The organism is Mycetocola lacteus (assembly GCF_003667575.1).
In the GTDB taxonomy this organism is placed as follows: Bacteria; Actinomycetota; Actinomycetes; order Actinomycetales; family Microbacteriaceae; genus Mycetocola; species Mycetocola lacteus.
In genome coordinates, this window is the sequence record NZ_RCUY01000001.1 from 229,790 (window position 1) to 344,295 (window position 114,506).

Annotated in this window: 110 protein-coding genes and 2 tRNA genes (2 of these 112 running past the window's edge); 26 read left to right on the plus strand and 86 right to left on the minus strand. The window is 64.7% G+C overall.

All coding sequences use genetic code 11. The features are described from left to right. Positions 1–1,044 carry the 5' portion of an ABC transporter substrate-binding protein gene (locus D9V34_RS01025; protein WP_121687095.1) on the minus strand. 528 nt of this gene lie to the left of the window's left edge, so the window shows 1,044 of its 1,572 coding nt (coding positions 1–1,044); its start codon is at positions 1,042–1,044; its stop codon lies off the left edge, out of view. A 171-nt stretch (positions 1,045–1,215) separates the two neighbouring features. Between D9V34_RS01025 and D9V34_RS01030 the strand changes: the two genes are divergently transcribed. After that, on the plus strand, positions 1,216–1,785 hold the full coding sequence (locus tag D9V34_RS01030) for an Lrp/AsnC family transcriptional regulator (protein ID WP_030148468.1): 570 nt from the start codon (positions 1,216–1,218) through the stop codon (positions 1,783–1,785). 85 nt (positions 1,786–1,870) lie between these two features. Here the strand turns inward: D9V34_RS01030 and D9V34_RS01035 are convergent, their stop codons facing one another. From D9V34_RS01035 to ychF, 8 genes are all read right to left on the minus strand, one after another. Then, the gene (locus tag D9V34_RS01035; RefSeq protein ID WP_121687096.1) at positions 1,871–2,263 is read right to left on the minus strand and encodes an avidin-fold protein; all 393 of its coding nucleotides are present in this window, start codon (positions 2,261–2,263) and stop codon (positions 1,871–1,873) included. Positions 2,264–2,369: 106 nt separating this feature from the next. Continuing rightward, positions 2,370–2,555, minus strand: coding sequence for a hypothetical protein (locus D9V34_RS01040; protein ID WP_121687097.1), 186 nt, complete (start codon positions 2,553–2,555; stop codon positions 2,370–2,372). A gap of 359 nt (positions 2,556–2,914) precedes the next feature. Further along, the gene (locus D9V34_RS01050) at positions 2,915–3,307 is read right to left on the minus strand and encodes a hypothetical protein (protein ID WP_121687099.1); all 393 of its coding nucleotides are present in this window, start codon (positions 3,305–3,307) and stop codon (positions 2,915–2,917) included. A gap of 131 nt (positions 3,308–3,438) precedes the next feature. After that, positions 3,439–3,930, minus strand: coding sequence for a hypothetical protein (locus D9V34_RS01055; protein WP_121687100.1), 492 nt, complete (start codon positions 3,928–3,930; stop codon positions 3,439–3,441). Next, on the minus strand, positions 3,927–5,519 hold the full coding sequence (locus D9V34_RS01060; RefSeq protein ID WP_183091788.1) for a hypothetical protein: 1,593 nt from the start codon (positions 5,517–5,519) through the stop codon (positions 3,927–3,929). The genes D9V34_RS01055 and D9V34_RS01060 overlap by 4 nt, the downstream gene beginning before the upstream one ends. 117 nt (positions 5,520–5,636) lie before the next feature. Continuing rightward, complete coding sequence (locus tag D9V34_RS01065) at positions 5,637–6,053, minus strand: PIN domain-containing protein (RefSeq protein ID WP_121687102.1); 417 nt, start codon at positions 6,051–6,053, stop codon at positions 5,637–5,639. After that, positions 6,053–6,259, minus strand: coding sequence for a type II toxin-antitoxin system VapB family antitoxin (locus D9V34_RS01070; protein ID WP_121687103.1), 207 nt, complete (start codon positions 6,257–6,259; stop codon positions 6,053–6,055). Before D9V34_RS01070 ends, D9V34_RS01065 begins: the two co-directional genes overlap by 1 nt. A 216-nt stretch (positions 6,260–6,475) precedes the next feature. Next, positions 6,476–7,549: a redox-regulated ATPase YchF gene (gene ychF / locus D9V34_RS01075; RefSeq protein WP_121687104.1), complete on the minus strand. Its 1,074-nt coding sequence runs from the start codon at positions 7,547–7,549 to the stop codon at positions 6,476–6,478. A 142-nt stretch (positions 7,550–7,691) separates the two neighbouring features. Between ychF and D9V34_RS01080 the strand changes: the two genes are divergently transcribed. Together D9V34_RS01080 and D9V34_RS01085 are read left to right on the plus strand one after the other, a co-directional pair. Beyond that, entirely contained in the window at positions 7,692–8,471 is a 780-nt protein-coding gene (locus D9V34_RS01080) for a GntR family transcriptional regulator (RefSeq protein ID WP_121687105.1), read from the plus strand. 167 nt (positions 8,472–8,638) lie between these two features. Beyond that, on the plus strand, positions 8,639–10,102 hold the full coding sequence (locus D9V34_RS01085; RefSeq protein ID WP_121687106.1) for a DNA recombination protein RmuC: 1,464 nt from the start codon (positions 8,639–8,641) through the stop codon (positions 10,100–10,102). An 82-nt stretch (positions 10,103–10,184) separates the two neighbouring features. Here the strand turns inward: D9V34_RS01085 and glpX are convergent, their stop codons facing one another. Then, on the minus strand, positions 10,185–11,171 hold the full coding sequence (glpX, locus tag D9V34_RS01090; RefSeq protein ID WP_030148460.1) for a class II fructose-bisphosphatase: 987 nt from the start codon (positions 11,169–11,171) through the stop codon (positions 10,185–10,187). A 125-nt stretch (positions 11,172–11,296) separates the two neighbouring features. Next, complete coding sequence (locus D9V34_RS01095; RefSeq protein WP_121687107.1) at positions 11,297–12,316, minus strand: fructose-bisphosphatase class II; 1,020 nt, start codon at positions 12,314–12,316, stop codon at positions 11,297–11,299. A 185-nt stretch (positions 12,317–12,501) separates the two neighbouring features. Here D9V34_RS01095 and fbaA point away from each other — a divergent pair, with 185 nt between their 5' ends. Continuing rightward, positions 12,502–13,530, plus strand: coding sequence for a class II fructose-bisphosphate aldolase (fbaA, locus tag D9V34_RS01100; protein WP_121687108.1), 1,029 nt, complete (start codon positions 12,502–12,504; stop codon positions 13,528–13,530). Between the two features lie 63 nt (positions 13,531–13,593). On the opposite strand, the gene D9V34_RS01105 is transcribed toward fbaA, so the two are convergent. Both D9V34_RS01105 and D9V34_RS01110 read right to left on the minus strand, forming a co-directional pair. Further along, the gene (locus D9V34_RS01105; protein ID WP_121687109.1) at positions 13,594–14,796 is read right to left on the minus strand and encodes a DUF6264 family protein; all 1,203 of its coding nucleotides are present in this window, start codon (positions 14,794–14,796) and stop codon (positions 13,594–13,596) included. A 29-nt stretch (positions 14,797–14,825) separates the two neighbouring features. Beyond that, the gene (locus tag D9V34_RS01110) at positions 14,826–15,860 is read right to left on the minus strand and encodes a 4-hydroxy-3-methylbut-2-enyl diphosphate reductase (RefSeq protein WP_121687110.1); all 1,035 of its coding nucleotides are present in this window, start codon (positions 15,858–15,860) and stop codon (positions 14,826–14,828) included. A gap of 77 nt (positions 15,861–15,937) precedes the next feature. On the opposite strand from D9V34_RS01110, the gene xseA reads away from it, so the two are divergent. The 5 genes from xseA to D9V34_RS01135 all read left to right on the plus strand — a co-directional run bounded on the left by xseA (position 15,938) and on the right by D9V34_RS01135 (position 20,292). Then, the gene (gene xseA, locus D9V34_RS01115) at positions 15,938–17,164 is read left to right on the plus strand and encodes an exodeoxyribonuclease VII large subunit (protein ID WP_121687111.1); all 1,227 of its coding nucleotides are present in this window, start codon (positions 15,938–15,940) and stop codon (positions 17,162–17,164) included. A gap of 107 nt (positions 17,165–17,271) precedes the next feature. Next, positions 17,272–17,532 (plus strand): exodeoxyribonuclease VII small subunit, encoded by a 261-nt coding sequence (locus D9V34_RS01120; RefSeq protein WP_121687112.1) that lies wholly within the window; start codon positions 17,272–17,274, stop codon positions 17,530–17,532. Between the two features lie 2 nt (positions 17,533–17,534). Beyond that, the gene (locus D9V34_RS01125; protein ID WP_121687113.1) at positions 17,535–18,188 is read left to right on the plus strand and encodes a DUF4245 domain-containing protein; all 654 of its coding nucleotides are present in this window, start codon (positions 17,535–17,537) and stop codon (positions 18,186–18,188) included. Next, a complete protein-coding gene (locus tag D9V34_RS01130; RefSeq protein WP_030148453.1) occupies positions 18,188–18,859 on the plus strand; it encodes a carbonic anhydrase in 672 nt (223 codons plus the stop codon). The genes D9V34_RS01125 and D9V34_RS01130 overlap by 1 nt, the downstream gene beginning before the upstream one ends. Before the next feature lie 29 nt (positions 18,860–18,888). Beyond that, positions 18,889–20,292: a class II fumarate hydratase gene (locus tag D9V34_RS01135; protein ID WP_121687114.1), complete on the plus strand. Its 1,404-nt coding sequence runs from the start codon at positions 18,889–18,891 to the stop codon at positions 20,290–20,292. 92 nt (positions 20,293–20,384) lie between these two features. On the opposite strand, the gene D9V34_RS01140 is transcribed toward D9V34_RS01135, so the two are convergent. From D9V34_RS01140 to D9V34_RS01150, 3 genes are all read right to left on the minus strand, one after another. Continuing rightward, positions 20,385–21,188 carry a hypothetical protein gene (locus tag D9V34_RS01140; RefSeq protein WP_121687115.1) on the minus strand — a complete coding sequence of 268 codons (804 nt, stop codon included), beginning with the start codon at positions 21,186–21,188 and terminating at the stop codon, positions 20,385–20,387. Between the two features lie 98 nt (positions 21,189–21,286). Next, the gene (locus D9V34_RS01145; RefSeq protein WP_121687116.1) at positions 21,287–21,958 is read right to left on the minus strand and encodes an SIMPL domain-containing protein; all 672 of its coding nucleotides are present in this window, start codon (positions 21,956–21,958) and stop codon (positions 21,287–21,289) included. 90 nt (positions 21,959–22,048) lie between these two features. Next, positions 22,049–22,837 (minus strand): isoprenyl transferase, encoded by a 789-nt coding sequence (locus tag D9V34_RS01150; RefSeq protein WP_281272266.1) that lies wholly within the window; start codon positions 22,835–22,837, stop codon positions 22,049–22,051. A 59-nt stretch (positions 22,838–22,896) separates the two neighbouring features. Between D9V34_RS01150 and trhA the strand changes: the two genes are divergently transcribed. After that, positions 22,897–23,655 (plus strand): PAQR family membrane homeostasis protein TrhA, encoded by a 759-nt coding sequence (gene trhA, locus D9V34_RS01155; RefSeq protein ID WP_121687118.1) that lies wholly within the window; start codon positions 22,897–22,899, stop codon positions 23,653–23,655. Between the two features lie 23 nt (positions 23,656–23,678). Here trhA and D9V34_RS01160 read toward each other — a convergent pair whose 3' ends face one another. The 4 genes from D9V34_RS01160 to D9V34_RS01175 form a co-directional block, all read right to left on the minus strand. Beyond that, positions 23,679–24,953, minus strand: a complete 1,275-nt coding sequence (locus D9V34_RS01160; protein ID WP_245991804.1) for an MFS transporter — start codon at positions 24,951–24,953, stop codon at positions 23,679–23,681. Positions 24,954–25,044: 91 nt separating this feature from the next. Continuing rightward, positions 25,045–25,983, minus strand: coding sequence for an anti-sigma factor domain-containing protein (locus D9V34_RS01165; protein WP_121687119.1), 939 nt, complete (start codon positions 25,981–25,983; stop codon positions 25,045–25,047). Continuing rightward, positions 25,980–26,615: an ECF RNA polymerase sigma factor SigK gene (sigK, locus tag D9V34_RS01170; RefSeq protein WP_081863893.1), complete on the minus strand. Its 636-nt coding sequence runs from the start codon at positions 26,613–26,615 to the stop codon at positions 25,980–25,982. The genes D9V34_RS01165 and sigK overlap by 4 nt, the downstream gene beginning before the upstream one ends. Before the next feature lie 169 nt (positions 26,616–26,784). Continuing rightward, the gene (locus tag D9V34_RS01175) at positions 26,785–28,509 is read right to left on the minus strand and encodes a cytochrome c biogenesis protein DipZ (RefSeq protein ID WP_121687120.1); all 1,725 of its coding nucleotides are present in this window, start codon (positions 28,507–28,509) and stop codon (positions 26,785–26,787) included. A gap of 225 nt (positions 28,510–28,734) precedes the next feature. Between D9V34_RS01175 and D9V34_RS01180 the strand changes: the two genes are divergently transcribed. Then, entirely contained in the window at positions 28,735–29,394 is a 660-nt protein-coding gene (locus tag D9V34_RS01180; RefSeq protein WP_121687308.1) for a fasciclin domain-containing protein, read from the plus strand. Positions 29,395–29,450: 56 nt separating this feature from the next. On the opposite strand, the gene D9V34_RS01185 is transcribed toward D9V34_RS01180, so the two are convergent. Both D9V34_RS01185 and mca read right to left on the minus strand, forming a co-directional pair. Next, positions 29,451–29,753, minus strand: a complete 303-nt coding sequence (locus D9V34_RS01185; RefSeq protein WP_183091789.1) for a hypothetical protein — start codon at positions 29,751–29,753, stop codon at positions 29,451–29,453. Further along, entirely contained in the window at positions 29,750–30,616 is an 867-nt protein-coding gene (gene mca / locus D9V34_RS01190; protein WP_183091790.1) for a mycothiol conjugate amidase Mca, read from the minus strand. The genes D9V34_RS01185 and mca overlap by 4 nt, the downstream gene beginning before the upstream one ends. 115 nt (positions 30,617–30,731) lie before the next feature. Here mca and D9V34_RS01195 point away from each other — a divergent pair, with 115 nt between their 5' ends. Both D9V34_RS01195 and greA read left to right on the plus strand, forming a co-directional pair. Then, positions 30,732–31,169, plus strand: a complete 438-nt coding sequence (locus D9V34_RS01195) for a DUF4307 domain-containing protein (protein WP_051701606.1) — start codon at positions 30,732–30,734, stop codon at positions 31,167–31,169. Positions 31,170–31,305: 136 nt separating this feature from the next. Further along, positions 31,306–31,797 carry a transcription elongation factor GreA gene (gene greA / locus D9V34_RS01200; protein WP_121687121.1) on the plus strand — a complete coding sequence of 164 codons (492 nt, stop codon included), beginning with the start codon at positions 31,306–31,308 and terminating at the stop codon, positions 31,795–31,797. Between the two features lie 93 nt (positions 31,798–31,890). Here greA and ilvA read toward each other — a convergent pair whose 3' ends face one another. The 24 genes from ilvA to D9V34_RS01315 form a co-directional block, all read right to left on the minus strand. Then, positions 31,891–33,138, minus strand: coding sequence for a threonine ammonia-lyase (ilvA, locus tag D9V34_RS01205; protein ID WP_121687122.1), 1,248 nt, complete (start codon positions 33,136–33,138; stop codon positions 31,891–31,893). A gap of 51 nt (positions 33,139–33,189) precedes the next feature. Further along, the gene (locus D9V34_RS01210; RefSeq protein ID WP_121687123.1) at positions 33,190–34,512 is read right to left on the minus strand and encodes an AI-2E family transporter; all 1,323 of its coding nucleotides are present in this window, start codon (positions 34,510–34,512) and stop codon (positions 33,190–33,192) included. Positions 34,513–34,649: 137 nt separating this feature from the next. Continuing rightward, complete coding sequence (locus D9V34_RS01215; protein WP_147441579.1) at positions 34,650–35,159, minus strand: hypothetical protein; 510 nt, start codon at positions 35,157–35,159, stop codon at positions 34,650–34,652. Positions 35,160–35,220: 61 nt separating this feature from the next. Further along, positions 35,221–35,721, minus strand: coding sequence for an ester cyclase (locus D9V34_RS01220; protein ID WP_121687125.1), 501 nt, complete (start codon positions 35,719–35,721; stop codon positions 35,221–35,223). Between the two features lie 256 nt (positions 35,722–35,977). Beyond that, positions 35,978–36,799 (minus strand): hypothetical protein, encoded by an 822-nt coding sequence (locus tag D9V34_RS01225; protein WP_121687126.1) that lies wholly within the window; start codon positions 36,797–36,799, stop codon positions 35,978–35,980. Beyond that, positions 36,792–37,313 carry a hypothetical protein gene (locus D9V34_RS01230; RefSeq protein ID WP_121687127.1) on the minus strand — a complete coding sequence of 174 codons (522 nt, stop codon included), beginning with the start codon at positions 37,311–37,313 and terminating at the stop codon, positions 36,792–36,794. Before D9V34_RS01230 ends, D9V34_RS01225 begins: the two co-directional genes overlap by 8 nt. A gap of 59 nt (positions 37,314–37,372) precedes the next feature. Continuing rightward, positions 37,373–37,894 carry a hypothetical protein gene (locus tag D9V34_RS17415; protein ID WP_147441580.1) on the minus strand — a complete coding sequence of 174 codons (522 nt, stop codon included), beginning with the start codon at positions 37,892–37,894 and terminating at the stop codon, positions 37,373–37,375. 432 nt (positions 37,895–38,326) lie between these two features. Next, positions 38,327–38,761, minus strand: a complete 435-nt coding sequence (locus D9V34_RS01240; RefSeq protein ID WP_121687129.1) for a hypothetical protein — start codon at positions 38,759–38,761, stop codon at positions 38,327–38,329. A gap of 82 nt (positions 38,762–38,843) precedes the next feature. Continuing rightward, positions 38,844–39,347, minus strand: a complete 504-nt coding sequence (locus D9V34_RS01245; protein ID WP_183091791.1) for a hypothetical protein — start codon at positions 39,345–39,347, stop codon at positions 38,844–38,846. A 44-nt stretch (positions 39,348–39,391) separates the two neighbouring features. Next, the gene (locus D9V34_RS01250) at positions 39,392–40,387 is read right to left on the minus strand and encodes a hypothetical protein (protein WP_121687131.1); all 996 of its coding nucleotides are present in this window, start codon (positions 40,385–40,387) and stop codon (positions 39,392–39,394) included. Between the two features lie 66 nt (positions 40,388–40,453). Beyond that, positions 40,454–40,696 carry a type II toxin-antitoxin system RelB family antitoxin gene (gene relB / locus D9V34_RS01255; RefSeq protein ID WP_121687132.1) on the minus strand — a complete coding sequence of 81 codons (243 nt, stop codon included), beginning with the start codon at positions 40,694–40,696 and terminating at the stop codon, positions 40,454–40,456. Between the two features lie 314 nt (positions 40,697–41,010). Then, positions 41,011–41,574, minus strand: coding sequence for a hypothetical protein (locus tag D9V34_RS01260; RefSeq protein ID WP_121687133.1), 564 nt, complete (start codon positions 41,572–41,574; stop codon positions 41,011–41,013). Further along, positions 41,553–42,065, minus strand: a complete 513-nt coding sequence (locus D9V34_RS01265; protein WP_121687134.1) for a hypothetical protein — start codon at positions 42,063–42,065, stop codon at positions 41,553–41,555. Before D9V34_RS01265 ends, D9V34_RS01260 begins: the two co-directional genes overlap by 22 nt. 1 nt (position 42,066) lies before the next feature. Continuing rightward, positions 42,067–42,840, minus strand: coding sequence for a hypothetical protein (locus D9V34_RS01270; protein ID WP_121687135.1), 774 nt, complete (start codon positions 42,838–42,840; stop codon positions 42,067–42,069). Positions 42,841–42,913: 73 nt separating this feature from the next. Continuing rightward, entirely contained in the window at positions 42,914–43,264 is a 351-nt protein-coding gene (locus tag D9V34_RS01275; protein WP_147441581.1) for a hypothetical protein, read from the minus strand. Positions 43,265–43,482: 218 nt separating this feature from the next. After that, positions 43,483–43,995: a hypothetical protein gene (locus tag D9V34_RS01280; protein ID WP_121687137.1), complete on the minus strand. Its 513-nt coding sequence runs from the start codon at positions 43,993–43,995 to the stop codon at positions 43,483–43,485. 1 nt (position 43,996) lies between these two features. Continuing rightward, on the minus strand, positions 43,997–45,388 hold the full coding sequence (locus D9V34_RS01285) for a hypothetical protein (RefSeq protein WP_147441582.1): 1,392 nt from the start codon (positions 45,386–45,388) through the stop codon (positions 43,997–43,999). Positions 45,389–45,468: 80 nt separating this feature from the next. Next, on the minus strand, positions 45,469–46,752 hold the full coding sequence (locus D9V34_RS01290) for a hypothetical protein (RefSeq protein ID WP_147441583.1): 1,284 nt from the start codon (positions 46,750–46,752) through the stop codon (positions 45,469–45,471). 174 nt (positions 46,753–46,926) lie between these two features. Further along, entirely contained in the window at positions 46,927–47,421 is a 495-nt protein-coding gene (locus D9V34_RS01295) for a hypothetical protein (protein WP_121687140.1), read from the minus strand. Positions 47,422–48,279: 858 nt separating this feature from the next. Then, the gene (locus D9V34_RS01300) at positions 48,280–48,894 is read right to left on the minus strand and encodes an RHS repeat-associated core domain-containing protein (protein ID WP_220700522.1); all 615 of its coding nucleotides are present in this window, start codon (positions 48,892–48,894) and stop codon (positions 48,280–48,282) included. Positions 48,895–48,973: 79 nt separating this feature from the next. Next, the gene (locus D9V34_RS17420; RefSeq protein ID WP_147441584.1) at positions 48,974–49,399 is read right to left on the minus strand and encodes a hypothetical protein; all 426 of its coding nucleotides are present in this window, start codon (positions 49,397–49,399) and stop codon (positions 48,974–48,976) included. A 495-nt stretch (positions 49,400–49,894) separates the two neighbouring features. Continuing rightward, positions 49,895–50,329, minus strand: coding sequence for a hypothetical protein (locus D9V34_RS01305; protein ID WP_121687142.1), 435 nt, complete (start codon positions 50,327–50,329; stop codon positions 49,895–49,897). 99 nt (positions 50,330–50,428) lie between these two features. Further along, positions 50,429–51,331, minus strand: coding sequence for a M48 family metallopeptidase (locus D9V34_RS01310; protein WP_121687143.1), 903 nt, complete (start codon positions 51,329–51,331; stop codon positions 50,429–50,431). 15 nt (positions 51,332–51,346) lie between these two features. Continuing rightward, complete coding sequence (locus D9V34_RS01315; protein WP_121687144.1) at positions 51,347–51,916, minus strand: LemA family protein; 570 nt, start codon at positions 51,914–51,916, stop codon at positions 51,347–51,349. A 170-nt stretch (positions 51,917–52,086) separates the two neighbouring features. On the opposite strand from D9V34_RS01315, the gene D9V34_RS01320 reads away from it, so the two are divergent. Beyond that, the gene (locus D9V34_RS01320; RefSeq protein WP_147441585.1) at positions 52,087–54,234 is read left to right on the plus strand and encodes a hypothetical protein; all 2,148 of its coding nucleotides are present in this window, start codon (positions 52,087–52,089) and stop codon (positions 54,232–54,234) included. A gap of 45 nt (positions 54,235–54,279) precedes the next feature. Further along, positions 54,280–55,971: a bifunctional 3'-5' exonuclease/DNA polymerase gene (locus tag D9V34_RS01325; RefSeq protein ID WP_121687146.1), complete on the plus strand. Its 1,692-nt coding sequence runs from the start codon at positions 54,280–54,282 to the stop codon at positions 55,969–55,971. A 171-nt stretch (positions 55,972–56,142) separates the two neighbouring features. On the opposite strand, the gene D9V34_RS01330 is transcribed toward D9V34_RS01325, so the two are convergent. Next, positions 56,143–56,982, minus strand: a complete 840-nt coding sequence (locus D9V34_RS01330) for an alpha/beta fold hydrolase (protein ID WP_183091792.1) — start codon at positions 56,980–56,982, stop codon at positions 56,143–56,145. Between the two features lie 217 nt (positions 56,983–57,199). Here D9V34_RS01330 and D9V34_RS01335 point away from each other — a divergent pair, with 217 nt between their 5' ends. Further along, on the plus strand, positions 57,200–57,604 hold the full coding sequence (locus tag D9V34_RS01335) for a DUF5684 domain-containing protein (RefSeq protein ID WP_245991806.1): 405 nt from the start codon (positions 57,200–57,202) through the stop codon (positions 57,602–57,604). A 114-nt stretch (positions 57,605–57,718) separates the two neighbouring features. Next, on the plus strand, positions 57,719–58,624 hold the full coding sequence (locus tag D9V34_RS01340; protein ID WP_183091793.1) for a prohibitin family protein: 906 nt from the start codon (positions 57,719–57,721) through the stop codon (positions 58,622–58,624). Between the two features lie 48 nt (positions 58,625–58,672). On the opposite strand, the gene D9V34_RS01345 is transcribed toward D9V34_RS01340, so the two are convergent. The 8 genes from D9V34_RS01345 to D9V34_RS01380 all read right to left on the minus strand — a co-directional run bounded on the left by D9V34_RS01345 (position 58,673) and on the right by D9V34_RS01380 (position 66,227). After that, positions 58,673–59,422, minus strand: a complete 750-nt coding sequence (locus tag D9V34_RS01345; RefSeq protein WP_121687149.1) for an ankyrin repeat domain-containing protein — start codon at positions 59,420–59,422, stop codon at positions 58,673–58,675. 125 nt (positions 59,423–59,547) lie between these two features. After that, positions 59,548–59,623: transfer RNA gene (locus tag D9V34_RS01350), tRNA-Leu, on the minus strand. Positions 59,624–59,710: 87 nt separating this feature from the next. Beyond that, positions 59,711–61,171, minus strand: coding sequence for an NAD(P)/FAD-dependent oxidoreductase (locus D9V34_RS01355; RefSeq protein WP_121687150.1), 1,461 nt, complete (start codon positions 61,169–61,171; stop codon positions 59,711–59,713). A 245-nt stretch (positions 61,172–61,416) separates the two neighbouring features. Further along, entirely contained in the window at positions 61,417–61,935 is a 519-nt protein-coding gene (locus tag D9V34_RS01360; RefSeq protein WP_121687151.1) for a DUF501 domain-containing protein, read from the minus strand. Between the two features lie 42 nt (positions 61,936–61,977). Next, positions 61,978–62,433, minus strand: a complete 456-nt coding sequence (locus tag D9V34_RS01365; protein ID WP_121687152.1) for an FtsB family cell division protein — start codon at positions 62,431–62,433, stop codon at positions 61,978–61,980. 268 nt (positions 62,434–62,701) lie between these two features. After that, the gene (gene eno, locus D9V34_RS01370) at positions 62,702–63,982 is read right to left on the minus strand and encodes a phosphopyruvate hydratase (RefSeq protein ID WP_030148405.1); all 1,281 of its coding nucleotides are present in this window, start codon (positions 63,980–63,982) and stop codon (positions 62,702–62,704) included. A gap of 52 nt (positions 63,983–64,034) precedes the next feature. Next, complete coding sequence (gene hisS, locus D9V34_RS01375) at positions 64,035–65,312, minus strand: histidine--tRNA ligase (RefSeq protein WP_121687153.1); 1,278 nt, start codon at positions 65,310–65,312, stop codon at positions 64,035–64,037. Positions 65,313–65,441: 129 nt separating this feature from the next. Beyond that, positions 65,442–66,227, minus strand: coding sequence for a MazG nucleotide pyrophosphohydrolase domain-containing protein (locus tag D9V34_RS01380; protein WP_245991808.1), 786 nt, complete (start codon positions 66,225–66,227; stop codon positions 65,442–65,444). 151 nt (positions 66,228–66,378) lie between these two features. Here D9V34_RS01380 and D9V34_RS01385 point away from each other — a divergent pair, with 151 nt between their 5' ends. Then, on the plus strand, positions 66,379–67,557 hold the full coding sequence (locus D9V34_RS01385; protein ID WP_121687154.1) for a Na+/H+ antiporter NhaA: 1,179 nt from the start codon (positions 66,379–66,381) through the stop codon (positions 67,555–67,557). 51 nt (positions 67,558–67,608) lie between these two features. Here the strand turns inward: D9V34_RS01385 and D9V34_RS01390 are convergent, their stop codons facing one another. Both D9V34_RS01390 and mfd read right to left on the minus strand, forming a co-directional pair. Then, positions 67,609–69,180, minus strand: a complete 1,572-nt coding sequence (locus tag D9V34_RS01390) for a glycosyltransferase family 39 protein (protein WP_121687155.1) — start codon at positions 69,178–69,180, stop codon at positions 67,609–67,611. A 103-nt stretch (positions 69,181–69,283) separates the two neighbouring features. Beyond that, positions 69,284–72,886 (minus strand): transcription-repair coupling factor, encoded by a 3,603-nt coding sequence (gene mfd / locus D9V34_RS01395; RefSeq protein WP_121687156.1) that lies wholly within the window; start codon positions 72,884–72,886, stop codon positions 69,284–69,286. Positions 72,887–73,325: 439 nt separating this feature from the next. Here mfd and D9V34_RS01400 point away from each other — a divergent pair, with 439 nt between their 5' ends. Then, entirely contained in the window at positions 73,326–73,682 is a 357-nt protein-coding gene (locus D9V34_RS01400; RefSeq protein WP_147441586.1) for a hypothetical protein, read from the plus strand. 69 nt (positions 73,683–73,751) lie between these two features. Here the strand turns inward: D9V34_RS01400 and pth are convergent, their stop codons facing one another. The 9 genes from pth to D9V34_RS01445 all read right to left on the minus strand — a co-directional run bounded on the left by pth (position 73,752) and on the right by D9V34_RS01445 (position 82,935). Beyond that, on the minus strand, positions 73,752–74,339 hold the full coding sequence (pth, locus tag D9V34_RS01405) for an aminoacyl-tRNA hydrolase (protein ID WP_121687158.1): 588 nt from the start codon (positions 74,337–74,339) through the stop codon (positions 73,752–73,754). 149 nt (positions 74,340–74,488) lie between these two features. Further along, positions 74,489–75,073: a 50S ribosomal protein L25/general stress protein Ctc gene (locus tag D9V34_RS01410; RefSeq protein WP_030148397.1), complete on the minus strand. Its 585-nt coding sequence runs from the start codon at positions 75,071–75,073 to the stop codon at positions 74,489–74,491. Between the two features lie 247 nt (positions 75,074–75,320). Beyond that, complete coding sequence (locus D9V34_RS01415) at positions 75,321–76,736, minus strand: mannitol dehydrogenase family protein (protein WP_183091806.1); 1,416 nt, start codon at positions 76,734–76,736, stop codon at positions 75,321–75,323. Continuing rightward, positions 76,729–77,592 (minus strand): sugar phosphate isomerase/epimerase family protein, encoded by an 864-nt coding sequence (locus D9V34_RS01420; protein ID WP_121687160.1) that lies wholly within the window; start codon positions 77,590–77,592, stop codon positions 76,729–76,731. The genes D9V34_RS01415 and D9V34_RS01420 overlap by 8 nt, the downstream gene beginning before the upstream one ends. Next, positions 77,589–78,755 carry a Gfo/Idh/MocA family protein gene (locus D9V34_RS01425; protein WP_121687161.1) on the minus strand — a complete coding sequence of 389 codons (1,167 nt, stop codon included), beginning with the start codon at positions 78,753–78,755 and terminating at the stop codon, positions 77,589–77,591. The genes D9V34_RS01420 and D9V34_RS01425 overlap by 4 nt, the downstream gene beginning before the upstream one ends. Continuing rightward, positions 78,752–79,600 (minus strand): sugar phosphate isomerase/epimerase family protein, encoded by an 849-nt coding sequence (locus D9V34_RS01430; RefSeq protein ID WP_121687162.1) that lies wholly within the window; start codon positions 79,598–79,600, stop codon positions 78,752–78,754. Before D9V34_RS01430 ends, D9V34_RS01425 begins: the two co-directional genes overlap by 4 nt. Further along, complete coding sequence (locus D9V34_RS01435; protein ID WP_245991809.1) at positions 79,600–80,526, minus strand: carbohydrate ABC transporter permease; 927 nt, start codon at positions 80,524–80,526, stop codon at positions 79,600–79,602. Before D9V34_RS01435 ends, D9V34_RS01430 begins: the two co-directional genes overlap by 1 nt. Further along, a complete protein-coding gene (locus D9V34_RS01440) occupies positions 80,513–81,562 on the minus strand; it encodes a carbohydrate ABC transporter permease (protein ID WP_121687164.1) in 1,050 nt (349 codons plus the stop codon). The genes D9V34_RS01435 and D9V34_RS01440 overlap by 14 nt, the downstream gene beginning before the upstream one ends. A gap of 20 nt (positions 81,563–81,582) precedes the next feature. Further along, on the minus strand, positions 81,583–82,935 hold the full coding sequence (locus D9V34_RS01445) for a sugar ABC transporter substrate-binding protein (RefSeq protein ID WP_121687165.1): 1,353 nt from the start codon (positions 82,933–82,935) through the stop codon (positions 81,583–81,585). 121 nt (positions 82,936–83,056) lie between these two features. Here D9V34_RS01445 and D9V34_RS01450 point away from each other — a divergent pair, with 121 nt between their 5' ends. From D9V34_RS01450 to gndA, 3 genes are all read left to right on the plus strand, one after another. After that, positions 83,057–84,079, plus strand: a complete 1,023-nt coding sequence (locus tag D9V34_RS01450; RefSeq protein WP_121687166.1) for a LacI family DNA-binding transcriptional regulator — start codon at positions 83,057–83,059, stop codon at positions 84,077–84,079. Between the two features lie 61 nt (positions 84,080–84,140). Next, positions 84,141–85,553, plus strand: coding sequence for a glucuronate isomerase (gene uxaC / locus D9V34_RS01455; protein WP_121687167.1), 1,413 nt, complete (start codon positions 84,141–84,143; stop codon positions 85,551–85,553). 361 nt (positions 85,554–85,914) lie between these two features. Continuing rightward, a complete protein-coding gene (gene gndA, locus D9V34_RS01460; RefSeq protein ID WP_030148387.1) occupies positions 85,915–87,366 on the plus strand; it encodes an NADP-dependent phosphogluconate dehydrogenase in 1,452 nt (483 codons plus the stop codon). A 124-nt stretch (positions 87,367–87,490) separates the two neighbouring features. Here the strand turns inward: gndA and D9V34_RS01465 are convergent, their stop codons facing one another. From D9V34_RS01465 to D9V34_RS01500, 8 genes are all read right to left on the minus strand, one after another. After that, positions 87,491–87,703: a hypothetical protein gene (locus D9V34_RS01465; RefSeq protein WP_121687168.1), complete on the minus strand. Its 213-nt coding sequence runs from the start codon at positions 87,701–87,703 to the stop codon at positions 87,491–87,493. Between the two features lie 381 nt (positions 87,704–88,084). Next, positions 88,085–88,291, minus strand: a complete 207-nt coding sequence (locus tag D9V34_RS01470) for a hypothetical protein (protein ID WP_121687169.1) — start codon at positions 88,289–88,291, stop codon at positions 88,085–88,087. Continuing rightward, a complete protein-coding gene (locus tag D9V34_RS01475; RefSeq protein ID WP_147441587.1) occupies positions 88,288–89,043 on the minus strand; it encodes a hypothetical protein in 756 nt (251 codons plus the stop codon). Before D9V34_RS01475 ends, D9V34_RS01470 begins: the two co-directional genes overlap by 4 nt. Positions 89,044–89,211: 168 nt before the next feature. Further along, positions 89,212–89,904: a GntR family transcriptional regulator gene (locus D9V34_RS01480; RefSeq protein WP_121687171.1), complete on the minus strand. Its 693-nt coding sequence runs from the start codon at positions 89,902–89,904 to the stop codon at positions 89,212–89,214. Positions 89,905–90,078: 174 nt separating this feature from the next. Then, positions 90,079–91,317 (minus strand): D-mannonate dehydratase ManD, encoded by a 1,239-nt coding sequence (manD, locus tag D9V34_RS01485; protein WP_121687172.1) that lies wholly within the window; start codon positions 91,315–91,317, stop codon positions 90,079–90,081. A 159-nt stretch (positions 91,318–91,476) separates the two neighbouring features. Then, entirely contained in the window at positions 91,477–91,749 is a 273-nt protein-coding gene (locus D9V34_RS01490; protein ID WP_121687173.1) for a glutaredoxin family protein, read from the minus strand. Between the two features lie 41 nt (positions 91,750–91,790). Next, a complete protein-coding gene (locus tag D9V34_RS01495; RefSeq protein ID WP_121687174.1) occupies positions 91,791–92,351 on the minus strand; it encodes a hypothetical protein in 561 nt (186 codons plus the stop codon). Positions 92,352–92,409: 58 nt separating this feature from the next. Continuing rightward, positions 92,410–93,036, minus strand: a complete 627-nt coding sequence (locus D9V34_RS01500; RefSeq protein WP_121687175.1) for a TetR/AcrR family transcriptional regulator — start codon at positions 93,034–93,036, stop codon at positions 92,410–92,412. Between the two features lie 92 nt (positions 93,037–93,128). Here D9V34_RS01500 and D9V34_RS01505 point away from each other — a divergent pair, with 92 nt between their 5' ends. After that, complete coding sequence (locus D9V34_RS01505; protein ID WP_121687176.1) at positions 93,129–93,401, plus strand: putative antibiotic biosynthesis monooxygenase; 273 nt, start codon at positions 93,129–93,131, stop codon at positions 93,399–93,401. Positions 93,402–93,483: 82 nt separating this feature from the next. On the opposite strand, the gene D9V34_RS01510 is transcribed toward D9V34_RS01505, so the two are convergent. From D9V34_RS01510 to D9V34_RS01520, 3 genes are all read right to left on the minus strand, one after another. Continuing rightward, positions 93,484–94,461, minus strand: coding sequence for a ribose-phosphate diphosphokinase (locus tag D9V34_RS01510; protein WP_121687312.1), 978 nt, complete (start codon positions 94,459–94,461; stop codon positions 93,484–93,486). Between the two features lie 42 nt (positions 94,462–94,503). After that, positions 94,504–95,943 (minus strand): bifunctional UDP-N-acetylglucosamine diphosphorylase/glucosamine-1-phosphate N-acetyltransferase GlmU, encoded by a 1,440-nt coding sequence (glmU, locus tag D9V34_RS01515; protein ID WP_121687177.1) that lies wholly within the window; start codon positions 95,941–95,943, stop codon positions 94,504–94,506. A 63-nt stretch (positions 95,944–96,006) separates the two neighbouring features. Then, positions 96,007–96,078, minus strand: a tRNA-Gln gene (locus D9V34_RS01520). A gap of 151 nt (positions 96,079–96,229) precedes the next feature. Between D9V34_RS01520 and D9V34_RS01525 the strand changes: the two genes are divergently transcribed. Further along, the gene (locus D9V34_RS01525) at positions 96,230–96,724 is read left to right on the plus strand and encodes a MarR family winged helix-turn-helix transcriptional regulator (protein ID WP_030148377.1); all 495 of its coding nucleotides are present in this window, start codon (positions 96,230–96,232) and stop codon (positions 96,722–96,724) included. 107 nt (positions 96,725–96,831) lie between these two features. On the opposite strand, the gene D9V34_RS01530 is transcribed toward D9V34_RS01525, so the two are convergent. From D9V34_RS01530 to D9V34_RS01550, 5 genes are all read right to left on the minus strand, one after another. Continuing rightward, complete coding sequence (locus D9V34_RS01530; protein ID WP_121687178.1) at positions 96,832–97,500, minus strand: methionine ABC transporter permease; 669 nt, start codon at positions 97,498–97,500, stop codon at positions 96,832–96,834. Then, positions 97,500–98,528: a methionine ABC transporter ATP-binding protein gene (locus D9V34_RS01535; protein ID WP_121687179.1), complete on the minus strand. Its 1,029-nt coding sequence runs from the start codon at positions 98,526–98,528 to the stop codon at positions 97,500–97,502. The genes D9V34_RS01530 and D9V34_RS01535 overlap by 1 nt, the downstream gene beginning before the upstream one ends. A gap of 160 nt (positions 98,529–98,688) precedes the next feature. Next, positions 98,689–99,594 (minus strand): MetQ/NlpA family ABC transporter substrate-binding protein, encoded by a 906-nt coding sequence (locus D9V34_RS01540; RefSeq protein ID WP_121687180.1) that lies wholly within the window; start codon positions 99,592–99,594, stop codon positions 98,689–98,691. 104 nt (positions 99,595–99,698) lie between these two features. Further along, a complete protein-coding gene (locus D9V34_RS01545; RefSeq protein ID WP_121687181.1) occupies positions 99,699–100,901 on the minus strand; it encodes an MFS transporter in 1,203 nt (400 codons plus the stop codon). Continuing rightward, positions 100,898–101,572: a GntR family transcriptional regulator gene (locus tag D9V34_RS01550; RefSeq protein ID WP_121687182.1), complete on the minus strand. Its 675-nt coding sequence runs from the start codon at positions 101,570–101,572 to the stop codon at positions 100,898–100,900. Before D9V34_RS01550 ends, D9V34_RS01545 begins: the two co-directional genes overlap by 4 nt. A 102-nt stretch (positions 101,573–101,674) precedes the next feature. Between D9V34_RS01550 and poxB the strand changes: the two genes are divergently transcribed. After that, positions 101,675–103,408 carry a ubiquinone-dependent pyruvate dehydrogenase gene (gene poxB / locus D9V34_RS01555; RefSeq protein WP_121687183.1) on the plus strand — a complete coding sequence of 578 codons (1,734 nt, stop codon included), beginning with the start codon at positions 101,675–101,677 and terminating at the stop codon, positions 103,406–103,408. Between the two features lie 141 nt (positions 103,409–103,549). Here poxB and D9V34_RS01560 read toward each other — a convergent pair whose 3' ends face one another. Next, on the minus strand, positions 103,550–104,278 hold the full coding sequence (locus D9V34_RS01560) for an endonuclease III domain-containing protein (RefSeq protein WP_183091794.1): 729 nt from the start codon (positions 104,276–104,278) through the stop codon (positions 103,550–103,552). Further along, positions 104,275–106,071: an ABC-F family ATP-binding cassette domain-containing protein gene (locus D9V34_RS01565; RefSeq protein WP_121687185.1), complete on the minus strand. Its 1,797-nt coding sequence runs from the start codon at positions 106,069–106,071 to the stop codon at positions 104,275–104,277. The genes D9V34_RS01560 and D9V34_RS01565 overlap by 4 nt, the downstream gene beginning before the upstream one ends. Before the next feature lie 104 nt (positions 106,072–106,175). On the opposite strand from D9V34_RS01565, the gene D9V34_RS01570 reads away from it, so the two are divergent. Beyond that, complete coding sequence (locus tag D9V34_RS01570) at positions 106,176–107,513, plus strand: LCP family protein (protein ID WP_245991811.1); 1,338 nt, start codon at positions 106,176–106,178, stop codon at positions 107,511–107,513. Between the two features lie 57 nt (positions 107,514–107,570). Here D9V34_RS01570 and D9V34_RS01575 read toward each other — a convergent pair whose 3' ends face one another. Continuing rightward, a complete protein-coding gene (locus tag D9V34_RS01575) occupies positions 107,571–107,954 on the minus strand; it encodes a VOC family protein (protein ID WP_121687186.1) in 384 nt (127 codons plus the stop codon). Between the two features lie 76 nt (positions 107,955–108,030). Further along, positions 108,031–114,506 carry the 3' portion of a DUF5979 domain-containing protein gene (locus D9V34_RS01580; protein WP_147441588.1) on the minus strand. It continues 703 nt past the right edge of the window, so the window shows 6,476 of its 7,179 coding nt (coding positions 704–7,179); the start codon falls outside the window, past its right edge; the stop codon is at positions 108,031–108,033.

Here is a 114,506-nt window from a genome sequence, read left to right on the forward strand (position 1 = left end):
ATCGCGCTGGTTGCCCTGCTTGGCGTCGATCGCACCCACAAACAGCGAGGGGATCGGACCACCGGGGCGGACGGATCCGTCGCCGGCCATCTTGACGATCTTGTCGTAGTCAATGCCCAGCTTGACAGCCTTCAGGAAGTCCGGGTTGCTGGTGATCTGGCTGACATCCTTGTTCTGGTTCAGCAGCAGGAAGATCATGTAGCGCGAGGGGTCCGAGGTGATCTTGACCTTGGAGCCGGCAAGCTCGGCAACCTGGTCCGGGTTCAGGTCAAGCGCAACCTGCGACTCGCCCTTTTCCACGTTCAGCTTCTGGGTCGGACCGGCCACGTTGCGCAGCACGACCCGCGAGTAGGCGGGCTTGGGGCCGTTGTACTCGGGGTTGGCGGTCAGCACAACCTGCTTGGCGGCGTCGAAGGACTCCAGCTTGTAGGGGCCCGAACCGGCGGAGGTCTTGTTGAGGAAGGCTTCGGCCTTGTCGCTCTCGGTGTCCGAGCCACCGTTTGCCTCGACAACCTTCTTGTTCACCACGGACAGGGCGGGGTTCGGCAGGATGAAGGGCAGGGCCGGGTTGGGCTCGGCCGAGGTGAGGGTCAGGGTGTCATCACCGGTCTTGGCAACGGTGATCCCGTCGAGCAGGAACGAGGGGTTTCCCTTGACTCCCTGGACGCGGGTGAGCGAGAACACGGCGTCGTCCACGGTCACCGGGGAGCCGTCGGAGAACTTGGCTCCGGGCTTCAAGGTGAGGGTCATCACGGTGTTTTCGGGGTTCATGGTGTAGCTGGCCAGGCCGTCGACCGGCTTGGTGACGTCGTTGCCTTCGAAGGTCAGCAGCGTCTGGTAGAGCGCCTTGGCGACGATCGACCCGGTGGTCTCGTACTGGCGGTTGGGGTCGGCGGTCTTCAGGTCGAACGAGGCGTCAACCACGAGGGACTTGCCTGCGTCACCCCCTCCGGCTGCACCGTTGCCGCCGGCGCAACCCGACAGCGCGAGGGCGGCCGCGACGACCAGACCGGCTGTGGCGGCGCTTTTCCTCGAGAACTTCATGTTGTGGCCTCCTCTTTGTTACCCGAGATGGATAACTATTTACAAAAGTTATGTGATTCGCGATTATTGTGTCAAATACGAAAGAAAAATGCGATATTCGTTCTTTGATTTGCCGAGTATGTGGCATTTCATCCAAGATCCGCAGAATAATTCCATCCCCGGGGAGACAGAATGCAACTCGACGATATTCACATCCGCATGGTTGACCTGCTGCGCCGCAATGGACGGCTGTCCATCGCGGCGCTGGCGGACCAGTTGGGGATCTCCCGTTCGAACGCCTACCAGCGCTATGACTGGCTGATTGAATCCGGTGTGATTACCGGATTTACCGCCACCCTGGATTTCCGGGCGGCGGGGTTTGGCGTGGCCGCGCTGGTGTTTGTATCACTCGAACAGCAGCAGTGGGGTGAGTTTCGTGAGCGTCTGAAAACGGTGCCGGAACTGGAGTATTTCGCGGTGACCGCCGGCGAGCATGACGGCATGCTGTTGGTGCGTGCGGCGGACGTCGCGGCAATTCATGAGCTTGTGGCGTTGAATCTTGCGCAGTGGTCCTGCATCAAATCCACCGAGACGGTGTTCGTGATGGATGAGCAGTGGGATCGGGTCAGCCTGGGTGCTGGCTTTGCCGGCCGGGCGCTGCGTTCGCCCGGAGAGTGGGCGGGGGAATCCCCGCTGGGTTCCACCCGGCACCTGCGGATCGCGGAGCCGGGTGAGGAGGATGAGGGCGCACCGTTGCGCTAGCTCATCCCCCACCAAAATGGGTGGAAGGCCCGAGATGTTCCTCGCCGCCGGAAAGCTATTCGCGGCGGCATCGGGCCCGCGCGGTCTAGTTCGCGGCGACCTCGCGGCACACGCTGAGCTGCGGCTCACCGTTGGCGCCGACGTAGAACTCGGTCAGACGCAGCAGGCCGTCGGCCTGACGGGAGATGATCGTGGTGTCGTTGCCGTGCACCAGGTTGCCGTTCTTGGACCGGTGGTTGTAGGACATGTGCAGGGTGTCACCCTCACGGATACCGGAGAAACGGCCCTCGATCACGGTGTCGCCGGTGTAGTCGCCCCACACCACACCCTCGTTCTCGAAGTAGCGGAACAGGGTCGGCTCGGCGGCCACAACGCTGGTGGTGGACGTGACCATTTCGAACACCACGTTGTTCAGCGAAACGTCTTCACGTTCGCCCTCAACGGCGCTGAAATCTACGGCAATATTGGCCTGAATCATGGGATTCTCCAGTCGGAAAATGGGGCGCTCCCGAGGAGCGGCGGGGATCGAGGTGACCGCACAGGGTCACCGGGGTCACGTTACACCAGTTGTGGTGGTCACTACGTCAACGTAGTATCAGATCAATCACCTCGCGAGCATTCAGCAGAACGTCTGCGCGGTCGTAACGAGGAACCGATTCCCCATCAAAGAAAGCATCCAGGATCTGCATAATCTCGCGCACCGTGGTGATTCTTAGGTAGGCAATGAGGAGCCTAATATCCTCCAGATCCTTCGCCCGATATGCGGACATCTACATCGCCAGAAGTACGCGCGGGGATGCAACCTCGTACGTCAGCCCCCCGGTTCTCCTGTGCATCGTGCTCTCCAACGGTTCCCCTCCCGGGATAAACGCTGATGCGTTGAAACTCAGCCAGTCCGTCGGGAGGCCCTCATCAAGCGCAATTTGTGATGCAATGTCTCGCAGAACGTCCCGTTGGACAGAATGCGCATCGATATCTAGCGTGGCCGTCGTGCGACCATAAGCGATAGTCATCGCGGCCCCACCGATGATGTACAGGTTTGCTGTCCGACCACGCGCTTCGAGTTCCGCACCGAGACGGTCCAAGAGCTCAAAAATGCGTGCGTTGCCGAGCCCAAACACATTCAATCCTACGCGGTTGCCAGGTCTGAAAGCTCGTACCAGACATTCTGCTCCGCCAGCGATAGCGGTGTCCGTTCGCGAATTCTCTCGCGGTAGATTTCGGTGAGGTCTCGATCCGCTCGGAGGTAAACCGGTGTCGGGCTCGGCTCACGTTCGGTCCAGGGCGGCGGCGTCTTTCCACGCGTTTCATACGCCAATCGAACCGCCGATGTGGAAAGAGTATCCCATCGAGAATCGCCCGCAAGCACGGGGGCAGTCCTCAACGAAGTGACTTGCGAGCACTCCGCCTCAGCCACGGCCGCGTCAAAAATCTCGGAAATCAAGCGAATCGCAAACAACTCGTCACCCCGTGCGATGCAATCGCTGAGGGTATCAAAGCAGTTCGCCAGATGGCTCGTCATGCACCGATCCTAACTCAGCCAGGTTCCCATTGACATGGTTCGCCCCGGATGCCCGTATAGAACCAGGGGTTTGGCCCACGTAAAACGCAGAGCGCGCCTCGGCCACGTCCACGCGGATCGGCTGTGGACACCTATCCGGGATGGGCGTGGCGGCCGATTTGGCCGGTGGGCGTTCGGCGCGGGCGATTGACCCAAATCTGCCAGGTCAGCACAAGAATCAGGACGACCGCTACCGTCCAAGGTTGCCAGATTGACCCGTCGGCTTCCCCCTCCGCGGTCACAATATTGAACAGGCCGTTGGTGGTGATTCCGCCCTCTCGATAGCTCGCGCGAACGGTTCCGTCGGCACTGTCCAGCGGACCGGACAGCCCGGTGTGCGGAAGGCTGATCGTGCCGTCATCGCTGTCCCAGCGGCCCTTACTTGAACACGAGGAATTCCGGTTGAGAAAACCACGCGTACACTCACTTTCGGTATACGTTCCCCAGTGCAACGGGAGGCTCAGCGCGGCGATGCCGCCGACCCCCATAATCACGGACAGCACAATCGCAAGACTCAGTCCACCCAGGACCACCGGGCGCTTTGCAAACGCCGCGACGATAAGTGTCCCCAGACCGTGCCTCACCGCAGTTCGTGCTGTTCTAGGGCCACGTCCTGTCCAGGTGGATTGGGGAGCAGGGAGTCCGTGCGCCGCTCACTCTCCGGGATATGCATGGCCGCCGCGAGCAGGTTCGCCAGTCGGCGAGCGGATTCCAGCGCCGGCCCCGCTGCGGCCCAACGGTCGAACGTGAGCTTGATGTTGGATTCGGCGGTAATCAGATCGAGAACCGCGCCCTGCTTGCCTCGCTCGGTGAACCGAACGTAACGCACATCCGAGAGCGAAATTTCCCGCTCGATACTTCCCTGCTTGAGCAGCGCTCCGTGGGAGGAGAGCAGCACTCGGTGAGGGGTCACCACCAGGTAGGCACCCCCGGAAATGAGCCGATCCTCGTTCACATCCGCAAGCGCGATCGGAGCCTCTCCCTTGGGAAGCACCAGGGATAGTATTCGCAGCACGGCATCCGCCGACTCATCTGGATCAACGACCAGCACACCGGGCACGGAGACCGTCCTGGTGCGTCGGACGGAATTGGAAATGGCCGCAACCTGATCACCCAGATACCGGGCAATCTCGACCACCTCGTTTGCCGATTGACGCTTCGTGGTGAAGGGCAGGCTTCTGTCCGCGGGCAGTTCAACGATGAGTCCACACTGGCGTTCCAGCTCGTCAACCAGGTCTTTGATTCGCGCCACCGATGCCGTGTACTCACGCCGAGTCTGCGCAACCAGCGTCTCAACGATGGGTGCGTTTTCCGATTCGTTGCCCAAATCGTGTCTGATGTGTGCGGCCCGCAGGACCTGTGCACGGTGCCAGGATCCCTCGGCCATCAGCAGACCGTGAACGTCGGCGAAAATGCGTTCATAGTTCTTCTGCACGTAGGCGCGTCGCCCACGGGGGTCGCCCGCAAGCATCTCGATGTGCTCGCGTACCTGACGGTCGTATGCGGTCTTCAGCTTGCGAAAATCAGCTTCCCTGGTGGAGACCGCTGCATAGATGTGATCGTTGACCACGCCCGCGGCCTGAGCCTCGGCCACCGCACGAATCGTCGTGTCATACAGGCCTCGCAGGGTGTCCATCTGGTCCTGTTCCAGGAAGCGCTGAACGCTCTGGGTCAGCTCAATGTTGGTATCAACCCGGCGCGAAATCGATGCGATTTGAATCTGCAACGCCAGCAGTGCCATCGCGGGCCCCAGCGTGGCGAGCACGGCGGCGCTCTGCGCTCCGGCCGCGGGTGCCCAGCGAATCGACGCCGCGGCCTTCCCCTTTTCTCCCACCAGGGTGCCGAGATTCCATCCGTTTGACACCATCGGCTTCATCGTCTGCAGCTGTTTGATCGTCTCGGGGGCAAGCCGGACCAGGCCCTGCGCGCTGACCACCCCCTGTGCACCCTGCGCAACCACGGTACCGGCACCGGAGACGATGGCCAGGGCGTCCGTCAAGCTCCGGGCGTTGCTCTCGCCCAGCACCTCAAACGGGACAAGATTCATGTCAATCGGGGGCGTTTGCGCGAACACCACGGCAAACCCATGTTCAATCTCAACCAGCGTCATCTCCGACCCATCGGAGAGCTGCGCCTCATCCGTCTCGGATGATCCCTCGCTCACAACCATCACAATCACTCCTTCGTCGGCACAGCAAATTGTGCCACACGTGGGCAACCTTCACACGGCGGCTCGCGCGGTCACGCTCGCGCAGGAGAATGCTCCCCCGTATGCGCACAGAGAGATGAATCAGGATGGTGTCGAAGCGACGTATTGGTACTTCAGGTCCGACACTGCCGCAACGTGGGCGAAATCTAGGTCCGCAGCCAGCACCGTTGCGTCATTCACAATCGCATATCCCTTGATGAGAATGTCCAGTGCACACGCGGCACGAACAAGGCCAGATTTCCATAAGGAACTCTGAATATCGAGCACGAGAGATTCGTCAGGTGCCCGCTCCAACGGAAATCCCAGAGAGATTTTCTCCCGATAAAGTGCGTATTCTTCGGGCGTCCGAGCGCTATGGCAAAATTCCAGCACCTGTGGCGGACAGGTCACAAAAAGATCTGCCGGCGCACGCTCAATGCGGCGCAACTCTGCGGTAATCGCACGGTCACCGGACGCCAGCCGCGCCCAGACGGAGTTGTCAACCAGAAAGTCGACCATTAGGGCGTGGGCGGGATTACCGGGGCTCCCAGCTCCGCTTCAAGATTGACCAGCTCGGAAATACCATCGATCATCGCGGCCTTCTGTTTGTATGCAATGAGCCGACGAAGAGCAAGATCGAGGACGGCACGGTTGGAGCGCTCACCGGTGAGCTCCCGAGCACGCTCAATCAGCTGGGGATCTAGGTCAACACTGGTGACTTCCATGACAAACCCCTCTCTTTATGGTTCGTTATATAGCTCGCTCCGAGGTTGGCCCGGACGTGGTTGAGCGACAACTCATCGGCGCTGTCACTCGGGTACGCACACCTTAAATGTCGATGCCGTGTGATAACTGAGCATCCAGAATCGAAAACATCCCGTCGCCCCCAAACGACAACGGTCCGCCTCCCGAGGGAAGCGGACCGTGTGCAGAAAGTGGGACTAGACGTTGAAGCGGAACTCCACCACGTCGCCATCCTGCATGACGTATTCCTTGCCCTCCATGCGGGCCTTGCCCTTGGAGCGGGCCTCGGCAACCGAACCGGTTTCCACCAGGTCGGCAAACGAGATGATCTCGGCCTTGATGAACCCACGCTCGAAGTCAGTGTGGATCACACCGGCGGCCTGCGGAGCCTTGGCACCCTTGGGGATGGTCCAGGCGCGCGACTCCTTGGGGCCGGCGGTCAGGTAGGTCTGCAGGCCCAGGGTATCGAACCCGATGCGAGCGAGCTGGTCGAGACCAGACTCGGTCTGGCCGGTCGAAGACAGCAGCTCGGCGGCGTCCTCCTCGTCCAGGTCGATCAGCTCGGACTCCAGCTTGGCGTCCAGGAAGATCGCCTGTGCGGGGGCCACCAGGGCGGCCAGCTCGGCGCGCTTCTCGTCGCTCTGCAGGACCTCCTCATCCACGTTGAACACGTAGATGAAGGGCTTGCCGGTGAGCAGACCGAGCTCGCGCACGGGCTCCAGGTCGATCTTGGTGGCGGAGAGCGGGGTGCCGGCATTCAGCGCGGCGAGCACCTCGTTTGCAGTCTCCAGGGCGGCGGGATCGATGCGCTTGCCCTTGACCTCCTTCTCCAGACGCGGGATGGCCTTCTCAACCGTCTGCAGGTCCGCGAGGATCAGCTCGGTGTTGATGGTCTCCATGTCGCCGGCCGGGTTGACCTTGCCGTCCACGTGCACCACGTCGGAGTCGGCGAATCCACGCACCACCTGGGCGATCGCGTCGGCCTCACGAATGTTTGCCAGGAACTGGTTTCCCAGCCCCTCACCCTCACTCGCACCACGCACGATGCCCGCGATGTCCACGAAGGAGACCGCGGCGGGCAGGATCTTCTCGCTGCCGAAGATCTCGGCCAGCTTGGTCAGGCGCACGTCAGGAAGGTTCACCACCCCGACGTTGGGCTCGATCGTCGCGAACGGGTAGTTCGCCGCGAGCACCTGGTTCTTGGTCAGGGCGTTAAACAGGGTTGACTTGCCAACGTTGGGCAGTCCGACAATTCCGATAGTGAGGGCCACGAGGATCTATCGTACCCGGCCAGATGGACCGGGGCCAGCCGAGCGCGCGCGGCGAACGTTCTGGGCATCCGTTATTCTCACACGCTGCGTTGTTAGCCTGCGCTTCATATGCTCGCCCACACCGGGAAATCTGAGGTAACTCATGCAGACACCTAGCCGGAACATCACGCCCCTTTCGCTCGACCTTGCCCGAGGCCGAGACGTTCCGCTCTATCGACAACTCGCCGATCAACTTCGCGATGCCATCACCGATGGAACGCTGCCTCCGGGAAGCAGACTCGACAACGAGATTGTGTTGGCACACCGCCTGGGCATTTCCCGACCGACCGTACGGCGCGCGATCCAGGAGGTTGTCGCCGAGGGCCTGCTCACTCGGCGACGCGGTGTGGGCACACGCGTGGCACACACGCGTATCCGGACCGCAATCGAGCCACTGGGCATCGTCGAGTCGCTTGAGCGCGACGGACACCGCCCCGGCAGCAAGGTTCTCGAGCAACGCACGATACCCGCCTCGGCGCTGATTGCCACCCTCCTGGAACGTGCGGACGGCACGCCGGTGCATCATTTCCGCAGGCTTCTGAGCAGCAATCAGGCACCATTTGCGATCCTCACAAACAATGTGCCCGCCGACCTCAAGGTTCCCGGCTTCCACCGGCTGAGTGACACCGGCTCGTACTCCCTTCTTCGCGCCGCGGGCATCCTCATTCACAGCGTCGATGAACGGCTCATCTCCCGTCAACCAACCCCGGCCGAGACCGGATTACTCAGTCTCGGCACGGACGGGGTTATTCTCGAGCGCACCCGGATATCGCGGGATTCCGCGGGCCGACCGGTCAGCGTGGGCATCCACGCATTTCGAGGGGATCTGATCGCCATCGGTGTCTCCGCCATCGGTGTCTCCGCCGCCGGCGAGCTTCGCTAGCCGAGCATCGGTAGCCGAGCGTCCGTAGCCGAGCGTCAGTGGCCGAGCATCGGTAGCCGAGCCGGGAGTCGTGTCGGATTTCCTCCACAGGCGGCGTCCGCGACTCAGTTATCCCCAGTTACTCCATCTCCGCCGAGCCTGTCGGCGGTGTCGGGCACACTTGGGGTATGGACTCACTACTCCCACTCATCATCGGCCTCATGCTGGGCCTCGTGCTCGGCGCGGTCCTTGGCGGCGTGTTCGGCGGGCTGACCGCACAGCGCCGTGCAAGCTCGGCACTGCGCGCGGCGGAGGTTCGTGCCGATGCTGCCCGCGCCGAAGTTGAGGTTTTGACGGCGCAGCATTCCGCCGAGTTGATGTCCCAGGGTGCACGAGAATCCGAAATCCGCGGCACGCTGCGCGCCGAGCTGGCCGCTCTCGAGGCGACCACGGCAGAGCTACGTGATCAGATCGACGCCCAGCGTCGGTATGCCGCCGACCAGGAGCGACGTCGTGAGGAAGAGGCCACGAATCGGCGAGCACGAGAGTCTCAGGATGCACGCGTTCTCGAGGCGCTGGCTCCCGTGGCCGAAACTCTGCGCACGATGCAGACGGCCGTCTCGGCGATCGAGAACCAGCGAAGCCTCCAACACGGAGAACTCAGCGCCCAGCTCCGAGCAGCCACGGAGGCTGAGGAGCGGCTGCGCGCCACCACGGACACCCTGGCTGGTGCGCTGCGGTCGAATAACGTTCGCGGCGTCTGGGGTGAGACCCAGCTGCGCAATGTGGTGGAAGCTGCGGGGCTGATCGAACGGGTGGACTTCAGCGTGCAGTCTTCGGTGTCCACCGACGCGGGAGCCGGTCGCCCCGACATGGTGGTGCACCTGCCCGGGGGCAAGAACATCGCCGTGGATGCGAAGGTGCCCTTCAACGCGTACCTGGAAGCCAGCGCGATTCCCGCCACCGCGACCGGTGCAGAGGCCGCCCGTCGCGATTCGCTTCTGCGTGATCATGTGAAGGCCGTGCGCGAACATGTGACCGCGCTGGGCAATAAGACCTACTGGGAGGGCCTGCCCGCCTCCCCCGAGCTGGTCATTGCGTTCATCCCCAGCGAGTCCCTGGTGTCCTCGGCCCTGGAAGCCGACCGCACCCTGCTCGACTTCGCGTTCTCCAAGCGGGTCGCGCTGGCATCCCCGGTGACCCTCTGGTCCGTGCTGAAAACCGTCGCGTTTAGCTGGCAGCAGGATGTGCTCACCAAGGAGGCCACCGAACTCTTCGACCTGAGCCGAGAACTCCACTCGCGTCTGGCCACCACCGCGACACGACTGCAGAAGCTGGGGCGCTCGATCGAACGCTCGGTGAAGGACTACAACGTGGTGATCGGATCCCTCGAACACCAGGTGCTGCCCAGCGCCCGCAAGCTCGGCCGCATCGACAAAACCAAGATCATCGCCGACCTCACCCCGATAGAAGAGCCCCTGCGCGAGATCACCGATGTCGACCTGGTTGCCGGCCTTGAAGAGAGCCGCTCCCACGCTTCCCCAGCCTCCCCCACCTCCCCTGTCACCCCGGCCTCCTCCACTTCCCCCGCCTCCCTCACCCCGGATGAAACCGAAGCGGAACAGAATCAGGAGGAAAACTCTCAGGCCTAAACGGGCAGCAAAAAGCGGGCGCACCGCCATTGGTACGCCCGCAGCTCAGGACCCGCGTATGGGCGGGTTGAGGATCAGCGGTTTAGCGCCACTTCTCCACCAGGTGGTCGGCCACGATCCGGCGGATCGTTCCCGACTTCGACCGCAACACGATGCTCTCCGTGCGGATGATCGGGCCGCGGTGCTGAACACCCGCGACCAGACCGCCGTCGGTCACACCGGTTGCCACAAAGAACGTGTTGTCGCTACGCACCAGCTCGTCCGCACCGTAGACATAGTCCATCTTCAGACCGGCCTCGATACCGCGCTGACGCTCGGCGTCGTCGCGGGGGTGCAGACGGCCCTGGATGTGGCCACCCAGCGCCTTGATCGCACACGCAGTCACAATGCCCTCGGGGCTTCCGCCGGTACCCAGGCACATGTCGATTCGGGTGCCATAGCGGGCGGCGTTGATACCACCGGCCACGTCACCATCCAGCATCAGACGGGTACCCGCACCGGCGGCGCGGATCTCCTCGATCAGACCCTCATGACGCGGACGGTCGAGCACCGCGACGGTGATGTCCGAAACCGGAACCTTCTTCGCCTGGGCCAGCGCCTGAATGTTCTCGGCCACCGACTGACGAATGTCCACCACACCGATACCCTCGGGACCGGTCACAATCTTGTCCATGTAAAACACGGTCGAGGCATCCAGCATCGAACCACGGTCAGCCACCGCGATGACCGACAGGGCGTTCTGGCGGCCCGCGGCGGTCAGGCTGGTTCCATCGATTGGATCCACGGCGATGTCCACCGCCGGGCCCTGTCCGTTGCCCACGCGTTCGCCATTGAACAGCATCGGGGCCTCGTCCTTCTCGCCCTCACCGATCACCACGGTGCCATCAAAGTTGACGGTGCCGAGGAACGCGCGCATCGCATCCACCGCGGCACCGTCGGCACCCAGCTTGTCGCCGCGACCGATATACGGTTCGGCACGAATCGCCGCAGCCTCCGTTGCCCTCACCAGCTCCAGTGCAAGATTTCGTCCGGGCTGCAAATACAGGGACTCGGTGGTGGGCTGACTCATGAAAAACGCTCCTCAACATCTGGGCAAGGCGAACCGTTCCACACTAACCCCGCGCCCACAAACACGCCGCGGCGTGTGGGCCAATCCTGCTGTTAAAAAGCTGTGTTCTTAACGAATCGAACGTTTTACGCGGGAATTTCGGTTCCAGACCACGACCAGATTCGTGCATCCTGACCACGGCCCTCGGCCGCCCGCAGCGGCGAACCGGGCACAATCAGGCACTCGGTAACCGCGCTCACCAGAATCGCCGCCCGTCCCCCACACAGCCGGTCCAGACTCAGTAACTCATCCAGGTTGATGCCCGCGGCCTCGATCCGGGTACGCTCCGACCGCGACTGCGGCGCGAACCGAGCCTGCATCGAACCTCCCAGCGCACGCACCGCGGCGGCAACCACCAGTCCCTCGGGGGCTCCGCCGATCCCGGCAACCATGTCCAGATCCGCATCCGGCTGCAACACCCGCAGCGATCGCTCGACCTCACCGTGCTCAAAGAAATCGCAGCGCACCCCGGCCTCGCGGGCGATCCGCATCAGCTCGGCGTTACGCGGGCGATCCTGAATCGCCACGTGCAGCTCCTCTACCGGGACACCGCGGTGGGCGGCGACGTCGGCGAGGGTCTGCTCAAATGGCGCATCCAGACTCACTTCGGGCGCACGCGCGCCCGCCACAATCTTCGACAGGTAGTAGGCCGGACCGATGTTCGCAAACGAGCCGGGCTCGGCAACACCCAGCACCACCATCGCGCCGGGCTCGCCGGCCGCCGCCAGACGGGTCCCGTCCACCGGATCCACGGCGATCTCCACCGCCAAGCCCCCGGTTCCAAAGGTTTCCCCGGCCGCGAGCATCGGGGCCTCGTCCTTCTCGCCCTCACCGGCAATGACCACGCCGGAGAGCGCGAGCGTGTCCAGCTCGGCGCGCAGCGCGTGCACGGCGGCCCCGTCCACGGCAATCGGGTCGCCAGATCCCACATGATCCGCGGCCGCGGTCGCCGCCGCAACGGTTGCCAACCGCAACCCGCGCAGGGCCTCGGCACCGGGCCATCCCACGGGCTTCGCGGGCTTCGGCTTGGCCGAACGCGGTGCCGGAGAACCGGCGGGACGGAAGAAGGCGGACCCCGGGCGCGGCCCGGTCGAAGAGTCACTCATACCCTCAATTGTGCCCGACGATTGGAGCGATCCGCACGGACGTGCACCCAACGAGCCCCGGTGCCGGTCCGCATCCGACACCACATCCGGCACTCCAGACGTTTCCGCACGATTTACCGAGACATCCGTGAAGCCCGGTCGGTAGACTCGAAGTGTTCCCTGCAGACATTCCTTAAGGAGAAGTAATGCCTATCGCAACCCCCGAGCAGTACGCACGGATGCTTGACAACGCCAAGGAGAACGCATTCGCTTTCCCGGCGTTCAACGTGTCGTCATCGCAGACCATTCACGCAGTGCTTCAGGGACTCACCGAGGCTGGCTCCGACGGCATCATCCAGGTCACCACCGGTGGTGCCGACTACTTCGCCGGCCACACCGTGAAGAACCGTGCCTCCGGCGCCCTCGCCTTCGCCAAGTTTGTGCACGCGATCGCCGACAACTACCCGATCACCGTGGCCCTGCACACCGACCACTGCCCCAAGAACGCACTGGACGACTTTGTGTACCCGCTGATCGCCGCCTCCGAAGAAGAGGTCAAGGCCGGTCGCAACCCGATCTTCCAGTCCCACATGTGGGACGGCTCGGCCGTGCCGCTGGGTGAGAACCTGGAGATCGCCAAGGAGATCATCAAGAAGACCAAGAACATCAACGCCATCCTCGAGGTAGAGATCGGTGTTGTGGGTGGCGAGGAGGACGGTGTCAGCCACGACATCAACGAGCACCTGTACACCACCCTCGAAGACGCCATCCAGACCGTCGAGGCGCTGGGCCTGGGCGAACAGGGCCGCTACATGGCCGCGCTGACCTTCGGCAACGTGCACGGTGTGTACAAGCCGGGTAACGTGCAGCTGCAGCCGGGTCTGCTCAAGGAAATCCAGGAGGGCCTGGCTGCCAAGTACGGTACCGCCGCCAAGCCGCTGGACCTCGTCTTCCACGGTGGATCGGGTTCAACCGACGCCGAGATCAGCGAGGCCGTCGCCAACGGTGTCATCAAGATGAACATCGACACCGACACCCAGTACGCGTTCAGCCGCGCCATCGCCGACAACGTACTGCGCAACTACGACAGCTTCCTCAAGGTTGACGGTGAGGTCGGAAACAAGAAGGTCTACGACCCCCGCGCCTGGGGCAAGATCGCCGAAACCGCCATGGCCGCCCGCGTCATCGAGTCGACCCGTCAGCTCGGTTCGCACGGTAAGTCGCTGACCATCTAGGTTCGCCCCACACAAAACCCCGGTGATGTTCTCCATCACCGGGGTTTTTATGTGTCAAAATCGCTACGGCTGGAACCGCCGCACATACTCCTGGAAGGCCGGATCGTTACCCATGACCGGGGCCAGGATCATGCTCATCACCAGGAGGGCGACCACGGCCCCGAGCAGCGGAATCCACCACGAGGACTTACCCGCCCGGATCCGGCGCATCGTCCACCAGGCCGACAGGCACCACACGGCGATCATGATCGCCGCCATCACCCATCCCGATACGTTGATCGACTGCCCCAGCGAGTCACCCGAGATGCCGAGCTCCTTGAAGTACTCAACAAACGCCTCGCGCAGGTTGAGCAGCGCGGGGACGCTGGTCAGAATCGAGAATGCACCAAACGCCAGCAGGATCAGCGAGATGAAACGGTCCGGCGGGGCCTGTACGGGCAGCCCGTCGTTGGCGCGACCGGCGGCGGGGCGCTTGGGCGCTCCACCCGACGGCGCGCCCGCACGGTTCACACCATTACCGGCCTGCGAACCGGCTCGTGCATCCGCCGGGGTCGAGGTCTGGGTGGCCGGCCGGTTTCCCACGGTCACGCCGCTGAAGGATCCCGCGGCGTAGCGGGGAATACCGTCGGCGGGGGCGGCGGGTGTCGAGGATGCCTGCGCATACACTGGGGCGTCCGTGGTGCGCTCACCGTACTCGGGCGGCGGCAGCTGGGACGCAGTCACACGCTCGCCATACTCGGGCGGCGGTAGCTGGGATGCGGCCACTCGCTCGCCATATTCGGGCGGCGGTAGCTGTGAGGCAGCCACACGCTCGCCTGCGGCGGGGGCAGCCGAGGGTGAGGCGGGGGCCTGCTGCGGCGCATCCGCCGGATCCACTCGCTCGCCGTACGTGGGGCGACGCGGCTCGGCACGCGTGGGCGAACCGTCTGCGGCGGCGGACTCGGGATGCTCGGAGCCTGCCGGGGCCGCACCCTCGGCCACCCGTTCGCCATAACGCGGCGCGGAGGATGCGGGGGCGGTGGGCACTGCGGGTGCCGACACCGACGAAACCGAATCGGATGCGTTCGGCGCAGAGACGGATTCCGGATCCGCAGGCGCGCTCGCAGCCGCGTCACCATCCCCCTCCTCAACCCGCTCGCCAAAGGACGGACGGCGTGGGGGCTGATCGACGGCGGGGACCGACGCCTTCTCGGCGTCGGGCCCGTTCATCTGATCGCGTTGCTCCTCGGGAGTCGCGAATTCACCAAAACGGGGTTGCGGGGTCATCGTTGCCTCTCGAACAGCTCAAATGGAATTTAGGAGGAGCGACGGCCACCCAGGGCGCGCTCGTCACGGTTGCCTTCGAGGTCCTTGCGGAGCTCCTTGGGCAGGGAGAACATGAGGTCTTCCTCGGCGGTCTTGACCTCCTGGACGTCACCGTATCCGGCGCCGGCAAGGTCCCGCAGGACCTCATCCACCAGGACCTCGGGCACCGAGGCACCACTGGTCACGCCCACGGTCTGCACACCATCCAGCCACTCCTGCTTGATTTCGCTCGCATAATCGACCCGGTAGGCGGCCTTTGCGCCATATTCCAGGGCAACCTCGACCAGGCGAACCGAGTTGGAGGAGTTGGCCGAACCGACCACGATCACCAGGTCCGCACCGACGGCGACCTTCTTGATCGCCACCTGCCGGTTCTGGGTCGCGTAGCAAATGTCGTCCGAGGGCGGGTTCTTCAGGTTCGGGAAGCGCTCGCGCAGCAGGCGCACGGTCTCCATGGTCTCGTCCACGCTGAGGGTGGTCTGCGAGAGCCACACCACATTGTCGGGGTCCTTGACGGTGATCTTGTCCACATCTTCCGGCCCGTTCACGATGGTGGTGCGCTCGGGGGCGTGCCCGGCGGTACCCTCAACCTCTTCGTGTCCCTCGTGGCCGATCAGCAGGATCTCCTGATCCGCGCGCGCGAACCGGACGGCCTCGCGGTGCACCTTGGTGACCAGCGGGCAGGTCGCGTCGATGGCCTGCAGCTGACGGTCGGCCGCCGCATTCACCACGGCCGGGGAAACGCCATGCGCGGAAAACACGATGTGCGAACCCTCGGGAACCTCGTCCACCTCGTCCACAAAGATGGCTCCCTGAGCCTCAAGCTCGGAGACCACGTGGACGTTGTGCACGATCTGTTTACGCACGTAGACGGGCGCACCGTAGAGGTTCAGCGCCTTCTCAACCGCAATAACGGCGCGGTCAACACCGGCGCAGTAGCCGCGCGGGGCGGCCAGCAGCACACGTTTGGGTCCGGCGACCGGGTTATCCTGGAGTCGGCTTGAAGCACCGGGGATCCTCGGCATCGGCAGGCTAATCGTCGTGTTACTCACGTCACCAATTGTAAGCCGAGTCGCTGGACTCCGAGTGAGAGGATTGCCGGATGGCCGTTTCTATGCCCGCACAGCCCGCTACTGCGGAGGATCCGTGGCCGATTGCGCTCTTGGGGAACAAGATTCGCGACTACATCGACCGGCTCGGCACGGTGTGGGTTGAGGGCGAGATTACCCAGTGGGGACAGTCCGGCGGCAACGTCTATGGCAAGCTCAAGGATCTGAACGCCGACGCGACCATTTCCTTCACCATCTGGTCCTCGGTGCGAGTGAAGCTGCCCGAGAATCTCAAGCAGGGTGACCGGGTGGTTGCGCTGATCAAGGCCAACTTCTGGGTCAAGGGTGGCAGCCTGACGATGCAGGTGATGCAGATGCGCCATGTGGGCCTGGGTGATCTGCTTGAACGACTCGAACGCCTGCGTGCGAGCCTCACCGCCGAGGGTTTGTTCGCTCCCGACCGCAAGAAGCGACTGCCCTTCCTCCCGAACGTGATCGGACTGGTCACCGGCAAGGACTCCGACGCCGAGAAGGACGTGCTGCGCAATGCCCAGCTGCGTTGGCCGGCCGTGCAGTTCCGGGTGCGTCACGCCGCGGTTCAGGGCGATCGCACCGTCGGCGAGGTGGTTGCGGCGATCGAGGCGCTGGATGCCGACCCCGAGGTGGACGTGATCATCGTCGCCCGCGGTGGTGGCGACTTCCAGAATCTCCTGGGATTCAGCGACGAGCGTGTGGTGCGGGCGGCCGCGGCCGCGACCACTCCGATCGTCTCGGCGATCGGGCACGAGGCCGACCGTCCGCTGCTTGATGATGTTGCCGACCTCCGAGCCTCCACCCCCACCGATGCGGCCAAGCGGGTGGTGCCCGATGTGGGCGAGGAGCTTGCCGGGGTCGCCGAGGCGCGTTCGCGGCTGACCGGCCGCCTGGTGCACCAGATCAACACCGAGATTTCCCGGCTGGAGCAGATCCGAACCCGCCCGGCGCTGGCCGACGGGGCGTGGATCGTGACCTCCCGCAGTGAGGAGGTCACCCGCTATGTGGCGCGCGGTGCCGAGATGATCGATCGCCGAATCGAGCGCGCGGAGTCGGGACTGGCCGAGCTCACCGCGAGACTGCGCACCCTGTCCCCGCAGCAAACCCTGCGCCGCGGATACGCGATCGTGCAGACCCCGGACGGATCCGCACTGCGCGAGACCACCCAGGCACCCACCGGTACCGATCTGCGGATCACCCTCGCCGAGGGTGTGCTGCACGCAACCGCGACAGAAACCGAGCGTTAGCCCGCCGGTGTCTCGGCGGGAGGACCCGCATGATTGCGGGAGAGTTCACCCGTTTCCCGCCCCACCCGGGGAACGGGAGGTCGGTGCGGACGCGATAGGATGGCGGCATGTCTTCCAACCCCGAAATCGACGCCCTGAGCTATGAAGAGGCCCGTGACGAGCTGGTTCGGGTGGTGTCTGAACTCGAACAGGGTTCGGCAACACTCGAGCACTCGCTTGAGCTGTGGGAGCGCGGTGAGGCGCTGGCCGCCCGCTGCGAGCAGTGGCTGATCGGGGCCAAGGCCCGGCTGGATGCGGCCCGTGCCGCCTCGACCGCGAACGCCGATCACACCGGCGAGGTATCCGCTTCCGGCGAGGAGATCTTCTAACCGTGGCAAAAAAGAAGTCCACCGAGCCGCGGGTTGTTGCCGAGCTGGGTCGCCCGGAAACGCCCGAGGAGACGGCCGAGCGCAAAGCCACTCAGTCGCGCAACTATCGGATGCGTAAGACCGTCAACAACCTGGTTTACTCGCTGCTGGCCACCGTCGCGCTGGTCGCGGTCATGGTGATCATCGTGCCGCGCAGCGATAAGCCCACCGATCGCTCGGTGGATTACACCGTGGTGGCCGGGCAGGTACAGGAGTCTCAGGAGGCCCACCTGGCCAGCCCGAAGCTCCCCAAAACCTGGAGCGCGAACTATGCCGAGGTGCGCTCGAAGACCTCGGTGAAGTCGTGGGAGATTGGTTTTCTCACGCCGGATCAGAAGTTCATCGGGATGGCTCAGGGCCTGAACGCGAACGACTCCTGGACCTCCCTGATGTTGAAGAACTCGGTGCCCACGGGCACCACCACGATCGATGGGGTCCAGTGGACCGTATACGACAACCGTGATTCACGGGATGACAAGATTGGAAACGTGCACTATGGCCTGGCTACCCAGGCTGGAAGCTCGTACTTTGTTCTGTTCGGGTCCGCCTCGAACGAGGAGTTCACCACCCTCGCGACCGCGCTGACTCCGGACATCGAGAAGGAGGCAAACCGCTAATGTCCACCATGACTCCGGGCCAGGCTTGGGCCGAAATGGTCGCCGGTAACGAACGCTTTGTGAGCGGTGAGCCGCTGCACCCCCGACAGGATGTGGAGCGCCGTCACCAGCTGGCAAGTGTGCAGACCCCCGATGCCGCACTGTTTGGCTGCTCGGACTCGCGTCTGTCCGCCGAGATTATTTTTGATAAGGGTCTGGGCGACCTGTTTGTGGTGCGTAACGCCGGGCAGGTCATCTCCGATTCGGTGCTGGGATCGCTGGAATACGCGGTGGGTGTGCTGAAGGTTCCGCTGATCGTGGTTCTCGGACACGACGCCTGTGGTGCGGTCCAGGCGGCGATTTCCTCCTGTGCCCCCGACGCCGAAACGCTGCCGCCGAACATTGCCGGTCTGATCCGCCAGATTGTGCCCTCGGTGGTCAAGGTCGCGGGAGTATCGGGAACCGAGATCTCTCACGCGGACCCGGCCGAGGTGGGAAAGAGTCATCTGCGCAGCACGGTGGCCGAGCTCTTGACTCGTTCTGAGATGATTAATCGTGCGGTCGCCGAGGGAACCCTCGCGGTCGTCGGTGCCAACTACCGTCTGACGGAGGGCACAGCGGTTCCCGATGTGACATTGGGTAACCTGGATCCCACGGGTGCCACAAGCACCAAAACCCCGAACGCAGAGTAGCGTTCACACCTCGAGGAGAGCAGAACACCGTGTCTGAAAACGCATCCGCCGAATACCGCATCGAGCACGACACCATGGGTGAGGTTCGTGTGCCGATCTCCGCCCTGTATGGGGCGCAGACTCAGCGCGCGGTAGAGAACTTCCCGATTTCGGGCTCGCGTTTGGAAGCCGCCCAGGTGGTGGCCCTCGCCCGAATCAAGAAGGCTGCCGCCTCCGCGAATGCGTCGCTGGGTGTGCTGGATGGCAAGATTGCCGCGGCAATCGAGGACGCTGCCGATCAGATTATCGCCGGCCAGCACGCCGACCAGTTCCCGATCGATGTATACCAGACCGGCTCGGGAACCTCCTCGAACATGAACATGAACGAGGTGCTGGCGACCCTGGCTACTCGCTCGCTGGGCTCCGCCGTTCACCCGAACGACCACGTGAACTGCTCGCAGTCCTCCAACGATGTCTTCCCGACCTCGGTGCACGTGGCCGTGACCGGTGCCCTGATCGAGCAGCTGGTGCCGGCCCTCGAGCACCTGGCCGTGTCGCTGGAGAAGAAGGCCGAGCTGTGGAAGGACGCGGTCAAGCCCGGTCGCACCCACCTCATGGACGCCACCCCGGTCACCCTGGGTCAGGAGTTTGGTGGGTACGCCCGTCAGATCCGCCTGGGAATCGAGCGGGTTCAGTCGGCTCTGCCGCGCGTGGCCGAGGTGCCCCTCGGTGGCACCGCGGTCGGCACCGGCATCAACACCCCGCTGGGCTTCCCGCAGGAGGTTATCCGTCGCCTCGCCGCCGACTCGGGTCTGCCGATCACCGAGGCCCTGGATCACTTCGAGGCCCAGGCCAACCGCGACGGTCTGGTGGATGCCTCGGGTGCGCTGCGCACCATCGCCGTGAGCCTCACCAAGATCTGTAACGACCTGCGCTGGATGGGTTCGGGCCCGAACACCGGCCTGGGCGAGCTGCACATCCCCGACCTACAGCCCGGCTCCTCGATCATGCCGGGTAAGGTCAACCCGGTGATCCCCGAGGCCGTGCTGATGGTGTGCTCGCGCGTCATCGGTAACGATGCCTCGATCGCGATCAGCGGCGCGTCCGGCAGCTTCGAGCTGAACGTTCAGATTCCGATCATGGGTACCGCCCTTCTGGAGTCGATTCGACTGCTGTCCAACGCCTCGACGGTGCTGGCCGATAAGGCCGTGGATGGTCTCCAGGCCAACGTGGAGCGCGCCGCAGCCCTGGCGGGTATGTCGCCCTCGATCGTGACGCCGCTGAACAAGATCATCGGTTACGAGGCCGCCGCCAAGATCGCGAAGCACGCGGTCGCCGCGGGCATCACCGTCCGTGAAGCCGTTGTGGCCCTCGGGTTCGTGGAGCGCGGAGAGGTCACCGAGGAGCAGCTGGATGCCGCCCTCGACCTGCTCTCAATGACCCACGCCGGCTAACCTCTCGCAGTAGCAGCCACTGCCGCCTCGGGCGGGCACCGTGTGCCCACCCGAGGCGGCTTTTATTGTGCGCCGGCCTCCCGCGCGCTGGCCTACATCGGAAGCCCCGTAACAACCAGGATCAGCAGGGTGCCCCATAGCCCGCCCAGTAACACCGGACCGAGCGGAATCGTGCGGGTGAGAATCCCGCCGGAAGGTGTGTCCGGGTGCTCGGGAGCGATCGGGGGTGATGCCCCTCGCCTCCTTCGAATCCGTTTCAGTGCGTGGTGGCAGGAGGTGACGATCGTGGCGAGGCCGCACAGCAGCGCAAACAGGCTCAGTGCGCCCACGGGGTCGGCGGTCAGGGCCAGCAGGGCCAGACACACCGCCGCGAGCTTGCCATCGCCTCCTCCCCAAAACCCGACGGCAGCCAGAGTGAGCGAAACGATCGCGAGAATGAGAGCGGGGATCAACTTTGCGAAGGCCTCCACCGGGCCGTCTCGCGCCGAGGCTGCGACAACACCCACGGGCCCCACGACGTTGGGCTCACGGCCGACGGACCCAACGATGCTGGGTCCAAGATCATTGGGCCCAAGACCGCCGGAAGCCACGGAGACGGCGTCGAAAATCACTCCCCCGACCAGCAGGAGTGCTGCCGGCACAATCAGCCGGTTGGGGAGCCTGCGCTCGCGCATATCGAGCCGGATCAGTCCGGGGGTAGTCAGCAGCAGCCAGAGTAGACAGGGCCACAGCATGACGGGAATCGGACCGGAGCCTGCGGTAACGAGGCTGGCCGCGGGCACGATGGGTTCGGCGATGGTCAGGGGAAAGGGCACGTCAAAGGGGCCCGGATGCGGTGGCACAAAGGGGACCGGGAAGTGGGCACTGGCGAGGCGTGGGGTCGATGTGGTGAGCATGACCCCACGCTATGCTCGGGCGGACAGCTCAAGGCTCGCGGGGTGGAAACGGTGGATAACCGGATCAGAGCGGAAGGTTGTGGAGGAAGGGTTTTGTTCTAGGCGCGGAAGTCCGCGGTGATTTCCGCCGACACCACAAACGGGCGCGGAGTCAGATCAAACCCGTTGTCGCCGCCGGCCATATCGGCCGAGGCCATCGCAAAGGAGCGGCCCTTGGGACGGAAGCCTCCGTCGGAGGCACCACCAGCAGGACGCAGCCCCGATTCGTACAGGGACTCGAGGACGGGCGTTCCCGCGCCGGCCGCACGCGCATAGACGGCCGCGCGAGCGATTGCGTCGGCCACCGCGGCCGCACGCACCTCGGCGATCCGGTCCGCGCGATCCGCCTCGGCAATGTCCCAGTCCACCCCGCTCACCCGCACCAGGGGTTCGGCGGCCAGCCGGGTAACCCAGTCTGTCAGCGCGGCGAAATCTTGAAAGCGCAGGGTGAGACCCGCGCTGGCCTTTTGAATATCCGCACCACGCTGCCCATCGGGTCCCCAGAACGGGCTGGTTCCCACCGCCACCGACTGTGCGTGCCACCGGGTCGTCGCGCCCTGGTCGGCCAGCTGCTGTGCGGCCACCGTGAGCTCGGCATGGAGCCGGGATGCGCGCGCCACGACATCCGTGCGCTCGGCCCCCTCAACCTCGATGGTGGCGCTGACCTCGGCACGCGAGGGCGGGTATTCCCGCTGTGCGAAACCGCCCACAACCACGCTGATTCCCGACATTCTGTCTCCTCCCAAGCGTTTGCGGCAACCGTTATGCCGTGCTCGGAGACTACTATGCCGGAGGCGAATAACGCCAGGTACTCCCGGACGTTATCCGCCGTATCGGCGCTGGCGGCGTGAGAAGTCTCGGACGGCACGGAGGAAGTCGACCTCGCGCAGGTCCGGGCCCAGCGCCTCCACAAAATAGAATTCGCTGTGTGCACTCTGCCACAGCATGAAGTCGCTGAGCCGCTGCTCCCCCGAGGTGCGAATCACCAGGTCGGGATCCGGCTGACCGCCGGTGTAGAGGTGGGCACCGATCAGGTCGGGGGTGAGGAGCTCGGCAAGACCGCTGATGGTTCCGCCGTTGCTGCCCTCATAGTCCCGCACAATGGTGCGCATGGCCTCGACGATCTCGGAGCGTCCCCCGTAGCCCACCGCGAGGTTGATGTGCAGCCCGGAGCGGTCCTTGGTTGCCTCTTCGGCATCGTGCAGGGCCGTGCGCAGCGATTCGGGGAGACCGGCGGTCGCACCAACGTGCTGAACGCGCCAGTCTCGATAGCCGGCGAGGTCGCGGGCAAGGTCGGCAATGATCACGATCAGATCGCGCAGTTCCTCCGAGGAACGCTGGGTGAGGTTATCCGCCGAGAGCAGATACAGGGTGACGGTGCGGATTCCCAGATCGTCGCACCACTCGAGAAATTCCTGCATCTTGGCGGCACCCGCGCGGTGTCCGTGCGCCACGGTCTCGAGCCCGAGCTGCTTCGCCCAGCGTCGGTTTCCATCAATAATCATGGCCACGTGGTGCGGAAGCGTCTCGGGAGCCAGGTTTCGACGCAGCATCTTTTGATAGAGCGCGTAGAGGAGGCCACGTCCGGGTCGAGGTTCGCTATTCGTCACAGACCTACGGTAGTCCACATTTCCGTTCAGACGTATATTGGCTGGCGTAGTCTGGGAGTATGCCAGCAGATCGTGACCTTTCAGCGTCCGCCAACTCCTCGGAGAGCGGGGGCGTGTCCGGGGATGATGAACGCCACGGTCTTCCTCTGATCGAGGCGGCGGATGTGCTTCCCGAGGAGGTCAAGCCCACCTGGCGTGGATGGATTCACGCGGGCACCTTCCCGGTGACCATCGCCGCGGGTATCGTGCTCATCGTGCTGGCCGACGGACCGGTAGCGAAGTGGGCGTCGGCGGTGTTCATGCTCACCTCGATGCTGCTGTTTGGCAACTCGGCGCTGTACCACCGCATCAACTGGAAGCCGCGCACGAAGATGATCTTCAAGCGCATCGACCACGCCAACATCTTCCTTCTGATCGCCGGCACCTACACCCCCATCGCGCTGCTGGCGCTGCCGAATCCGCAGGGGATGATTCTGCTCATCTCGGTGTGGTCGGCCGCGCTGCTCGGGATCGCCTTCCGCGTCTTCTGGATCGGTGCCCCGCGCTGGCTCTACGTCTTCCTCTACCTGGCTTTGGGCTGGGCGGCGGTGATGTATCTGGGTGACATCATCCAGGCAAACCTCGCCAGCATGGTGCTGGTGGTCGTGGGGGGCCTGCTCTACTCGGTGGGAGCGGTGGCGTATGCACTCAAACGCCCTAACCCGTTCCCCGGACACTTCGGTTTCCACGAAATCTTCCACGTGTGCACGGTGCTGGCCTTCCTCTGCCACTGGACCGGAATCCTGCTCCTCGCCCTGCACCCGATTAGCGGGGCGTAGGGGGCCGGCTCACAGGTTCCGGATCACGAGTCTGAGCTCACGGGCTGTTCCCCACCGGCTGAGCCACGGGGCTCCGGTTCATGTGCCGTTTCGGCCTCCCGACCGGGCAGGATGGGCAGCGCGATGATGGGCGCGAGCGCGAGCAGGGCAAACGCGCCACTGTAGCCGATCACCGTGATCAGCGCGCCCACGGCCGGACCCACCAGGGCGGTCGCCGCGAACTGGCCGGAGTTTTGGATGCCCAGGGCTCGTCCGGCCCAGCGGCTTCCGGAGATTTCGGCGACCGCGGTAAACGCCAGGCCGTTGTCGGCCACGGCGATGCAGCTGGCCAGGACATAGGTGATCGCGACCGCCCAGGGCCAGTGCACGGCACCGGCCGCCGCGGTGAGCAGCAGGGTGGCCACGCCGATCAGGGCGATCCAGCGCAGCGGCTGGAGCCGACTGCCCACCCGGTCCGAGAGCACACCCACCGCGATTCGACCGAAGGCGCCGAGCAGCTGAGCGATGGCGACCAGGGCACCGGCGGCCAGGGCGCTCCATCCCTGATCCACGATCAGCCACACCAGACCGAAGGTACTCAGGGCCGTCTGCGGAACCACCAGGAGGGCCGAGACCGCGTGGATGCGGGCCAGGGTGCCCGAACGGCGATACGGGTTGGTCTGCGCCGCGGTAGTACCCGGCGTTAGCGGATGACGGGGCGGGTCCACGATGACGATGGCGCAGGCGATTGCCGCGATCAAGACCAGCACCGCACACAGGATGAGCGCGGGGGCGAGTGACCCACCCGCGATCAGCGCGGGAATGGCCAGCGCGGCAGCGGCGATGCCCAGCGGCTGACAGGTTTGCCGGATCCCCATCGCGAGTCCGCGACGGTTGGCCGGGAACCAGCCGACCACGACGCGTCCGCTGGCGACGTTCACCGAGCCCGTGCCCGCCCCGGCGATGCCGAGGAGTACCCCGAGAATCCAGAGTGATCCGGTCGAGGTGCCCGAGACGAATAGTGCACCGAGCACCGCGAGGGTTGTGAGCAGAAGCCCGGCTACCAGGACTCCGCGTTCCCCGCGACGGTCGGCGATCCAACCCCAGAGCACCAGGGTGAGGACCAGTCCAACGTTGGGTGCCGCGGCGAGCGCCCCGGCCTCGGCGAGACTCAATCCGCGCTGGGTATGCAGGAACGGGATGAAGAAGGCGGGGGCTGCGGCGACCACCGTCCCGGCCGCCTGGGCATACACTCCGACACCCAGCATGAGCCAGGGACGAGCGGTACGAGGGGCACGGGGCGGGGAGGCAACAGTCACCCTCCTACGCTAGACCCGTTTGCAACGACGCCCCGACACTCACGAACGCATGTGCGTGAGCGCCGGGGCATCCAGTGCGCGACCACCGGGGCTAGCTGGTGCTGGTACCCACCACCAGAATCGGATCGGTCGTGGGCGCCTTTGAGCCGCCCTTGGGCTCGACTGTCATGCCGACGCTGTCTCCCGGTTTGAGTGTGCCATCCAACAGGGTCCAGGTGACTCCCGAGTCTCCGGGTGTGAAGGTCCCGGCGGCGCGGGCACCCGAACCATCGATCAGCCAGAGTTCCAGGACCCGGTCCTTGCCCAGCTCGGGCAGATCGCTGGTCGCAATCGCGGCCCGGGCATGATCGGGTGACCACACCACGGTTGCGGTGCCGCCGCCGGTAACCGGCGTCGAGGAGCGCTGCAGATCGGCCGAGGCCAGCAGCGAGGTGAGCGTGTGATCGCTGGCCTCGGGGGCGACCGTGGGGGCAAACACGCTGCGGCCGAGGCCCACACCGGCGACAACCAGCAGCACCGCGGCGAGCACACCGGTCAGCAGCCGAACCCCTCGCAACCTGGACCCGCGGGCCCGGGTCACCGGGGTGGACTCGACGGTGCGGGTCGACGGGACCACGGGGGCCACCGAATCGGCCGGCGCGGATGATGCGGACCCTGATACTGCGGTGTCGGCCGAGGACTCAGCCGCAGCCGCAGCCGCAGCCGGCGAAGCTACCACAGAAGCCACCGTCGGGGTTCCGCTCGGCACCGCCGAACCAACGGTTGCCTCGGTGCCCTGCGCTCCCTGCTGCGGCAGCGTCTGGATCGCATCCAGAATGCTTCCGCGCAGCGCGGCGGAGGGCACCGCGGGAGCCACCAGTGCGGCCAGCCCATCGGTCACGGAATCGAATGAGGCCACCTCGGCGGCAAAGGCCGGGTCACTATTCAGGAGTGCCTGGGCGACACGAGTTTCCTCGGCGTCCAGCGCGTCCAGCGCAAAGCCGGCCGCGAGGCTTTCGCGCTCCTCGGGGGTCATGTTTGTGGTGGTCATGCTGTCACCTCCTCGCCTAAAATCTGTCGTAATTTGATCATGCCATCGCGAATTCGTGTTTTCACGGTTCCCAGGGGGATCTTCAGCCGCTCGGCGATCTCCGTCTGGGTGAAGCCCTCGTAGTAGGCGAGCAGTACCGCCTCGCGCTGCGGCGGGCTCAGGTGCCCAAGGGCTCGTTCGACCCGCGTGTGCTCGACCCGGGTTTCCACGGTCTCGGCCACCTCGTCCACCGGAATCGGGAGGTCGCGGATGCCGATGCGTTCATCCCGGTTGCGTCCGGCCTGGGAGGCGCGAACCCGATCGATCGCCCGGCGATGCGCCAGGGTCATCAGCCAGCCGCTCACGCTGCCCCGTTCGGGATCAAACGTGGATGCGCGCTGCCACACCTCCAGGAACACCTCCTGCGTCACCTCCTCCGCCTGGGCGTGATCCACGAGCACGTGCCGCACTAGGCCCAGCACCCGGGACACGAAGAGATCGTAGAGGGAGGCGAATGCTTCCCGATCTCCACCCTGCACCCGGAGCAGGAAGCCGCGCGCCCTGACCGCAATATCTGTGGAATCCGGGAGGGATTCCCGGTCTGTGGAGGAACGCAGCGACGCGGGGTCGGCGGCCGAATGTTCGAGGGACATGTCGCTAGTCTCCCAAACATCGGCCCGTTCCGGGGAGACACGCGATCGAATCGGTGTCACATTTCCCATTCCGGGGCGAGACCCCGCCGCCGGGGGCGGGGTCTGCGCGGGAACGGTATCGCTCGAATGTGGCTCCGAGCCGAGCGTCCGAAAGGGCGGGGAGTTCGGGCTATCCAAACGTAAACGAGTACGCATCGACTCCCGCTCCCACCGTGACTTTGAGCTCTCCGGTATCGGATTTCTTCGAGGAGAAGATCTCATAGGATCCCGGAGGCCCGGATACCGGAATGGTTTTTGTCCCGTTCTTATCGGTCACCGTGACCGTGCCCGATCCGCCCAGCACCATCCGGATCTGCTGCGCCGTATAGGCCAGCTTGATCGATCCCTCGGTACTGGAGATGCCCTGGCTGGTCAGGGTCCAGGACCCATCCAGCGCAAACGTGTCCTTGGCAAGCTTCTCGGGGAAGGCGAAGGTCGAGGTCCCGATCGAGTACGGTTCGGTTCCGCCGAAGTTCACCATCTTGGTGGGGCTCAGGTAGGTCTCCGGGGTGGTCGAACCGGCCTTCGGGGTGTCGTCGGCCGTCTCGGTCATCGCCGGGAGCTTCACGTCGGGAGTGGTCTGAGTCAGCAGTTCGCGGATCAGCTTCTCGGTGGTCGCATAGCCGCCCTCACCAAACTGAATCTGGCGTACGGTACCCGATGCGTCGATCAGGTAGTGGGCCGGCCAGTAGCGGTTGCGGTACGCGGTCCAGGTGGAGAGCTGGTTGTCCAGGGCCACCGGGTAGGTGATCCCCTGCTCCTTGATCGCCGCCGCCACATTCTCCGGCACCTTCTCGAACGCATACTCCGGGGAGTGCACGCCGATCACCGTGAGTCCGGCATCCTGATACGCCTTAGCCCAGGCACTCACGTGCGGGACCGAACGCAGGCAGTTGATGCAGGAGTAGGCCCAGAAGTCCACCAGTACCACCTTGCCGCGCAGATCGCTCAGCGCAATCGGCTTGTCATCGGCGGTGTTGAACCACTGATCGATCCCGCGCAGCGCCGGGGCCGGGCCACAGCTCTGCAGCACATCGGAACCGTTTGAGCACTTGGACAGGTCCTTGTTTTCGTCGGTCACCAGACCGCCGAGGTCCAGGGACTTGACCTGCTCGGAGTTGTTGAATCCGTCCTGCAGCCCCGCGGTGTAGTCGGGGATCAGGCGCTGCAGGGCCTGGGGCACGTTGAAGACCAGGCCGATGGCCAGCGCGATCATCAGCACACCGCCGGTGATCCGGATGGCCTTCTGCCGGGTGCGGAACGCCTTGACCCGCTCGGCCACGCGGCGGCCGGCCAGGGCGAAGAAGAGCAGCGGGATCGAGGTACCGACCGCAAAGGATACGGTCAGAACCACCGTTTCCCAGCCGATTTTCCCGGTCGATCCCGCCACGGTGATGGCGGCGAGGATCGGCCCGGCACACGGAACATAGACGGCACCGAGCGCGAGGCCCAGTCCGAATCCGCGGCGCTTGGGGCTGATCGCTCGCTGCGGGAAGCGGGCGAAGGGACGCTCCAGCAGGTGCTGCAGCGGTTCGAAAATGAGGCCCAGCCCGATCAGGACCAGGACGATCAGTGCGGCCCAGCGCAGCACGTCCTGCGGGAGGCCGAGCAGGTTCAGGATCAGCGAGCCCAGCAGGGTAAAGATGCTGAAGCTCAGGACCAGTCCGGCCACCACCTGGTAGGGACGCCAGCGTGAGGCTTCCTTAACCGGGGCCGCTTCGCCCTCGGTTCCGTCGGGGTTCCGGGCGCTCTGCGCGCCGCCGGAGAAAAAGATGACCGGCAGTACCGGCAGGATGCACGGGGAGATCCCGGTGATGAGACCTCCCACCACCCCGATCAAAGCCAATGTGAGCATGTCACCCACCCCTTCTGTGCCCCGGGGATGGGGCAGCGTCTGGCAGTGGTTCGGCACCAACCCTCAAACGGATTGGATGTCCCAGTTTTCCGCGAGAATCCGGGTCTCAAAAAGTTTTTTGACTTTTTTCCCATCCGAATCTGGAGGGGCTCCGAACCCCTGACATCTCCCGCCGCTGACAGCACCGGGAGCCCCTCGCACCACATCAACCGTCAGGAGACGATCATGAAGACCCGTAACGCGCTTTTCACCGCGACCACTCTCGCAGCCCTGTCCCTGTTCGCGCTCACCGGCTGTTCCGCAGCCTCCTCGCCCTCGGCGAGCCCGAGCGCTTCCAACTCGGCGTCGAGTGAGAAGCCCTCCGCAACCACCAGCCCCGATGCCGCACTGACCAAGAACCTCGTGGGCCCCGGCTGCGCCGCCTACGCCAAGGCCGTCCCGGACGGTGCCGGTTCGATCGTGGGTATGGCTCAGGACCCGGTGGCCGTCGCCGCCTCGAACAACCCGCTGCTGAAGACCCTCGTGGCCGCCGTCTCGGGCAAGCTGAACCCCAACGTGAACCTGGTGGACACCCTGAACGGTTCCGAGTTCACCGTCTTCGCTCCGGTGGATGACGCGTTTGCCAAGATCGATCCGGCAACCATCGACACCCTGAAGACCAACTCCGATCTGCTGACCAAGATCCTCACCTACCACGTGGTTCCCGGCCAGATCCTCCCGGACCAGATCGCCGGCACCCACAAGACCGTTGAGGGTCAGGACCTGACCGTGACCGGTTCGGGTAACGACCTCAAGGTCGGCGACGCCTCGGTCATCTGCGGTGGCGTCAAGACCGCCAACGCCACCGTGTACCTGGTGGACTCGGTGCTGATGCCCCCGATGTAATACCCCACAACCACAAAAGCCCGGTGATGAAGATCACCGGGCTTTTGTGGTTATTACTAGTTCTTGGGTTCTTCCGGAGCGTCCGGGATGCTGCGGATCGCGCCAGCCCGCTTGGCTTCCTCGGCCGCATCCAGCTCGGCCTTCTCGGCCTCCAGACGCTCGACGATCTCGGCGCGGTAGTTGACCCGACGGACCCGACGAACCATGTCGAAGATCAGCAGGAACGCGACCAGGATGATGAGAATCACCACAACAAATCCGCCCACACCCGGGGTTACCAGGTTCTCGTCGGGGGTCGTGGGGCTGGGAACCGGCGAGGGGGTGGTCGCCAGGTTCACGATGATCGATGTCAGGCTCATGAGAGGTCCTCAATTCCGGCGAACAGGTCGCTTTCGGGGATGGTGGTGGGGACGACGCTGCGAGCAAGCTCGAAGTCCTCGTACGGCCACGCGCGACGCTGTAAATCATTATCCCAGAAGAAAAAGCCCGAGTCCGGCGGGACCTGGCAGGCGTGGGCGCGCAGGGCGGCATCGCGACGCTCGAAGAAGTCGCCCACCTCGACGTGGGTCGTGGCGCGATCGGGACGGTCGCTGATCCAGGCCATCCGCTCCTCCAGGGCCGCAAGCTCGTCGGGGTCCGGGGATCCCGCGCGCAGCTCGGCCAGGTTGGCGCGCACCCGGGCGGGGTTGAAGATCTGATCGTAGTAGAGCTTGGAGATCTGCCAGGCCGGGCCCGCTTCGGGATAGCGGGTGGGGTCGGCGGCGGCCTCGAAGGCGTACTCGGCGATCTGGTTGGTGCGGATGTGGTCCGGGTGCGGATACCCACCGTTTTCGTCATAGGTCGTGATCACGTGCGGACGATACTCGCGGATCAGGCGTACCAGCGGCTCGGCCGAGATCTCCAGCGGGATGGAGGCAAAGCTGCCCGGAGGCACCGTGCCGTCCTCGCTCGGCATCCCCGAGTCGTAGTAGCCCAGCCAGCGGTGCTGGATATCCAGGATCGAGGCGGCCTCGGCCATCTCCAGGCGGCGCAGACCCGGAAGATCGCGCTCCCCCAGCGCCTTGCGCTCGATGTACGGGTTCTGGATATCTCCGCGTTCGCCCCCGGTGCAGGAGACCACCATGACCTCGTACCCGCGATGGCGGTAGGAGGCGAGGGTTGCCGATCCCTTGCTGGACTCGTCGTCGGGGTGGGCGTGTACCGCCAGAAGTCGTGGTGCCACGGGTTGTTCTCTCCTCCGCTGAAATGGCCGGTTCGTCGGTCGGTGGATCACACACGGGTCCGGAAGCGACTAGCCTAGAATCAAGTGTACTAATGCTTTGAACGGGTGTGAGTTGATGAGTCTTCCCAGTGGCCAGGCCACCAGTGCTCCGGAGAGTGCTCTGGATCAGCGCTATGGACGTACCAAGCGCACCGGAAAGCGTGACCGCCGCATCCTGGTGATCGCCGCCGCCGCGTTTGCCGTGGTGCTCGGTGCCTGGGTGGTGTGGGGTGCGCTGGACGGCCCGAGCGCCTCACTGGAGTCCCGCGATACCGCACACATCGTGATCGACGAACACAACGTTCAGATCACCTTCCAGGTCACCGCCCCCGAGAACACCCGGGTCGAGTGTGCACTCCAGGCCCTGGATCCGCAGTTCACCGTGGTGGGCTGGAAGATCATCGAACTGGACCCGGCAACCGTGCCGGTTCGCCAGTTCACCCAGCACCTGAAGACGACCCAGCTGGCCACCACCGGCATCGTCAAGAACTGCTGGATTCCCGAAGCGTCATAATCGCCGCGTGTTCGCGCACACGGCTTGCGTTTAGTCTGGGGCTCCCCTAGGCTCAATCAAAACCCGCCATATCGCGGGTTGGTTCTTGGCGCCTCGACACTGTCGGGGCGCCCCTTTATGTATTGAGGAGTTCACGATGGCTGACGACACTCAGGTCTCGTTCCTGACCCAGGAAACCTTCGATCGGCTCGCCGCTGAGTTGGAAGCACTCTCCACCACCGGTCGTGAGGAAATTGCCAAGCGTATCGAGGCCGCCCGCGAAGAGGGCGACCTCAAGGAAAATGGCGGCTACCACGCCGCCAAGGACGAGCAGGGCAAGCAGGAGGCGCGCATTCGCACGCTGACCGCGATGCTGCGCGACGCCGTCGTGGGCGAAGCCCCGCAGTCCAACGGCGTGGTTGAGCCCGGCACCGTCATCTCGGCAATCATCGCCGGGGACGAGGAGCGCTTCCTGCTGGGAAGCCGCGAGATCGCCGCAAACTCGGAGCTCGACGTCTACAGCGAGTCCAGCCCGCTGGGTGCCGCGATCATCGGTCTAAAGATCGGTGAGAAGACCACGTATCAGGCGCCGAACGGCCGCGACATCTCGGTGGAAATCACCGGCGTAGACACCTACACCGGCGAATAAGATCACCGGGCCGCCGCGCCCCACGGCCGGTCGCCACGAGCAAAAGGCGGACATCCAGATCCTGGATGTCCGCCTTTTGCGTGCGTATGGTTCCTAGCGGCGCGCCTCGGCGTCGCCGATCCGCGGCTCATAGCCGGCCTCCCGCAGGGTGTCAAGCACCAGGTCACGGTGCTCGGAGCCACGGGTTTCGACGCTGATCTTGAGCTCAACCTGACCGATCTGCAGACCGCTACCGTGACGAGTGTGCAGCACCTCGATCACGTTGGCATTGGCATGGGCGATCAGCTCGGAGATCCGTGCCAGCTGACCGGGACGATCCGGCAGCGGGATGCTCAGCGTCAGGTAGCGGTCCGACGCCACCAGGCCGTGGCTGACCACGGTCTGCATCAGCATCGGGTCGATGTTTCCGCCGGAGAGGATCACCACTGTCGGACCGGTGGCGTGCACGTGCCCAGCGAGGATCGCCGCCACCCCCACGGCACCCGCGGGCTCCACCACGAGCTTGGCGCGCTCCAGAAGGACAACCAGGGCACGGGCGATGTCGTCCTCGGTGACCGTCACCACCTCGTCCACGAGTTCCTTGATGATCTCGAAGTTCAGCGCGCCCGGACGCGCGACGGCGATTCCGTCGGCGATGGTCGGGCTGGTCTTGATCGTGGTGACCTCGCCCGCCTCCAGCGACACCGGATACGGTGCCGAATTGGCAGCCTGCACGCCGATCACCCGAATCTCGCGTCCCTCGGCGGCCGCGCGGTGCTTGGCCGCGGCGGCGACACCGGAGATGAGGCCGCCCCCACCGATCGGCACGATGATGGTCTCGGCCTCGGGCACCTGGTCGAAGATTTCCAGGCCCAGGGTGCCCTGGCCGGCGATCACGTCGGCGTGGTCAAAGGGCGGGATGAAGATCGCACCGGTCTGCTCGGCATATTCGGCGGCGGCGCGCAGCAGTTCCTCGACGCTGTGGCCGTCCAGGCGCACCTGGGCACCGTAGTTGCGGGTGGCCTGGAGCTTGGGCAGCGGCACACCCTTGGGCATGAAGATCGTGGCCCCGATGCCGAGCTCGCGGGCGGCGAGGGCGACCCCCTGTGCGTGATTTCCGGCGGAGGCGGCGACCACACCGCGGGCACGCTCCTCCTCGGTCAGCGCCGAGATGCGGTTGTAGGCACCACGAATCTTGTACGATCCGGTGCGCTGCAGGTTTTCGCACTTCATGTGGACGGGAAACCCGAGGAGCTCGGCCAGGAAGCGCGAGGACTCCATCGGGGTGACCTCGGCGACGCGGCTGACAACCTCGCGGGCTGCCTCGAGTTCGGCCGGAGTGGGTCCGGGGATGGTGCTCATAACGTATTTCTCCCGGTGCGTAGACGCACCTAACTTCGTCAACAGGTTGGGTTAGCGTTCGCTGGGCTCATCCGAGCCCGGGGTCTTTTCCGTGGATGTATCGGCGGTTGCGGATCCATCGCTCGGGACGGTCGCGGCATCGTCTTCACCCTGCTCGCGATTCTCCGACTCGGAATTGGCCCCGTCGGTAATGGCGGGGTCATCGCCGTCGTCACCGCCGTCGGAGCGGTCCCCGGCGGGTGGTGTACGCCAGCGTCCCCCGGCGATATAGCGCGTCATCTCGTTGACCACTGCCGCCAGCGGAACGGCGAAGAGCGCACCGGGGATCCCGGCCACCAGCGCACCGGCGGTCACCACGAGGACCACGGCAAGCGGGTGCAGCTTGACGGCGTTACCCATCAGAATGGGCTGGAACACGTGTCCCTCAAGCTGCTGGATTCCCACAATGATGATGAGCATGCCCAGCGCCTGCCAGGGGCCGTTGTAAACCAGGGCGAGGAACACCGCGATGGTTCCGGTGAGAATCGCACCCACAAACGGGATGAACGCGCCGAGGAAAACCAGCACACCGATCGGGATTGCCATCGGCACCCCGAGGATGGCCGCACCGGCCGCGATTCCCACCGCGTCCATCGCCGCCACGAGCATCTGCGTCCGCGAGTAGTTGGCGAGTGCACGCCAGCCGTCCCGGCCGGCACCGTCGATGGCCGCGCGGGCGTTACGCGGCATCAGGCGGACTACCCAGCGCCAGATGCCGGGTCCGTCCAGGAGAAAGAAGAGGAGGGAGAAGATCGTCAGCAGGGCGCCGGCGGCCACATGGCCCACGGTGGATCCGACCGAGAGAGCCCCGGTCCAGATCGCCTTATTGTTCTCCTTGATGATGTTCCAAAGCTGGCCCAGATACTCGTTGATCTGGGTGTCATCAAGGTGGAGCGGGGAGACCTTGAGCCACTCGCGTAGCGACTGGTAGCCCTCAACCGCACGGTCCTTGACCTCGCCCGACTGCGCCGAGATCTGCGTGATCGCCAGGTAGAACAGGCCCACCACCACGGCTATCGTGACCAGCAGGGTGATGATCGTGGCCAGCACACGGGGCACATGCCATCGGCGCAGCAGATTCTGCAGCGGCATCACCAGCGAGGCGATCAGGATTGCGATCAGGATCGGAATCACGATCAGGCGCAGCTCAACAATGGCCAACACAGCCACCACGATGATCGCCACCAGGGCGAGTAGACGCCAGGACCAGGCACCGGCGATCCGAATCCCGCGAGGCAGCGATTCGGTCACACTCTCGCTCGGCGCGGGAGCGCTCGCGCGCGATACGCCATCCGGCTTTACCGCCGGCTTGCGGTTTTCTCCAAGGTTTGACACAGGATCAGTCTAAGACCGTACATATGCTGATCCCAGCACCTATCCCCCGGAATCGTGGAATTCATATTCCACGCTCAGACTCGCCGCGTTTTTCCGCGGTTTCGCCGAGGGCGGAGCGGACCTGCTCAGCGGCAAACCTAGTGTGTATCGGGAGCCGACTCCTGCTGCACAGCATCCCATCCCTGACCGGCTAGCGGCTCGACACCCAGCTCAACTCGGCGCTGGTTGATGAGCGTTCGCCCCTGAGCCACAATGTGTGCAGAGTGGCGGGCAAAATGCACGTTTGTCACGAAGGAACGAGTGCGGCCACCGCCCGTGACTGTTACGGTCGGAACCAGTCCATTCCACAGCACATCATTTCTGAACGCGGAGTATGTGTGCACGGTCCCGAATCGTTCCAGGGTCTCCAGCGGAAACACACTGACCCGAGTGAGACCAATCATGACCACGCTTCGCCGTGTGACATATACGCCAATCAGGGCGGCCGAGATGAGACCCATGCAGCACAGAACGAGAGCGATGATCCAGGTCACGTGCTGCGTAACTGGGTTCGAGGCGGGAGCGAACGCGGGGAACACCAGAACGACAACGCTCCACCCGAGCATCGCCAGTCGCCCCGATAGGCCGGCGTATTTGATTCGAGTCACGCGAACAGTATGCCGCATGAGTGGACCGCCATGTCTCTGCGACGACCCACGCGCCGTGCGGCTAGAGGCCCAGCTGAGTATTGAAGAGCGTGTTGTCCCAGAACAGGATTTCCTGGGCGATGCGTCCGTTCTCCCAGCGTGCGAACGTTGCCATCTGCAGTTCCAGCCGTTTCCCGGTGGGTTCGACCCGAGTGCCGTCGGGGAGGATCATCGGCGCGGTGAAGGTGCCCGCGGTCACTCCGACCACGGCGGTCCAGTCTCCCTGGGCGACCTTGATCGGATGCGAAAGCACCCGGGCATCCGGCATGAACGACACCATAAACTGCATGTCACCCACGTGGGCATCGAGGTCGTGCACGGCGGTGCCGTCGGGCATCACCACGTCGGGGGCGTCGGAGTGCAGGTCGCGAAAGAGCGACCAGTCGTGGGTGCTGTAGGCGTCGAAGTCCATCCGGTCAAACAGCTCGGTGTTTTTCGCCGCGAGTTCCTTTTCCGCACGCAGCTCGGCCAGCTCTGCTTCGAGTGCGGCGATGCGGGCGGTGGCGGTTTCCAGGTCTGTCATGGTTCCCCTCTCCTTCTGTCGTCCCGAAGCGTCTCGGGACGACGATCTGGGTTCAGCCTACGTCCGGATCACGTCCGCAATTATTAAATTCGGATAACAACTCGGAATTAGTGCGAGGGTTAGGAATACAGCCCAAAATAGTCCCGGTCGGTAGCCTCGCGCGCGAAGGCGGGATCAAAACCGGGTGCGTCCTCATCGACGATGAAGGCCAGGGCACAGTAAATAGGCCGACGAGTCCGCCGCGACTGGAAGATCATCACGAATCCCCCGCCGCCGTCGGGTTCGGGCCGCCGCCCGCGAGCATCCGGGCACGTGCGGCCCGGGCGATGATCGCCGGCAACTCGGGATCGTGCCAGGTCGGGTCCGAATCAATAATCCGCCCCAGCGTTTCCCGCGTGGATTCGACCTCACCCTCCAGCGCCTGCCTTAGGGCAGAGTGTACCCCGGTGACCGCCGAGGCGATGCGGATCAATGATCCAGCCCACACGTCCTGGTTCAGTTTTTTACGGGCCTTGAGGTGGCGGCGGCGAGCGCGAAACCCCCGCGGAGCAAAGTACCACCGCACACCGGGATAGCGCTTCAAGCTCTCCGCCTCGACCGCGGCCACCGCATCCTCGATGGCGAGGGTTCCGTCCCGGTAGGCCTCAACGATCTCACCGAGGAATCGAGTCTCGTTTCTGACTTCCGGTGTTCCACCCGCAAGCCCGGTCATCAGCACCGAGGACTCCACGCACGCGTCCAGCCAGGCCTGTCCGGCCGGGCTTACGGGTAGGAGCCGGGGACGAAAATCCGAGTCGAAAATCATACTGATGAGCGCGTCAGTATCCGCCGCCGGCGCCGGGATGAGACGGTCCATCAGTCCATCGCTACGATGCCAGGTGCCCACATCAAACATCAGGTCTCCGGGGGAATCCAGCCACAGGATATCGACCACCAGACCATCATCCCGAGGTGTCTTTCCAATAAAGCTGTGCGAGAGGAGTCGTCCGGTCGCGATCACCGTACCGTGCCAGTCGTCCACGGTTCCCCAGACGATCCCGCCCTCAATGAGGGTGTCCCAAGCCCTGGGCTCAGCCATGTGGGAACTCCGTTCTGCCCTCGGCGAGGAAGGCGGTGATGTTGGATTTCAGGGCGCGGGAGTTCTCGCGAGTGCCCGAGTTCCGGAGCATCCCGTTCCACTCGGGCAGGCTGTCCAGCGCCTGGGCCAGCTCCCCCAGGCTGGAACGCATATGACGGTGCCGGGACCACTGCCGCAGCGCCTGCCGCAGAACGATGCGAAACAGTGCTGCATCGCTCACCAGGTCGGATTCACCCCGGGCCGAGACCTCATTCATGATGCGTGGGAGTCGTTCCCCCAGCTGGCCCAGATCGGCCGCATCCACCCACTCGAGTTCCCGCATTCGGCGCACCTCCCCCGGCGTAATCCGGCCCGAACGCACCTCGATTTCCAGCCGCAGGCCGCACGGGGCAAGGACAAGCGTGGTGCTACTTGGCTTCGACCGGAACACCACCCGAGCCACGGTGTCCACCAGAATCTGAATCAGCGCAATCAGCATGCCGAATACAAACTGGATCAGGCCAAGGAGAAACATGGCCTAGCCTCCCGTTTGATCGTCGGTGCGCATACTTCGGACATCGTCTCCCGGGGTGATCATGCCGGGGTGCCGATTTCCGAATCCAGATAGCGCACAATGCTCGTCCTGAGCGCTCGCGCGTTTGGACGGGTGTCGGTGTCGTGCGCGATGGTCTGCCACAGGGGAAGGACTCCGAGCTCTTCGGCGACTCCGGTGAGCGAGGACCGCATCTCGCGATGCCGACCCCACTGTCCGAGAGCGTTGCGCAGCACCAGGCGAAACATCGCCTGGTCCGATGCGACAGCGCGACTTCCCGAGATTTCTTGCACGGAGATGAACTCCGGTGCCCGTTTGCGAAGGCGATCGATGTCCCGTGGCGCAACCCACCCCATGTCCCGACACCGCGCGAATTCGCCGGCGGAAATGCGTCTTGACCGCAGGGCAAGCTCGAGACCCAGCCCGGTGGGCACGGGCTCGAATGATGACGCTCGTCTTCCACGGATCCCGAACAGGAGATCCATCAGGGACCCGGTGATGTACGCGACCGCTTCGCGAATGGTGTGGAAAACTGACAGGACGAAAAAACCTGCAAATGGCATATCTGACCTACCCCATCACCAAGATGCGCCCGAGCCGGCCCGAAAAGAGATCGACAATTCGACGGATGTCCCACTCGTCCCACCAGACGTCCTCAACGAGGTCCAACCGCTGGGCCAGACCTGGGAGCATCGCGGAAACTCCTGGCTCGTAGGGAGTGACAGGCCACCCGTTCGAGGGATCATCGGTATCCAAAATGGGCGACATACGGGGAGGGTTCACAATCTCGTGGGGATAAGAATCATCCGGGTGGGAACAGAATAGCGTGGACGGGCACCCCGGCGGTTTCGGCGACCTCTTCCTCAATTCTCCTGCCGGGGTGACGGCATGGTGAAGGCAGAGAGCCGGGAGATGATTGATGGCTCCGCGCATTGGGACCATTTTCTTCGGCGGTCGGCATCATGTGGTGATCGTTCGACGACCGCTCTCACGATTCACGGGGTGAGACGAACCCCGAACCGATCCACCATGAGCCGCCAGGCCTCGGCATCACTCAGGTCAAAAATATCGGCGGCTTCGCGGGTACTCGCACTGCGGGTGCGCACCCGGCGGCCCCGCCATCCACGACGGCCGGTCGGCACGCTTCCGATCAGGGCAAGGTCCACAAATCGGCGAACGTCCACACGCCTGTCACTCACGGTAAAGATCACCCGCTCGACCACCTGTTCACGGCTGCCCGGAGCCGGCACAATCTCCAGGTTGATCACATGGCCGGCCGCGTCCAGGCAGAAATCCACCTCGTCCCACCAGGTGTCCTCGTAGAGGTCGATCAGCGCGGCCGGAGCGGAAACCACCATGGGGAGGCCGCTCTCATAGGCGATCAGGGGCCACTCGATCGCAGGATCGTCGGTGTCCAGAATGAGCGACATTTGGGAGGGCTCGCAATCTCTCGGGGTAATGACCAGTCTGATGGGATCAGGGAAACGTGGGACGGGGCGGGAACATCCCGGATTAGGGGTTGCCCGCCGGAGCGAGCCACTCCTGAATCTTGACCTTCAGTTCAGGTGCGATCTCTTCCTCCCCGCTCCCTCGCTCGATCACGTTCCAGACCGGTATCTGCCCGAGCGCCACGGCGGTATCGGTGAGCCAGCCGCGCGCACCCCCGGCGATGTCCCACGTGTGCAGCGCGCTTTCCAGCGCGATCTTGAACACCCGATAGCGCTGCGCATCCTCGGTGTCGGAGGAACCGGGTACGGCATCGAGCTCCCCTGCGATCTCGGCGGCCTGATCCTCGGTAATCCACCCCAGGACGACGGCCTGCTGAATGCCCACCTTGTCGAGGCGGTAGGTCCGCGCGAAGAAGGCAAATTCCGCGGGCGTTGGCATGATGCGATGATCGTCTGCCGGTCGCGGTGCAGGCTTGTCTCGTGGTTTGCGGATCAACGGCCCACACAGACCAACGAGCGCGAAAATCGAGAGAATCAGGATTCCCAACACTGGGTAATCGATGGTCATGGGTCAACGGTCTTTCGGCTAGATGTGTGCGGGATACGGGCGAGCTAAATCCGGCTCAAGCCCTCAGCAAATTCGAGAAGCGCAAGACGCGCGTTCGCCTGCTGTAACGGAATATCGCCGTCGCCATCGTGCCAGAAACCATCGGGCTCTTCGCTACTCCACTCGGGAACCTCCTCGTACACGCAGATCGGTGAGCCGTGCCGTTCCAGATAGTCTGCGTCCGAGGACAACAGCATCTCCACGCAGGACCACGGCAACTGGAACTCCCCCCAGTGCTCGTCGATGTAGCGCAGAATCGAGCCGACAACCAGCGCCCGCGTTTTGTCACGCTCGCCCGATTCGGGCCGGTTGGTGCGCACCCAGTCCTCGAACTCGGTGCGTTCGCTGCCCCACATCTCGACCAGTGCAAACATTGCTGGGTCGCCATCGATCAGGCCGCCGCCGTAGAGGTCGCCCGCGAGATCCAGCGCATCCTGGCGTGAGACCACGCCGACCTCCCACGCGTAGGCCAACACCGGTGCGGTAATCTCCGAGAGTTGGAGGGTGTCCCCAATGGCGTCCCTCAGCAGGATGATCGAGCGCCGCGGGTAGCGTTTGGTGATCGCCGAGGCTTCGGGATTTCGCCCACCGAGTTCCCCCGACTCCGCATCGATCCAACCGCGGATCTCCCGGAATGCAGACTCAACCGAACTCGCGGTGACCCGCCGTAGCCCGGTCCAGGCATCGCTCTCCACCGCGAGCAGCACGCCGCCGCGTGAATCAAGCGCCCGAATCCTCTGGATCGATCCGCGCGGCATCCTGCGCACCCGGAACGAGCCCACCACGATCAGCGAGCGCCGGGTCAGGTAGAGCCCGTTGAACACCAGCACGAGGAGGCAGCAGAGCGTCACCACACCGGCGATTCCCCAGCGCACCACCGGGTTGTGCCCGGCCAGAATCCCCACAATGGCGAGCACAAGATCCACGCCGAACACCACGATGGGGAATTTCAGCACCCGGTGGGTGCCCCGAACGCGCCCGGTCATCCGATATTCGGTCATGGTTTTCCTCCTCCGCCTCGAAGCGGCGAGGACGATGCAAAACCTAAGAATAGTGGGTGTTATGCACTAGTCAAGACCGTTTGTTAATCCGTCCTCCATGACCGCGTTTAGCGGGCGAGTGCGCGCTTCACCACGACGGATTTGCTCGGCCTCACTACGCAGCGTGTACGCATACTCCAAAGTAGCCAGTTGCTCGACCACCGCTTCACGAACATAAAACGCCACGGGCCGGCCGGTGGACGCGGCGAGCGCATCCAAGCGGGCTTTGATTTCAGCGGGAAGACGCACACTGAGAACGTCTGTAGACATGTATACATTGTCTCACAGCGCGTTCTCTTTGGGCAGAGCAGATCCTCGTTCCCTAATATCCCCACCAGGATTTCATGTTCCGCGCTCACTCGCTTTCGGGAGGTCCACCATCCGGATCATTTCGATTGTCCCAATCCTTCGACTGACTCGAACGCACCATCCAGACAATGAGGAGACCTACGAGCCCAATTATCGCCGTTGTCATTACGATATCGAGTGCCGCATCACTAATCCTTACCTGGTCAAACCAGGGCTGGTCGGTGAGGTGTGGATTCATCGTCGCTCTCTCCCAGGCGTTCGTTCCAATGAACAAATTATGTACCGTGCTCTCTCACCCAGGTCCGAAGCTTATGGCGCAGCACCGTGGAATTATCTCGATCGCCGGTGTCCCGCGTGATATCTGCCCACTCCTCGGAAATCCCCAGCTGAGTGGCGAAGCTAGAAAGCAGGTTCCGCATGCCACGAACGCGCTTCCAGTTCGCCAGAGAACGACGCACGATGATCCGCATCAGCGCAAACGCGTCGCGATCAGATTCGTCCAGATCTGCTCGTTCGATGGTTTTGGACCGCAGCGTTGAGGCTTCCTCTGCGGTCATCCACCCACGCTCCGCGGCCATTTCCAGTCCACGCGCACCAATCTTTCCCCGCGCATGCACTCGCTTGATCTCGGATGTGGTGGGGATGAGTCGTTCAGGATTCCACGGAATGAACGGACGCAGCGGTCGCGGCGCATCGTCCACGGTGTCCCAGCCCATTTTGCGTATGATGAGGTTCGTCAGAAGGGACAATGGGGCACGCACAAAAACCACAAATACGATGGTGAACAGCGTCCCCGCGGTCAGCGGAAAGCGATTCGCTAGCTCCCAGAACTGCTCCACGTGTTCTCACCACCCCGTTCATGGCGAATCCGCTCGTCCCCGATCAACGAGGCCAGGGCGCGCTCCACCTCGGCGCGTTTGCGGGTCCGAAACGCCAGCGAGGGCAGGTGTCGCTGCCGATCACGGTTTCCCTCCACGGAAGCCGGGCTCAGAGCCAGCACCGGCATCGAATAAAACGGTACGGAATCGAATACACCCTCGAGGAGGGCGGTACGCAGGGGCACACAGGAGAACCATTCAATCGCCGCAAGATCGTACCTCCGGGTGCGCCAAAACTGGCGAACCACGAGGACCGACCCATCGGAATAGAGCCCCATCAGAGCGAACCGGATGATGACCGCAGCCAGCAGCACGATCAAGACACCTCGAAAAGCCAGTGCGGCGAGGGTTGCATCCGCAACGAATCCGGAGGCGATGCCCAGCAGGAGCAGCCCGGGAATCGGCACCGCCCACAGCAGCGTCCAGGCGTTGGTGTGTCTGACTTTTCTCATATCAGGATTCACCATAGTGGGCGCGCGCCCGCCGCATGGCTCGCCGAACCGCGGATCTGCGGACCGCGAGCGCGGTACCGATCTCTCGGTGTGCCCGCCCGATCGACCGGGTCACCGCCTCGGCCACCCCAAACCTTGCCGAGATCTCACCGAGCGCGTCGGGGTCGTCATCGGCGGCGGCCCGCAGAGCCAGCACCAACAGTTCGCGGCTCAGCGTTCCATCCACCCGCACCGAGACGTGTCGCGCATCCCGCGAGGCCTGAACCCAGAAGAAACGCTCATCCCGGACGATCAACAGGTACTCGGTAGGGTCATCGGGAAGCGTCATCGCCAGCACCAGCACATCGCCCGCGTACTGAACCTGGCCGGCGCGCCAGGACGAGCCCGAGTCACCCGTGGGATCCTCGCCGCTAACAACCGCCCGGATGTGCTCGGCGTCAAAGATGTGTTCCTCGGCAGAGATCAACAGCTCAACCGAGACGTTTATACCGTGAAGTGTGGCCTCGATCGGATAGACACCGCGCAGTTCCACCGCGCCATCACCCCGGGAAATGTCCTCGATGGTCAGCCAGCCGGCGGCGATCCCATACGGATCGGCGACGGTCACCGATTCAGCCCCGTGTACCCGCAGCCTCAGCCGCCGCCACCCCTGGCGGTCGGAGAAATACACAATCGGCGCGATACCGCGAACGTCGCGTGCGAGCGTTCCCTGCAGGTCGGCAATGGCGATGATCGGATCGCCCAGATGATCGATGTCGGTGTGTATCCATTTCATGAGCTACTCCCTGCGTGTGGCGTGACGACGTGAAAGATTCCTCTCGGCGAGAGTGCTCGACGGTACTGCGATCTCACCGCCTGCGCCGCAGACCGGTCCGACCATTTTCCGGGTCCGGGACGAAACCGATACCGGTGAGGCTGGCAATTCCGATCATGATTCCACGCGCATGCCGACGATAAAACACACAACTCGGATACTCGGTGAAATTCCCCAATTTGTCCTCAACTGCCATGCACCGAAACTGCCGATCGAATGGCCAGAAATACCCCAGCAGTGTGCCCATGTCGATGTATTCAACGTGTCTGAGCGAGCGAATGCTAACAAGCGGAATACGGCGGATTCGCACCCAGGACACGAAGATCAGATCGTATTTGGAAACATAAATGCCCGCGGTGAGCGCGGTGGTGAGTGCGATCAGCATGAGAAACAGAGAAGGCACCCACAGGAGACACATCACCCGCGGCATTCCCTCTGGGGCTAGCCAGGCCCCCACCGGGATGATGCTCGTCACACAGACAACGCCCGCGGCTGCGGCACGGGTATACCCCGACGACCCTCGTATCCGTTTCACAGCACTCATGATAGCGATCGCGCGTGCCCACTCGTTGCGGGTTCTGCCCGGCCACTGGTGTCGGCGGCTCAGGTCGTGGTGGGCGATTGTTGGGCAAGCCAGCTCTCGATGTGGTGACGCAGCTCGGAGGCATCCACCGAGGATTCCGGCTCTCGGCTAATGAGCCGCCACGTGGGTTCCTGATTGAGCAGGTGGGCCGTTTCTTCTAGCCAGACGGCCGCCGCCGGGGCGAGATCGTCGGTACGCAGGGTACTTTTCAGGGCAACTTTGAACACCCGGAACCGCTGGATCGAAACCGAACCCGGTTTGGCGGGAGCGGCCAGGATCCTTGCGGCAATCGACTCGGCTTCCGCCTCGCTCACCCACCCCAGCCGGCGTGCCTCATCGAGGCCGCCGGCGTCGAGGTTGTAGAGCAGAGCCAGTTCGTAGAGTTCTTCGGGCGTCGGGGCGATTCGATCATCGTTTTCGGAGCGGAGGCGTCGTTTGCGGCGTGCGACCCGGATCATCGGGATCAGCCCGACCAACACCACCACAACCAGGGCGGAGATCAGACCACCCACCGCGTTAATCACGTCGATCATGCTATTTCTCCCACGGCCCCTCGAGCCAGCGCACGTCGTACTGATAGGCACCCAGATCGGCGCGGGGTCCCTCACAGTTGCGCAGTACCCGATCCGCGGCCGCGAGGGCAGATTCGGTGTCGGTGCTCAGCGTGAAATCGGCGGGCACGATAGCCAGGGAATACTCGGCTCGGGAATTCAACATCAGGCGCAGGGCGAGGAGGCCCGGTTGTGTCCGCCGACGACGAAGTCGTTGCTGATCGGTCCCGGTTCCGCGGACCATGCTCACAATCCGATCGGGATCGGTGATCACCTTCTCCGGTGTCCCCTCGCCCGGGGTGCCCGGCACCACCTCGTGGTGGTTGGGGATCAGCGCAATCCGCAACCCAAATGTCTCAAGACACCGGTTCAGCGATTCCAAAGCTGGCTCCTCGCGCAACAGCGTGCGCACCCGCCAGCTCGATTGCTCGGTGGCGGCAGCCTCCCCCGCCCAGATCGCGATCCCGGCCGCCAGCGATCCGGTGTGCACGGTCATCGGCACCGGTGATTTCGGCACCGGGAGGAACGTTCGAGAAAGCCGAAGATGCGGGAAGAACACGGCCAGCGGAAGTTCATACTGGGTGTTCTCCCATGCCCCGCCGTAGACATCAAACCGATACCCAAGCAGGGCACCCGTACCACGCTCGGGAATCCAGTCGACCGTTTGCTCCCGCAGTAGGGTCTGTTCCTGAGCCAGGAACTTTTCCCGGTCGATGTTCCCAAATTTCCGGGCGAGCGAGGAACGCTTCCGCGGCGATCGAATGACCCAGCGCGTGCTGGGATGCTCGGATAGCCGCGTATCGGAGCGAATCAGCGGTCCCGCCACCAGGGCGAATTCCGGGGCCACGTTGCCGCCCACTCGGCCGATATCCACGCGCGTCTCACGGGTGAGTCCCAGACGTTCTCGCAGTGTCAGTGCCAGGTGCAGCGCATTGGCACCCCGAGCGCCCAGCGCTGCCGAATGGATGACCCGTTCACCGTCATCAAGCACCAGGGTGACCCAGCAAAACAGGTCCCACATTCTGAACGCGCGATAGGGCCTGGCCGCCCGGGACAGATACACGTCGGTGATGCGCTCGCGCGGGATGCGTCGAAACCGGAACGGACCAATCAGTACCAGCGTGTGCGGCCCCAGATACGCGCCGGTTCCCAGCAGCACGACCAGGAGTAGGACCAGCACGGCGGCAAGCAACATTCCCCCCGGCTCCCAGCGGTCCGGTATCTGCCAGAAAATAATCGCCGCGATCGCAAACACCACCACCGGAATCCATCCCCACCGGGCGGCGTCTCCGCCGTGGCGCAGCCGAGTGGTGCCCCACTGCGGCGCGCTCCGAGGAACCCGATTCGGGCTCGCGGTCCGGGTGGCTTCGTGCATGTCATGTCCAATGGATTCGGGGATAACGGTGATCGTATCGGGTATCGGGACGGCGGACGAGGCAACTCGCCCGTCCGGTTTTACCAGATGGATCTGACGGTTTCGATTCGCACCAGGGCGCAGACGATCCGCAGCGGAAGGTCGGGTCCCGAGCCGAGAGCCCGCAGGCGCACCCCGGAGGACGAAATCCCGAGAGGCACAATCACGAGGCTCACGCCCACGTCCCCGCTCAGCGCGGAGAACAGTGCCAAAAGCCCCAGATTCTCGGGCCGGGTCCGGCGCAGCCGCCGACTGAGTAACGTCCACCACCCGTACTCTCGCGCCAGTTTTTTCAGGGTGAGCATCGTCTCGCGGGTGAGATAGTTCTCGTCCAGGAGGGTGACGTCTTCGCGGCCCAGGTGTAGGGATCCGTCCGGCAGCATGCGCGTAGACCGGGTCAACGCGAGGGCAAGTCCTCGTTCCTGGAGCACTCCGGACACCCGCCGAATCGACGGCTCCCGGAAGAGAAGCATGCGCGCGGAGACCCGGTGCCTGATGCGCAGCAGTCCGAGGCTTTGATAGAGCGCCAGCACGCTACCTCGATGTGGCAGAACCCCGGCGGCAACCGTCTCCATCCGTGGCAGCAAGGCCGGCTCCACCCCGAGTCCGCGCTCATCTGCCCGGCGCCGCCTCGTGAGTTCGGTCCAGGTGCGATGGTTCGGATCAAACTCGGTGACGATTTCCCGAGCCAGGGCATCGGCACGTGTGTCGCTCAGGTCGGTAAACTTCTCGCCGAGCTCCTCATCCGGGTTCAGCTGACGGACGGTTAGCGAGTCCCGTTCGGGGCTCACCCGGTTCCAGCTCGCGCCCGGATTTCCGACGGTCAGGACCGCTCGAACCGGGCTTCCATAACGAGACTCGCCACCGTAGCGCATCGAGACCCGGAGCGGATCGGCCTCGGATCGCCACAGGTTCGTGCACACCAGCGCCACCCGAGCCACCGCACGCTGACTGGCCCGAGGGCGCACATCGAAACGAACATTTCGCCGACCGGGTCCGCAGTCGAGCACAATCCGGTCGATCCACCACGAGCCGTGAACTATCCAGGTCACATTCGTCCTGAGTACCAAGATCTCCGTCACCTCGGCGGTCCGAACCGCGCGTACCACGGGCAGATTCACCACCACGATGTGGTGGCGACCTACATAGGTGCCTGCGGTCAAGATATACAGCAGGCCGCAGGACACGAACACAACCACACCGATCTCGACGGCGCGCGAGAATTGAGAGGTCAGAATACCCCCGGCCCCGCACCCCGCAAAGAACAGAAACAACGTCACCAGGTCACCGCGCGCGGCGGCACCGGTTCCGGCCAGCTTTCGCACCTGCGTCACTCTCAGGAAACACGCTTCCGGCATCGTACTCACAGGCTAAACATAGCGGGTTTTATTCATTCGTCGCGGGCAACGTCGACACGAGCACCCGTTCGCCGAGCCACGCCAGAAAATCCGTCCGAAGCCGGTCAAGACCCAGTGCCGCTGGACGATGCAGCCCCACCCTCACCGAACGCGACGGTGCCGTGCTCGGCGCTCACCATCCGCCACCGTGGGCGAGCCAGGTCGACTGGGGAATCCACCGAGACTCTGCAAAATTTCGGGGCCGCGAACTCGCCGGAAAACCGGTGAGTTGAATCTCCGCGTCCGCCCGTTAGTGTCAACAATCACCAGCGTTCGCGGAAAAAACCCGAGCACCCATTCATCCGTGGAGATAAACAGCAGCGGCTCGTAGCTCTTATGGCTAATCTCTGCAATCGACTCCTTGCTCAGGCGAGTAACGCGAAAGATACCCACCACCAGGATTTCTGTCGCCGAAACGTAGAGCCCCGTAAAGATAATGATCGCCAGGCACCAGACCCCCGTTCCCATCAGCAGGATGAGCCCCCACAGCGGCGGGACGTTCCCGGTGGAAATCGGCATCAACGAGGCGAGCGGGATAATCCCCACACAGATTGCCATCACCCGCGAAAAGGTGGCGGAGTGCGCGACTCGACGCATGGGATTCTCCTCAATTCTCTAAAGTGACCTTTGATGATCCCACACTGCGCGGATGAACGTATAGATCCACGCCAGAAGCACAAAAAGCGATGACCCGGAGAAAAATCTCCGGGTCATCGCCGTACCATACAGCCGCGTGTTTAGAACTGCACGCCCACCTTCTGAAGGCGGGCAATCCGATCGTTGATCGGCAGGCTCGACCGAAAGCGCGTAGACACGCTGTCGCCCCTGAACGGGTTGGAAATCCAAGGTGCACCATCAAGGGTATTACCGCTGAATCGAACGTCCATAAACGTCGAGCTTGACCAACGAACTAGCCAAGAGATCGAGACTTTACCAGTTAGGTACGTAATCCGTTTTCTAATCATCAGAGCCAGAACTTCGATGTTTTGTTCGCCATTTCTTGGATATCCACAACCAAAATTTTCCAAATTTGACGGGCTTTCGCGATATTAACGTGGGCCACCCGATCTCTCTCCGCAAGTGCTCGATTAGAGCATCATTTGGTTCTATCCATTCGACGTTCCAGTCTTCAATATAGGAAAAGAAATCTGATTCTCGATCCAGATACATATCTCCAGGAACATCCGCATGGGGAGAGGGATGAACTACTAATGTGTAGTGTCCGCGAATCGTCTCAGGGTAGGCGTAGACATACCGTCCAGAATAGGGGCCCCTGCGTATTAGGCCATACCGTCCTTGCTCCCCCCAAAACGCTGAATTCTGATAGCTAAATTGAGAATTTGTCAACGACGCCACCTTGGCTTAACGATATTGATGTGGAAGCTATCGTAGTCTGGTCGTCCTTTAACACTGGTTCCCTTAATCCCGACAGTGATGTTCACGCTTACGACGTAACTACCTTTGGCCATCGGAGACCTGTAGCCAACCCTTCCATTTGGATCCAACGCGCACCATTTTCGCCTTAGTAGCCACAGCAGCTCGTTGCCAGGATTTTGTGACGATTCGGCCTGCGATCGCAGTTGTTAATCGGCTTGCACTCGCTTCTGTCACCAGTACAGTTTTTGACACTGCTTGGACGAATGTGTTGGCAGTCTGAACTAGTTTTCCTACCTTAGTGGCATTAAAAGCCTTAACCGCAATTGCCGCTCCGCGCGCTAAAAGCGCGACTTTTCCAAGTACGCCGACCATTTGGAAACCGGGAACAAACATCGCGACCGTAGAAACGACACCCAACGTATCCCAAATCGACTGTTCACCAGTCAAGTCAAACTTATTAATCGGATCATTCGGATACACATAATCGTTATCCGCACCACCCTCGACCGGGTCCACCGAGAGGAATCGACCCAGCGCCGGGACGTACTGACGTGCGCCCATCTCCACGGTCTCGATCGAGCTCGCGTGCTTGGTCAGCTTCTGGTTTCTTCCCACCCAGCCATAGTCCGCGTTACCAGGCAGGTTATCCGGCAGCGCGGCAGCTGCGGCAATCGTGCCCGGAACACCGGTCACCGTGGATGCCACCAGACGAACGGCGTCATGTCCGAAGTTGGAAAGTTACCAAACCACGCGCAAGCGTGATCTCACAAGGCTATGGTTGCCCATCCGATGATTCTTTCGAAATAATTTCACCAAAAAATCCTCCCGTACGATCTCGCACCCTCCATGGTCTGACCGATTGGAGTGAGACCAGACTTGATCCGCCCACGATTCGAGAAGCATAGCCAGGTGAGAAAAAGAAAAGAACGCTACATACACCAACCTGCCCCAGGTCTTTGATGACGCTCCACGCCTCGGCGATGATGTCATCAGATATTGCATAATCGTAGCTGTTCCAATGAAAACGCCAACTTGCATAAATTGCCAGGTGATCCCGCATCGACAACACTTCTATCCAGAATTCAGAATTATTAGCCGCACGCAGCAAGATTCGGTCCTCTGCACGCTCTATTTTGACCGTTTCACCCCATGAGATTTCGGCCAACCGAGTGATTCGCTCAAGGCCTTCATCTGACATAATTCCTCCTCCCATCAAACTCATTATTGGGCGATTATTTATTTTGGGAGTCGATGTTATGTTGCGACCTCTTACAAGATGAAAATGCCCAGCATTCCTTCGGTGGGTCAACTGCGGAATCTGGATTCTGAAGGAACGGTAGTACTGCCCATACTTATCTGCGGCTGTGGTAGACCATCCTATTCTCGGACGCTTGTTGATATTCAGGAGGCCTGCTCTCGTCCCCATCGCGGAGTTTCCAAATAGTTTACTGTCAACGCCAAACAGCCACGTCGATTCGAGGCGAGTACCCTCGAGCCTAAGCGCTACGCCCCCAACACCTGCTAGCAGCCCTCCCATTGATTGCAGGGGCTCAGGCACAAAAATGGCGATGCCCCAGAGAAAAACTCAGAGCCATCGCCGCAATCCGTCACACGCCGCACGGAACCGATTCGGTCAACGCAGAGCGAAACGTCCAATCATAAGGCCGATAAGTGCCCCGACTCGGCAGGTTCCCTATCCCCGCTCAATCTGCTCCAACACCTCCGACGCACGTCGGGAAAAGAACACCGGCGCAGTAAATGTTTGCCGCCGCCCCGACCGGTGAATCACCGTGAGCGTGCGCGGCCAGGACCGAGGCATTCTCCCCGGGTAGGTACGCACCATGTCCGGGTCATAACGCGAGGTGGAAATCTCGGACAGCTCCGCACGGGCCAGCCGGGTTACACGCACCAGTCCCACGACCAGGAGGTGTGTGGCAGATACATACACTCCGGTAAACAGGAGGATCGCCATCACCCAGAGCGCAAGCACACCGACTATCACCCAGACAATCGCGTTCAGCGCGGCCCCTGCAACAGCCTGAAGCCAGAAAAACAGGAGCGCCGGCATCGCCGCCAGCACGAGTGCGAGCACCCGCGAAAAACCGGCCGAGTGCCGTACGCGTTTCATGCAGTCATCCTTGCATAGATGCGCAGCTGCATAGTTGCACAGCTCCACAACGAGCGATGTCCCCGAGCTTGTGCTCGGGGACATCGCCGGAGAAGAGGATTAGAACTCCCCACCCATCTTCTGCAGACGGGCGATCCGATCGGGGATCGGCGGGTGGGTGCTGAAGAGCTTGGCGGCACCGCCGGACTTGAGCGGGTTGGAAATCCACAGGTGCGCCATCGAGGAGTTCTGACGCTGCATCGGACGGCCGTAGGCGTCGAGCTTGGCCAGCGCGCTGGCCAAGGCGTCGGGATGCCGGGTGGTCATCGCACCGGTGGCGTCGGCCAGGTACTCGCGCTGACGCGAGACGCTCAGCTGAATCAGGCTCGCCAGCAGCGGGGCGATCAGCATGGCGACCAGGCCGATGATCATGACCACCGGGTTGTTGCCGCCGCCGTTGTTGTTATTGTCGTTGCGGCCACCACTCAGGCCACCCCAGAACGCCATCCGCATGAAGATGTCGGAGATGAATCCGATCACCACCACCAGGGCGAACACGATCATCGACACTCGAATGTCGTAGTTGCGCACGTGACCCAGCTCATGGGCCATGACGCCCTCCAGCTCGGCATCGGTCATGATCTCTAGCAGCCCGGTGGTTGCGGCCACCGAGGCGTGCTGTGGATCACGGCCGGTCGCAAACGCGTTGGGGGCCGGGTCGTCGATCAGATACACATCCGGCATGGGCGTACCCGTGGTGATCGCCAGGTTCTCCACGATCCGATACAGCCGCGGCTCATCGGCCAGGGTGATCTGTCGACCACCGCTGATCGTGAGGGCCTGGCGCGAACCCATGAAGTACTGGAAGATCGCAAACACGGCCCCGCCCACCAGTATCCCGATGGTGATGGAAGGACTGTTGTTCAGATACCCGACCAGCCATCCCAGCGCGCCGATGATCAAGATAAACAGGATCATGATGATGACCGTGTTGATCTTGTTTTCGCGTATAGCTCGATACATGTATTGCGGGGAAAACTAGAACTGAATGCGCGGCGGCTCGGCGATGGCCGCGGCGTCGGCAACCTCGAAGAACTCACGCTCGGTGAAGCCCAGGTTGCGCGCAAACATGTTGTTCGGGAACACCTGAATCTTGGTGTTGAGCTCGCGCACACCGCCGTTGTAGAAGCGGCGCGAAGCCTGCACCTTATTCTCGGTGTCTACCAGCTCACCCTGGAGCTGGAGGAAGTTCTGGTTGGCCTGCAGCTGCGGATACGCCTCGGCCACTGCAAACACGGACTTCAGTGCCGACTGCAGGTGGTTCTCGGCGGCGGAGGCCTCGGCCGGCCCCTGAGCACTCAGGGTCTCCGAACGAGCACGGGTGACCGCCTCAAACACACTCTTCTCGTGCGCGGCATAACCCTTAACGGTCTCAATCAGGTTCGGAATCAGGTCCGCACGGCGCTTGAGCTGCACGGTGATGTCGCTCCAGGCCTCGTCAACACGGACCTTGAGTGCCACCAGCGAGTTGTAGGTTGCCCAGAGGTAGATGCCGATCACGACGATAAGCGCGACCACGATCAGGACGGGAATAAGCCAAGATGGCACGGTGGGACCTTCCAAAGTTTGAATGATATTCGTACTGAATATCCAGTGTACGCGTCCGGGTCATTTTCGGCGCCCACTCGTCACCACCCGGCACTCAATTCGCAGGAATGTGTGGGTGGATGTCGGAAATCTTTGACAAAGCCCGCATTTGCGCATGGAATAGAGACACCGTGCATTCCGTTCCGAGGAAGTTCCCCGTCCCGGTTGCTGCTGTGCTCTGCCTGGCCGCGATCGCGTTGAGCGTGCTCGTGAGCGCCCAGATTCCCGCGTCTGCCGAGCCCTCACAGCCCGCCTCGGGTTCGTCGACGAGTGCCCCTTCAAGCCCCGATCCCTCCGTTCGGCCCACCATTTCGGCACCCGCCGCCGGCGATGTGATCGGCCGCGCGAGCACCACGGTCCGAGGAACGGCGGCTCCCGGAGCCTCGCTGACGGTCCTGGCCGACGGAAAATCGGTCTGCACCACCAATGCCGGCACCGACGGAACCTACACCTGTCAGTTGACGGGCCTCACCACCTCCCCGTCGGTGACCCTGGTCACCCGCGACAATGGTGCAAGCTCGGGGGCTCCCGATTCGGCCTCGGTGGTATTTGCCGTGGTCACCCCACCCACCATTTCCAGCGATTCGGGTTCGGCCAAGGTCGGCTTGGTTCAGGGCACCGGATATCCGGGAGCCACGGTCAAACTCACGGTCACTGGTGTCGGTGCCTGGGACGTGCAGGTGGCCCAGTCTGGACGCTGGGCACAGTCGCTGCCGCTCCAACTGCACGGCACCTATTCGATGAGCGCAACCCAGCGCACCTCCTTTAGCGGAGCAACGTCATCGGATCCCAGCCCCACGGTCTCGCTCGTGGTGGACACCACCCCACCGCCCGCTCCCACGATCACCTCACCCGCGGCGGGCAGCGCGCTCACCTCCCGCACCACGTTTGCCGGAGGCGGAGAGTCCGGCGCGACGGTGACCGTGTATGCCGTTCCCGATGCCGGCGGCGACGCGGTGCTGTGTTCGGCCCCCGTGACCGCCAGCCACTGGAGCTGCGTGGCCGAGGTCCCCGCCAGCGGACCGGCAACCCTGATCGCCTATCAAACCGATGCCTCGGGGAACCCCGGAGACACCAGCACCCCGATTCGAATCGTCTTTGGTGCAAACCCCGGTGGCACCATTCCCCCGCCTCCGACAGCACCGGGAACCGGTCAGGATCCAGGCCGGGGCCAGGGCACCACTCCAGAGCCCGGTCATTCGGCGACTCCGCCGGCGACCCCTACCCCGAGCGATCCCCCCGGTTCCGCCGCTCCCTCACTGCCACCCAGCGGCGGCGGCGAGGCGGGCCCGGCAACCCCGGTGCGTCCCTGGGACTGGGACGCCCGCTCGGCATTCACCCACGCGGTAGCACCGGTTCTCGGGCCCACGGCCGCCTCCGGATGGATCGGCGCGTTCCTCCTGGCCCTTGCGGTGATCGCGCTGGTTCTGATCCCCGCCCGCTTCCTCGCCGGGGGCTTCCGCTCCCGCGGACCGCTCCGGTTCACCGGGCGAAACCGGGAACGCCCGGAACCCGAGGATCCCGACGGGGCGCTCTCGGTGCGTCATCCCATCCTCGCCGGTGCCGTCCTGGTTCTGCTGCTGGGACTCGTGGTGGTATTTGCGATGCCTCTGCGCCAGGACGCCGCCCAGCTGCGCCTGTTTGGTGCCGCGGTGATCGCGCTGATCTTTGTGAATACGGCCGCCTCGATCCTGCCGGTCCTGCTGAGCACCCGGCGATTTGGCGGTACCGCGACGGTGACCGTTGCCCCACGCTACCTGGGCGCGGCAATCGCCGCCTCGGTGGTGTCGCGGATGCTCGGCATGGAACCCGCACTGGTATTTGGCATCGCATTCGCGGTGACCCTGGTTCCCGAGGCTGCCCGTGCCCAGCGCGCGGGGGCCGCGGCGCTGCGTGTATTCAGCGTGTTTGGGTTGGGGATTGCCGGGTGGATCGCGTCCAGCCTGCTCGGCTCCCCCACCGGTATCGCCGGGTCCTTCCTCGCCGAGGTTGCCAATGTCACGGCGATGGCGGGTATCGGGTCGGCGGCCATCCTCCTGATTCCCCTCGGACAGACCAGCGGCCGCGCGATCCTGGCCCTGGGACCCTGGCGCTGGCTTGCCTCGGCCCTGCCCGTCTACACCACGCTGTTCGCGCTGCTGTGGCCGGCGTTTGGCCACCTGCACTCCCCCGATATCATCCCGGCAGCGCTCATACTGGGGCTGCTCTTTGGCGGGATCGGACTCGGTGCCTACCTGTGGCGAACCTCGCTACGCTCACTCTTTATCTCCTCACGCTAGGCCCGCCTGGGCCCCGAGGTCGGTGGCTCGGTCCACAATAGAGGTATGCCCCTCGTTCTCACCGGTTCCCCACACGGCCTCACCGTGCTCCACGAGGTGGACGAGGCAGGCACCGTGCTGTCCGAACCGGTCGAACTGCGCGGAACCGAGAACATCCTCCGAGCTATCAGCGAGGCCGAGGCGGCCCATCCACGCTGGGTCTGGTCGGGCACCAACGACTGGTATCCGTGGCTGTTGGAGCACAACCTGCGCATCGAACGCTGTGTGGATCTGCGCCTGGGACACGCGCTGCTCCGCCTCACCTCGGCTCTCCCCGCGGGTGAGTACCCGAGCGCGCCGGACAGCCCCTGGACGCATGAGCCCTTCCCCAGCGGCGCACCGGTAGAGCAGGGGCTGACTCTGTTTGACGAGGTGGACCGGGCAGACACCGTGGACGCCAACGAGGTTCTGGCCGAGTTTGCCCGTCAGCGCGCGGCCGTCTCCCGAGCCGTCGAACGGGATCAGATCGCCGGGGGAAAGCTGCGTCTGCTGCTCGCCGCCGAGTCCTCGGGAGCGCTGGTCGCCGCCGAGATTCACCACTTCGGACTGCCGTGGAGCCGGGAGGAACACGATCGGATTCTGACCGAGGCGCTGGGTGATCGGCCGCGCTTTGGTGGTCGGCCCGCAAAGCTGGCCGCCCTCGCCGACACCATCCGGGAGCTCCTTGACGCCCCCGATCTCAATCCCGATTCCCCACCCGAACTGCTGCGGGCCCTCGCCCGGGCGGGTATTTCGGTGCCCAGCACGAGCAAGTGGGTGCTGCGGGAGATTAAGCATCCGGTGGTGGAACCGCTGCTGCGCTATAAGTCCCTTTCCCGGCTGCTCAGCGCCAACGGCTGGGTGTGGCTCGACACCTGGGTTCCCGAGGACCGCTATCGCCCCGAATATGTGGTGGCCGGCACCGCGACCGGCCGCTGGGCCACCAACGGTGGCGGGGCGATGCAGCTGCCCGCGCAGATTCGCGCGGCGGTTCGAGCCGATCCCGGACACCTGCTCGTGGTGGCCGATGCGGCGCAGCTGGAACCCCGGATCATCGCCGGGATGTCTCGTGACACCGCAATGGCGTCGGCGGGCGCCGGCAAGGATCTCTATCAGGGCCTCGCCGACGCGGGCGTGGTTCCCGGACGGGCCGAGGCGAAGCTCGCGATGCTCGGAGCGCTCTACGGTGCCACCAGCGGCGAGAGCGGTGCCCTGATGCCCCGGCTCAAGCGCGCGTTCCCGCAGGCCATCGCCGCCGTGGAAAACGCCGCCCGCGAGGGTGAGCGGGGCCGCTCGGTGAACACCTGGCTGGGCCGTGGTGCCCCGCTGCCGGATGCCGGTTGGTTTGAGTTCCAGCGTGCTTCGGGCCAGGTCGATGCGACCGATGCGATGCGCCGCCGCGCGGGCACCATGGCCCGGGACTGGGGTCGCTTCAGCCGCAACTTCATCGCCCAGGGTACGGCCGCCGAATGGGCCCTGTGCTGGATGGCGGGGCTGCGTCAGCGGCTGGCCGTGCTCGGGACCCCGGGCGATCGTCCCCACCTCGTGTACTTCCTCCACGATGAGGTGGTGGTGCACGCTCCGGCAGAGGCCGCGGACGAGACCGCCACGGCCATTCGCGAGGCTGCCGCCGAAGCCGGAAGGCTCCTCTTCGGGACGTTCCCGATCGATTTCCCGCTGAGCGTCGCGATCGTTGAGCGCTATTCCGAAGCCAAATAACACAGCACCGGCCGGGCAGCGAAGCCCGGCCGGTGTGGACGTGGACGGCCCGCGATCGGGAATGCCCGATCGGAGCCTAGTGGTGATGCCCGAAGCGCTTGCACCCTCCGAACATGCCCCCACGCTACGGAGCGCGTCTGAACCCCACCTATGCCGTGGCTGAACAATGCGTTAACGCACCCTCATGCCCGCCTGGGAGCGCACAAAGTCCGGAACCTCGCGGCGCACCTCGGCTGAGGGAACGGTGCTGGTGTGATCGGCGTGAGGAAGCGCGATCAGCCGTGCGTCGGGCAGAGCCGCCGCCAGGGCACGAGCGGGCCCAATCGGAACCGTTCGATCCCGCTCTCCGTGCACAATCAGTGTGGGCATCGTGATCTGGGCCGGATCGGGTGCCACAAACTCCGCCGCATATCGGGTGTCGCTCTCGGTCCCGCGAATCCGCGGCGCATAGGGAAAGCTGGAGGCGGTGATGGTGCGCACCACCGCGCGCGCATCCCACCCCTCGGCATCGGGTCCGGGAATCCCCCGGGCCAGGATCCGCTGGATCGGCTTTGTAGTCGCCGCCCGCGCGATACCGCGTCGGGTCAGGAGGAACCGAGCGCCCGGCGGCATCGAAATGTCCTGGGCGGCCACCAGAGCCTCGATGAGCACCAGCGCACTGACACGGTCGGGCAGATTGGCGGCGGCCCAGAGCGCGGCCATACCGCCCCCGGAGATTCCGGCTACCGCGGCCGTGTGCAGGTTGAGCGCATCCATCACCGGTCCCAGGAGGAGACCCTGGCGGCGTGGACCCGGCGCCAGCTCCAACGGTGTGCGCAGATAGCCGGGACGAGAGATTGCGATCACGCGCACCCCGGCGTCGGTTCCGATGGTCTCGGCGAGAGACAAACCCTGATCAAAACCGCCCGGTGTTCCGTGCAGGACGATCAGCGGAACCCCGCTCCCGCGCTCGGCGTATTCCACCGGGCCGGCCGAGGTTTCCAGGATGCGTGAGGACTGTGACGCCGACATGATTCTTCTTTTCCGGCGTCGATCCGTGGCGCCACTCAGGAAGAGCATATCCCCGTTATCCGGAACAGGCTGAGTGTGATCTGTGACTTACCTATGGAAGACCGGTGGAGGTTAGACCCACACTTTGTGGCCGTGCCTCTCGCGAGATTACCCATACACGCACTATCGTTATCCTCGCCGCTCATTCGGGGCGGCACGAATCGTTGAAAGGTTTTGTGTGTTCTCTCACCTCTCGCTCCTCCCCGCGGAAATCAACACCGACGTGCAGGACGGTCTGAACCAGATCACCACCACGACCGGTACCGGCGGATTCATCTTCTACGTCATCTCGGTCATCGGTCTGTGGGCCGTGTTTAGCAAGGCTGGACGCCCGGGTATCCTGGCGATCATCCCGATCGTCAACGTCATCATCACCCTGCGCATCGTTGGTCGCAGCGGATGGCTGGTGCTGCTGTACCTCATCCCGATCGTCAACATCGTGATGGCCATCATCGTGGCCTTCGATCTGGGCCGGAAGTTCGGTAAGGGCGGGGCGTTCTCGTTCTTCCTGCTGTTCCTGTTCCCGTTCATCGGCTACCTGATCCTCGGTTTCGGCCAGGCACGTTACACCCAGAACGCCTAAGCTCCATTTGCGTGAGGCCGGGGCCGAATGGTCCCGGCCTCACGTCGTGTGTACCCTTCCTTCGTTCCTGATCGGTCGCAGTTCCGACCGCTAATCAACCCAGAAAGTCACCCGATGTTTGTTGTTGCCCTGCTCTTTTTGGTGGTGGCTATCGTGGCCGCCATCGTCTTATTTGCCACCCCGAATCGTCGGTCCCTCGCTCTGGGAGTGACCGGAATCGCCGGTGTCCTGGGCGTGGGCATGCTATTTTTCACATCGTTTTATACCAACGATGAGGGGCAGGCCAAGGTCATCCGTTCCTTCACCGGAGAGGTGCAGGGGCAGGTCACCGAGGCTGGTGCCGGGTTCCATGCCCCTTGGCAGGACACCATCTCCTACGACATTCGCAATCAGCAGGTGGTTTTTGCCGGCACCGAGAACGATGAGGTGGACCTGCAGGGCTCCCAGGTGACGGTACAGGACCGCGAGGGCGTCTCGGCGAATATCGACATCAGCGTGCGTTATTCGATTAAGCCCGATGCCGTAAGCGCAGTTTATAAGCAGTACGGCAGCCAGGAGAACTTCATCTCCAAGTTCATCGTCAACGATATCCGGGCCGGCGTACGCACCGTCCCCACCGCCTATGGCACCCTGGACCTGCTGAACTCCCGTGCCAAGGTTGAGAAGGAAATCACCGACTATCTGGAGCAGCGCTGGACGTCCAAGGGTGTGCTGGTGGACTCGGTCTCACTGCAGGAGATTCGCTACCCCGAGGACGTGCAGAAGCGCTTTGCCGATGCCCAAAACGCCCGCACCGAGGTCGAAAAGGCCAAGGCGGAGCTGGAGGCAACCGAAGTGTCGGCCAAGCAGAAGATCGTGCAGGCCGAGGCCGAGTCGGAGGCGAACCGCAAACTCGCCGAATCGCTGACCGACCCGGTGCTCAAGCAGCGCTACCTGGACACCCTCAAGGAGCTCGGTAAGGGTGGCAACCTGGTGGTAGTCCCCGACGGGTTCAACGGTCTGGTGAACGTCAGCAAATAGTGTGCTCGCACCGAAAATCCCCCGCACCAACCGGTGCGGGGGATTTTGCTAGCGGTGTCCGCCGGCGTCCCTAATCAGCGCCGCGAGGTTTTGTGACCCTCGGTCTTCGGCATTTTTGAGCGGCGTATTGCCCTTTGAATCGCGCAGGTTCACGTCCGCTCCACCGGCGATCAACAGCTTCACGCTTTCCTGGTGGTCGGGCCCGTCGGCGCCCAGCAGGACCGCTTCCTGAAGCGCCGTCCAGCCGAGCTTATTGATGTGGTCGGGATCCACCCCGGCATCCAGAAGCAGCCGGATGGTCTCGACGTGGCCGTGCTCGCCCGCGGGAATCAGCGCGGTGCCGCCGTAGCGGTTGGTGCTAGCCAGGTCGGCACCGTTTGCCAGGGTGAGCGTGAGGATCTCGTTAAATCCCTCGGCACCGGCGTACAGGTAGGCGCTGTCCTGGATCCCGTCCTTCGTATTCACATCGGCCCCGGCCTCGATCAGGGCGCGCGCGGCGGCGATCCGGTTGGCCTTGGTCGCTGCGATCAGCGGTGTTTGATCACTGCCGTTTCGCGCCTCAATATCAGCCCCGGCGGCAATCAGCCGGGTGACCTCGGCCGCATCGTCCCGAGCCACCGCGTCAAACAGGGCCGCGGTGGCCTCGGTCTCCGCAGCGGATTGTGTGTGCGCGGGGGTGGTGGAACCACTCGAGGCGGGCGCCGCGGACCTGGCGACACAGCCGGTCAAGATCAGCGCCGCGGCCAGACCGACTCCCAGGGCAGGCGCAACTCGGATGATACGACGTGCTCGTGACATGTTCGCGATCCTTTCCTCAGGGCGATGGTCAGATCTTCGGACCCTCACCCTTATTCATATCAACCGCGATTGTTAAATCACCGGGTAGCACAATGGGCCCGGGATCATCATGATCCCGGGCCCTTTGGTACCCCCAGTCGGACTCGAACCGACACTGGAGCGATTTTAAGTCGCCTGTCTCTGCCATTGGACTATGGGGGCGTGAGTGCTCAACAGTGTAGGGCACTCAACTCGGTGGACGCATTCAGGGGATCCGATCCGTGGATCGAACCCCCTGAATGACGGCAGCTACTTGGCGGCCGGTGCCTCGGCCTTGTCGGCCTTCTTCTCGGCCTTGGCAGCCTCAGCCTTGGCAGGCTTCTCGGCCTTCGCGGGCTTCTCAGCCTTGGGGGCCTCGGCCTTCGGCGCCTCCGGAGCTGCCTCTACCGGCGGCTTCGGGCGAGAAGCGAACTCCTCGAACGCGCGACGCGGGGTCAGCGTGGCCGACAGGCCAACGATGTCGCGACCCAGCCACACGTTGTGCCACCAGCCCCAGATGACGCGCCACTTGCGCTCCCAGGTCGGCATGGCCAGACCGTGGTATCCGCGGTGAGCACCCCAGGCGAGGAAGCCCTTCATCGAGAACTTGCCCGACTGGAACACGCCGATGCCGATACCGAGACCGGCAACCGCACCCATGTTCTTGTGGAAGTAGTCCTTGGGCTTCTCGCCACGCAGGACGGCAACCAGGTTCTTGGCCAGCAGACGGCCCTGACGCACGGCGTGCTGAGCGTTGGGCACGCACATGCCACCCACGCCGCCACCGGACAGGTCGGGAACGGCGGTGACGTCACCGGCACCCCAGGCACCCTCAACCGGAGCATCCTCGGTACCGAGACGCAGGTCGGGACGGGTGACCAGACGGCCACGAGCCTCGATCTCCAGGTCGGTGTTGCGGACGATCTGCGGGGTCGCCATGACACCGGCGGTCCAGATGATCAGGTCCGACTCGAACTTGGTGCCGTCCGAGAGCTCAACGTTGCCGTCGACACAGGAGGAGAACTGGGTCTCCAGGAAGACCTTGGCACCACGCTCGGCGAGGTTCTTCAGCACCCAGTGGCTGGTCTCCAGCGACACCTCGGGCATGATCCGCGGGGCGGCCTCAACCAGGTTGAAGTGCACGTCATCGAAGGTCAGCTCGGTGTACTGCGACAGCAGGTCCGAGGCGAAGCTGCGCAGCTCGGCGAAGACCTCGATACCGGCGAATCCACCACCAACGACGGTGACGGTCAGCAGGCGGTCGCGCTCCGGACCGGCCGGCATCTGCGAGGCCAGGTCGAAGTTGTGCAGCATGCGGTCGCGGATCGCGACGGCTTCCTCGATGGTCTTGAGGCCGATCGCCTCATCCGCCACACCCGGAATCGGGAAGGTGCGCGAAACGGCACCGGCGGTGATCACGATCTGGTCGTACTCGAAGTCGTACGCCTCGCCGACGGGCGGCTGGATGGTCGCCTTCTTCTCGGCGTGGTTGATGTAGGTGACCTTCGCGGTAACGATGTGGGTCTTCTTCAGGTGACGACGGTGAGCGACAACCGCGTGACGCGGGTCAATCGAACCGGACGCAACCTCGGGGAGGAACGGCTGGTAGGTCATGTAGGGCAGCGGGTCGACCATGGTGACCTCTGCTTCCCCGGCCCGAAGGTGCTTTTCCAGCTTCCACGCGGTATAAAAACCCGCGTAGCCGCCGCCGACGATCAGAATTTTAGGCACTGTGAGATTTCTCCTGTAGCGAGGGGTGTTTGCAAATCGAGGCGTTCCGACACGGGAGCGTCCGAGGGGCTTGCGGCAGCAGCACTGGCACCAAGCAGATTCAACGATAGCACTGCCCCGGCGTTAACCCCGCGTTCACGCGGTAAACGGGCGGATGTGCAGTCGGTGAAACACTAATGTGCGGGCCTGTTGGACCAGTGGCTGCTCCCTTGGGACACGCACCATCGCGCGTGTCCCGAAGAGTGTTATTCGGCGGCCGAGTAGTCCGGGCACTCGCAGACATTCGGCGACCAGGTCGCGCGCTCAAGAGCCAGATCGCCGATCGGGTTGACGCCCGGTCCGGCGGCCAGGGCGTGACCGGCGAGGGCGTGCAGGCACTTCACGCGCACGGGCATGCCGCCGGCGGAGATACCGTGTACTTCCGGGATGTCCTCGATGCTGTAGCGGTCGGCGAGGAATGCCTCGTGGGCGGCCGCATAGCGGGTACGCAGGTCCTCATCCTCGGCCAGCAGGTCGTTGTACTCGTTCATCACGTGCTCGGCCTCAAGCTGCGAGATTGCTGCGGTCGCGGCCGGGTGGCACAGGTAGTAGAAGGTCGGGAACGGGGTACCATCGCTCAGGCGCGGCTTGGTCGACACCACCGTGGGGGCCCCACACACGCAGCGTGCGGCAATTCCCACCACATCGCGTGCCGGACGGCCAAGCTGGGCCGAGACGATGGCAATATCCTCGTCGGTTACCGGGTCAAAGGGCGGGGTGGTCATGCGTTTTTCTCCTACGGCTGGTCACTCTGGTGCGGGATACACCTATTTTTCGGGTGTATTCCCCACCGCAACCTTACCCAGACCTGCGCTCAGGAACGAACCGAGCAGGTTTTCCGACCAGTTCGCGTCTCCGGTTTTCACCTTGTCGCTGACCGGATCGGGTTCCTTCCCGGAAACCGCGGGATCCAGATCGTTGCGCACCGTGTACGTGGTTTCACCGGGGTTGACGTAGTAGAGCCGGTCTCGCGCCTGGGTTTCGATATACGTCTTGTCGTTCCAGCGCTCACGTTCGGCCATCAGGTTTTTCACCGTGTGCTTATCGTCGGTCACCAGCTTCTGGTAGATCGCGATCTGCTGACGCTGCTCGACATAGGTTTTCAGGTTCGGCGCGATGATCACCACACCCAGCGCGATCACGCCGAGCATAATGGCGGCAAACCCGGACAGCCGAAGACGACGCATCCACCCGGACTGGGCACTGCTTCCGGTCTCGGTCATGGCGGTATTCCCTTCGCTGGTCGATGCGCGGGCCGTCACGATGCGGACCCGGAACTCGGGGCCCTCTCCGCAACGTCGCCGAGGGGAAGGAACCCGAGAAAAACGGACTCCCGGCCCCGCGTCCCCGAGGGGACCAGGACCGGGAGTACCGGTAGTACTGCGTTCAGCTTACGGGCGGATCATCCAGAACCTCGGATGACCCTCCCGCGTACCGAAAGCTTTCAGGAAGGCCGCCAGGCCCGCCGAAATGAGTACGTTTGCCGCAGAATTAGAACTTCAGGCGCGGGAAGGCCGAAGCACCGGCGTAAACGGCGGCCGACTCCAGCTCCTCCTCGATACGCAGCAGCTGGTTGTACTTGGCAACGCGCTCCGAACGAGCCGGCGCACCGGTCTTGATCTGACCGGCGTTGGTGGCCACGGCCAGGTCGGCGATGGTGGTGTCCTCGGTCTCACCCGAACGGTGCGAGAGGATCGCGGTGTAACCGGCACGCTGAGCCATCGACACGGCATCCAGGGTCTCGGTCAGGGTACCGATCTGGTTGACCTTGACCAGCAGCGAGTTGGCGTCGCCGCGCTCGATGCCCTTGGCCAGACGCTTGGGGTTGGTCACGAACAGGTCGTCACCAACAATCTGAACCTTCTTGCCGAGCTCGGCGGTCAGGATGGAGTAACCCTCCCAGTCGTCCTCGTCCAGCGGGTCCTCGATGGTGGCCATCGGGTAGTTGGCGACCAGGTCGGCGTAGTAGGCGGTCATCTCGGCGGCGGTGCGTGCCTTGCCCTCGAACTGGTAGGCACCCTCGCGGTAGAACTCGCTCGAGGCGACGTCGAGGCCCAGGCTGATCTCCTTACCGGGGGTGAAGCCGGCCTTCTCGATTGCGGCGATCAGGAAGTCGAGTGCAGCACGGTTGCTGGCGAGGTCGGGGGCGAAGCCACCCTCGTCACCCAGGCCGGTGGCCAGGCCGCTCGACTTCAGCTCGCCCTTGAGGACGTGGTAGATCTCGGTGCCCCAACGCAGTGCGTCGGAGAAGGTGGCGGCACCCTGGGGAACCAGGAAGAACTCCTGGATGTCGACCGAGGTGTCGGCGTGCGATCCACCGTTGATCACGTTCATCAGCGGAACGGGCAGCACGTGCGCGTTCGGGCCACCGAGGTAGCGGTAGAGCGGCAGGCCCGAGGCGTCGGCTGCGGCGCGCGCAACGGCGAGGCTCACACCCAGGATCGAGTTGGCGCCCACGCGCTTCTTGTTGTCGGTGCCGTCAACCGCGATCAGGGCGGCGTCGATCACGCGCTGGTCATCGGCGGGCAGACCCTCGATGGCCGGGGCGAGCTCCTCGATCACGGCGTTGACGGCGTTCAGCACACCCTTGCCGCCGTAGCGAGCCTTGTCGCCGTCACGAAGCTCATAGGCTTCGAAGGCGCCGGTGGAGGCGCCGGACGGCACCGCTGCGCGGGCGAAGGAACCGTCGTCCAGTCCAACCTCAACCTCAACGGTCGGGTTTCCGCGCGAGTCCAGAATCTCGCGAGCGTTCACGAATTCAACAAGTGCCACGATGTTTTCTCCTTGATCAGGGTGTGTACTGCTAGTTGTCAGTCTATCCGGCCTATTCGGCCGCGCCGAGCGGTTTAACGTCCAGATCGGACGCCCCGCTGGTCTCCGCCGATACGGTCGCATAGGCGGTGTAGCCCGCCTCCGCAGCCCGCTCCAGGACGGCCCGGAAGTTCTTTGCACGTTTGTCCAACCGCACCCGGGTGCCCGAGGCGGCCACCTCGTTTTTCAGCGCGATGAGCGCCGCGGGGTCCACGTTTCGGTCATAGATCAGCACGAGGGATTCCTCGGCGGATGCCGCGTCTGCCTCGATGAGGTCCACGATACGCTCGAAGCCGATCGAGAAGCCGACCGCGGGCACCTCCTGTCCGAGGAAGCGGCCGATCATGCCGTCATAGCGACCGCCGCCGCCAAGGGCATAGCCGAAGTCGGCGTGCTCGATCTCGAAGATCGGACCGGTGTAGTAGCCCATGCCGCGCACCAGGAACGGGTCAAAAACCAGATCGCTCTCGGTCGAGGCACCGATCTGAGCCAGCTCGGCAATCACCTCGGGGTCCACGCCCGCGGGCAGACGGGCGGCGATCGACTCGGCCGAGAATTCCGCGGTGTCCGCGTGCTCGGTTTCCAGGAAGACGGCCAGGGCGTCGATCGCCGCGGCGGTCACCCCGCGCTCACGCAGCTCGGCGATCACGCCGGCGGCGGCGATCTTGTCGAGCTTGTCGATGGTGATCAGCACACCGGAGAACTCCTCGGGAGCAAAGCCAAAGGCCTCCAGCATCCCGGTGATCAGGCGGCGATCATTGATCCGCACCCGGGTGCCGGTGATGCCCAGCTCGCGCAGGACCTCGGTGGTCGCGCCGATCAGCTCGATCTCGGCCAGGATCCCGGCCTCACCGATGATGTCGATGTCCGACTGCACAAACTGGCGATAGCGGCCCTTCTGCGGACGCTCGGCGCGCCAGACCGGGGCGATCTGCACCGAGCGGAACACGCTGGGCAGCTCGGCGCGGTGGGTCGCATAGTAGCGGGCCAGCGGAACGGTCAGGTCAAAGCGCAGGCCCAGGTCGGTCAGGCTGGAGAGGTCATCGCTCTCGGCGGCGGCGCGCAACTCCTCGGCACCGATGCCGCGCTTGAGCACGTTGAACGAGATCTTCTCGTTGTCGCCGCCCAGACCCGAATGCAGGCGGTCGTAGTTTTCCAGTACCGGGGTTTCGATCTCATCGAAGCCAAAACGACGGTAAACCCGGCGGATCACGGAGAGCGCGTGCTCACGACGTGCCTTCTCGGCGGGGAGGAAATCGCGCATGCCGCGCGGTGCACTAACTGTTGCCATGCTCCCATTTTGGCATGAGTGAACCCGCCGCAGGATTTCGGCGCACGCCCGTTCACCCGGGCTTCACCCGTTGAGGCTCGCGCCGCGGACCCGGCATCCGGATCGGCGACGCATCATTGGCCTCGGCGGCTAGGCGCGCTCCGCCCGGCGGGTTGCGACGGTGCGCAGTGCGGACTCGGCATCCAGCCCCCGCGCCTGAGCCTCGGCGGCAAGCGCATAGAGGTAGTCGCCCAGGCTCTGCTCGTCTGCGAATACCTCGGACGGCAGGGTGTCGCTCGGATCGGCGGGCACGGTGTGGCTCGCCACGGCGGGCTGAGTCCTGTTCGGCCCGGACGGCAGGGTGTCGCTCGATTCGGCGCTCGCCCCGGCCCGGGCGATCCGCGCGGCCACCTTCTGCGCCCGGGCGAGGGCGGGCAGGGTCGGGGCGATCCCGTCCAGGATCCCCGTCCGCTCGGACTTCTCGGCGGCCTTGGCCGCGCCCCACACCCGCAGGACCTCGTCCACGTCGGCGGCCCCCTCGGGCCCAAACACGTGGGGATGACGTCGAACCATCTTCTCCCGGGCATCACGCACCACATCCGCCAGGTCAAAGCCCGCGTCCGGGTCCCCGGCGGCGATCTCGGCGTGGAACACAATCTGCAGCAGGAGGTCGCCCAGTTCCTCGCGCACGTGCACCGGATCGGCCTCATCGAGGGCCTCCAGCAGCTCGTGGGTCTCCTCAAGCAGGTAGCGGCGCAGGCCCGCGTGGGTCATTGCTTCGGTCCAGACACAGTCGAGACGGGTCTGGTGCATCGCGGCGGCATAGGCTGACAGCTCGGCCCCCGCATCGGCATACGCGGCAACACCGGGAAACTCGGCGGCGGGGACAACCGCCAGGGCGGCAACCCGATCGGCGGGGTTCTGGGGAGTGGGCATCGAATCCTCCGGCTCGGGTCGCGGAATCCCAGCCTACAAGGCGGTCAACTGATATTCTGTGGGTGGAGTGCCGGGAAGTCTGGTCGGCCCGGAGATCCCAACGGATCACGGTTAGTATTCGGCGCATCTGCGCACATCACGATCGGACAGCATGATTCTTTCCCACGTCAAACCCGCCCTGCGCAGCGAGCGCACGGGCGCACTCCTCCTCCTCGGGGCAGCCCTCGCCGGGATCATCCTGGCGAACTCGCCCCTGGGCCCGGACCTCCTCGATCTCCAGCACACCGAGGTGGGTGTCGGTTCGCTGACCCTGAGCATCGGGCACTGGATCAGCGACGGCCTGCTGGCCATCTTCTTCCTGGTGGTTGCCATCGACCTGCGCCATGAGCTCACCGCCGGGCAGCTGAACTCCTGGCAGCGCGCCCTGCACCCGGCCATCGCCGCGGTGGGTGGTGTGGTGGTGCCCGCCCTGGTCTACCTGCTGATTGCCGCGCCCGCCGGGCAGCCCGGCGGCTGGCCGATCCCCACCGCGACCGATATCGCATTTGCGCTGGGGGTGCTGGCCATGTTCGGACGCGGTCTGCCCCCGCGAATCCGGGTGTTCCTGCTGGCCCTGGCGGTGCTGGATGATCTGATCGCCATCCTGATTATTGCGATCTTCTTCGGCGGCAGCCCCGACCTGCTTGCCCTCGCCGGTGCGGTCATCGTGCTGGTGGTCGCGGCGATCGTGGCCCGCGCACTCGGTCGCGCAACCTCGCGTGAGGCTCGGATCATGCTGGGCATCCTGCTGGTGATTCTGGGCATCGCCACCTGGGTCCTCACCCAGCTTTCGGGTGTGCACGCGACCCTGGCCGGAGTCGCCTTCGGACTCATCCTGCCCGCCGGCGTGGGCCATAAGCTGGGTCACCGGTTGGAACCGTGGAGCGCGGGACTGGTCCTGCCGATCTTTGCCTTCTCGGCCACCCTGGTGGTCATCCCCCACGTGCCGCTGGGTGAGCTCTCCGCCCCCTTCTGGGGCATCCTGGCCGCGCTGCCGATCGGCAAGCTAATCGGCATCACGCTCGGCGGCCTACTCGGTGCCTGGCTGCTGAGCCGCAACGGCTCGACCCCCACAGCCGAGCGCATGCGCACCCATGAGATCGTCGCGGTGGGCCTGCTCGGCGGCATCGGGTTCACCGTCTCCCTGCTGATGACCACGCTCGCCTTTGAAAACGACCTCGCCCTCTCCGACCAGGGCATCCTGGCGGTCCTGCTGGGCTCGGTCGTCTCGGCCATCGCCGCCGCCATCGCGCTGACCGTGATGCGTCGCCGAACATCGGTCGCCGCATAGGCGCGGCTCGGTAACGCAGAAGGGCCCCGGAGATTTCCGGGGCCCTGTCTATTAGCGGGTGAGTTCGTACCGCACCAGGATCGAGCGGTGGAGGTCGTGGGTTTCGGTCGCGGTGTAGCCGGCGGCCTCCAGCTCGGTGACGTAGGCGTCGCTCTTGGCCCGGTCGGTGGAGAACCGCTCCCCCGCCCGCACCAGCCACACGGTCTGCGCGCCGTCAAGACGCTTGATGGTTTCGGAGGTCGAGTAAGCCTTGTCCCAGAGACCGTCGGTCTGATCGAAGCGGGTCTTTAGCCCCACGTCCTTGAGCCCCTCGAAGGCCTCGGGGTAGAGATACTTGGCCAGGCGGGGTTTGCGGGCGTTGATCGCGGTCTGATCAAAGATGATCGACTCCCCGGGCTTCGCATGGGCGGCCACGGTCTCCGAGAGCGTGTTCCAGTCCACCCCGCCGTTGCGCGGATAAGGCGTGCGCTGGCCGAGGTAGGTGGGCAGCGAGCCGAGCATCACGGCGACCACCAGGATCGGGATCAGCCAGCGGGCACGCAGGAGTCGGGTCACCGCGACCAGGCCCACGGCCATCAGCAGCGCGATTGCCGGCGCGGTGAAGGCAAGGTAGCGCGGGGAGTACAGCGGGGTCACCGCGGTGCCCAGCGCCAGCAGCACCGAGGGCACCACGAGCCAGGGGATCGCCACGGTCAGCACGCCCGGCAGGGCGGGGTCCTCGGGACGGTAGAGGGCGCGCAGACGCACACTCCAGGCGGCATCGGATCCGCGGCGCACCCGGGCGAGGATTGCCAGCACCAGGCCGACCAGAATCAGGCCCCAGCCGATCAGCGCGGGCAGCTGCTGCGAGAACCACGGGGTTTCAAACAGCGCCGACATCGTCAGCCCATCACGCGAGTGCAGGTAGGCGACCTGCTCACGTTCAAGATACGCATAGATCAGCACCGGAACCGCGAGAATCCCGCCCAGTGCGCTCCACACGGCGGCGCGCAGGACGACCTTGCGGCCCGGGCGCATCATCAGCACGATGATCGCGAAGACCACCACAAACAGCACCGTGTAGATAAACACCACGCTGGACAGCGCAAACAGCGCGGCAAATCCGACCCATGGCAGTACCCGAGTTTCTCGGCGGGCCACCAGGCGCACCAGCACAAACAGCAGCCAGATGACCAGCAGCATCGTGAAGGCATAGGCGCGGGTTTCGGTGCCGTAGTAGGTCACCCGGGGCACGGTGGCAAACAGCAGCGCCGCCACGATGCCCACCCCGCGTCCGGCCAGCAGCGTGGCAAAGCGCGCGAGCAGAATCGCCGCGCCGCCCACGGCCAGGGCCGAGGGGAGGCGTACCGAGAACGGGCTCGCCCCGAAGACGTCGATCCAGAGGTGCAGGAACGCGTAGTACAGCCCGTGCACCGCATCCACGGTGCCGAGCATCGCCCAGAGCGATCCCCAGTCCCGCTGGGCCGACATGATGCTCGCGGCCTCGTCGCCCCACAGCGAGGGGATCCAGGAACCGGTCACCGAGATGGCGACCGCGATCACACCCAGCAACAGCAGGATCGGCCACGGCAGGGTGCGCCGGGCCGGCGTGGAAAGGGGCGGGGCGGAGACGTTGTGATGCACCGACCCAGTAAACCACGCGGCACCCGAGAAACCGCCGAACCGGTGGTTGTCAGGCGGTTCGTCCCGCGTGTCCCGAGTCTTCCCGAGACACGCGGAACGCGTGCTACTCCTTGGTCGCCCGGGTGATCGGGAACAGCGCGTCCAGCAGCGTGTAGACCCAGTCGATCAGGTCACCATCGGACAGAGCCTCGCCGTCGATCCGCGGCTGCGGCAGCACCAGGGCGTCGCCGCCGGCCAGCAGCTTGGCCTGCGGATACATCCGGCGCAGGCGTGCCTGCAGCGAATCGGGCAGGTGCGCCGGGGCGATGCGGAGGTTGGGTCCCATCGTGATCACGTCCGAGAGCCCCGAAGCCTGGGCCCGGCGCCGCAGCTTGGAGACCGCGATCAGGTTGCGCACCTCAAGCGGCGGGGTCCCGTAGCGATCCTGCAGCTCCTCAACCACCAGGTCGATCCGATCCTCATCGGTGATCTTGGCCGAGGAAGCCGCGCTGGAAAGCTTCTGGTACGCCTCCAGACGCAGACGCTCGCTATCCACATAGTCCTCGGGGATGTGGGCATCGATCGGCAGCTCAAGACGGAGCTCGGTCGGACCGGTGGTGTCCTCGCCGCGGAACGTGTTGACGGCCTCGCCGATCATCCGCAGATAGAGGTCGAACCCGACCCCGGCGATGTGCCCGGCCTGCTCACCACCGAGCATGTTTCCGGCACCACGGATCTCCAGATCCTTGAGCGCGACCTGCATGCCCGAGCCCAGCTCGTTATTGGCGGCGATCGTGGAGAGTCGATCATGCGCGGTCTCGGAGAGTGGCTTGGCGGGATCGTAGAGGAAGTACGCGTACGCACGCTCGCGCCCACGCCCCACCCGTCCACGCAGCTGGTGCAGCTGGCTCAGACCGTACTTATCGGCGCGGTCGATGATGATCGTGTTGGCGTTGGAGATATCCAGGCCGGTTTCGATGATCGTGGTACACACCAGAACGTCAAACTTCCGCTCCCAGAAGTCGACCACCACCTGCTCCAGCTGATGCTCGGAAAGCTTTCCGTGCGCCACCGCGATGCGCGCTTCGGGCACCAGTTCGGCCAGGTGGGAGGCCACCCGGCTGATGCTCTGCACGCGGTTATGGACAAAGAAGATCTGGCCCTCACGCAACAGTTCACGCCGGATCGAGGCCGCGACCTGCTTGTCGTTATAGGGACCGACAAAGCTCAGCACCGGCTGACGCTCCTCGGGCGGGGTCGCCAGCGTCGACATCTCACGGATCCCGGTCACCGCCATCTCCAGGGTGCGCGGGATCGGGGTTGCACTCATCGCCAGGATGTCCACATTGGTCTTGAGCTTTTTCAGCTTGTCCTTGTGCTCGACACCGAAACGCTGCTCCTCATCGATGATGACCAGGCCCAGGTCCTTGAAGAGCACATTGTCGGTGAGCAGGCGGTGGGTACCGATCACGATATCCACGGTCCCGGACTCGAGCCCGGCGATGATCTCCTTGGCTTCCTTGGCGGTTTGGAAACGGCTGAGCGCGCGCAGGTGAATCGGGAAGCCCGCATAACGCTCGGCAAAGGTCTCGAAGTGCTGCTTGACCAGCAGCGTGGTGGGCACCAGCACCGCGACCTGCTTGCCGTCCTGAATCGCCTTAAACGCCGCGCGCACGGCAACCTCGGTCTTACCAAAGCCCACGTCGCCGGAGAGTAGACGATCCATCGGGATCGGCTTTTCCATATCGGACTTGACCTCGCTGATGGTGGTCAGCTGGTCGGGGGTTTCGGGGTACGGGAACGCCTCCTCCAGCTCACGCTGCCAGGGTGTGTCGGGCCCGAACGCGTGGCCCACGCTGTTCATCCGGGCCGAGTAGAGCTTCACCAGCTCCACCGCGATGTCTCGCACGGCCTTGCGCGCCTTGGACTTGGCCTGGGACCAGTCCGAACCGCCCATCTTGGACAGCTGCGGGGCCTCGCCGCCCACGTAGCGCGAGAGCAGGTCGAGCTGATCGGTGGGTACCAGGAGCTTATCGCCGGGGTAGCCACGCTTATTCGGGGCGTACTCCAGCACCAGGTATTCGCGCAGCGACTTGATCGGGTTGCGCCCGCCGGTCGAGACCGTACGCTGGGTCATCTCCACGAAGCGTCCGATGCCGTGGGTCTGGTGCACCACGTGGTCGCCGGGGTTGAGCTGGAGCGGATCCACCACGTTGCGGCGACGCGAGGCCAGCTTCTTGACCGCGCGGGAGTCGTAGCCCACCGCGCGACCGTAGAACTCGGCCTCGCTGATCAGGCCCAGGTTGATCTCGGTCATCTCGAAGCCGTGGTCCAGGCTCGCCTGGACCAGGAACGCGACACCGGTTTCCAGCTCGGCGGGCAGCTCGGTCACGATGCGGGCGGCAAGGCCGGCTTCGCTCAGGACGTCGCGGGCACGCTCCAGAAGGCCCTGTCCGCCGGCGGTCACCACAACCGACCAGCCCGCGCGCAGGCGCTCACCCACGTGGGCGATCGCCCCCTCGACATTTCCGGCGAAGCTCGGCACGGTCTCGGCCTCTACCCGTACCTCAAGCAGCGCATCGATGTCGATATCGCCGCCCACGGGACCCTGCTGGAAGGAGCTGAACGTCCACCAGGGGTGGTCGGTATTGGGCTCGCCGGGGCGGGAATACTTGAGCGAGTCGCGCAGGGTGCCCAGGGTGATGAACTCTCCCCCGCCCAGATCGATCGGCGCTCCGGCCCCCGCGGTTGCCGCGCTCCAGGCGGCGGCCAGGAACTCGCGGTTGGTTTCGGCGAGGCTGATCGCCCGGGTGGTGACCCGCTCGGGCGAGGCCACCGCGACCGCGGTTCCCGCCGGGAGGTAGTGGCCCACGTTGACCAGGCGTTCCAGCAGCGCCGGAGCCAGGGACTCCATGCCCTCGACCGGGATGCCCTCGCCGATCTTTTCCAGCATGCCCGAGATGCCGGGGAACTCATGCTGCATCTCGCGGGCGCGCTGACGCACCGGGGCCGTCAGCAGCAGCTCGCGGGCCGGTGCCAGTTCGATTCCCGGCAGGTCCTCCTCTTGGGAGCGCTGATCGGCCACCGAGAAGCGGCGGATCTGCTCGACCTCATCACCGAAGAAGTCGACTCGGAAAGGATGGTCGGCCGTGGGCGGGAAGACGTCCAGGATGCCTCCGCGCAGCGCAAACTCCCCGCGCCGCGCCACCAGGTCTACCCGCACATAGGCGGCCTCAACCAGCCGGGCGGCCAGCTCCTGGAGGTCGTGACCGCGCGCCCCGGCAACCAGCGAGATGGGGGCGGCATCGGCGAGGTTTTCGGCCAGCGGCTGGAGGGCCGCACGCACCGAGGCCACCACGATCAGCGTACGCTCGCCATCCCAGGTGCGCAGTGCCCGCAGGGCGGCCAGACGCCTACCGACGATCTCGGTGGACGGGCTCAGGCGCTCATGCGGCAGCGTCTCCCAGGCCGGGAAGTCGACGATATCGCCACCGGGCAGGAGCGCGCGGAGGCTCGCGATCAGCGACTCCGAGTCGCGTCCGGTCGCGGTGATCGCCAGCACCACCGGCGGGGCACCCGCCTCACGACGGCGTTCAACCAGCCCGGCAATCAGCGGGGCGGTCAGGCCCTCGGCGACCGAGAAATCGGCATCGCGCGGGGCATAGTCCAGGGCAGCGGAAAATGAGGGCGCGCCAGAAAGCGCTGAAATCAGACCCGAAAGCATCACCGAGTAATTCTAGACGGCACCGGTGACATCGGCATCCGCCGTTCCTGTGCCCTGAGCGAAACCACAATCGACGAACAGCCGAGTGATTTTACACCCAAGGTCTCTAGATAGTGCCTGCTATCCAGCAAAAGCGCCCGAACTGAGCCCCTGCGCGACGCGTTGCCAAACTCCACTCAAGCATTCGTTTCCCGCATAAACACCTCCCCAATGCGCCCTTACCAAGTGGAAAACACGCCAATTTTGGAGAGGAATCCCCGCCACCGCGACACCAAACATGCATGCATCATCCACGCCGAAAACCATGCAGTGAAATGCGACAGCTTATGGTTCATTTGGTGCCAGGATTCACCCACTGTCGGGGGAGGCAGGGAATCATGGTGTGAACATCCACCCGATCAGCGTTGATCATCACCCCGTCCCCCGGCGAAAGTTGAACCGCATGACCCTCTCGGCCACCCTCGAAAACGCAACCGATCTTCCCGCGGTCATCACCGAATTTGTCGCATCGGCGGTGCTCCCCGACCCGACCCCGCTGCTGGCGCTGGTCACCGAGGACGCCCGGATCACCGATCACAATGACGAGTACGTGGGCGACGGTGAACTCCTGCGCTGGGCGCACCAGTTCACCGAGCGCCGCGTGAGCGCCCAGCACTTTGGGGTTGAGCGCGACGCCCACGGCATCACGCTGCTCTACCGCATCAACACCGACAGTCCCGAGGGGCCCACGGTCCGTCGCTTCCGGTTTACCCTGAACGCGGCCCGAGACCGGGTAGCAAACCTCACCGTCACCGACTAAACGGCGAATCCACAACGGCCTCCTTCCTCGGAAGGAGGCCGTTGGTCGTAATGCGGGTGGTGCCGGGACCTAGCCGCGGCTGTGGAACTTCTGCTGTGCGGCGGTCAGCCCCTCGGTAGCCACCAGTTCGGTGGCGTCGGCGGCATCGGCAATGAGGATGGGCAGGGTCTCCCGCTCGGCCGCGGTGAACGGTGCCAACACAAAGTCGGCCGGGTCCTGCCGCCCCACCGGACGCCCCACCCCCGTACGCACCCGGATAAACTCCGGGGTTCCCAGGGCCGCGGCGATATCGCGCAGCCCGTTGTGGCCGCCGTGCCCGCCGCCGATCTTCAGCTTGATGCTGTCGAAGGGGATGTCCATCTCATCGTGGATGACGATGATTCGCTCCGGCGGGATCGAGTAGAACGAGGCCAGTGCCGCGGTCTGCTTCCCCGAGACGTTCATGAAGCTGGTCAGGGTCGCCACGATGAGCTTGGGTCCGCCCGGGGCCAGGAAGCCCTCGGCCACCAGGGCCGCACTGCGGTGCCGCTTGAGCTGCTGCCCGAGCCGGCCGGCCAGCTCGGCGATCACCATCTGTCCGATGTTGTGCCGAGTGCGCTCATAGCGTGGGCCGGGGTTGCCGAGTCCGATCACCAGCCAGGTGTTTGCTGCAGCCATGTTCTGTGTCCGTGCTCCCAAAAAAACGTGCCACCAGCGGCGAGGATGCGCCGAATCTGTCATGTGTCCAGGGTAGCGCGGTTCCCCCACCCAAAAAACGCGCCCCGCCCTCCACCAGGGAGAACGGGGCGCGCAGGTAAGCGCGAGAACTACTCGGCGGCAGCCTCGGTGGCCTCGTCCTCGGCGGGAGCGGCCGGAGCGGCGGCAACCTGGACGATCAGCAGGTCTGCGTCGTCAACGAGCTCGGCACCCTCGGGCAGAACGACGTCCTTGGCGTGGACGTGCTGTCCCTCCTCGGCACCGGCGATCGAAACCACAACGTTCGCGGGGATGTTGGTTGCGGCAACCAGCAGACGCAGGGTGTTGGTCTCAACGTTTGCCAGGGTGCCCGGAGCCGAGTCGCCCTCAACGTGAACGGGGATCTCAACCTCGACCTTTTCACCCTTCACAACAACCGCCAGGTCGATGTGCTCGATGATGCGCAGAACCGGGTCCTTCTGAACCTCGCGCACGAGAACGAGCTCCTCGGTGCCCTCGATGTTCAGGTTGATCAGGGCGTTGGTGTGACGCACGATCAGGCCGGTGGCGTGGGTGGGCAGCGACACGTGCTTGGGCTCGGTGCCGTGACCGTAGATGACGGCGGGGATCTTGCCGGCGGCGCGCAGCTTGCGGGCGGCACCCTTACCGAAAGAGGTACGCAGTTCGGCGTCCAGGTTTACGCTGTTGTCAGCCATAATTACTCCTTGATGTGGCGGGCCTCGGGGACCCGGATGGTTTCAACTCGAACGCATATCAGCGTGAGGAAAAGCCGAGGCCTTGCCCACCGCGTCGATAACGGCTTATCCCGAAGGACAGCCCTCGCCGAAGTTCAGCGCCTAGTCTAACCGAGTTTTCCCGGCGAGTGTGAATCGTCGGGCCCGGGACGGCGACGGCCGCACCATCCGGGAGGGATGGTGCGGCCGCCTTGCGATTCGGGATCGGTCAGGATTCAATCGCCTGCAGCCCAAAAACCTCGCGTAGGTCCGGGGCCAGGATCCCCAGCACGTCCTCGACACCCAGGCTTCCCGCCTCAATCCCCGCACCCAGCGGAGCGGACTCGGCGTCCGGGGTGTCCGCTTGGCCCAGATAGGCGATCCACTCCTCCACGATCGGGATCGCGCTGGTACCCACGCCAAGCCCCGCGGCGCGGCGTGCTCGCACCACGTCAAAAATCCGTGGCGGCAGCTTATGGGCACCGCCCAGGGCAATCTGGGCCAGGTGGTGCCGGATTCGCGGGTTAGAGAAGCGCTCACGCAGTGCGGCCCGGGCTGCATCGATCTCGTGCTCACTCTGCGGCAGCACCTCGGCGGCCTCGGACCACAGGGTCTCCAGGCGTTCGGCGAGCTCGGGATCGGCGAAGGCGGCGTCCACGGTCCGGTGTCCGCGCGCCAGTCCCGCATAGGCCAGCATCGAGTGTCCGGCGTTGAGGAGCCAGAGTTTGCGCCGCTCATGGGGCTCGATCTCATCCACAAAGCGCACGCCGGCTTGCTCCCAGGCCGGACGACCGGCCGGGAAGTCTCCGGCGATGATCCACTCGGCAAACGGCTCAGTCACGATGACCGCGGCGTCCGCGAGTCCCGTGTGCTCGGCTACCTCACGGCGATCGGCATCGGTGGTGGCCGGGGTGATTCGATCCACCATCGACGACACAAACGAGACGTTGTCCCGGATCCACGCAGCCAGGGCCGGGTCCACCCGGGTGGCCAGGTCCAGCACCACCGCGCGGGTGACCGCACCGTTGTCGGCGAGGTTGTCGCAGCTGAGGATTGCGATCGGCCCGGCATCCGCGTCGCGGCGGGCACGCAGCCCGTCCACGATCCGGCCCGGTGCGCTCACACAGCCCGGAGCGGATGCGGCTCGGCGTCCGTCCGGTCCGCCTTGATCTCGGGCCGGGTTCGAAGCCGAAACCGCCGCCCTCAGGACCTCGATATCGGCCGCCACATCGGGATCGGCCAGATTCAGGGTCCCGTCCGGGCCACGCCGGTAACCCGCCTCGGTGATCGTCAGGCTGAGGATCGCGGTGTCCGGATCGGCCAGTCGGGCACGCCAGCGCGCGGTGTCATTACCGTCGCTGGCTCGGGCAATCGACTCGACCCGCTCATACGTGTCCCCGGATGCCGCCCGCACCACCAGCGTAAACACGCCATCCTGGGCCGCCAGAATCTCGGCCTGCGCGGGCGAGCGTCCGGTGAACGATTCGATCCCCCAGTCCCCCGGATTCTCGCGCTGCACCAGCTCGGTGTACCAGGCCTGGTGGGCACGGTGGAACGCGCCGAGGCCCAGGTGGGCGATCCGGATGCGGGGGTGCGGCCGGGTCCGGGTGGGTACCCGGTCCCCGGCCGCGGCGGAGCTAGTCACGCGAACCCGCCTGCGCGGCCTCGACCAGGCCGCGCACGTAGGCGAGGTTCTCGGCGGTGCGCTGCTCAAGCGGGACCTCGGTGGAGAAGTCCTCGAGGGTGATCCAGCCGTCATAGCCAAAGGTCACCAGATCGCGTACGTATCCGGCGAGGTCTGCCTGTCCGGCGCGCAGGGTGGTCCACTCATGACGCCAGACGTGGGTGCCGTCCTGCTCCACGTGATCCACCACCCACCGGGCGTTTTTGATGTGCACGTGTGCCAGGTACTCCCCGAGCAGCTGGAAGCCGGCCAGGTGGTTTTCGAAGCCCTCGTTGACCAGGTTTCCCACGTCGTGGATCACCCCGACAAACTGCGGGTTCAGCCCCTCGACCAGGCGGCGCGCGGCCGAGGCCGACGGGGTGATGGTCTCGTGGTGCAGCTCAACCAGCGCCTTGACGCCGTGCTTTTCGGCCACCGTCACGATGTATTCCAGGTTGGTGCGGGCCTGGGCAAACAGGTCCGCGTAGTTGCGTCCATCCACCCGCGGCATCGCGATGCGCACCTGGGTCGCGCCGACGGCGGCGGTTGCGGCGAGCATCCGCTCGGCATCCACCCGGTTTTCCAGCTGGGCGTACCCGCCGATGCCGGAGAACTCCAGACGGTTGGCGGTGGTGATCTCGCGGATCTGATCGAGGTGGTCCTCGAGTCCGGTCATCGGCCAGGTCGCGCGGTTTCCGGCCCAGAATCCGGGCGGGGTGGCCTCGTCCTGGTCGGTGATGCGCCACTCGATGCCGTCCCAGCCCTGGGCGGCCAGGATCTGGGCGGCCTCTGCCGGGGTCCAATCGGGGGTCGAGGCGGTGAATACCGAATACTTCATGATGCGCGTCCCGTCGTCAGGGTGAGGTCGTCATATTTTCCGGCGAGCACGTCGGCGAACAGCACCGCGGTGCCCAGGGTCGCCGAGGCGTACATCGCGTGCACGAGTGCGAGCGAGTGGGTCGCGTCGCGGGCGGTGATGCCCGGGTCACGGCCGTCCCGCAGCGCGGCGGCGATGTCGTCATACTGCCGGGTGTGGGCGGCGAGGAAGTCGCCGTCCTCCCGCGGGGAGGTGGAGAGCTGACCGGCGTCGATGACCTCGGCTGCCTGGTTCGCGGTGCCCACCGCGCTCAACCCGGTTCCGGGAATCAGGTCGGCGCCGCCGGCCGCGTGGAAGTACTCCAGGCGGTCGTTGTCGATCACCGCGGAGCCGCGCGAGCCGAGCACCTGCAGGCGGGTATTCAGCCCCGGGTAGGCGGCCGTGGTGCAGTGGATCACGCCGAGGGCACCGGATTCGAACGCGACCGTGGCCACCGCGATGTCCTCAACCTCGATCCGCTCGTGGGCGAGCAGTGCGGTGCGGGCGTAGACCTCCACCGGGGTGCCGAGGGTCCAGCGCAGCAGGTCCACGGTGTGCACACCCTGGTTCATCACCGCGCCGCCACCGTCGAGTTCCCAGGTGCCACGCCAGTTACCGCTGTCGTAGTAGTCCTGTCCGCGCCACCAGGCCACGGTGGCCGAACCCGAGGTGACCCGCCCGAAGCGGCCCGCATCGATGGCCTGCTTGACCAGCACGCTGGCCGGATCGAAGCGGTGCTGGGAGATGACGCTGACGATCAGTCCGCGCTCGGCGGCCTCATCGGCCAGGTCGGCGATGCGGCGAGCGCGCACCAGGTCCACGTCGATCGGCTTCTCGATCACCACGTGCACGCCGGCGGCGAGTGCTTCCCGGGCCGCGTCTACGTGCAGACCGCTGGGGGTCGTGATGACCACCAGGTCGATGTCTCCGGCCTCAAGCGCCTCGGTCAGGGTCGCGAAGGTGCGCGGACGCTCCACCGGATACTCGGTGGGCAGCAGGTCGGCGAGGGTGGTGAGGGCTTCGGGGAAGACATCCACCAGCGCGCTCACGGTGAAGGCCTCGTGGGCCGCCAGGACGCGGGCGTGGTGGGTGCCGATCACGCCGCAGCCGATGATGACGGCACGGGTGGGTGTTGCGGTGGTCATTTGAGTGTTACTCCCAGTTCATCGGTGAGGCCCCTAAAGGCACGGGCTGCACGCCCGAAGGCGGCGGCCCCGGAGAATCCGCCGGTGGCGAATGCATCGGACAGGTGCGGTTCGAGCGAGGCGAAGCCGGCAAACCCGTCGGATGCCAGGGCACCGAGGGTTTCGCGCAGCTGGCCATCACCCTCGCCCGCGGCAACCACCGAGTGGTCGCTCGCGAGGGCGTCCTTCACCTGCAGGTATTCCAGGTAGGGGCGCAGGTCCTCGAATCCGTCATCGAAGGGCACCGCTCCCACCTGTACATAGTTGGCGTTGTCCCAGGCCACGCGGAGCGCCGGCGAGTTCACCGAGGTGATCAGGTCGAGCACCCGGGCGGGGGTGTCGCCATAGATGTCCTTCTCGTTCTCGTGCAGCAGCACGATCCCCGCGGCCTGGGCGATCTCGGCAAAGCGGGTCAGGCGTTCGATCACGGGCTCGCGGATCGAGTCCACGTCCACGCCCTCGCCGTAGTAGAAGGAGAAGATGCGGATGTAGCGACTGTTCAGCACCTTGGCGGCGTTGATGGCGCGGTCCAGGCGTGCCAGCTCGGCGTCGAAGTCCGAGGTGATATCCACCTTGCCCAGCGGCGAGGCGATGGCCGAGACCCCCATCTCCTGTTCGGCGAGCAGCGCACGCAGCTCCTCCAGCCGGGCATCGTCAAGCTCCACGATGTTGATGCCCCAGGCGCTGCGGACCTCGATGTGCTGGGCACCGAGCGCCTGCAGCACGGCGATCTGAATGCGGGGATCCTCATGGATCTCGTCCCCGAACCCGGACAGGGTCCAGGTGGGGGTGGATGATGCGGTCATTACTTAACTCCTCCTGCGGTGAGGCCACCAACAAGGTAGCGCTGGAAAATAAGGTAGAGAACAACAACGGGCACCGCACACACCAGCGCGGCGGCCATCATCTGGCCATAAACCGGGACGGCACCGCCCTCCTGGGTGGCCCCAAAAATCTGCAGCGAGACGGCCACGGTTCGAGACTCCGGGCGTGTCATCACCGAGGCGAAGAGCACGTCGTTCCAGCCCAGCAGGAACGCGAAGATGCCCGAGACGACGATGCCCGGCCAGCTCAGCGGCACGATAATCCGGGTGAGGATCTTGAAGGGTGAGGCCCCGTCCAGGCGGGCAGCCTCCTCAAGCTCGCGCGGCAGGCCACGCAGGTAGGTCACCATGACCCAGGTGGAGAACGGCAGCGCGAAGGTCAGGTAGGTGAGGAACAGGCCCCAGCGGGTACCGATGATCTGCACACCCAGCGTGCTCGCCGCACTGGAGAAGAGCACAAACACCGGCAGCAGGAGCAGGGTTCCGGGGATCGACTGCAGCGCGAGCAGACCGCGCAGTACCAGCAGGCGGCCGCGGAAGGCATAGCGCACCAGCACATAGGCGGTGGAGACCGAGAGTCCGGCACAGACGATCGCGACGCCGCCGGCCACCAGCACGCTGTTCACCAGTCCGGTGCCCAGGTCCACCGTGGTCCAGATCTTCGAGTAGTTCTCAAACGTCAGCTCGGTGGGCCAGAACGCCCCGCGGGCCACGGCCAGGTCGGAGTTGATCGAGGCGAAGAAGATGTAGAGCACCGGCACCATCGAGAAGACCAGCAGCGCGGCCAGGATCACGATCAGCAGGGGCTTGGGCAACAGCCGGTGGATCTGCGCCTGGCGGGCACCCTCCTTGGCGCTGGCGCGGTGCGGGGTCACGCGTACGGGGGCGATCGTGTTACTTGCGGACACGGGAACCACCATCCTCTCCGGTGTCGAGCTTCACTGCTCGCAGGTAGATAAAGAGCGGAATCGCGATCAGGATCAGCGAGATCACGGCCATCGCGGCCGACAGTCCGAACCTGAAGTTCTGGAAGCCGGTGATGTAGGTGAGCACGGGCAGGACGTTGACATCCGCCGGTGCGGGGATTCCAAACAGCACAAACGGGAGGGTGAAGTTATTGACCGAGTGCAGGAAGGAGATGATCAGCGCCAGGGTGATCGGGCCCTTGAGGTAGGGCAGGATGACGTAGCGCAGCTTGGTCCACCAGCCGGCACCGTCCAGCGCCGATGCCTCGTGTACCTCGGAGTCCACCGACTGCAGACCCGAAAGCACCAGCAGGTAGATAAAGGGCCAGGATGCCCAGATCTGCACAAACACCAGCGCCCAGTAGGACTGCGGTCCGTTGAGCCAGAGGCCCCCGTCGATGCCGAAGTTCTTGAGCATCGCGTTGCCCACCCCGTCGGGCTGGAGCATGGTGCGCCACACGGTACCCACCACGAAGGTCGGCAGCACGTAGGGCACCAGGAACAGCGAGCGAACCAGGCCCCGACCGCGGAAGCGGTTCTGGGTGGCCAGGGCCGCGGCGACACCGATCGGCAGGCAGATCAGGGTCACCAGGACCGCGTAGCCCACGCTGATGCCGATGGACTGGATCAGCGAGGACTTGGTCAGCGCCTCCACATAGTTGGAGATGCCGATAAACGGGGCGCTGATCCACTGCCGCAGCGTGTACTGGTCGAGATCCATCAGGGAAATCACCAGTCCCAGCACCAGCGGGACCAGGATCACCACCACCATCAAGATACCGCCGGGGGCGAGCATCCAGAGCGGGCGATCACGCTCGCCGATCTTCCGGGCCCGACGCGGGCGACCCTTGGGAGGCGAGGAGGGGGCGGGGTGCCCGCCCCGGCGCGCGGCAGTGCGCGCCGGGGTGGCATCGGCGCTCGCGGCGGCAGTGGCCGCGAGCGCATCGGCGCGGGTGCGCGCCTCGGGGGTGGTAACCATGATGAATCTCTTCCGGTGTCTTACTTCGCGCGATCCAGAGCGGACTGAGCCTTTTCCTGCTCGGTCTTCAGGGCGGAGGTGATCTGATCGGTGCTCACAGATCCGGCGTTGAGCGACGGGATGGCCTGAACCACCACGTTGGTCAAGCCCAGCTGCACGTCACCCCAGGCACCGCTGAACGGGGTGCCCACGGAGAGCTTGGAGGCTGCAACGATCGGGGCGAGCTTCTCGTTGTCCTTTTCCAGCGCCTCGGCTGCCTGGGCGTTGGTAGGCATCTCGCCGAAGGTGTCGTAGTAGACCTTCTGTTCCTCGGCGGTGGTGAGCATCTCGATCAGGGCGAAGGAGAGGTCCTTGTTCTTGGAGTAGTCGGCAACCACGAAGTTGGATCCGCTGAGGATCGAGGCTGCTTCCTTACCGTCGGAGGGACGCTTGGTCTCCCCCGGCGGAACGGTCGGCATGACCGCGTAGGCGTACTTACCGGCCACGGCCGAGGCTTCCAGGGTGTTGATCGAGGTCGCGGTGACCATCGGCATGAACGCGGCCTTGCCGTCGGCGAACGAGGCGAGCGCCTGGCTGGCCTTCCACCCGATCGCCGCCGGGTTGACCACCTTGTCCTGGGTCAGCCAGCCGAAGTAGGTCTCATAGGCCTTGATGGTGACCGGATCATCCATGCGCACCTTCTTGCCATCGATGATCGGGTTCCCGGCTTGGGTCGACATCGCCCAGATGAACTTCCACGGGTCGAAGTTGTCGCCGTAGGCGATGCTCAGACCGTACACGTCGTCGTGGGTCAGTTTCTTTGCCTGCTCAAGCAGTCCGTCCCAGGTGTCGGCGGGCTTGTCGATGCCGGCGGCGGCGAGCATCTCGGTGTTGTAGGCCATCACAAACGGACGGCTTCGGGCGGGGATCCCCACCTCGTTGTCCTTGTCCGGTCCGGAAATCCCCAGGCTGGCCTCGGTGAAGCGGTCGCGGCCACCCACCTTCTTCCATTCCTCGTCACCGAGCTTAACGAAGGCGCCGGTGGCGTAGGCGGTCGGGGTGAACGTGGTTCCCAGCGAGTAGATGTCCGGGCCCTGGCCCGAGACCACCGAGGTCTGGATCTTGGTCAGCTCATCGTTGGCGCTGGCGAAGGTTTCGAACTTCACCTCGGCACCGGTCTTGGCCTTGAACTTTTCGCTCACATCGGCGAACCACTTCTGCTGTTCCTCCGGGTAGAGCGTGTTGGCGTCGGTCAGAACGTTCAGGGTCTTGCCCTTACCGTCCAGCGCGCCGGCGCCATCGCCGGGTGCGTCACCGCCGCTCGCGCAACCGGCGAGAGTGATCGCGCCGGCCGCCAGTAGCGCCGTGGTCAGGGCGAATTTTTTCTTCATCATCCGAGCTCCTCCTTGAGTGGGTGAAACCGTGGCTCAAAACCCCGGTGCACCGACTCTAGACAAAACGACAAACTTTCAGCAACCGTTTGCCAAAAATTGCCAAGTGTGGTTTTCTCTGGATATGAGTAATGACCCGGTGTCGCCGTCAACCAGACCCGCGACGATTCACGATGTGGCCCGCGAAAGCGGATTTGCCGCCTCGACCGTTTCGCGCGCGCTCTCCAATCCGGGCCGAGTAAATGCCCAGACCAGGGAGAAGATCGTGGCGATTGCCCGGGCCCTCAACTACACCCCGAATACCCAGGCCCGCGCCCTCACCTCGGGGCAGACCGGCTCGATCGCGGTGTTGGTCTCCGACATCACCAACCCGTTTTACTTCGGGCTGATTCGTGGCACACAGCAGCAGCTCAAGGCGGCAAACTACCTGCAGATGCTCGTGGACACCGCCGAGTCCAGCGACTCCGAGGCGGCCACCATCGACTCGCTGCGCCGCTCGGCCGACGGGGCAATCCTCACCGCATCCCGGCTCTCCGACCAGCAGCTGCTCTCGCTCGCCGAGCGGATGCCGCTGGTCGCGATCAACCGTCATGTGCCCGGGATTCCCGCGGTCATCATCGACACCCCGTTCGGAATCGATCAGGCCCTCGACCACCTCGCCTCCCTCGGCCACCGCCGGATCACCTACGTGTCCGGACCCGATATGTCCTGGTCCAATGAGCGCCGCTGGCAGCGCCTGGAAAAGACCGCGCAGAAGCTCGGCGTCCACCCCGTGCGCACCCGCGAATACGCCCCGAGCATGGCCTCGGGTGCGGCGGCAGCGGAGGCGATGATCAACAGCGAATCCACCGCCTGCGTGGTGTTCAACGACCTGATCGCGATCGGGATGCTTGAGCGATTCCGCGAGCGCGGCGTCCGCGTCCCCGAGGACATCAGCGTGGTCGGCTGCGACGACATCTTCGGGGCCGATTTCTGCAATCCCCCGCTCACCACGCTCACCGCACCGATCGAGCGCGCGGGCCGGATGGCCGTCTCGATGCTGCTGTCCCGGCTCGAAGCCGGTGCGGACGCTCCGCCGCCCCCGCCGATGCTGCTGCCCACCCACCTGACCGTGCGCAAGTCCACCGGCCCCGCCCGGGAGCACTAGCCACCCACAGTTTTGCACCACCGCGTTACCGACCCCAGCCAATGAAGACAGGGAGACACCCGTGACTCAGCTCACCCCACACCCCGATCGTCTGCTTCCGGCAGACCCCACCACACTCGCGATCGCCCGGCGACTCTATGGGGAGGTGGCGGGTGCGCCGATCCTCTCCCCACACGGGCACGTGGATGCCACCCTGCTGCTGGAAAACGCGGCGTTCCGGGATCCCGCCGAGCTGCTGATCACCCCGGACCACTACGTCACCCGGCTACTGCACGCCCACGGTGTTGCCCTGGGTGATCTGGGACTGGCCGACCGCGGCGTGGCCTCCACCGCGAGCGGATCCGACATCTGGCGCAGGTTCGCCAGCCACTGGCACCACTTCGCCGGAACCCCGGTGCGCTACTGGTTCGAAACCGAACTGCACGATGTGTTTGGGATCACCGAGGTCCCCTCCGCCGACACTGCAGACTCGATCTATGCGCAGATCGCAGCCAAACTGGCGCAGCCCGGGTGGCGGCCGCGGGCGCTGTTTGAACGCTTCAACATCGAGGTCTTGGCCACCACCGATGATCCCGCCGACTCGCTGGATGCCCACCGCGCCCTGGCCGAGGATCCCACCTTCCACGGACGCGTGCTGCCAACCTTCCGCGCCGACCGCTATATGGATCCCTCGGCTCCGGCCTGGCGCGGTGCCCTCACCGCGATCGCCGAGGCCGCCGATATCGACACCGGCACCTACGCGGGCCTGATCGCCGCGCTGCGGAACCGCCGCGCACACTTCATCACCCACGGTGCCACGGCCACCGACACCGGCGTGCTTGAACCCACCGCCGAGCCGCTCCCCCTCGCCGAGGCCGAACGCATCCACGCCGCCGCCCTGGCCGGAACCGCGACCGAGGCCGACGCCGTCGCCTACCGCCGCAACATGCTCTACCGCTATGCCGAGATGGCGGCCGAGGACGGCCTGGTGATGCAGCTGCACCCCGGTGTGATCCGCGGACACCACACGCCGACCCTGGAACGCTTCGGCCCCGACACCGGACACGACCTCCCCGACCAGGGCTCCTTCACCCGCCCCCTGCGCCGCATGCTCCAGGACTTCGGAACCAACGACACCTTCCGCCTGGTGCTGTTCACCGTGGACGAGACGGTGTTCTCCCGGGAAATCGGCCCGCTTGCCGGGTTCTACCCCTCGGTGTATGCGGGGGCGCCGTGGTGGTTCATCGACACCCCGGCGGCCATCGCCCGCTACCGCTCGGCCGTGACCGACAGCGCCGGCTTTGCCAAAACCTCGGGGTTCATCGACGACACCCGCGCGTTCTGCTCGATCCCCGCCCGCCACGACATGTCCCGCCGCGCGGATGCCGCATTCCTTGCCGGACTGGTGGCCACCCATCAGCTGGGCGAGGATGAGGCGGCGGTGCTGATCCGAGATCTCACGGACCGCATCCCGCGCGAGGTCTTCCGCCTCTAGACCGAACAGTCCACACCAGGGGTCCCGCGCGAGGTCTTCCGCCTCTAGACCGAACAGTCCACACCAGGGGTCCCGCGCGAGGTCTTCCGCCTCTCGGCAGGATCTCAACCTGGCCGATTCGGGCGCACAGGTGTGCGCATCTGATTCTGCGGTGGGCGGACAACACCGTGCGGATCCCCGGTATTCCGGGGGTCCGCACGGTCGCCCACAGCACTGAACAAAGGTGCATGGGCAAAACCGTTTCCGGGCATGTGAGGTTTGCTAAGTTGATCACAACCCATGCTCGGAGCCGCGCGTTTCTGCGTCTCTTCCAGGCATGTCCAGCGCATCCCCTTTCCATAATCCCCGAATTGGAGTAACCATGACGGAAGCAGCACAGGCAAACATTGGCGTGATCGGAATGGCGGTCATGGGCAGCAACCTCGCCCGTAACCTGGCGAGCCGCGAGGGTAACACCGTCGCAATTTTCAACCGCTCGCCCGAGCGCACCCGCGGTGTTGTCGAGGCACACCCGGAGGCCGGCTTTGTGGCCAGCGAGACCATCGATGAGTTTGTGGCTTCGCTGCAGAAGCCGCGCACCGCGATCATCATGGTGCAGGCGGGCGCCGGCACCGATGCCGTAATCAACCAGCTGACCGAGCGCTTCGAGCCCGGCGACATCATCGTGGACGGCGGCAACGCCCTCTACACCGACACCATCCGCCGAGAAAAGGCCGTGAGCCCGACCGGCATCCACTTTGTGGGTGCGGGGATATCCGGTGGCGAGGAGGGCGCACTCAAGGGCCCGTCGATCATGCCCGGTGGAACCGCCGAGGCCTATGAGACCCTGGGTCCGATCCTCTCCTCGATCGCCGCGGTCGCCGAGGGTGAGCCCTGCGTGACCCACGTGGGTACCGACGGTGCCGGCCACTTCGTGAAGATGATCCACAACGGTATTGAGTACGCCGACATGCAGCTCATCGCCGAGGCGTACGATCTGCTGCGCTACAACGCGGGTCTGACCCCGGCCGAGATCGCCGACGTGTTCACCGAGTGGAACAAGGGTGAGCTGGAGAGCTACCTGATCGAGATCACCGCCGAGGTTCTGCGCCAGGTGGATGCCAAGACCGGCCAGCCGCTGGTTGACGTGATCCTGGACCAGGCAGGTTCCAAGGGAACCGGCGTCTGGACCGTGCAGAACGCACTGGCCCTGGGCGTCCCGGTGTCGGGTATCGCCGAGGCCGTGTTTGCACGTTCGCTCTCCTCGCACCCCGAGCAGCGCGAAGCCGCCGCGGGTCTGCCGGGTCCGGCAAACCCGGTGGCCGTGACCGACCGCGACGCCTTCATCGAGGACGTCCGCCAGGCACTCTACGCCTCGAAGATCGTCGCCTACTCGCAGGGCTTCGACGCGATCCGCGCCGGTGCCGCCGAGTACAACTGGAACATCGACCTGGGTGCCGTCTCGCGCATCTGGCGTGGGGGCTGCATCATCCGCGCCCAGTTCCTCAACCGCATCGCCGACGCGTACGCCGAGCAGCCGAACCTGGCCGCCCTGCTGACCGCACCGTACTTCTCGGACGCGATCACCGCGGGCCAGGAAGCCTGGCGTCGGGTTGTGGTTTCGGCCACCCAGACCGGCATCCCCGCCCCGGCGTTCTCCTCCTCGCTGGCCTACTACGACGGTCTGCGTGCCAAGCGTCTGCCGGCCGCAGTGGTCCAGGGTCAGCGCGACTTCTTCGGTGCTCACACCTATAAGCGCGTCGACATCGAGGGAACCTTCCACACCCTGTGGTCGGGAGACCGTACCGAGATCAGCGCCACCGACTCGCACTAGTTCCGGTTCTCATCACCCTCATCTGCCAGATCGAGGTTCTGTGCCGGATCGAGGTTCTGGAACTGGCAAACGGGTAATCTCGCGGCCTCGCCCCATCGGGCGGGGCCGCGTTTTTGCTCCGAATTCAACGGCCCTTCCAGCCGACCCGTTGCAAACCATGACGCTCCCGTAGCCCGCGCCACCGAAAGAGCAGGATGTCGGCCAGGAAGGCCGCAAACGGCTCGTCTCGTTCTCTCCGGTACCGCTCGCGGAGTTCCTCGATGCTGGCCTCTTCGTAGGGGAACTCATCGTCAATGATCGATGTGTCAAGGTCTTCCCGAAGCTCTTCCTCGGACATTGTCGCCTCTCTTTCTCAGGGGATTGGAGTGGTGGGGGCACCGCCTATTCGATGAACCGGTTCGGAGTCAAGGAGGTAGGCGAGCGCATCCAGGTATGGCCGCAACGCTACGCGCAAGGCACGGTCATAAACAGTGCGTGAGTCGATAGGAACATGCCCCCAAACAGCATCGCCAGGCTCGTTAGCGCATCGGCAAACGGGGACAGCAAGAATCGCACCGATCTGCTTCCCCAACGCACTTCGCGATTCACTCGAATCACCTCCGAGCTCTATCTTTCGCTTCGTCTAGCCGGCCACGGTCCTGATCGTTGAAACTGTGGAAACTTCGATGCGATGAGTGCGCTGTGGAGGATGCTCAGGCTGCCTTCCGCGGTTCGCGCACTACCGAAGCTGACTGGGGTGAATCCCGTGGCGCCTTCGTAGTCCACGCCAGCGCAGATGAAGAATGTCCAACGCAATTGCGCGCATCCCCGCGGCAACCTGGCGCTCAATAGCATCGCTAAAGTCCTTTGCCGTGTCGTGGTCGGCCCAGTATGGTTCCCGTGCAGGCGTCTGCAGTTCGGGCTGCTGCTCGTCGATGTCGCTCATGATCTTCGTCCCGTGTCCTTCCTACTTTCGATTGACCGATGCTCCGCGGCGACGATAGCAAATTCCATTGCTTCCGCGTATGGCATCAACGCTACGTGGAATTCTTTTGAGTGATCGTTCTCCGTAACCCCCATGATGCGCAGGGCACCAAGAACGCGGTCGGGGGCGCGGAGCGGGATGACCAGTTCGGAGTCTCGCCGGTGCCGTGATCTCACGACGCCCTCCGTGTTCTCCCGCGTGATCTCGCCAATCCAGCCCAGCGGGGAGAGCCCACGCACGCGCATCGGCGGCAGCCGTGCACCGGAAATTCCGGCACCGACGCCCACTCGTGGTTTCCAAAATTGCCCATCCTCGCTAAGGACATAGAGGACGATGCCCACTCGTGAGTCCCCGCGGAACCGCGTGCGCCACAGCCGGAAAACGGTGTCTTCGAGGTAATTCTTTCCGAGTCGCGATCGAGTTGCGGGCGAAATCACAACCAGCTCGGTGGCCAGACGAACCGTGCTGCGGAGCAGCGTCAGGGTATCGCCCGTCTGTGCCGTCGCAATGCGAAACAGGTTGCCTTCGGCTGAGGACTGGAACCCTCGTACCAGCAGCGGGCACACACCGATCGCGATCAGCATGCCACCGATGATCAGGCCGATAGGCTCACCGCGTGCGGTGGAGAAACTCATCCCACCGAAGAGAATGGCAACGCAGGTCATCGCCTCGGCAAACGGCGACAGCAGGAAGCGTAGCGCTGCCCCTCGCACGTTGCCCGCCCTAAGTGTCATCACTCATCACCCCCATTCACAATCCTCTGCGACAGAAGAGCTGCGCGGTGAGAACACCATAATCTGTGGAGAACGTGGTCTACACGCACCTATGTGGAGGAGGGTTCTTGCCCACGAAATGCGGCGAGAACACCGGACGAACGCCCCTTATCGCCGGGCGGGACCCACCGGCTCGAAGTACTCGGGGTGACTGCGCTCCAGGCCGTCGAGGTCGATCAGGACGAAGCGCAGGTGGGAGCGCAGCTCGGCGGCGGCACCGGGAATGGTGCCGGATTCGAGAGCGTCGACGATGCGCTCGTGATCACGGATGTACTCGGAGACCGAGCGGAACCCGGTCAGTCCGTGATAGCGCACGCGGTCGAGGTGCCCCTTGGCACCGGCGACGGTTGCCCAGGCGGTTTCGTGCCCGGGGATGCTCAGGAGGGCGCGGTGAAACTCCTCATCCAGCGGGTAGAAGTCCTCGGGGTCTTCGACCTCGCGCTGCCGGGCGATAATGTCGCGAAGCCGCGCTATCTGGGCCTCCCCCACGCGGTCGCGGCACGCCTCGAGCGAGGCCAGCTCGATGGCCTCGCGGATGAACTGCGCCTGGCGCACCACGGCCGAGTCGATCCGAGCCACGTAGGTCCCACTCTGCGGGCGCACCTCCACGAGCCCCTCCTGGGCGACCAGCAGCAGTGCCTCACGCACGGGCTGACGACTCACCCCGAGCTCGCCGGCCAGATCGGCCTCGCTCAGCCCGGTGCCCGGGGCGTAGGTCCCGCGGATCACCCGCTCGCGGATCTCGGTGTAGGCGATCGACCGCGCGGACGCACGTGGTGCCGAAGCGGTGGAGGAGGTCATGGCTCAATCCTAGGCCGGAGGGCCCGGGATGCCGTGCGGCATCCCGAGCCCTCGGGTGTACAGAGTTGTTCGATTAGCGGGTGCACCCGGCGCAAACCCACACCCACCAATCGAATCCTGGTCCCGCAAGATGCACGATCTCGCGGGTGGCGGCACGGGGCCGCAGACGGCGACCTACCAGTCGTGAACGGTACCGTCGGCCAGACGGTTATAGGGCAGGTAGGCCTGCTCGTACGGGTACTTGCCCGCCTCGTCCTTGTTGAGCTCGACACCCAGACCCGGCTTGTTGCCCGGGTGCAGGAAGCCGTTCTCCCAGGTGAAGGACTGCTCGAAGACCTGGTCGGTCTTGGCCCCGTGCTTCATGTACTCCTGGATACCGAAGTTGTGGATCGCCAGTCCCAGGTGCATGGCCGCTGCCATACCCACCGGAGAGATGTCGGTCGGTCCGTGCATACCGGACTTGATCTGGTACTGCGCCGCGTACTCGAGGATCTTCTTGAGGTGCGAGATACCACCGGTGTGGGTCACGGCCGAGCGCACGTAGTCGATGAGCTGCTCGCGGATGATCTGCTGGTAGTCCCACTGGGTGTTGAAGATCTCACCGATCGCCAGCGGGGTGGTGGTGTGCTGACGAACCAGGCGCAGGGCCTCCTGGTTCTCGGCCGGGGTACAGTCCTCGAGCCAGAACAGGTCGTAGGGCTCGAGGCTCTTGCCCAGCTTGGCGGCCTGGATCGGGGTCATCCGGTGGTGGCCGTCGTGCAGCAGCGGCAGCTCGGGACCGAACTCGTTCCGCACGGCCTCAAACACGGTGGGTACGTGGCGCAGGTAGGCACGGGTATCCCAGTCCTCCTCGGCCGGGTAGGCACCGCGCTGGGCGGGCTCGTGGTCGTAGCGCACGCCGGTGTTGGCGTCGAAGGTGTCGTTGGAGGCGATGCCGTAGATCGACTTCAGGCCGGGAACACCGGTCTGCACGCGGATCGCCCGGTAGCCCTGCTCCTGGTGCGAGCGGATGCTGTCAAACAGCTCCGGCATGGTCTTGCCCGAGGCGTGACCGTAGGCGAGCAGGCCGTTGCGCGAGGCGCCACCCAGCAGCTGGTAGAGCGGCATGCCGGCAGCCTTGGCCTTAATGTCCCAGAGAGCCACGTCCACGGCGGCAATCGCGGCCATCGTGACCGGGCCACGACGCCAGTAGGCCCCGCGGTAGAGGAACTGCCACATGTCCTCGATGCGGTGCGCGTCGGCACCGATCAGCAGCGGCACCACGTGCTCCTGCAGGTAGGCGACCACGGCAAGCTCGCGACCGTTCAGGGTGGCGTCACCCAGGCCGGTGATTCCGTCTTCGGTGGTGATCTTCAGTGTGACAAAGTTCCGGTCGGGACTGGTGACGATGATTTCGGCACTGGCGATACGCATGCGCGGTCAACTCCTTTGATGATGCGACGGGTCGGTCATTCCGCCCACAAGAAAACTACCATACCAGTTGTGTGATTGCGAGCCGCAGAACACACAACAGCGCATGCTTTATCGAGAAAGCATGCGCTGTTACGAAAACGCTGGTATGGCAGATACGCGCTAGAGGACACCCAACTCGGTGAGCTTGGCCTCCAGATCGCGGTCACTCGGCTCAACCTGATGCGATCCATCCGGGAACACCACCACCGGAATCTGGGTCCGGCCGGAGATCGCCTGAGCGCGCTCGGCACCGGTCTCATCAGCAACCAGATCCACATAGGTGTAGGCCACCCCACGGGCATCCAGTAGGGCTTTGGATCGCACACAGTCACGGCACCAGTCGGCACCGTACATGGTGATCTGAGGGTCGTTTGCGATTACATCGTTTGTCATGAGCCCACCCTACGCCCGCTTCACTGCCTCCGCCAGGGCGATCAGGTAGCGACCGCCACCGCGCCACCGAACCTTGTGGGCCGGAGAGTAAGACCGGCGGGCGGCAGATCAAAGATTTCTCCGCTGGGGATAAATCCGCGGCGCAGAAAGTATGCGGTGAGTGCGGGCTCGGGAGTCACGATCACCAGTTCGCGAGCCTCCCCGCGCACCGAGCCTCGCAGCATTCGATCCAACTCCGCGACCATCGCCGAGGTCACATCACATCGAGTGCGAGCGGGGGTCACCCAAAATGCCCCCAGACGCAACCCTCCATTACCCTGGGTCCTCAGATTCACCACAGACGCCAGGGCTCCGTCTCCGCGTCCATGTTGCACATGCGCGGCGGCCACCAGGACACCCTCTACCTCCCCCAGTAGCACCCGCTGATTCTCGGCTCGGATCCAGTGCGCCGCCAACGGAAGATCCGTCGGCCGCGACGAGGACATACCCACCTCGCTCGCCCACCCCGCGCGACTGGGTGCCCCGCGAAACACTCGGGCGGCCAGCGCCACAATCCTGGGGGCATCCGCGGCCACCGCGAATCGGAACCGAATCTCGCTCACATCCATTCACGCTACGCGCGTGCGCCGGCGCGATGGAGCGCGCCCATCAAACGTGTCGCTAATCGCCCGCGAGGAGGGCGCGTGCGGCACCGGTTACCTGCACCACGAGCTCCGCCCGGCGATGCCGGTCACGACCAAACCGATCGGCCGCCGTTTCGGGATCATCCTGGGTCCCCTCACTCCCACCGAGCACCAGGCGATTCATCTGCGGCATGGTCCACCAGGCGGCGGCGAGCATGATGATACTCAGGAGCAGCTGGGCCACCTGGGGTCGCGATACACCGGGCAAGGCCACGGACAGGGTATCCACCTTGGCCACACAGTTCGCCAGCCGAGTGTGGCCACCCATCCGGGCGGCGGGCCGCTCCAACCCCTCCCAGGCCAGCAATCGGGGCAGGTGCGGGCTCTGATGGAAGCGATCAAAAAAGGCTCCGGCATACTCCCCCACGGCCTCGGCCCCGACGCCGGACACGTGCACCTGCCCCACGAAGGTTTCCAACTCGCGCGAAAGCACGGTCTCAAACAGCGCCTCCTTGTTGCCGAAGTAGCTGTAGATGCGCTCCTTATTCACCCCGGCCGCCCGCGCAATGGCGTCGATGCGGGTGCCCGCCAAACCAGACTCACTAAAGCACGCCGTCGCGGCATCGAGCAGGAGCTTTTGAGTGCGTTCGGTATCCCAGGCCATGACCCCAGTCTAGCAATTCCAACTAAACGGTTGCAGATACCCGATCGAGGCGATACTGTCGAATCTGCAACCAAACAGTTGGAGATTGATTAATGTCACAGAAACCACCCTCGACCCACGTCCGCGCACTGCTCACCTGGCTCGCCATCTTCCCCCTGGTCACCCTCGGCTCGTTCGCCCTCGAACCCCTCTCCGCGGGCTGGCCTCTGCCCTTGCGCACGCTGGTGCTGACCGCGGCCGTGGTTCCCCTGGCCGTCTACCTGGTGGTCCCCAACCTGTTGCGCGCGCACGGAAGCATTCTGTCGAGGCGCGCGGGCCTAGTTCCGGCAGTCGCGGTCATTCCCCCGGCAGAACTGGCGGACTAACGGGGACACGCACAGCGCCCACCACCACATCACAAACGCCTCCCGCTCATCGAGCGGGAGGCGTTTGTGATGTGGCTAAATGCTAGGCGGCACCGTCGAACATCGAGGTAACCGAACCATCCTCGAAGACCTCGTGGATCGCACGTGCCAGCAGCGGCGCGATCGGGAGGATGGTGAGGGTGTCGAAGCGCTTGTGCTCGGGGATCGGCAGGGTGTCGGTCACCACGACCTCGTCCACGCAGGCCGACTGCAGAATCTCGCTCGCCGGGTCCGAGAACACGGCGTGGGTTGCGGCCACGATCACGCGGGTCGCACCGTTGTCCTTGAGAGCCTGAGCCGCCTTGACGATGGTTCCGCCGGTGTCGATCATGTCGTCCACCAGAAGGCAGACACGACCCTCGACGTTACCGACGATCTCGTGCACGGTGACCTGGTTGGCCACCAGCGGGTCACGACGCTTGTGGATGATCGCCAGCGGCGCATCCAGCTGGTCACTCCACATGTCGGCCACGCGCACGCGGCCCATGTCCGGGGACACCACGGTCAGCTCGGAGCGGTCGAGGGAGGCACGGAAGTGCTCCAGCAGAACCGGCATCGCGAACAGGTGGTCCACCGGGCCGTCGAAGAAGCCCTGGATCTGCGAGGCGTGCAGGTCCACCGACATGATGCGGTTGGCACCGGCAGTCTTGAACAGGTCGGCGACAAGGCGAGCCGAGATCGGCTCACGGCCGCGACCCTTCTTGTCCTGACGTGCATAGGGGTAGAACGGGGCGACCACGGTGATCCGCTTAGCGGAGGCGCGCTTGAGCGCGTCAACCATGATCAGCTGCTCCATCAGCCACTCGTTGATCGGAGCGGTGTGAGACTGGATGACAAATGCATCACAACCACGCACGCTCTCATCGAACCGCGCGTAGATCTCACCGTTGGCGAAGGTACGAGCGTCGGTCGGGACGAGCTCGGACCCGAGCGCTTCGGCTACTGCCTCAGCGAGCTCGGGGTGCGAGCGACCCGCGACCAGAACCAGACGCTTCTGACCATTCGTTTTAATGCCGGACACCACTCCTGCTTCCTGCCGGTCTTGACCGACGTTTCGCGTTATTCAGTTATCTGCTGTGGGGGAATTGGCGGCCTCGGCCGCCAGTGCCGCCGCGCTTCCGGGACGCTTGGACTCGGTCCAGCCCTCGAGGTTGCGCTGCGGTGAAACGTTGATGGCGAGGCTCCCGGCCGGAACATCTTTCCGGACCACGGTGCCCGCACCCGAGTACGCACCGTCTCCAATTGTAACCGGAGCGACGACCACACTGTGCGATCCAATTCGAACATGCGATCCCACGGTGGATGCGGCCTTGTTCACGCCGTCGTAATTGGCGAAGATTGTGCCCGCTCCAATGTTGGTTTCCTCACCGATAGTGGCGTCGCCCACATAGGAGAGGTGCGGAACCTTGGAGCCCGCGCCAATCTTGGCGTTCTTAGTCTCGACGAAGCCGCCGATCTTGCCGTTGGCCCCGAGGACGGTGCCAGGACGCAGGAACGTAAACGGCCCCACGGTCGCGCCGGCACCGATGACGCTGTGGCTGGCCTCGGTGCGCTTAACCTCGGCCCCCTCGCCCACCTCTACGGCAAACAGGGTGGTGTCCGGGCCGATCACGGCGTCGCTCTCGATCACGCTGGGTCCGAGGATCTGCGTGCCGGGCTTCAGGGTCACATCGGGGGCCAGCGTGGCCTGGACGTCGATCCAGGTGGTGCGCGGGTCCTGCACGGTCACCCCGGCACGCTGCCAGCGCTCGATGGTCACGGTGTTGAGGCGCGCGGCGGCGGCGGCAAGCTGCACGCGGTCGTTGATGCCCTCCACCTCCCAGGCGTCGCTCACCGGAAGCGCGGCAATCGCCGAACCGGCGGTACGCAGCAGGCCGAGCACGTCGGTCACATACTTCTCACCCTGGGCGTTATCGGTGGTCAGCGCGGCGAGCTGCTCGCGCAGCGCGGCCAGACCAAAGAGGTAGATGCCGGCGTTGATCTCGCGGGAGGCCAGCTCGACCTCGTTGGCGTCCTTGTGCTCAACGATCCGGTCCAGGTCGCCGGCCTCGGTGCGGATGATCCGGCCGTAGCCGGTGGCATCGTCGAGGATCGCCGACAGAATGGTGGCCGAGGCCCCGGTCCCGCGGTGATCGGCGATCAGCGCGGAAAGGGTTTCGGCGGTCAGCAGCGGCACATCGCCGTTGAGCACCAGTACGTCTCCGGCGAAGTCAGCGGGCAGCGCCGCGACGGCAAGTTCCACCGCACGACCGGTGCCGGGAACCTCGTCCTGGTCCACGATGATGGTTTCGGGAAGCTGTTCGGTGATCGAAGCGGCCACCAGGTCACGCTCGTGGCGCACCACGGCGAGGACGTGAGCAGCCTCCAGGCTGCGCGCCGCTTCGATGACGTGACCCACGACCGTGCGTCCACCCAGCGGGTGCAGAACCTTCGGGGTACGGGACTTCATCCGGGTGCCCTGCCCTGCGGCGAGAACGATGACGGCGAGCTGCGAATCGGTCACTCGATTCCTTTCTGAAGGGAACACCGTACCCTGCGAGAGTGCGGCGTCTAAGAGTGCACTGCGCTCCGCCTCCAGGATTCGAACCTGGACCGGACAGCTCCAAAGGCTGCCGTGCTGCCGTTACACCAAGGCGGAACACGTCGTAGGACGTGTGCGATCCCAGTCTGCCAGATTCCGACGAGTGTCGCCGACGACAACGCCCACAAGCGCCAACTTCGGTCGCCACGAAGCGTGTGGATTTGCCGTCAATCCCCCACAACTGTCTCGAAGTCGAGATAATAGTGAGATGCCCGCACAACCGGATGAAGTCGATCTGATCGTGCGCTCGTGGGAACGCGAGCGCCCCGATCTCGATTTCGCGCCCCTGCGGGTGCTCTCCCGAGTGGATCGGCTGAGCCATCAGCTGGATGCGGCCCGTCGCGCGGCCTTTGCCGAGCCGGGCCTGGAGCCCTGGGAATTTGACGTACTAGCCTCGCTGCGCCGCGCCGGAGCCCCCTTCACGCTGAGTCCCAAAACCCTGCTCACCCAGAACCTGGTGTCCAGCGGCACGATGACCAACCGGATCGACCGTCTGGTCGCCCGCGGCTTGGTCCGGCGCGAGACCGATCCCAACGACGGCCGCGGCATCCTGGTGGTCATGACCGCCGCCGGACGCGACGCCGTGGATGCGGCCATCTCGGCGCTGCTGGCCGCCGAATCGCAGCTGCTCTCGGCGATCACCGAGCGCGAACAGGAATCCCTCTCGATCCTGCTCCGCCGCCTGGGCGTGGATTCCAAGTAGCCCCGGTCTTCGCCCGGGTTAGCACTCGCGGTGGTGCCCGCTGCCGAACGCGGCAACGCCCGGGTGGGCTTCCACAGAAGCCACCCGGGCGTTGTGATGCATGCGATCTATCGGCGCAGGGCCTTGCGGGCCAGCCAGTTGCCGAAGAACTGAATCAGCTGCACCAGGATGATCACGACAACCAGTGCCGCATAGGTCAGCTCGGGCTTGAACTGGCGGTAGCCGTTCTCCAGCGCGAAGGTACCCAGACCGCCACCGGCAATCGTGCCGGCCAGCGCGGACATGTCCACGATGACCACCAGAACGAAGGTGTAGCCGAGGATCAGGGGTCCGAGGGCTTCACCCAGGATCACCGTGAAGATGACCCGCAGCCGCGAGGCACCCACCGACCGGGCGGCCTCGATCACACCGGGCGAAACGGTCAGCAGGTTCTGCTCCACCACCCGGCTGATCCCAAACATTGCCGCCATCGACATCGTGAACACCATCGCAGTGTTGCCGTTTCCAGTGCCCACCACGATTCGGGTCAGCGGCTGCAGCGCCATCAGGAAGATCAGGAACGGGATGGGCCTAAAGATGTTCACAATCACGTTGAGGATCGTGAAGATCGGACGATTCTGCAGCAGGTTACCGGGTCGGGTCACATAGAGAATCAGGCCCAGGACGAGCCCCAAGAACCCACCCAACAACAGCGCAAAACCGACGATGTAGAGCGTCTCCCCGGTGGCGGTAACCAGCTTAGGGAAGTTACGAATAATGTTATCGATGCCATCCATCAGCGAGCCTCCACGATCTCGGTCAGCGCGGAAATCTGGGCGAGGGCGGACTCGATGGCCGCATCGTCGCCGGTCACGGCGAGGGTCAGGTGGCCAAAGGTGCGACCCTGAATGTCGTTGATGCCGCCGTAGATCAGTTCAAACCCGAGTCCAGCCTGGGTCAGGATCTCAAACACCCGAGCCTGGCTGGTATCCCCGTCCAGAATTGACACGGTAAAGATGCGTCCCGGGTGACGGTACCGCAGCGTCTGCAGTTCCTCACCCACCGGGATCCCGCGCACCACGGTGGAGACAAAGCGACGGGTCGCCGCGTGCTGAGGGTTCGAGAACACCTCATAGACCTCGCCGTTTTCGATGACCTTGCCGTTTTCCATCACCGCGACCTTGGTGGCGATCTGCTGGATAACGTCCATCTCGTGGGTGATCACGATGATCGTGATGCCGAGGTCCTGGTTGACCTTCTTGAGCAGACCCAGAACCTCGTGGGTGGTCTCCGGGTCCAGCGCGCTGGTCGCCTCATCGGCCAGTAGGATCCGCGGGGAGGTAGCCAGGGCGCGGGCGATGCCCACCCGCTGCTTCTGTCCGCCGGAGAGCTGATCGGGGAAAGACTTCGCCTTCTCGGAAAGCCCCACAAAGGCCAGCAGCTCCTCGACCCGACGATTCCGCTCGGCCTTGGGCACCCCCGCGACCTTGAGCGGATAGGCGATGTTTGCCCGCACCGTCTTGGCGTTGAAGAGGTTGAACTGCTGGAAGATCATGCCGATGCCCAGACGCAGCTTACGCAGCTCGCCCTCGCGCATCGTGGTGACCTCGGCCCCATCCACCAGGATGCTGCCCGAGCTGGCCGATTCCAGCGCGTTGATCAACCGGACCAGGGTGGATTTCCCGGCCCCCGAGTAGCCGATGATGCCGTAGACGTCGCCCGACTGAATATCCAGAGAAACCCCGTCGATGGCGGCGATCTGACGCCTGCGATCATTGGGATCCGGATAGGTCTTGGTGACGTCGGTCAAACTGACCAGTGCCATTGTTGCGCTCCTTGCTGCTGCGGTTGCGGCAAAACCGCCCAAAATACGTGTGTGGCCTCAACTCACCGAGGACTCGGCGACGCTATCACGGCCCAGACGCCCGCGGGCGGTGATTGGAGAGCATGTCTCCAATCACCGCCCGGGTGTATGTAATGTCCTACTACTTGGAGGACTTGACGGTCTTTTCGACGTCCTTGAGGGTCTTCTCCAGGTCGGCTGCCGGGATCTTGGCGAACACGGCGCTGTTGTTGTTAGCCTCCTGCACACCCTTCTTCACGGCCTCGGAGTCCTGGTAGATCTCCACCAGCTTCTTGTAGGTGGCGTTGTCCTTGTCGGCGGCGCGAACCGCGAACACGTTGACGTAGGCCTGGGACTTGGGGTCCTCGGCGCTGTCCTTGGCGATGGCCGAGCTGACATCGATTCCGGCCTTGGTGGCGAAGTCGTTGTTGATCACGGCACCGGCGACGGCCGGGTCATCCAGCTGGGCGGCGGCAAGCGAGCCGTCCACGGTGATGACCTTAACCTTGGAGCCGGACTCCACGTCATCGGCGATCGAGACGATCGAGCCGCCATCCTTGAGCTTGACGAGGCCGGCACCCTGCAGGGCCAGCAGCGCACGCGCCTGGTTGGACTCGTCCTTGGGGATCGCGATGGTCGCGCCCTCGGGGATGTCCTTTACATCCTTGTACTTCTTCGAGTACAGGGGCAGCGGGTAGATTGCGGTCGAACCGATCGGGGTCAGGTCCTTGTTCTCACCCACGTTGTACTGGGCGAGGTAGATCAGGTGCTGGAACTGGTTGATGTCAACGTCGCCGTTGGCCAGTGCCGGGTTGACCTGGGGGTACTCGGTGAAACCAACGATCTCGACGTTGATGCCGGCCTTCTTGGCCTCTTCCTTGTAGGTTTCCCAGTACGGGTCGCTGGCGCCAACAACACCGATCTTGACGGTCTTGCCGGCATCTGCCGACGATCCACCCTCGGAGGTGGCTGCGGAGGAGCAACCAGCCAGCAGCGCAATCGCGGCCATTCCTGCGACGACTCCGGCGATTTTGTGCTTGATAGACATCTGGGCTTCCTTTCTCCGCGAGCACTTCTCACGATGTCTCAACCGTAGGGAACTCGTGCTGGATGCCGAAAACGGCCCGTAACAAACCGAGACACGAACCGGTTTTAGCCCGTGATTCCGGGGCGGAACCGCTTGCTTCCGGTGTACACAATCACGAGGCAAATTACGCAGATCACGGCCACTATCGCCAATGAGACGGTGTAACTCATGACCGGCAGCAGTGCCGCAAGCACAGCCGGCAGTAAGAATCCTGAATAGGTCAGCGAATAGTAGACGCCGGTGAGACCGGCCAGGTCCTGCGGGGTGGCAATCGCCTGCACCCGGGTCAGGCCGGCCACCACGGTGATCCCGTAGGCGCAGCCCAGGACGGGTGCCACGAAGAAGGGCAGGATCGGGCTCCCGAGGATCGCGGCTACCACGGCCAGCACGATACCCAGCGACATCAGGGCCAGCCCGATACTCAGCGCCTGACCCCGGGTGCGCCCATCAAGCTTGGCCACATAGGGCTGCACCAGCGCGCCGGTACCCAGGGTCAGGACCGTAAGAATGGTGGCGTAGAGCGTGGTCCACTCCCCCATCTGGCGGGCGGCGATGGCCGGCATGATCGCATAGGCGATCCCTGCGGCGGCAAAAACCCAGGGTGCAGCGGGCACGATGACGCGGCGGAATGCCGGGCCACCCGAGGCAGGGATGCGCAGATCCTGCCACCAGTGGGTCCCCGCTTCGGGACCCGCGGTCAGGGTTTCTCGGGCGCGAATCAGTGGAACCAGGGCCACAATGCTGAGCACGGCATGCACCACATAGGGCAGCTGGGACGGATCCGGGGCCCACTGAGCCAGGATTCCGGTGACCGCGGCACCCAGGCCGAACCCGATGGTCAGGGTGAGGGTGGGTCGGCGTGCCCCCGAGCCGCGGGCGGCGCTCGGATCGATGTCGGGTGCCGAGAGCTCCTTGATCCAGCTCGAGCCCACCGACATCGCGATGCCCACCCCCACGCCGGCGAGCGCACGCCCGGCACACAGCAGGACAAACGAGTGCAGCCCGAGGCCCAGCATGACGCTGGCAGCAATTCCCAGCAGAACCCCGGTCACCAGCACGGGTTTGCGCCCGAAGCGGTCGGAGAGGGCGGCCGCGATCAGCAGTCCGGGGACCAGCCCCAGCACGTACATTCCCAGCAGGAGGTTCGCCTGCCAGGCGGCATAGCGTCCGAGTTCCTCGTAGAGGTGAAGCAGCGGCGTGAAGTGGTTCCCACCCCAGGCCAGTAAAAAGACGGCCGGGGCAACACGCCACCAGGGTGCACGGGTCACGCGACGCCTCCGGTGGAGGTTCCCCGGTCGATGTGGGCACGCACGGCGGTGCCAAAGCTCTCGGTGTCTCCGGCGGCGATCATCGCAGCCAGGCGAACATGCTCCTCGCGGAATCCGGCGGCTGCGGCGGGGCGCTCGATCGTCGCCTGGTAGATCAGACGGGCCAGGCGCGGTCCCAGGCTGTTCAGCATCTCCCCCACCACCAGGTTGCCCCCGGCCTCGATGATGCGCAGATGGAAGGCCACGTCGTTCTGGGCGAAGCGCAGCAGGTCACCCTCGACGAGGGCCTCCTGCTGGGCGGCGATGCACGCATATAGGCGATCCAGGAGCGCAAGCTTTCCCGCGTCATCATCGGCCAACAGCTCGACCGCGCGGGTCTCGCACATCGCCCGCACATCCAGCAGATCCCGCCGTTCCTTCGCGGATACCGCGGTGACCAGGGCACCCTTTTTGGGCATCAGGCGCACCAGACCCCAGGTGTGCAGTTGCAGCATGGCTTCGCGGGCGGGGGTTCGGCTGGCACCGTGGGAGTCGGCGAGGGTTACCTCGGTGAGCAGGTCGCCGGGACCATACCCGCCTTGGACGATACTTTTGGCGGTCGTGGCGGCGATTTTCATGGCCACTGAGCGGCCGTGATCACCCTCCCAGGGCAGCAGGATTGATTCGGTCACCCGCCCACTTTAGCAGAACCATGCATTGATGCATGCATCAACGGGAGCGGTCGCGAGTAGGGTGGAAAGGGATAACGATCATGTAGCGCGGGAGGATTTTTAATGCCAAGCATTGCCGAAACCATCGTCGAAACGATCAAGGATGCGGGAGTCAGCCGGGTATACGGGCTCCCCGGAGATTCACTCAATGGGTTCACCGACGCCCTGCGCAAGGACGGCACCATCGCCTGGCAGCACGTACGAAACGAGGAGGCCGCGGCGTTCGCGGCGGCAGCCGAGGCCGCCCTCACCGGGGAAATCACCGTGTGTGCGGGAAGCTGCGGCCCCGGCAACACCCACCTCATCAACGGGCTCTTTGACGCCAACCGCAGTCGGGTGCCGGTACTGGCTATCGCCGCCCAGATCCCCAGCGCCGAGATCGGTAGCGGCTACTTCCAGGAAACCCACCCGCAGGAACTCTTCCGCGAGGCCTCGGTCTACACCGAGCTGGTGAGTGTGGCCGAGCAGGTGCCGTTTGTGATTGAGCGGGCGATGCGGATGGCGATCGAGCTGCGTGGTGTCGCGGTGGTGGTCATCCCCGGCGACATTCTGCTGCAGTCCACCCCGAATACCCGCCGCTCGGCCCCCATCGTGCACGCGCCGAGGATCACCCGGCCCACCGATGCGCTGCTCGCGCAGGCGGCCGAGATTCTCAACGGCTGCGAGGACGTCACGATCCTCGCCGGAGCCGGCACCGAGGGTGCCCACGACGAGGTCATCGCGCTGGCCGCCAGGCTCAAGGCACCCATCGTGCACGCGCTGCGCGGGAAGGAGTTCATCGAATACGACAATCCCTACGATGTGGGCATGACCGGCCTGCTGGGATTCTCCTCGGGCTACCGGGCGATGGAGAACGCCGAGGTGCTGCTGATGCTCGGGACCGGGTTCCCCTACCGTCAGTTCTATCCCTCCAAGGCGAAGATTATTCAGGTCGACATCCGGGGCGAAAACCTCGGTCAGCACACCCCGATCGATCTGGGCCTGGTGGGCTCGGTCAAGGACACGGCCGAGGCGCTGCTCCCGATCCTGCGCGAACGCACCGACTCTAAACATCTCGATGCCTCCCTCAAGCACTATCGGAAGGCACGCAAGGGCCTCGATGAGCTGGCCACCAACGATCGCGGACGCACCCCGATCCATCCGCAGTATGTGGCCAAGCTGATCAGCGACCTGGCCAGCGAGGACGCCGTGTTCATCCCCGATGTGGGATCCCCCGTGGTGTGGGCCTCCCGCTACCTGGAAATGAACGGCAAGCGCCGGCTGATTGGATCGTTCAACCACGGCACGATGGCCAATGCGGTTCCCCACGCCATCGGTGCCCAGTCGGCCTTCCCCGACCGCCAGGTGGTCGCGCTCTCCGGCGACGGCGGGCTGGCGATGCTGCTGGGTGAACTGATCACCCTGCGTCAGCTCAAGCTTCCGGTGAAGATCGTGGTGTTCAACAACTCCTCGCTGAACTTCGTGGAACTGGAGATGAAGGCCGCCGGGTTTGTGACCTACGGCACCGGACTCGACAACCCCGACTTCGCCGAGGTCGCGACCGCGATCGGTCTGCACGGTCAGCGCGTGGAAAACCCCGACGAGCTTGAGGGCGCGCTGCGCACCGCGTTCGAACACGACGGTCCCGCGCTGGTTGAGGTCATGACCGCGCGTCAGGAACTCTCGATCCCGCCGACCGTGACCGCCGCCCAAGCCAAGGGCTTCACCCTGTACGCGCTGCGCACAATCCTCTCCGGCAACGGAGAGGAACTGCTCGACCTGGCCGAGACAAACCTGTTCCGCAGACTCTTCAACTAGCCAGCGCACGATACAGTCCTTCACCCGGACAACGGCGAGGAACTGCTGGACCTCGCCGAAACCAACCTGTTCCGGAGACTGTTCAACTAGTCGACTGTACGCCCGTGGGCACCCCGAATTACCGGGGTGCCCACGGGTGTTTTAGCGCGCGGGGAACAGCTCTGCCGCCAGCACGTCCCAGCCGCCCAGGGAGCGGGCGTGTTTGCCCGCCTCGACGATCAGACCGTGAAACTCCCGATACTCGGACACGCTGAATCCGGCGGCCTCAACCGTCGCGGTCAGCGCGCGACGGGCGGCCGGGTAGCTGCCGGGCACTGGATAGCCCACAGCGGTGAGCATCCGGCGGGCGTAGGTGTCCCAGATGAAGGCCGGGCGATCAAAGGCATAGAGGCCGATCACGTCGGCGGTTTCGGGCCCGATGCCCGGCAGCGCGAGCAGTTCCTCGCGGAGGTCGGCATCGGTGCGGTCGGTGATGCCCGAGGGCGTGCGCCCACCCGGCTCGGTGCTCCCCGCGGCAACGGTCTCCAGCGCCCCGGCATCCAGCGCCCCGGTTTCCAGCGCCCCGGTCTCCACCGTCCAGCGCGCGAGTGCCACCGCCGAGCGCGACTTGGCGGTCATAAAGCCGCTGGGCCGGATCACCTCGGCCAGGTCCTCGGCCGGAATCGCGGCGAGCGCCGCCGGATCCAAGAGTGCGCGCTCCCGCAGCGCCCGAATCGAGGTTTCCACGTTGCGCCAGGCGGTGTTCTGCACCAGGATCGCGCCCACCATCATCTCGAAGGTCGACTTCGCCGGCCACCATCCCTCGGCGTCAAAACGCCCGCGCAGCGTCTCAAAGATGAGACGCTGCGCGGGCGGAACAGCCAAACTCACGAACCCAGCAGGTCCGAAAGCTCAAGCCAGCGCTCTTCCAAGCTGGAGATGTCGGCAGACAGCTTCTGCGTCTCCTCGGTGATCTTGCCCAGGCCCGCGTAGTCGCTCTGGTCGTGCTCGGCCAGGCGTGCGTGGGCGGCATCGATTGCGGCGGTTGCCTTCTGGATCCGACGCTCGATCGAGGCCAGCTCCTTCTGCGCGCGGTGCAGCTCGCCACCGCTCAGGCCGGGCTTTGCCGGGGCCGAGCTGGCCTGGGAGGTCAGCTCCTCGGGCTTACTCGCCGACGCGGGCGTCGCGTTGCGGATGCGCAGGTACTCGTCCACGCCGCCGGGCAGGTGACGCAGGTCGCCATCCAGTACCGCATACTGCTGATCGGTGACCCGCTCCAGCAGGTACCGGTCATGCGAAACCACCAGCAGGGTGCCGGGCCAGGTGTCCAGCAGGTCCTCCATGGCCGCGAGCATGTCGGTGTCGAGGTCGTTGGTGGGCTCATCGAGGATCAGCACGTTGGGCTCATCCAGCAGGATCAGCAGCAGCTGCAGACGGCGCTTCTGACCACCAGAGAGGTCCTTCACCGGGGTCTGCAGCTGAGCGGAGGCGAAGCCCATCTGTTCGAGCAGCTGGCCCGGGGTCATCTCCTTATCGCCGGCCTTATAGCTCGTGCGGTATCGTCCGATCACGGCCGAGACGCGCTCGTTCTGAATGTCTTCCAGCTCGGCGAGCTGCTGGGTCAGTGCGGCGATCTTCACGGTCTTGCCGCGCTTGACCACACCGGAGGTGGGCTGCACCTCGCCGGTTACCAGGCCCAGCAGGGTCGACTTTCCGGCACCGTTGACACCGAGGATTCCGGTGCGCTCACCCGGGGCGATGCGCCATTCCACGCTCTTCAAGATCGTCCGGTCGCCGTATTTCACGCCGGCATCCAGCAGGTCTACGACGTCCTTACCCAGGCGCGAGGTCGCCATCTGGCTCATCGCCACGGTGTTACGCACCGGCGGGACATCGGCGATCAGGGCGTTGGCGGCCTCGATCCGGAACTTCGGCTTGGCCGTGCGTGCGGGGGCACCGCGGCGCAGCCAGGCGAGCTCCTTCTTCATCAGGTTCTGACGCTTGCCCTCGATGGTCGCGGCCATGCGGTCGCGCTCCACGCGCTGCAGCACGTAGGCGGCATAGCCACCCTCGAAGGGTTCGATGATGCCGTCGTGCACCTCCCAGGTGTCGGTGGACACCTCATCCAGGAACCACCGGTCGTGGGTGACCACCAGCAGGCCACCCTGGCCCGGGATCCAGCGGTTCTTCAGGTGTCCGGCCAGCCAGGACACACCCTCGACGTCGAGGTGGTTGGTGGGCTCGTCCAGGAACAGCACGTCCCAGTCACCCACCAGCAGCGCGGCCAGGGCGACCCGGCGTCGCTGACCACCGGAGAGGGTGCCGATCTCGGCGGTCCAGGGCAGATCCGACAGCAGACCCGAGATCACGTCGCGGATCTTCGGATCACCGGCCCAGATGTACTCCTCGGTGTCGCCCACAATTGCCTGGGCGACGGTCATGTCCGAGTCCAGGATGTCGCGCTGATCGAGGTAGCCGATGGTCACCCCGCGGCGACGCGTGACCCGACCCGAATCGGGTTCGATCCGGCCGGCCAGCAGCTGCAACAGCGTGGACTTGCCATCACCGTTACGGCCGACGATACCGATCCGGTCGCCCTCATTGACCCCGGCAGTAACCTTCTCGAAGATTACGCGGGTGGGAAATTCTAGGTGGAGCGATTCCGCTCCCAACAGGTGAGCCACCCCTCAAGCTTAGTCGTCCCCGGCATTCTCCCCGCGCGGTCACAGAGATTACTCGACATCACGCGATAGGCTGAATTCTCCGTGCACCCCCGATTTGGAGCCTCGTGACCGATCCGAACTCTTCCCGCGCCGCCGTGAGCCACGCGGCCGGACTGACTCCGCGCAAACGTCTGCGCCGCCAGATCGCACTCGCCGTGGTGAGCACCCTGGTGCTGCTGACCGCCGGAACCGGTGCCTTCGCGCTGTATGTGTATCAGGACCTGAACAACAATATTCATCGGTCTCCGATCTCGATGCCCAGCGGCAAGCCCGACTTCGGCACCGATCAGAACACCGATGAAACCAACATCCTGATCATGGGTCTGGACAGTCGGGTGGATCAGAACGGCAAGCCGTTCCCCGAGGAGATCTACAACGCGATCCACGCCGGAGACCAGGGTGATGGCGGATACAACGCCAACGTGATGATGCTCATCCACATCCCCGCCGGTGGCGGTCGGGCGCAGGGCATCTCGATCCCGCGTGACGACTACGCCGAGCTGGCCGGTCACCCCAACGGGGTAAAGATGTCCAAGATCAAGGAGGCCTACGGCCTCGCACTGGACGAGAAGCTGCGCGAGCTTGTGCGCGGCGGCATGAACCGCGATGAGGCCTATCAGGAGGCCCGTACCGCTGGACGTCAGGCTCAGATCAACACGGTGTCCAACTTCCTCGGCGGTGTGCGGATCGACCACTTCGTGGAGATCACCATGGCGGCCTTCTACCAGGTCGCGCAGGCAGTGGCGCCGATCCAGGTGTGCCTGAACCAGGCCACCGAGGACAAGTACTCGGGGGCGAACTTCCCCGCGGGTATGCAGGAGATCGACGCGCAGCAGGCGATGAGCTTTGTGCGTCAGCGGCGCGACACCGGCAAGTCCGGTCTGGAGCTGACCGACTTTGACCGTACCCGTCGCCAGCAGGCATTCATGGTGTCCCTCGCCTATAAGCTCAAGCAGGCGGGCACCTTCACCAACCCCGCCACGATCACCAGCCTGGTCGGCACCGCCAAGCAGTACATCGCGGTGGATGACGGATTCGAATTCCTGAGCTTCGCCCAGCAGGCATCGAGCCTCGCCGGAGGAAACATCACCTTCACCACCCTGCCGATCACCGGCTATGCCAAGCGCGATGGCAAGGACGTGAACCTGGTGGACCTGGACCAGATCCACGCCACCGTGGCCCAGCTGCTCGGCACCACCCCCTCCGGCAGCGCCACCCCGGAAACCCCCGCCACCGGCGGCGCGGGCACCGCCGAGACCCCGAAGACTCCGGAAACCCCGCAGGCGCCCGCCTCCGAGGCTCCGGCCACCCCGGGCGCACCGTCCTCCGAGGCTCCGGCAGACAACACCTACCACGACTGGAAGGAGCCGCTGCAGGCCGGCTCCATCCCCTGCGTGAACTAGTCACGACACCACAAAAGACCCACGGGATTTCTCCCGTGGGTCTTTTTGTATGCCCGGCTACGCGGCCACCACCTCGGCCTTGAACCCGTCTGCGTTTTCCAACCAGGCCGCGTAGTGGTCGGGACCGCCGGCGTGTGGATAGCGTTCGGCATACAGCGGCCGCCAACCGTGGGCCGGGGCCGCGGCGACCAGCGCGTCGACCTCCGCCCGGGATCCACCGTGGAAGGCCAGATGGTTGATCCCCGCCCGCCGACGATCGTGCACGGGCGAGGACAGGTTCGGGGAGGTGGTGAGGCTCAGATACGCGCCTCCGGCACCCCAGGACTCTCCCTCGGCCCACACGCTGTCCCGGGTGAAACCGAGGCGGGTCAGCAGCCAGGCCCAGTCGCCAAGGGACTCGCGGTCCGCGATCCACACCTCGACATGATGAAATCCACTCATCCTCCGAGTATGGCAGCACCCCGCACATGCGCACGGCCCCGGGTTCTCACCCGGGGCCGTGCGTCTTGGAGGGAGGCTATTCGGTGCGGCCGCGGCGGCGGAAGAAGAACGCTCCGAGCCCGGCCAGCAGTGTGGCGAGGGCGAGGGCACCCAGCCCCAGCGCGTGGTTGGCACCGGTCGAGCCCAGAGCCGAGCCTCCCGGACCCGCAACGACCGGAGTCGCCGCATAGGTGTTGGTCACCCGCACCGCGGTGGGGATCGGATGACCATCGGCCCCCGGACCCACCAGTGCAACCCGGGCGGTATTCGCCGCCGACTGCTGGTCGGCAACCCCCGGAGTCACCGGGTCGATGCTCACGCTCTCCGCACCCCGCAGATCGGGCTCGGTGATCGTACACACGCTGCCCTCGGGCAGGGCATCAATCCGCACGGCGGTTCCCGGCCGAAGGACCGTGAGCGCATCGTGATCGGTCACCGTGACCGCGGCACCGCCCACGGTCAGCTCCCGAGTACACGTTGCCCGCGCCTCAAAGCTGCCCGGGACCCGGGACTCGCCTGCACCCGGACCGGTGAGAACCTTGGTGAGTTCGAGTGACGCCGGCGAATAGGTGTTGAGCATCTCGACCGTGACCGGTTCCCCATCCAGGATCGTGACCGTGCGTTCGGGGGCGGCGATATTCGCCCCGCCCGACTCGGTTTCGGTCACCACACACTCAGCGCCCACCGGCAGACCGGCAATAGCCCGGGATGCGGTGGTCTCCCCCGCGGCGATGGCGAGCGTGAACGTGCCCACATCGCCCAGCGCGATCGGTGCCCCGGCGAGGGTGCAGACCACGGTGAAGCGTGCATCGCCCACCGTGGTGGTCACGCTCGGCGTCTCCACGCGCTTGAGAACGGTCAGATCCCCACCCGCGTTGAAGGTGTTGAGGAACACCACGTCGTGGGTTCCCGGCTCCAGGGTTTCGGCATCAAAGGCTCGGTCAGCATCCAGCGGCACCGCCTCGGTGTTGAGCGTCGCCGTGACCGTGGCCGCACCGCGTGAGTTGGTCTCCGCCGGGGTACAGGTCACACCAACCGGCAGCCCGTCCACACGCTGGGTGTCTCCGGGAACCAGGCTGAAGGGCCCATAGTTCTCGGTGATTCCCGCGAAGGTACAGCTCATCGCCACCTCGAACGGCGCGTCCGCGGGGAGGAAGGTTGCATCACCATCCACCTCGACCGCGAGGGTCACCACCGCCTCAGCAAAGGCGTTGGTGGTGGCGATCACGTTGTCGGCCAGGGTGGTGCCCAGCACCAGAGCATCCTCGGGATCGGTACTAAACCCGTACCCGGTAGTGCCCGCCGAAACCGAACCGTACTGGCCCGGGGCGGTGGTTCCGGTGGGCTGATAGCGCTGGTCCACGATCGAGCAGGATGCACCGAGCGGCAGCCCGGTGAGCGTGGTCGAGAGCGTCTGGTCCACCGCGCTGATCCCCGCAAAGCTCGCGGTTCCGGTGACCGGAGACTCGGCCCCCGGTGCCAGACACGCGTAGTCAAGCTCATAGCCGGTGGATCCCAGGTGCCAGCGGGTGACCGGGTCATCTCGCAGGTCCAGGGTCAGGGTGAGCTCGCTGTCCTGCGCGCGGGCACCCGAGCGGGGCGACTCGGCGGCCGGCAGCCAGCTACTCGCGGTATTGACACGTCCGGTGGCCGCAACGGAGTTCCAGGCCACCCGAGGGGTGGTGCTGGTCACCGGAACGGTTACATCAAACTCCACCACCACAAACTCGCCACCAAGCATCCGAGCATCGTCGGCAAACACGATATCCGCCCCCAGGGCGTGCGTGGTTGTGCTCGCGGTGCCGCTCCAGGTACCCGCGTCACAGGCCAGCGTGTGTGCGCCGCCGAACGCGTCGGGTGCAACCCGGCAGGCGTTACCCGTCGAGGAATAGCGCACTCCCTCGGCGGAGATGACGGCGTCCCCACGGGCACCGATTGCCTCGGCCTCGGCGCCACCGAGAAGCCTGACCGATCCCGGGACCAGGGCGGCCGTCCACTGCGAGTTACGCGCGGTTTCCAGCACCGCCCCCGTGTCGCCGATCGCCGGCAACTCATCCACAAACCGGAACTGGCTGAGCGCACTGTTTCCCGAGTTGATCAGCTTCGCCCGGTAGGTCAGGGTTGCCCCCGCCGTGGTGAGCGCGATGCAGGGATTGCGCACCCAGTCCCCATCGGGCCACTCGGCGTTGGTGGAGGGATCACACACGGTGCGAGCCTCGGTCTCCGAGCCGCCGATCTCCGCGTTGATATAGGACTCCGCGCGCACCGAGTCGTTCTGCAGGAAGTTCGCGTTGGCGGTGGAGACACAGTTGGCGTTTGCCGAGGATTCATCGGCGCACACCGAGGCCGGCAGCGCCCCGAGGATTCCGCTGCCCACAAGCCGAGCGGTGTTGGTCCCCGAACTCCCCGAGGCCACACCGTCACTCATCTGCAGCGGCACCTGGATCACGATCTTTTCGCCCGGACGCAGCACGTTATCCGCGGGCCAGGTCCAGCGCATCGAATCTCGATCTCCCGGGACCAGCGTCATCTCCGGGGTGCGCGAAACACCCTCGGGGGCCGAGGTCACCCGCCACTCCGAGGAGGGGAACACCGCGTTATAGGCGAGCTCGGGTGGGAGCACATCGATTGCGGTGAGGTCGTAGAGGTTACTCGAGGCGTTCGCGTTGTTCTGAAGCACCACAAAGAAGTTGACCCAGGATCCGGGGTTCGCGTTGGCGGTGGTGGTTCCGGTGTTGGTTACCGGATCGTATCGACCCGCATACTTGCGAACCAGCGGCGCCGGAGTTCCCGGATAGATCGGGGTCTCGCCGCGCGCATTGGTCACCTCGGCGAGCGGGACGGTGAAGGTGTCCATGAAGGATGCACCACCACCGGTCATCCCCACGATCCACTGGCTGGCCCCGCTGGGCAGATCGGTGGCCGGTGAGACCTCGGTGGGGTCGCTGCGTAGGTGGGTGCGCAGCTTGGATTCGATATTGAGCGCACCGATGGAACGCTTGAGGATGCGCTGACGGGTGTTCTCGTCCCCGTCGAACTGCACCCGGAAACCGGTGGCCTCGGCCCAGGTTTTGGGCCCGTCGCCGGTACTCGGCAGGGTCAGGTCGGCGTTGTCGGCCGCGGTGATGGCGTCGCTCCACTTTCCGTCCTCACCCCGCACCCAGACCCGGGCCGTGACCGCACCCACCGGGTATCTCACCTGGACTCGCTGGACATCGAAGGCGTCCAGGGCCGATCCGGGCTCAAGGGTGTATCCGTCCGGATCCGCCGAGGGCCAGTGTGCACCATCCAGGAACTCGGCAGCGGTAGCCATCCGCAGCGAGCGCACCGGAATGTTTCCGGTGTTCTGGGTAACCAATACCCAGGTTCGGTTGGGCAGCAGGTCGCGGTTCAGCGTTCCCGTGCCGGTCACCGACACAGCCGCATTCACCGAGGAGGCCGCCACATCGATGGCCAGGTTGGCGCTGTCTACGGTCAGATCCAGCGGCGTTACATTGCCCATCCGTGCCGCATAGTTGGCGGTCAGGTTGGCCTGCTGAGTTACCGTTTCACCGGGGATCTGGGTGGCCCCATCGATGCTCTGATCCGATGCCAGCTCATCCGGGACACCGGCGACAAACCGGTAGGTGTACCCGGTACGGACGTAGTCACGCAGGTTCGTGAAGAACCGCAGCTCGCCCTGAACGACCGCGGTCGGGCGATTGAGACCCACCCGCTTGCCCTCCTCGGACCAGGTGATATGCACCCCGACCACGTCCGCGAAACGATCGCTGGGCGGGTTCAGGGTCGCGGGCTGCGCGTTGACCGGAGCGGGCACATCCAGGGTGGTGCCGTCGGCAAAGAGGTAGTGGATCACGCCCGCTACCTTGTTATTTGCGGGCTGCCCGCCCGAGCTGGGAGCACCCTCACGATCGGGCCAGGTCACCAGTTCGATACCGGTGAAGTCGGTGATCGCGAAGGGATCGTTGGTCGCGGTTCCCGGCCCATTCCCCACCCCCACGGCGATGCTATCCACGCCCACGGCAATGCTGCCGGTGGCCGACCACTGGTTTGCGGGCGGCACCCCGTCCACGCCCAGCGCGGTCTTGTTACTCGCGGTGAGCACCACATGGGAGGGACTCTGGTGCTGGGCGACCAGGTAGTTCTCCGCCAGCGTGCCCTGCCATCTCGCGGTGGCGTCCCCAAAGAGCTGATCGGCGGCGTACACCGTGAAGTCGGCCGTGCCAACAATCCCGGTGGTCCATCCCCCGGGCTCATTCATCGAGGTGAGTGTGGCGCGGTTGCGCTTGATGATCCCGGCCAGCGAGCCGTTCACGATCGCCGCGGGGTTTGTCAGCAGGTGCGTGCGCAGCTTCATGTCGGCCACCACCGAGAACGCCCCGAAGCGCTGCAACGCAACGGTGGGGTCGGCCCGGGTGACCTCAACCTGCACGCTAAAGACGCGTGCCGAATCGAATCCAACCCAGGATCCCGACCACTCAATCTCGCGGTCCACCCGCTGGAAATCCAGGTATCCGGCACTCTGTGAGTCCTCGATATCCTCCGCGGACAGCTCCTCACCCTTATGGCTGGTGCTGGCTTCAACCTCACCCACGGGTCCGATCGGATTCCCGTCGATATCATTCATGGTGATGGTCATCTTCTGGTCCGGTCCCACCCGGGCATCACGCAGACCGGTGAGGGCGAAGACGTCCAGTGAGGACCCCGAGTGCGGACCGTCGGTCATACGCACGCGCACGCTGCGCTCGCTCTCGGGCACACCGGCCAGCAGGAACGCGGTCGGCGACTCCTGCCCCTGAATGCCGTACTTTTTCGCCCCGGATGCGTAGTCCTTGAACACCGAGGCGCGGGCCAGATCCAGCAGGAACATCGCGTCGCCACCGGTGGCGGTCGCGGTGTTGATCCCGGTGCGCACCTCGGCGGTGTTTCCCACGGTCAGGAGTCCCGGGGTGTCCGAGGACCCAATCAGATTGGGGTCCACCTTGACCGGGCCGCTCAGCTGCTCATTGCGGAACGTGACGGTGGTGCCGGCGGGCAGATCACAGTCGATGGTCACCGGGAAGCGCGCGGCCGGCTCGGCCGGAAGGATGGTGACTTCGAATCCCACCACCCGGTCCAGCTCCATCCCGTCCGTGTAGTCAACCTTGGTGACCGTGGGCGAAGTTCCGGTACCGAGGACCCACACCTTGTAGCTCGTGGTGCTGGCTACGGTGCCGCCGTTCGCATCGGTACAGACCGCTGCCTGCGAGGAGAGCGCCGACAGTTTGATCGTATTAAACGGGTTGCTCTTCAGGTTGGCGTTTGTCGGGGTGGTTTGCGGGTCCGAAATGGTGAGCCCGGTTGGTCCCTGATCCTCGGTCGCTCCCGCCGACGGGCTGGTCGATGCGCTCAGCCGCAGCGCGTGATCGCGGTAGTTCTGCGGGTCGATTTCGGGGTCAAACACGTCTCCGGCTCGTGCCTCACCGGTCAACGGATAGACGATCCGATCCGCATCGGAACCCAGGTTTTTGCTGAGCTTGGCGGTGAACTGCGGCTTGACCAGTGTGATGCTCGCGGTGGGCAGGTTCTCGGTAATCCGGGCACCGGTGGCCGCGGTGGCCACCACGGTGCCGTCAAACTCCACCAGGGTGGTGCCCGGGTTGCCGGAGGGCGCGCTGATCGGTTGGCCGTTGGAAAGCCGGGTATCGCGCAGCGCCGAACTGAGGATCACCCGTGCCGCACAGCCGTCATCATCCAGCGCACAGTTCCCGCTAATCCCGCCGCCGTCGGTGGCATAAAACGTGATGGTGATGCCGATGATCTCCCCCAGCGTGCGCTCGTCCCCCTCGGGTCCGGGCACCACCGCACCGGCAACAAACTCCTGCGCCTCACCGGCCACCGGTGCGGTCGCATAGTTGTAACGGATGCTCGCCCGGGTGGATCCGGCGGGGAACACCACCTCGGGGATCGCGGTGAGCTGCTGATAGTCGAAGAAGTCGGCGGTACGGCTGGTCTGGTTCGCGGTGAGCCGCAGGGTCGCCTCGGAGAGCACGGGCACGCCGGTGTTGGATAGGCGCACGGTGACCGTGGAACCCTCGCCGGACTCATAGACCGAGGTCCGGTCCCCCGAGGCGGTAATCCAGTCGGTGGAGCGGGCAATGGACGGCAGCAGCGCCGCCACAACGATGTCGCGGTGGGTGTGCTGAACCAGGGTGGTCGGCGCATTGGGGGCCACATCGCTCACCCGGTTGGTGACATCGGCCGTGGCGCGCACCGACTGAATGTTGGCGGCCGGTCCGATGATGCGCTCGCCGTCGCTGCGGCGGTTATCACGCAGGGTGTACTCGCCCACCACACTCACCGTACGCTGGGCCACATTGGTGCTACCCAGCGCGGGAAGCCCCGGCACGGTGACCTCATATCCCACCACATTGGCGGGGGCCGCAAGGGTCAGCTCTCCGGCGGCGACGGGCACCGTCTGGGTGGTTCCGTTCTCCAGTGTGAAGACCACCGAGATGCCCGCGGGGTTCGTGT

What these genes read in the sequence shown, in the direction of transcription:
- pth (WP_121687158.1), bottom strand. Translation starts at nt 74,339, where the DNA reads ATGGCTGCAGCAAACACCTGGCTGGTGATCGGACTCGGCAACCCCGGC.
- D9V34_RS01310 (WP_121687143.1), bottom strand. Translation starts at nt 51,331, where the DNA reads ATGTATCGAGCTATACGCGAAAACAAGATCAACACGGTCATCATCATG.
- D9V34_RS01295 (WP_121687140.1), bottom strand. Translation starts at nt 47,421, where the DNA reads ATGCGTCGAGTCGCGCACTCCGCCACCTTTTCGCGGGTGATGGCAATC.
- D9V34_RS01505 (WP_121687176.1), top strand. Translation starts at nt 93,129, where the DNA reads ATGTCACAGAAACCACCCTCGACCCACGTCCGCGCACTGCTCACCTGG.
- D9V34_RS01040 (WP_121687097.1), bottom strand. Translation starts at nt 2,555, where the DNA reads ATGTCCGCATATCGGGCGAAGGATCTGGAGGATATTAGGCTCCTCATT.
- D9V34_RS01095 (WP_121687107.1), bottom strand. Translation starts at nt 12,316, where the DNA reads ATGAGTGACTCTTCGACCGGGCCGCGCCCGGGGTCCGCCTTCTTCCGT.
- D9V34_RS01345 (WP_121687149.1), bottom strand. Translation starts at nt 59,422, where the DNA reads ATGTCACGAGCACGTCGTATCATCCGAGTTGCGCCTGCCCTGGGAGTC.
- D9V34_RS01145 (WP_121687116.1), bottom strand. Translation starts at nt 21,958, where the DNA reads ATGTCGGGAATCAGCGTGGTTGTGGGCGGTTTCGCACAGCGGGAATAC.
- D9V34_RS01105 (WP_121687109.1), bottom strand. Translation starts at nt 14,796, where the DNA reads ATGACCCCGCAACCCCGTTTTGGTGAATTCGCGACTCCCGAGGAGCAA.
- manD (WP_121687172.1), bottom strand. Translation starts at nt 91,317, where the DNA reads ATGCGTATCGCCAGTGCCGAAATCATCGTCACCAGTCCCGACCGGAAC.
- D9V34_RS01130 (WP_030148453.1), top strand. Translation starts at nt 18,188, where the DNA reads ATGTCCACCATGACTCCGGGCCAGGCTTGGGCCGAAATGGTCGCCGGT.
- D9V34_RS01380 (WP_245991808.1), bottom strand. Translation starts at nt 66,227, where the DNA reads ATGCCCACTCCCCAGAACCCCGCCGATCGGGTTGCCGCCCTGGCGGTT.
- D9V34_RS01120 (WP_121687112.1), top strand. Translation starts at nt 17,272, where the DNA reads ATGTCTTCCAACCCCGAAATCGACGCCCTGAGCTATGAAGAGGCCCGT.
- D9V34_RS01070 (WP_121687103.1), bottom strand. Translation starts at nt 6,259, where the DNA reads ATGGAAGTCACCAGTGTTGACCTAGATCCCCAGCTGATTGAGCGTGCT.
- D9V34_RS01465 (WP_121687168.1), bottom strand. Translation starts at nt 87,703, where the DNA reads ATGTCCGAGGAAGAGCTTCGGGAAGACCTTGACACATCGATCATTGAC.
- D9V34_RS01140 (WP_121687115.1), bottom strand. Translation starts at nt 21,188, where the DNA reads ATGCTCACCACATCGACCCCACGCCTCGCCAGTGCCCACTTCCCGGTC.
- D9V34_RS01400 (WP_147441586.1), top strand. Translation starts at nt 73,326, where the DNA reads ATGACCCTCTCGGCCACCCTCGAAAACGCAACCGATCTTCCCGCGGTC.
- D9V34_RS01280 (WP_121687137.1), bottom strand. Translation starts at nt 43,995, where the DNA reads ATGATCGACGTGATTAACGCGGTGGGTGGTCTGATCTCCGCCCTGGTT.
- D9V34_RS01175 (WP_121687120.1), bottom strand. Translation starts at nt 28,509, where the DNA reads ATGCTCACATTGGCTTTGATCGGGGTGGTGGGAGGTCTCATCACCGGG.
- D9V34_RS01165 (WP_121687119.1), bottom strand. Translation starts at nt 25,983, where the DNA reads ATGACCACCACAAACATGACCCCCGAGGAGCGCGAAAGCCTCGCGGCC.
- D9V34_RS01340 (WP_183091793.1), top strand. Translation starts at nt 57,719, where the DNA reads ATGTTTGTTGTTGCCCTGCTCTTTTTGGTGGTGGCTATCGTGGCCGCC.
- D9V34_RS01275 (WP_147441581.1), bottom strand. Translation starts at nt 43,264, where the DNA reads ATGCTGATCGCACTCACCACCGCGCTCACCGCGGGCATTTATGTTTCC.
- D9V34_RS01195 (WP_051701606.1), top strand. Translation starts at nt 30,732, where the DNA reads ATGAGTCTTCCCAGTGGCCAGGCCACCAGTGCTCCGGAGAGTGCTCTG.
- ilvA (WP_121687122.1), bottom strand. Translation starts at nt 33,138, where the DNA reads ATGAGCACCATCCCCGGACCCACTCCGGCCGAACTCGAGGCAGCCCGC.
- D9V34_RS01525 (WP_030148377.1), top strand. Translation starts at nt 96,230, where the DNA reads ATGCCCGCACAACCGGATGAAGTCGATCTGATCGTGCGCTCGTGGGAA.
- D9V34_RS17420 (WP_147441584.1), bottom strand. Translation starts at nt 49,399, where the DNA reads ATGTCAGATGAAGGCCTTGAGCGAATCACTCGGTTGGCCGAAATCTCA.
- hisS (WP_121687153.1), bottom strand. Translation starts at nt 65,312, where the DNA reads ATGGCAACAGTTAGTGCACCGCGCGGCATGCGCGATTTCCTCCCCGCC.
- D9V34_RS01325 (WP_121687146.1), top strand. Translation starts at nt 54,280, where the DNA reads ATGCCCCTCGTTCTCACCGGTTCCCCACACGGCCTCACCGTGCTCCAC.
- D9V34_RS01245 (WP_183091791.1), bottom strand. Translation starts at nt 39,347, where the DNA reads ATGACCATCGATTACCCAGTGTTGGGAATCCTGATTCTCTCGATTTTC.
- D9V34_RS01440 (WP_121687164.1), bottom strand. Translation starts at nt 81,562, where the DNA reads ATGGTTACCACCCCCGAGGCGCGCACCCGCGCCGATGCGCTCGCGGCC.
- D9V34_RS01030 (WP_030148468.1), top strand. Translation starts at nt 1,216, where the DNA reads ATGCAACTCGACGATATTCACATCCGCATGGTTGACCTGCTGCGCCGC.
- D9V34_RS01080 (WP_121687105.1), top strand. Translation starts at nt 7,692, where the DNA reads ATGCAGACACCTAGCCGGAACATCACGCCCCTTTCGCTCGACCTTGCC.
- D9V34_RS01425 (WP_121687161.1), bottom strand. Translation starts at nt 78,755, where the DNA reads ATGACCACCGCAACACCCACCCGTGCCGTCATCATCGGCTGCGGCGTG.
- D9V34_RS01110 (WP_121687110.1), bottom strand. Translation starts at nt 15,860, where the DNA reads ATGCCGAGGATCCCCGGTGCTTCAAGCCGACTCCAGGATAACCCGGTC.
- D9V34_RS01065 (WP_121687102.1), bottom strand. Translation starts at nt 6,053, where the DNA reads ATGGTCGACTTTCTGGTTGACAACTCCGTCTGGGCGCGGCTGGCGTCC.
- D9V34_RS01445 (WP_121687165.1), bottom strand. Translation starts at nt 82,935, where the DNA reads ATGATGAAGAAAAAATTCGCCCTGACCACGGCGCTACTGGCGGCCGGC.
- D9V34_RS01365 (WP_121687152.1), bottom strand. Translation starts at nt 62,433, where the DNA reads ATGACCGAGACCGGAAGCAGTGCCCAGTCCGGGTGGATGCGTCGTCTT.
- gndA (WP_030148387.1), top strand. Translation starts at nt 85,915, where the DNA reads ATGACGGAAGCAGCACAGGCAAACATTGGCGTGATCGGAATGGCGGTC.
- D9V34_RS01180 (WP_121687308.1), top strand. Translation starts at nt 28,735, where the DNA reads ATGAAGACCCGTAACGCGCTTTTCACCGCGACCACTCTCGCAGCCCTG.
- D9V34_RS01285 (WP_147441582.1), bottom strand. Translation starts at nt 45,388, where the DNA reads ATGCACGAAGCCACCCGGACCGCGAGCCCGAATCGGGTTCCTCGGAGC.
- D9V34_RS01530 (WP_121687178.1), bottom strand. Translation starts at nt 97,500, where the DNA reads ATGGATGGCATCGATAACATTATTCGTAACTTCCCTAAGCTGGTTACC.
- D9V34_RS01240 (WP_121687129.1), bottom strand. Translation starts at nt 38,761, where the DNA reads ATGTCGCTCATTCTGGACACCGACGATCCTGCGATCGAGTGGCCCCTG.
- D9V34_RS01305 (WP_121687142.1), bottom strand. Translation starts at nt 50,329, where the DNA reads ATGAAACGCGTACGGCACTCGGCCGGTTTTTCGCGGGTGCTCGCACTC.
- D9V34_RS01270 (WP_121687135.1), bottom strand. Translation starts at nt 42,840, where the DNA reads ATGAAATGGATACACACCGACATCGATCATCTGGGCGATCCGATCATC.
- D9V34_RS01230 (WP_121687127.1), bottom strand. Translation starts at nt 37,313, where the DNA reads ATGTTTCTCCTTGGCCTGATCCAGTTTGTATTCGGCATGCTGATTGCG.
- fbaA (WP_121687108.1), top strand. Translation starts at nt 12,502, where the DNA reads ATGCCTATCGCAACCCCCGAGCAGTACGCACGGATGCTTGACAACGCC.
- D9V34_RS01085 (WP_121687106.1), top strand. Translation starts at nt 8,639, where the DNA reads ATGGACTCACTACTCCCACTCATCATCGGCCTCATGCTGGGCCTCGTG.
- D9V34_RS01225 (WP_121687126.1), bottom strand. Translation starts at nt 36,799, where the DNA reads ATGGCTGAGCCCAGGGCTTGGGACACCCTCATTGAGGGCGGGATCGTC.
- trhA (WP_121687118.1), top strand. Translation starts at nt 22,897, where the DNA reads ATGCCAGCAGATCGTGACCTTTCAGCGTCCGCCAACTCCTCGGAGAGC.
- D9V34_RS01385 (WP_121687154.1), top strand. Translation starts at nt 66,379, where the DNA reads ATGATTCTTTCCCACGTCAAACCCGCCCTGCGCAGCGAGCGCACGGGC.
- glpX (WP_030148460.1), bottom strand. Translation starts at nt 11,171, where the DNA reads ATGAGTCAGCCCACCACCGAGTCCCTGTATTTGCAGCCCGGACGAAAT.
- D9V34_RS17415 (WP_147441580.1), bottom strand. Translation starts at nt 37,894, where the DNA reads ATGCCATTTGCAGGTTTTTTCGTCCTGTCAGTTTTCCACACCATTCGC.
- D9V34_RS01410 (WP_030148397.1), bottom strand. Translation starts at nt 75,073, where the DNA reads ATGGCTGACAACAGCGTAAACCTGGACGCCGAACTGCGTACCTCTTTC.
- relB (WP_121687132.1), bottom strand. Translation starts at nt 40,696, where the DNA reads ATGTCTACAGACGTTCTCAGTGTGCGTCTTCCCGCTGAAATCAAAGCC.
- D9V34_RS01035 (WP_121687096.1), bottom strand. Translation starts at nt 2,263, where the DNA reads ATGATTCAGGCCAATATTGCCGTAGATTTCAGCGCCGTTGAGGGCGAA.
- D9V34_RS01540 (WP_121687180.1), bottom strand. Translation starts at nt 99,594, where the DNA reads ATGTCTATCAAGCACAAAATCGCCGGAGTCGTCGCAGGAATGGCCGCG.
- D9V34_RS01470 (WP_121687169.1), bottom strand. Translation starts at nt 88,291, where the DNA reads ATGAGCGACATCGACGAGCAGCAGCCCGAACTGCAGACGCCTGCACGG.
- D9V34_RS01490 (WP_121687173.1), bottom strand. Translation starts at nt 91,749, where the DNA reads ATGACAAACGATGTAATCGCAAACGACCCTCAGATCACCATGTACGGT.
- D9V34_RS01050 (WP_121687099.1), bottom strand. Translation starts at nt 3,307, where the DNA reads ATGACGAGCCATCTGGCGAACTGCTTTGATACCCTCAGCGATTGCATC.
- D9V34_RS01220 (WP_121687125.1), bottom strand. Translation starts at nt 35,721, where the DNA reads ATGACAGACCTGGAAACCGCCACCGCCCGCATCGCCGCACTCGAAGCA.
- xseA (WP_121687111.1), top strand. Translation starts at nt 15,938, where the DNA reads ATGGCCGTTTCTATGCCCGCACAGCCCGCTACTGCGGAGGATCCGTGG.
- D9V34_RS01430 (WP_121687162.1), bottom strand. Translation starts at nt 79,600, where the DNA reads ATGACCGCATCATCCACCCCCACCTGGACCCTGTCCGGGTTCGGGGAC.
- D9V34_RS01330 (WP_183091792.1), bottom strand. Translation starts at nt 56,982, where the DNA reads ATGTCGGCGTCACAGTCCTCACGCATCCTGGAAACCTCGGCCGGCCCG.
- D9V34_RS01535 (WP_121687179.1), bottom strand. Translation starts at nt 98,528, where the DNA reads ATGGCACTGGTCAGTTTGACCGACGTCACCAAGACCTATCCGGATCCC.
- D9V34_RS01360 (WP_121687151.1), bottom strand. Translation starts at nt 61,935, where the DNA reads ATGACCACCCCGCCCTTTGACCCGGTAACCGACGAGGATATTGCCATC.
- D9V34_RS01250 (WP_121687131.1), bottom strand. Translation starts at nt 40,387, where the DNA reads ATGACCGAATATCGGATGACCGGGCGCGTTCGGGGCACCCACCGGGTG.
- sigK (WP_081863893.1), bottom strand. Translation starts at nt 26,615, where the DNA reads ATGTCCCTCGAACATTCGGCCGCCGACCCCGCGTCGCTGCGTTCCTCC.
- D9V34_RS01450 (WP_121687166.1), top strand. Translation starts at nt 83,057, where the DNA reads ATGAGTAATGACCCGGTGTCGCCGTCAACCAGACCCGCGACGATTCAC.
- poxB (WP_121687183.1), top strand. Translation starts at nt 101,675, where the DNA reads ATGCCAAGCATTGCCGAAACCATCGTCGAAACGATCAAGGATGCGGGA.
- D9V34_RS01265 (WP_121687134.1), bottom strand. Translation starts at nt 42,065, where the DNA reads ATGAGAAAAGTCAGACACACCAACGCCTGGACGCTGCTGTGGGCGGTG.
- greA (WP_121687121.1), top strand. Translation starts at nt 31,306, where the DNA reads ATGGCTGACGACACTCAGGTCTCGTTCCTGACCCAGGAAACCTTCGAT.
- D9V34_RS01500 (WP_121687175.1), bottom strand. Translation starts at nt 93,036, where the DNA reads ATGGCCTGGGATACCGAACGCACTCAAAAGCTCCTGCTCGATGCCGCG.
- D9V34_RS01420 (WP_121687160.1), bottom strand. Translation starts at nt 77,592, where the DNA reads ATGAAGTATTCGGTATTCACCGCCTCGACCCCCGATTGGACCCCGGCA.
- D9V34_RS01575 (WP_121687186.1), bottom strand. Translation starts at nt 107,954, where the DNA reads ATGAGTGGATTTCATCATGTCGAGGTGTGGATCGCGGACCGCGAGTCC.
- D9V34_RS01480 (WP_121687171.1), bottom strand. Translation starts at nt 89,904, where the DNA reads ATGACCTCCTCCACCGCTTCGGCACCACGTGCGTCCGCGCGGTCGATC.
- D9V34_RS01185 (WP_183091789.1), bottom strand. Translation starts at nt 29,753, where the DNA reads ATGAGCCTGACATCGATCATCGTGAACCTGGCGACCACCCCCTCGCCG.